At 69.4% G+C, this 115343-nt stretch carries 89 protein-coding genes and 9 pseudogenes (1 of these 98 running past the window's edge); 57 read left to right on the top strand and 41 right to left on the bottom strand.

All coding sequences use genetic code 11. The features are described from left to right. From TN53_RS22940 to TN53_RS22955, 4 genes are all read left to right on the top strand, one after another. The coding region (locus TN53_RS22940; RefSeq protein WP_046260489.1) for an RICIN domain-containing protein at positions 1–1421 on the top strand (1421 nt) is incomplete at its 5' end. 217 nt (positions 1422–1638) lie between these two features. Next, complete coding sequence (locus TN53_RS22945) at positions 1639–2994, top strand: jacalin-like lectin (RefSeq protein ID WP_046260490.1); 1356 nt, start codon at positions 1639–1641, stop codon at positions 2992–2994. A 216-nt stretch (positions 2995–3210) separates the two neighbouring features. Further along, entirely contained in the window at positions 3211–4545 is a 1335-nt protein-coding gene (locus TN53_RS22950) for a glycoside hydrolase family 43 protein (protein ID WP_046260564.1), read from the top strand. A 1-nt stretch (position 4546) separates the two neighbouring features. Next, complete coding sequence (locus tag TN53_RS22955; protein WP_046260491.1) at positions 4547–6562, top strand: RICIN domain-containing protein; 2016 nt, start codon at positions 4547–4549, stop codon at positions 6560–6562. 96 nt (positions 6563–6658) lie between these two features. Here TN53_RS22955 and TN53_RS22960 read toward each other — a convergent pair whose 3' ends face one another. Beyond that, positions 6659–8008 carry a hypothetical protein gene (locus TN53_RS22960; protein ID WP_046260492.1) on the bottom strand — a complete coding sequence of 450 codons (1350 nt, stop codon included), beginning with the start codon at positions 8006–8008 and terminating at the stop codon, positions 6659–6661. Between the two features lie 180 nt (positions 8009–8188). On the opposite strand from TN53_RS22960, the gene TN53_RS22965 reads away from it, so the two are divergent. The 8 genes from TN53_RS22965 (at position 8189) to TN53_RS23000 (ending at position 16977) form a co-directional block, all read left to right on the top strand. Continuing rightward, positions 8189–9208 (top strand): LacI family DNA-binding transcriptional regulator, encoded by a 1020-nt coding sequence (locus tag TN53_RS22965; RefSeq protein WP_046260493.1) that lies wholly within the window; start codon positions 8189–8191, stop codon positions 9206–9208. A 98-nt stretch (positions 9209–9306) separates the two neighbouring features. Further along, the gene (locus tag TN53_RS22970; protein WP_046260494.1) at positions 9307–10650 is read left to right on the top strand and encodes an ABC transporter substrate-binding protein; all 1344 of its coding nucleotides are present in this window, start codon (positions 9307–9309) and stop codon (positions 10648–10650) included. A gap of 28 nt (positions 10651–10678) precedes the next feature. Further along, positions 10679–11671 (top strand): carbohydrate ABC transporter permease, encoded by a 993-nt coding sequence (locus TN53_RS22975; protein WP_046260495.1) that lies wholly within the window; start codon positions 10679–10681, stop codon positions 11669–11671. Between the two features lie 5 nt (positions 11672–11676). Beyond that, complete coding sequence (locus TN53_RS22980) at positions 11677–12519, top strand: carbohydrate ABC transporter permease (RefSeq protein WP_046260496.1); 843 nt, start codon at positions 11677–11679, stop codon at positions 12517–12519. A gap of 174 nt (positions 12520–12693) precedes the next feature. Then, positions 12694–13449, top strand: a complete 756-nt coding sequence (locus TN53_RS44180; RefSeq protein ID WP_052745281.1) for a HupE/UreJ family protein — start codon at positions 12694–12696, stop codon at positions 13447–13449. Positions 13450–13663: 214 nt separating this feature from the next. Further along, the gene (locus tag TN53_RS22990) at positions 13664–14353 is read left to right on the top strand and encodes a hypothetical protein (protein WP_046260497.1); all 690 of its coding nucleotides are present in this window, start codon (positions 13664–13666) and stop codon (positions 14351–14353) included. 24 nt (positions 14354–14377) lie between these two features. Continuing rightward, positions 14378–16057, top strand: a complete 1680-nt coding sequence (locus tag TN53_RS44185) for a 5'-methylthioadenosine/S-adenosylhomocysteine nucleosidase (protein ID WP_095046665.1) — start codon at positions 14378–14380, stop codon at positions 16055–16057. Positions 16058–16161: 104 nt separating this feature from the next. After that, positions 16162–16977 (top strand): SAM-dependent methyltransferase, encoded by an 816-nt coding sequence (locus TN53_RS23000; protein ID WP_046260498.1) that lies wholly within the window; start codon positions 16162–16164, stop codon positions 16975–16977. A 172-nt stretch (positions 16978–17149) separates the two neighbouring features. Here TN53_RS23000 and TN53_RS23005 read toward each other — a convergent pair. After that, positions 17150–18250: pseudogene (locus TN53_RS23005) on the bottom strand (pectate lyase family protein); the annotation flags it as partial. Between the two features lie 495 nt (positions 18251–18745). Here TN53_RS23005 and TN53_RS23010 point away from each other — a divergent pair. Next, on the top strand, positions 18746–19828 hold the full coding sequence (locus TN53_RS23010; RefSeq protein WP_234441678.1) for a right-handed parallel beta-helix repeat-containing protein: 1083 nt from the start codon (positions 18746–18748) through the stop codon (positions 19826–19828). A 273-nt stretch (positions 19829–20101) separates the two neighbouring features. On the opposite strand, the gene TN53_RS23015 is transcribed toward TN53_RS23010, so the two are convergent. Both TN53_RS23015 and TN53_RS23020 read right to left on the bottom strand, forming a co-directional pair. After that, on the bottom strand, positions 20102–20461 hold the full coding sequence (locus TN53_RS23015) for a tetratricopeptide repeat protein (RefSeq protein ID WP_095046666.1): 360 nt from the start codon (positions 20459–20461) through the stop codon (positions 20102–20104). Between the two features lie 80 nt (positions 20462–20541). Beyond that, positions 20542–21650, bottom strand: a pseudogene (locus tag TN53_RS23020) (LLM class flavin-dependent oxidoreductase). Positions 21651–21891: 241 nt separating this feature from the next. Here TN53_RS23020 and TN53_RS23025 point away from each other — a divergent pair. Then, a complete protein-coding gene (locus tag TN53_RS23025) occupies positions 21892–22263 on the top strand; it encodes a DoxX family protein (RefSeq protein ID WP_046260501.1) in 372 nt (123 codons plus the stop codon). 261 nt (positions 22264–22524) lie between these two features. On the opposite strand, the gene TN53_RS45415 is transcribed toward TN53_RS23025, so the two are convergent. From TN53_RS45415 to TN53_RS23045, 4 genes are read right to left on the bottom strand one after another with little or no spacing between them, the layout of a single operon-like run. After that, on the bottom strand, positions 22525–23148 hold the full coding sequence (locus tag TN53_RS45415; RefSeq protein ID WP_199924636.1) for a hypothetical protein: 624 nt from the start codon (positions 23146–23148) through the stop codon (positions 22525–22527). Positions 23149–23196: 48 nt separating this feature from the next. Beyond that, on the bottom strand, positions 23197–24516 hold the full coding sequence (locus TN53_RS23035) for a replication-associated recombination protein A (protein ID WP_046260502.1): 1320 nt from the start codon (positions 24514–24516) through the stop codon (positions 23197–23199). Between the two features lie 56 nt (positions 24517–24572). Then, complete coding sequence (locus tag TN53_RS23040) at positions 24573–24989, bottom strand: PPOX class F420-dependent oxidoreductase (protein ID WP_199924637.1); 417 nt, start codon at positions 24987–24989, stop codon at positions 24573–24575. A gap of 13 nt (positions 24990–25002) precedes the next feature. After that, positions 25003–25212, bottom strand: a complete 210-nt coding sequence (locus TN53_RS23045; RefSeq protein WP_095046667.1) for a hypothetical protein — start codon at positions 25210–25212, stop codon at positions 25003–25005. Between the two features lie 366 nt (positions 25213–25578). On the opposite strand from TN53_RS23045, the gene TN53_RS49590 reads away from it, so the two are divergent. Next, positions 25579–26013, top strand: a complete 435-nt coding sequence (locus TN53_RS49590; RefSeq protein WP_420719118.1) for a helix-turn-helix domain-containing protein — start codon at positions 25579–25581, stop codon at positions 26011–26013. Here the strand turns inward: TN53_RS49590 and TN53_RS23050 are convergent. The 3 genes from TN53_RS23050 to TN53_RS23060 form a co-directional block, all read right to left on the bottom strand. Beyond that, positions 25991–28339 carry an alpha-L-fucosidase gene (locus TN53_RS23050; RefSeq protein ID WP_046260504.1) on the bottom strand — a complete coding sequence of 783 codons (2349 nt, stop codon included), beginning with the start codon at positions 28337–28339 and terminating at the stop codon, positions 25991–25993. The two genes, TN53_RS49590 and TN53_RS23050, sit on opposite strands and share 23 nt — an antisense overlap. A gap of 418 nt (positions 28340–28757) precedes the next feature. Then, positions 28758–29282, bottom strand: a complete 525-nt coding sequence (locus tag TN53_RS23055) for a hypothetical protein (protein ID WP_046260505.1) — start codon at positions 29280–29282, stop codon at positions 28758–28760. A 444-nt stretch (positions 29283–29726) separates the two neighbouring features. Next, on the bottom strand, positions 29727–30194 hold the full coding sequence (locus tag TN53_RS23060) for a MarR family winged helix-turn-helix transcriptional regulator (protein WP_046260506.1): 468 nt from the start codon (positions 30192–30194) through the stop codon (positions 29727–29729). Positions 30195–30479: 285 nt separating this feature from the next. On the opposite strand from TN53_RS23060, the gene TN53_RS23065 reads away from it, so the two are divergent. Together TN53_RS23065 and TN53_RS23070 are read left to right on the top strand one after the other, a co-directional pair. Continuing rightward, a complete protein-coding gene (locus tag TN53_RS23065; protein WP_046260507.1) occupies positions 30480–31511 on the top strand; it encodes an LLM class flavin-dependent oxidoreductase in 1032 nt (343 codons plus the stop codon). Positions 31512–31537: 26 nt separating this feature from the next. Next, a complete protein-coding gene (locus TN53_RS23070; RefSeq protein ID WP_046260508.1) occupies positions 31538–32254 on the top strand; it encodes an NADPH-dependent F420 reductase in 717 nt (238 codons plus the stop codon). 61 nt (positions 32255–32315) lie between these two features. On the opposite strand, the gene TN53_RS45425 is transcribed toward TN53_RS23070, so the two are convergent. The 3 genes from TN53_RS45425 to TN53_RS23080 are packed head-to-tail and all read right to left on the bottom strand — an operon-like array spanning position 32316 to position 34347. Beyond that, positions 32316–32933, bottom strand: a complete 618-nt coding sequence (locus TN53_RS45425; RefSeq protein ID WP_095046669.1) for an LLM class flavin-dependent oxidoreductase — start codon at positions 32931–32933, stop codon at positions 32316–32318. 54 nt (positions 32934–32987) lie between these two features. Beyond that, positions 32988–33335 (bottom strand): GNAT family N-acetyltransferase, encoded by a 348-nt coding sequence (locus TN53_RS23075; protein ID WP_046260509.1) that lies wholly within the window; start codon positions 33333–33335, stop codon positions 32988–32990. Between the two features lie 22 nt (positions 33336–33357). Beyond that, entirely contained in the window at positions 33358–34347 is a 990-nt protein-coding gene (locus TN53_RS23080) for a pirin family protein (protein ID WP_046260568.1), read from the bottom strand. 94 nt (positions 34348–34441) lie between these two features. Between TN53_RS23080 and TN53_RS23085 the strand changes: the two genes are divergently transcribed. Beyond that, positions 34442–34924 (top strand): carboxymuconolactone decarboxylase family protein, encoded by a 483-nt coding sequence (locus tag TN53_RS23085; RefSeq protein WP_046260510.1) that lies wholly within the window; start codon positions 34442–34444, stop codon positions 34922–34924. A 174-nt stretch (positions 34925–35098) separates the two neighbouring features. Here TN53_RS23085 and TN53_RS23090 read toward each other — a convergent pair whose 3' ends face one another. Together TN53_RS23090 and TN53_RS23095 are read right to left on the bottom strand one after the other, a co-directional pair. Next, positions 35099–36049 carry an NmrA/HSCARG family protein gene (locus TN53_RS23090; RefSeq protein ID WP_046260511.1) on the bottom strand — a complete coding sequence of 317 codons (951 nt, stop codon included), beginning with the start codon at positions 36047–36049 and terminating at the stop codon, positions 35099–35101. A gap of 320 nt (positions 36050–36369) precedes the next feature. After that, the gene (locus tag TN53_RS23095) at positions 36370–36837 is read right to left on the bottom strand and encodes a MarR family winged helix-turn-helix transcriptional regulator (protein ID WP_046260512.1); all 468 of its coding nucleotides are present in this window, start codon (positions 36835–36837) and stop codon (positions 36370–36372) included. Positions 36838–37040: 203 nt separating this feature from the next. Between TN53_RS23095 and TN53_RS47370 the strand changes: the two genes are divergently transcribed. The 3 genes from TN53_RS47370 to TN53_RS23105 all read left to right on the top strand — a co-directional run bounded on the left by TN53_RS47370 (position 37041) and on the right by TN53_RS23105 (position 38414). Next, positions 37041–37208, top strand: coding sequence for a hypothetical protein (locus TN53_RS47370; protein ID WP_159038175.1), 168 nt, complete (start codon positions 37041–37043; stop codon positions 37206–37208). A gap of 127 nt (positions 37209–37335) precedes the next feature. Beyond that, the gene (locus tag TN53_RS23100) at positions 37336–37992 is read left to right on the top strand and encodes an HAD family hydrolase (protein ID WP_052745284.1); all 657 of its coding nucleotides are present in this window, start codon (positions 37336–37338) and stop codon (positions 37990–37992) included. Positions 37993–38003: 11 nt separating this feature from the next. Then, positions 38004–38414, top strand: coding sequence for a (4Fe-4S)-binding protein (locus TN53_RS23105; protein ID WP_046260513.1), 411 nt, complete (start codon positions 38004–38006; stop codon positions 38412–38414). A gap of 101 nt (positions 38415–38515) precedes the next feature. On the opposite strand, the gene TN53_RS23110 is transcribed toward TN53_RS23105, so the two are convergent. Together TN53_RS23110 and TN53_RS44445 are read right to left on the bottom strand one after the other, a co-directional pair. Continuing rightward, positions 38516–38950 (bottom strand): hypothetical protein, encoded by a 435-nt coding sequence (locus TN53_RS23110; RefSeq protein ID WP_234441679.1) that lies wholly within the window; start codon positions 38948–38950, stop codon positions 38516–38518. A 149-nt stretch (positions 38951–39099) separates the two neighbouring features. Then, positions 39100–39552 (bottom strand): annotated as a pseudogene (locus TN53_RS44445) (dehydrogenase); the annotation flags it as partial. Positions 39553–39646: 94 nt separating this feature from the next. Here TN53_RS44445 and TN53_RS23120 point away from each other — a divergent pair. The 3 genes and pseudogenes from TN53_RS23120 (at position 39647) to TN53_RS23130 (ending at position 42595) form a co-directional block, all read left to right on the top strand. Then, positions 39647–40528: a helix-turn-helix domain-containing protein gene (locus TN53_RS23120; protein ID WP_095046670.1), complete on the top strand. Its 882-nt coding sequence runs from the start codon at positions 39647–39649 to the stop codon at positions 40526–40528. A 291-nt stretch (positions 40529–40819) separates the two neighbouring features. After that, positions 40820–41473, top strand: a pseudogene (locus TN53_RS23125) (XdhC family protein); the annotation flags it as partial. Positions 41474–41594: 121 nt separating this feature from the next. Then, positions 41595–42595 (top strand): annotated as a pseudogene (locus TN53_RS23130) (NAD-dependent epimerase/dehydratase family protein). A 35-nt stretch (positions 42596–42630) separates the two neighbouring features. Here TN53_RS23130 and TN53_RS23135 read toward each other — a convergent pair. Both TN53_RS23135 and TN53_RS23140 read right to left on the bottom strand, forming a co-directional pair. Continuing rightward, positions 42631–43743 carry a sensor histidine kinase gene (locus TN53_RS23135; RefSeq protein WP_046260515.1) on the bottom strand — a complete coding sequence of 371 codons (1113 nt, stop codon included), beginning with the start codon at positions 43741–43743 and terminating at the stop codon, positions 42631–42633. Beyond that, the gene (locus TN53_RS23140) at positions 43740–44480 is read right to left on the bottom strand and encodes a response regulator transcription factor (RefSeq protein ID WP_046260516.1); all 741 of its coding nucleotides are present in this window, start codon (positions 44478–44480) and stop codon (positions 43740–43742) included. Before TN53_RS23140 ends, TN53_RS23135 begins: the two co-directional genes overlap by 4 nt. A gap of 123 nt (positions 44481–44603) precedes the next feature. On the opposite strand from TN53_RS23140, the gene TN53_RS23145 reads away from it, so the two are divergent. The 3 genes from TN53_RS23145 to TN53_RS23155 are packed head-to-tail and all read left to right on the top strand — an operon-like array spanning position 44604 to position 46701. Continuing rightward, on the top strand, positions 44604–45284 hold the full coding sequence (locus tag TN53_RS23145) for a glycosyltransferase family 2 protein (protein WP_046260517.1): 681 nt from the start codon (positions 44604–44606) through the stop codon (positions 45282–45284). After that, complete coding sequence (locus TN53_RS23150) at positions 45281–45949, top strand: TIGR04282 family arsenosugar biosynthesis glycosyltransferase (RefSeq protein ID WP_046260518.1); 669 nt, start codon at positions 45281–45283, stop codon at positions 45947–45949. Before TN53_RS23145 ends, TN53_RS23150 begins: the two co-directional genes overlap by 4 nt. Beyond that, positions 45946–46701 carry a class I SAM-dependent methyltransferase gene (locus tag TN53_RS23155; protein ID WP_046260572.1) on the top strand — a complete coding sequence of 252 codons (756 nt, stop codon included), beginning with the start codon at positions 45946–45948 and terminating at the stop codon, positions 46699–46701. Before TN53_RS23150 ends, TN53_RS23155 begins: the two co-directional genes overlap by 4 nt. 316 nt (positions 46702–47017) lie before the next feature. Here the strand turns inward: TN53_RS23155 and TN53_RS23160 are convergent, their stop codons facing one another. Then, positions 47018–48229 carry a molybdopterin-dependent oxidoreductase gene (locus TN53_RS23160; RefSeq protein WP_046260519.1) on the bottom strand — a complete coding sequence of 404 codons (1212 nt, stop codon included), beginning with the start codon at positions 48227–48229 and terminating at the stop codon, positions 47018–47020. Positions 48230–48256: 27 nt separating this feature from the next. Here TN53_RS23160 and TN53_RS23165 point away from each other — a divergent pair, with 27 nt between their 5' ends. From TN53_RS23165 to TN53_RS48425, 9 genes and pseudogenes are all read left to right on the top strand, one after another. Beyond that, on the top strand, positions 48257–49675 hold the full coding sequence (locus tag TN53_RS23165) for a hypothetical protein (protein WP_420719119.1): 1419 nt from the start codon (positions 48257–48259) through the stop codon (positions 49673–49675). Between the two features lie 83 nt (positions 49676–49758). Beyond that, positions 49759–51660 (top strand): SMI1/KNR4 family protein, encoded by a 1902-nt coding sequence (locus tag TN53_RS23170; RefSeq protein WP_046260521.1) that lies wholly within the window; start codon positions 49759–49761, stop codon positions 51658–51660. A gap of 382 nt (positions 51661–52042) precedes the next feature. Further along, entirely contained in the window at positions 52043–53704 is a 1662-nt protein-coding gene (locus TN53_RS23175; RefSeq protein ID WP_046260522.1) for a TlrC/CarA/OleB/SrmB family ABC-F type ribosomal protection protein, read from the top strand. Between the two features lie 122 nt (positions 53705–53826). After that, the gene (dctA, locus tag TN53_RS23180; protein WP_046260523.1) at positions 53827–55239 is read left to right on the top strand and encodes a C4-dicarboxylate transporter DctA; all 1413 of its coding nucleotides are present in this window, start codon (positions 53827–53829) and stop codon (positions 55237–55239) included. Positions 55240–55308: 69 nt separating this feature from the next. Continuing rightward, positions 55309–56408, top strand: a pseudogene (locus TN53_RS23185) (glycerate kinase). A 24-nt stretch (positions 56409–56432) separates the two neighbouring features. After that, positions 56433–57332, top strand: coding sequence for a LysR family transcriptional regulator (locus TN53_RS23190; RefSeq protein ID WP_046260524.1), 900 nt, complete (start codon positions 56433–56435; stop codon positions 57330–57332). A gap of 146 nt (positions 57333–57478) precedes the next feature. After that, a complete protein-coding gene (locus TN53_RS23195; RefSeq protein WP_046260525.1) occupies positions 57479–58564 on the top strand; it encodes a tartrate dehydrogenase in 1086 nt (361 codons plus the stop codon). 911 nt (positions 58565–59475) lie between these two features. Then, on the top strand, positions 59476–59646 hold the full coding sequence (locus TN53_RS23200; protein ID WP_046260526.1) for a hypothetical protein: 171 nt from the start codon (positions 59476–59478) through the stop codon (positions 59644–59646). A gap of 57 nt (positions 59647–59703) precedes the next feature. Further along, positions 59704–59928 (top strand): annotated as a pseudogene (locus TN53_RS48425) (IS110 family transposase); the annotation flags it as partial. A 55-nt stretch (positions 59929–59983) separates the two neighbouring features. Here the strand turns inward: TN53_RS48425 and TN53_RS23205 are convergent. Then, on the bottom strand, positions 59984–60838 hold the full coding sequence (locus TN53_RS23205) for an alpha/beta hydrolase (RefSeq protein WP_046260527.1): 855 nt from the start codon (positions 60836–60838) through the stop codon (positions 59984–59986). Positions 60839–61267: 429 nt separating this feature from the next. Next, positions 61268–61816 carry a YciI family protein gene (locus tag TN53_RS23210; protein WP_046260573.1) on the bottom strand — a complete coding sequence of 183 codons (549 nt, stop codon included), beginning with the start codon at positions 61814–61816 and terminating at the stop codon, positions 61268–61270. Positions 61817–62059: 243 nt separating this feature from the next. On the opposite strand from TN53_RS23210, the gene TN53_RS23215 reads away from it, so the two are divergent. The 3 genes from TN53_RS23215 to TN53_RS44195 all read left to right on the top strand — a co-directional run bounded on the left by TN53_RS23215 (position 62060) and on the right by TN53_RS44195 (position 66283). Continuing rightward, positions 62060–62986 carry a DUF1353 domain-containing protein gene (locus TN53_RS23215; RefSeq protein WP_046260528.1) on the top strand — a complete coding sequence of 309 codons (927 nt, stop codon included), beginning with the start codon at positions 62060–62062 and terminating at the stop codon, positions 62984–62986. A 269-nt stretch (positions 62987–63255) separates the two neighbouring features. Beyond that, a complete protein-coding gene (locus TN53_RS23220) occupies positions 63256–63627 on the top strand; it encodes a hypothetical protein (RefSeq protein WP_234441680.1) in 372 nt (123 codons plus the stop codon). 10 nt (positions 63628–63637) lie between these two features. Then, positions 63638–66283 carry a tetratricopeptide repeat protein gene (locus TN53_RS44195; protein ID WP_159038176.1) on the top strand — a complete coding sequence of 882 codons (2646 nt, stop codon included), beginning with the start codon at positions 63638–63640 and terminating at the stop codon, positions 66281–66283. A gap of 88 nt (positions 66284–66371) precedes the next feature. On the opposite strand, the pseudogene TN53_RS45445 reads toward TN53_RS44195, so the two are convergent. Further along, positions 66372–66775 (bottom strand): annotated as a pseudogene (locus TN53_RS45445) (FAD-dependent oxidoreductase); the annotation flags it as partial. Further along, positions 66751–66996, bottom strand: a pseudogene (locus tag TN53_RS45450) (MFS transporter); the annotation flags it as partial. The pseudogenes TN53_RS45450 and TN53_RS45445, both read right to left, overlap by 25 nt. Positions 66997–67169: 173 nt before the next feature. On the opposite strand from TN53_RS45450, the gene TN53_RS23235 reads away from it, so the two are divergent. Next, positions 67170–67889 carry a hypothetical protein gene (locus tag TN53_RS23235; RefSeq protein ID WP_159038177.1) on the top strand — a complete coding sequence of 240 codons (720 nt, stop codon included), beginning with the start codon at positions 67170–67172 and terminating at the stop codon, positions 67887–67889. A 183-nt stretch (positions 67890–68072) separates the two neighbouring features. Here TN53_RS23235 and TN53_RS23240 read toward each other — a convergent pair whose 3' ends face one another. Continuing rightward, positions 68073–68993: a hypothetical protein gene (locus TN53_RS23240; RefSeq protein ID WP_159038178.1), complete on the bottom strand. Its 921-nt coding sequence runs from the start codon at positions 68991–68993 to the stop codon at positions 68073–68075. A gap of 244 nt (positions 68994–69237) precedes the next feature. Then, positions 69238–70569, bottom strand: coding sequence for a cytochrome P450 (locus tag TN53_RS23245; protein WP_046260533.1), 1332 nt, complete (start codon positions 70567–70569; stop codon positions 69238–69240). A gap of 216 nt (positions 70570–70785) precedes the next feature. Between TN53_RS23245 and TN53_RS23250 the strand changes: the two genes are divergently transcribed. The 3 genes from TN53_RS23250 to TN53_RS23260 all read left to right on the top strand — a co-directional run bounded on the left by TN53_RS23250 (position 70786) and on the right by TN53_RS23260 (position 73962). Beyond that, the gene (locus tag TN53_RS23250) at positions 70786–71481 is read left to right on the top strand and encodes a hypothetical protein (protein WP_159038179.1); all 696 of its coding nucleotides are present in this window, start codon (positions 70786–70788) and stop codon (positions 71479–71481) included. A 190-nt stretch (positions 71482–71671) separates the two neighbouring features. Next, positions 71672–72433 (top strand): hypothetical protein, encoded by a 762-nt coding sequence (locus TN53_RS44200; protein WP_159038180.1) that lies wholly within the window; start codon positions 71672–71674, stop codon positions 72431–72433. Between the two features lie 83 nt (positions 72434–72516). Continuing rightward, positions 72517–73962 carry an ankyrin repeat domain-containing protein gene (locus tag TN53_RS23260; RefSeq protein WP_095046673.1) on the top strand — a complete coding sequence of 482 codons (1446 nt, stop codon included), beginning with the start codon at positions 72517–72519 and terminating at the stop codon, positions 73960–73962. A gap of 28 nt (positions 73963–73990) precedes the next feature. Here TN53_RS23260 and TN53_RS23265 read toward each other — a convergent pair whose 3' ends face one another. The 6 genes from TN53_RS23265 to TN53_RS23290 all read right to left on the bottom strand — a co-directional run bounded on the left by TN53_RS23265 (position 73991) and on the right by TN53_RS23290 (position 83920). Continuing rightward, the gene (locus tag TN53_RS23265) at positions 73991–76840 is read right to left on the bottom strand and encodes an ATP-binding protein (RefSeq protein WP_234441681.1); all 2850 of its coding nucleotides are present in this window, start codon (positions 76838–76840) and stop codon (positions 73991–73993) included. A 146-nt stretch (positions 76841–76986) separates the two neighbouring features. Then, positions 76987–79596, bottom strand: coding sequence for an alpha-L-rhamnosidase (locus TN53_RS23270; protein WP_046260535.1), 2610 nt, complete (start codon positions 79594–79596; stop codon positions 76987–76989). Continuing rightward, positions 79593–80489, bottom strand: coding sequence for a carbohydrate ABC transporter permease (locus TN53_RS23275; RefSeq protein ID WP_046260536.1), 897 nt, complete (start codon positions 80487–80489; stop codon positions 79593–79595). Before TN53_RS23275 ends, TN53_RS23270 begins: the two co-directional genes overlap by 4 nt. A 6-nt stretch (positions 80490–80495) precedes the next feature. Continuing rightward, a complete protein-coding gene (locus tag TN53_RS23280; RefSeq protein ID WP_046260537.1) occupies positions 80496–81380 on the bottom strand; it encodes a carbohydrate ABC transporter permease in 885 nt (294 codons plus the stop codon). A gap of 54 nt (positions 81381–81434) precedes the next feature. Beyond that, positions 81435–82733 carry an ABC transporter substrate-binding protein gene (locus TN53_RS23285; RefSeq protein WP_046260538.1) on the bottom strand — a complete coding sequence of 433 codons (1299 nt, stop codon included), beginning with the start codon at positions 82731–82733 and terminating at the stop codon, positions 81435–81437. 188 nt (positions 82734–82921) lie between these two features. Further along, positions 82922–83920 carry a LacI family DNA-binding transcriptional regulator gene (locus TN53_RS23290; RefSeq protein ID WP_046260539.1) on the bottom strand — a complete coding sequence of 333 codons (999 nt, stop codon included), beginning with the start codon at positions 83918–83920 and terminating at the stop codon, positions 82922–82924. Positions 83921–84686: 766 nt separating this feature from the next. Between TN53_RS23290 and TN53_RS23295 the strand changes: the two genes are divergently transcribed. After that, positions 84687–86117 (top strand): family 43 glycosylhydrolase, encoded by a 1431-nt coding sequence (locus TN53_RS23295; protein ID WP_046260540.1) that lies wholly within the window; start codon positions 84687–84689, stop codon positions 86115–86117. A gap of 218 nt (positions 86118–86335) precedes the next feature. Here the strand turns inward: TN53_RS23295 and TN53_RS23300 are convergent, their stop codons facing one another. Together TN53_RS23300 and TN53_RS23305 are read right to left on the bottom strand one after the other, a co-directional pair. Then, a complete protein-coding gene (locus TN53_RS23300; RefSeq protein WP_046260541.1) occupies positions 86336–87778 on the bottom strand; it encodes a sensor histidine kinase in 1443 nt (480 codons plus the stop codon). Then, positions 87775–88443 (bottom strand): response regulator transcription factor, encoded by a 669-nt coding sequence (locus tag TN53_RS23305; RefSeq protein ID WP_046260542.1) that lies wholly within the window; start codon positions 88441–88443, stop codon positions 87775–87777. Before TN53_RS23305 ends, TN53_RS23300 begins: the two co-directional genes overlap by 4 nt. A gap of 117 nt (positions 88444–88560) precedes the next feature. Between TN53_RS23305 and TN53_RS23310 the strand changes: the two genes are divergently transcribed. After that, complete coding sequence (locus TN53_RS23310) at positions 88561–89235, top strand: PepSY domain-containing protein (RefSeq protein WP_046260543.1); 675 nt, start codon at positions 88561–88563, stop codon at positions 89233–89235. A 319-nt stretch (positions 89236–89554) separates the two neighbouring features. On the opposite strand, the gene TN53_RS23315 is transcribed toward TN53_RS23310, so the two are convergent. Beyond that, positions 89555–91645, bottom strand: a complete 2091-nt coding sequence (locus tag TN53_RS23315) for an alpha-galactosidase (protein ID WP_420719120.1) — start codon at positions 91643–91645, stop codon at positions 89555–89557. Between the two features lie 240 nt (positions 91646–91885). Here TN53_RS23315 and TN53_RS23320 point away from each other — a divergent pair, with 240 nt between their 5' ends. The 5 genes from TN53_RS23320 to TN53_RS23340 all read left to right on the top strand — a co-directional run bounded on the left by TN53_RS23320 (position 91886) and on the right by TN53_RS23340 (position 98943). Continuing rightward, positions 91886–92956: a LacI family DNA-binding transcriptional regulator gene (locus TN53_RS23320; RefSeq protein WP_046260545.1), complete on the top strand. Its 1071-nt coding sequence runs from the start codon at positions 91886–91888 to the stop codon at positions 92954–92956. A 111-nt stretch (positions 92957–93067) separates the two neighbouring features. After that, positions 93068–94378, top strand: coding sequence for an ABC transporter substrate-binding protein (locus TN53_RS23325; protein WP_046260546.1), 1311 nt, complete (start codon positions 93068–93070; stop codon positions 94376–94378). Positions 94379–94455: 77 nt separating this feature from the next. Continuing rightward, complete coding sequence (locus TN53_RS23330; protein WP_095046674.1) at positions 94456–95406, top strand: carbohydrate ABC transporter permease; 951 nt, start codon at positions 94456–94458, stop codon at positions 95404–95406. 5 nt (positions 95407–95411) lie between these two features. Further along, positions 95412–96257: a carbohydrate ABC transporter permease gene (locus tag TN53_RS23335; protein ID WP_095046684.1), complete on the top strand. Its 846-nt coding sequence runs from the start codon at positions 95412–95414 to the stop codon at positions 96255–96257. Between the two features lie 130 nt (positions 96258–96387). Next, positions 96388–98943 carry a CBM35 domain-containing protein gene (locus TN53_RS23340; RefSeq protein WP_095046675.1) on the top strand — a complete coding sequence of 852 codons (2556 nt, stop codon included), beginning with the start codon at positions 96388–96390 and terminating at the stop codon, positions 98941–98943. A 55-nt stretch (positions 98944–98998) separates the two neighbouring features. Here TN53_RS23340 and TN53_RS23345 read toward each other — a convergent pair whose 3' ends face one another. Continuing rightward, positions 98999–99310 carry an NIPSNAP family protein gene (locus tag TN53_RS23345; RefSeq protein WP_046260548.1) on the bottom strand — a complete coding sequence of 104 codons (312 nt, stop codon included), beginning with the start codon at positions 99308–99310 and terminating at the stop codon, positions 98999–99001. A gap of 151 nt (positions 99311–99461) precedes the next feature. Between TN53_RS23345 and TN53_RS23350 the strand changes: the two genes are divergently transcribed. Then, a complete protein-coding gene (locus TN53_RS23350; protein ID WP_046260549.1) occupies positions 99462–100679 on the top strand; it encodes a GNAT family N-acetyltransferase in 1218 nt (405 codons plus the stop codon). A 113-nt stretch (positions 100680–100792) separates the two neighbouring features. Here TN53_RS23350 and TN53_RS23355 read toward each other — a convergent pair whose 3' ends face one another. Continuing rightward, complete coding sequence (locus TN53_RS23355; RefSeq protein ID WP_095046676.1) at positions 100793–103144, bottom strand: ABC transporter permease; 2352 nt, start codon at positions 103142–103144, stop codon at positions 100793–100795. Then, positions 103141–103848, bottom strand: coding sequence for an ABC transporter ATP-binding protein (locus TN53_RS23360; protein WP_046260550.1), 708 nt, complete (start codon positions 103846–103848; stop codon positions 103141–103143). Before TN53_RS23360 ends, TN53_RS23355 begins: the two co-directional genes overlap by 4 nt. A 160-nt stretch (positions 103849–104008) precedes the next feature. Here TN53_RS23360 and TN53_RS23365 point away from each other — a divergent pair, with 160 nt between their 5' ends. The 6 genes from TN53_RS23365 to TN53_RS23390 all read left to right on the top strand — a co-directional run bounded on the left by TN53_RS23365 (position 104009) and on the right by TN53_RS23390 (position 109475). Further along, complete coding sequence (locus tag TN53_RS23365) at positions 104009–105367, top strand: sensor histidine kinase (RefSeq protein ID WP_095046677.1); 1359 nt, start codon at positions 104009–104011, stop codon at positions 105365–105367. Beyond that, positions 105364–106062: a response regulator gene (locus TN53_RS23370; protein WP_046260552.1), complete on the top strand. Its 699-nt coding sequence runs from the start codon at positions 105364–105366 to the stop codon at positions 106060–106062. Before TN53_RS23365 ends, TN53_RS23370 begins: the two co-directional genes overlap by 4 nt. A 161-nt stretch (positions 106063–106223) precedes the next feature. After that, entirely contained in the window at positions 106224–106751 is a 528-nt protein-coding gene (locus tag TN53_RS23375; protein WP_046260553.1) for a DinB family protein, read from the top strand. 96 nt (positions 106752–106847) lie between these two features. Continuing rightward, positions 106848–107648 (top strand): hypothetical protein, encoded by an 801-nt coding sequence (locus TN53_RS23380; RefSeq protein WP_159038181.1) that lies wholly within the window; start codon positions 106848–106850, stop codon positions 107646–107648. Continuing rightward, positions 107648–108598, top strand: coding sequence for a hypothetical protein (locus TN53_RS23385; protein ID WP_234441682.1), 951 nt, complete (start codon positions 107648–107650; stop codon positions 108596–108598). The genes TN53_RS23380 and TN53_RS23385 overlap by 1 nt, the downstream gene beginning before the upstream one ends. Before the next feature lie 124 nt (positions 108599–108722). Further along, positions 108723–109475, top strand: coding sequence for a hypothetical protein (locus TN53_RS23390; protein WP_046260555.1), 753 nt, complete (start codon positions 108723–108725; stop codon positions 109473–109475). 5 nt (positions 109476–109480) lie between these two features. Here TN53_RS23390 and TN53_RS23395 read toward each other — a convergent pair whose 3' ends face one another. Together TN53_RS23395 and TN53_RS23400 are read right to left on the bottom strand one after the other, a co-directional pair. Then, positions 109481–110971 (bottom strand): hypothetical protein, encoded by a 1491-nt coding sequence (locus TN53_RS23395; RefSeq protein ID WP_046260556.1) that lies wholly within the window; start codon positions 110969–110971, stop codon positions 109481–109483. A gap of 33 nt (positions 110972–111004) precedes the next feature. After that, a protein-coding gene (locus TN53_RS23400) for a hypothetical protein (protein WP_046260557.1) crosses the window boundary here: on the bottom strand, positions 111005–115343 show its 3' portion. The gene runs 1595 nt beyond the window's last position; the window shows 4339 of its 5934 coding nt (coding positions 1596–5934); its start codon lies beyond the right edge, outside the window; its stop codon occupies positions 111005–111007.

Genomic DNA, 115343 nt, shown 5'->3' on the forward strand with positions numbered 1-115343 from the left:
CCGTGCTGCTGGCCCGCCACTGGCTCGCCGCACGCGACTACGCACTCCTGTGCCTGGCCTCCGCCACCCCCACCGCCCAGTTCGTGGCCGCCAGCGCGTTTCAACGGCTGCTGGACCGTCTCGCGAGCGGCGCTCCCACCGCGGCTCTGCGTCCGCAGCTGCTGGTGACGGTCCGTGAGACCGTCCGTGCCTGGGCCGCGAACGACAAAACTTGCGCGGCCCTACCAGAACTGCGCAAACCCACCGGCGGCCGTGGTCTGCACACAGCCAAACCGGAACCTCCCACCAACCGAAAACTCGCCGAACGCGCCTTCGTGGCACTGTCGGATTTCTCCCAATGCCTTCTGTGGCACACAGAAGTCGAGTCGGAACCCATCGAGATACCCGCCTGCTTGCTGGGTATGGAAACCGTTGCCGCGAGAACTGCATTGAGTAAGGCCCGTGAGCAATTCCGGACCGGCCTGATGCGCGCTCACACGCAATTCGCCCCGTCCGAGGAGTGCCGGTTCTACAGCAGCCTTATCGACGTTCCCATTCGCCGGGGCGGCGCACTGCTCCCGGATGTCCAGCAACATCTGGCGCAGTGCCCCCATTGCCGGTCCACCGCCGACCAACTCGAATACTGCGAAGGCCGGTTGGGGCTTCTGCTGGCCGATGCCGTGCTCGGCTGGGGAGGCCGGCGTTACCTCGCCACGCGCCCCGGCCGCAGTACCCCCGAGGCGTGGCAGGCCGCACCGGAGCGCGAGCAGGCAGCCCCGGTCACAGACAGACGCCACCGCACCTCGGCCGCGAGAAGACATCGCGCGTTCGCCGCCGCGGCCCTGGCCTCTCTCGCTCTCCTGGCGGCCGTGCTGGCAGCCCGGAACTGGTCCGACGACAGCGACGTGCCCGCGCCGGACACACCGGCCTGGGGAGCTCCCGCCAACAGCTTCCCGAGCCCCGGCACCACCGGACGGACCGGCGCCGTTTCCTCCGCCTCACCGGGTATCTCCGGCACGCCCGTCCAGGGCAGGCTGCACAACCTGGCCACCGGAGAGTGCCTGGCCGTCGACAGCCGGGCCACACTCGGGGCGGCGATCCGGCTGGCAGCGTGTTCGTCGGCCGGATCCGAGCGGTGGTCCTACGAGTTCGACGGTCTGCTGCGCAGCGGCGCCGACCCCTCCCTCTGTCTGGCCGCCGACCCCCGGACCCGGAGCGTCCGACTCTCGCTGTGCGTCGCGCCCGCCGGCGAGGTGACCTACGTCCTCACGAGCCACGGGGAGCTCCTGCTGCGGCGACGTCAGGAGCTGGCCCTGGCGCCGGACTCGGACCCGGACGACAAACTCTCCGAGGTGGTCGTGGCCGAACGCGACGCATCCGGCGGCCAACGCTGGGCGCTCGAGACCGCTGAAACCGACACCACCGCGAAGTCCCATACGTAGAAGCACAGTTCGCCAGTGCGACGGGGGCAGGGGCAGGGGCGACAGTATCCAGTCGATCCGGTCAGCGACTTACCCCCGGCGAGGATCCGAACCGTCCACGTACGGCCGGCGACTCCTGTGAAAGAACGCCCGGAGTCTCGACAGACCCCGGGTAACCGGGGGTAACTTCAGCCCCGTCCCCACCGCAACCGCTTCCCTCCCCAGGAGCCACACCCCCATGCGCAGACTCCTCGCCTGCCTGACGACGGCCGCCGCCGTTCTCGGCGGGCTCACCACGGCCGCCCCCTCCGTGGCCGCCCCCTCCGCGGCGGCCACCGACTCGGGCACCTTCAGCGTCCTCAGCTACAACGTGGCCGGCCTGCCCGAGGCCATCTCCAGCGCCCCGACGCCCCGCGAGTCGGCCACCACGACGATCGGCGGGCGGATAGCGCCGTACGACATCGTCCACGCCCAGGAGGACTTCAACTATCACGCCCGCCTTTACGCGGCCGACACCGCCCACGCCTACCGCACCGCCACCAGCGGCGGCGCCGGTATCGGCAGCGGTCTCAACAGCCTGTCGAAGATCTCCTACGACGAGGACGACTTCGAGCGGGTGCGCTGGAACACCTGCACCTACGGTTCGGGCGACTGCCTGACCCCCAAGGGCTTCACCTTCATGCGCGAGCGGCTCGCCGAGGGGGTGTACGTCGACTTCTACAACCTGCACACCAACGCGGGCACCAACGCCGACGACCTCGCCGCCCGCGCCGACAACCTGAGCCAGCTCACCGACTTCATCGCCACCCACTCCGCCGGCAACGCGGTCGTGGTCATGGGCGACACCAACACCCGCTACACCCGCTCCGGTGACACCATCGCCGAGTTCGCCGCCGCCAACGGCCTCACCGACACCTGGGTCCAGCTGATCCGCGGCGGCAGCGCGCCCGCCAAGGGCAGCGACGCCCTGGTCTGCGATCAGACCGGGAGCACCGTCCCCAACACCTGCGAGGTCGTCGACAAGATCCTCTACCGGGGCAGCAAGCTGGTCTCGCTGAACGCCACGTCGTACAACAACGAGCACTCCGAGTTCCTCACCGACGACGGCCTGATGCTCTCCGACCACGACCCGATCACCGCCGGCTTCAGCTGGTCGCGCAACACCGCGTTCCGGCTCAGCGACCAGTTCGGCGGCCCGCACGGCGACTACTACAACGACATCGACAACGTGCCCGCCGGCGCCCGGGCCACCACCATCGCCCTGCGTGCCGGGTCCCGGGTCGACCAGGTGAGCCTCACCCTGGCGAACGGCACCACGCTCACCCACGGCGGGTCCGGCGGCACCGCGTCCTCCCTGACGCTCGGCAGCGGGGAGTACGTGACGACGGCGTACCTGTGCCAGGCTCAGAAGGACGATCACACGCGGATCTTCTACGCCAGGTTCACGACCAACCTCGGCAACACCCTGGCCGGCGGCACCACCACCTCCGACTGCGTGACCCGCACCGCGCCCTCCGGTTGGCAGATCGCCGGCTTCCACGGCAGGGCCGGCGACGAGGTCGACAAGGTCGGTTTCCTCTACACGCAGCGCTGATCCTCTTCCCGCCCCGGGGCGCGTCACTACCGTCCCGGGGCGCACAAGAATCACAAAGGCATGTCAGGACGATTGACGGGCGCATGCACAACCCCTACGTTCTGATCGATTTTCCGAACCGCGTTCGAAATCCCGGCCATTTCAGGTGCCCCCGTACGCCACCCTGGAGCCCAAGTGAGCAAGAACCCCCATCTGTCCCGTCGCGCTCTGCTCGGCATGACAGCCGCCGTCCCCGTCGCCCTGACCCTCGGCACGGGCACCGCCCACGCCGCCGACTCGGCATACGCGATGGTCTACTTCACCGAGTCGACGAACCTCGGCGACGGCACCGACTACGGCCTGCACCTGGCCGTCAGCCCCGACGGGCTGAACTGGACGCCGCTCAACCAGAACAACCCCCTGGTCACTCCCACCGCCGGCGCACTGGGCCTGCGCGACCCGTTCCTGATGCGCAAGCAGGACGGCACGTTCGTGGTGCTCGCCACCGACCTCAAGGGCACCGACTGGAACTACAACAGCCAGTACATCCACGTCTGGGACTCCGCCGACCTGCGCACCTTCACCGGCTACCGGCGCCTGAAGCTGCACGACATGACCACCCACAGCTGGGCGCCCGAGGCGTTCTGGGACGCCGGACGAGGCCAGTACGCGGTCATCTACTCCTCCGTGAACAGCAGCGGCCACAACGTCATCATGGTCAACTACACCAGCGACTTCGTCACGGCCTCGGCCCCGCAGGTGTTCTTCGACCCCGGCTACGACGTCATCGACGGCGACATGGCGGTCGGCGTGGACGGCTACAACTACCTCTACTTCAAGAAGAACCAGACGCTGGTGAGCGCCAGGTCCACCTCCCTCAACCCGGGCAGCTTCACCGAGTACAGCGCCGGTGTGGCACACGGCGGCACCGAGGCCCCCACGGTGGTCAAATCCCTCTCCTCCGGCAGCTGGTGGCTGTGGGGCGACACCTACACGCCCAACGGGGTCTTCTATGCCTGGCAGTCGAGCAGCCTCGCCTCCGGCACCTGGACGGCCCTGGACCAGAAGACCTACACCCAGCCGGTCAACTCCAAGCACTGCGGCATCGCGACGATCACCACGGCCGAGTACAACAACCTGCTCGCCAAGTGGGGCGCCCCGACCTGGAACCGGCTCAAGTCCTACAACTATCCGGCCCGTTACGTCCGCCACTCCAACTACGCGGGCCGGATCGACGAATACCCCGTCGAGCCGTACAAGGACTCCCTGTGGACCCTGGTCCCCGGGCTCGCCGACAGCTCCGGGGTCTCCTTCCAGTCGGTCAACTACCCCACCCGCTACCTGCGGCACTACAACTACGCGCTCCAGCTGGACACGAACGACGGCACCTCGACGTTCGCCGCGGACGCGACCTTCTACCGCACAGCGGGCCTCGCGGACGCGAGCTGGGCCTCCTTCCGGTCGTACAACAACCCGACGCGCTACATCCGCCACGCCAACTACGTCCTGCGCATCGACCCCGTCTCCACGACCACGGAGCGGCAGGACGCGACCTTCCGCGTCGGGTACTGACATGGAAGGCACCCGCGTGCCGAACACCTCCGCACCCGGCTGGGCCAGACGCGTCACCGTGCGCGTCCTGGCTCTCGCTCTCGCCGTGTCCGGTCTGACGGCCCTGGCCGACCACGATCCGTCGGCACCCCTGGCCGCCGAGCCGGCGGCGGTCAGCACCACGCAGGCCGCCGTCACCCCGCCGTCGATGGGCTGGGCGTCCTGGAACAGCTTCGCCAGCAGCATCGACTACAACGTGATCAAACAGCAGGCAGACGCCCTGGTCTCCTCCGGCATGGCGGCGGCCGGCTACAAGTACGTCAACCTCGACGACGGCTGGTGGCAGGGCGACCGGGACGCGAACGGCAACATCGCCGTCGACGAGGACCTGTTCCCCGGCGGCATGAAGGCCATGGCCGACTACATCCACAGCAAGGGGCTGAAGGCCGGCATCTACACGGACGCCGGCAAGCAGGGCTGCGGCTACTACTACCCCACCACCCGCCCCGCGGCCCCCAACACCGGCATGGAGGGCCACTACCAGCAGGACCTGGAGACCTTCCAGAGCTGGGGCTTCGACTACGTCAAGATCGACTGGTGCGGCGGCCGAGTGGAGGGCCTCGACCCGGAAACGACGTACAAGCAGATCACCGCCGCCAACGAGGCCGCGACCGCCGTCACCGGCCGCAAGCTCGTGCTGTCCTTCTGCGAGTGGGGCAGCGGACTGCCCTGGAACTGGGCCACCGGCTACGGCGACCTGTGGCGCACCAGCACCGACGTCATCTTCTGGGGCCAGACCCCGACCACCGCCATGATGCTCACCAATTTCGACCGGGGCCTGCACCCGGCCGCCCAGCACACCGGCTACTACAACGACCCCGACATGCTGATGACCGGGATGAGCGGCCTGAGCGCCGCCCAGAACCGGCTGCACATGGGCCTGTGGGCGATCTCGGGCGCCCCGCTGCTGGCCGGCAACAACCTGGCCACGATGAGCACCGCCACCCGCGACATCCTCACCAACCGCGAGATGATCGCCATCGACCAGGACCCGCGCGGGCTGCAGGGCGTCAAGGTCGCCGAGGACACCCGCAACCTGCAGGTGTACGGCAAGGTCCTCACCGGCACGGGCAAGCGCGCCGTGCTGCTGCTCAACCGCACGTCCTCGGCGGCATCCATGACCGTGCGCTGGGCCGACCTCGGCCTCACCTCGGCCACTGCGTCCGTGCGCAACGCCTGGACGGGCACCGACGCCGGGTCTTCCGCGACCAGTTACTCCACGACCGTCCCGGCGGGCGACGCCGTCCTGCTCACCGTCTCCGGCACGGAGGCCTCCGGGACGACATACGAGGACACCACCACGGCCACCACACCCGCCTTCAGCGCCGTCACGACCGGCGCCGCGGGCACCAAGCTGGTGGACATCACCTACGCCAACGGCGCCACCACGGCCCGTAAGGCGACCATCCAGGTCAACGGCCAGTACACGTCCGTGGTCGCCTTCCCGCCGACAGGCTCGGCCTCCACGTACCGGACCGTGTCCGTACTGGCGCACCTGGCCAAGGGCACCAACACCGTGCGCTTCGCGACGGTCTCCGGCGCCACCGCGCCCGACATCGACGCGATCCGTGTCCAGGGCATTCCCGGCACCAATGGCGTCGCCCTCGTCGGCGCCGCCTCCAACCGCTGCGCCGGACTGGAGAAGAACACCATCACCGACGGCTCCCAGGCCATCCTGTGGGACTGCTTCGGCGGCCGGAACGAGACCTTCACGCAGACCGCGCGCGGCGAGCTCGTCGTCTACGGCAACAAGTGCCTGGACGCCGACAACAACGGCACCGCCAACGGAACCAAGGTCATCATCTGGGACTGCACCGGCGGCACCAACCAGAAGTGGGCCGTCCACTCCGACGGCACGATCACCAACGACCTGTCGGGACTGTGCCTGGACGCCGCGGAAGCGGCGACCGCCAACGGCACCAAGCTGGTCCTGTGGACCTGCAACGGCCAGACCAACCAGCAGTGGGTCCTCAACTGACCTGAGGCGCACCGCCTGCACCGCCCGTCGCCGGGCCGGCCCTCGAGCCGGTCCCGGCGGCGGGCGGTGTCGTCCGCCGGGCGGGACCGCGGGCCGTCAGCGCGGGGGCGGGCCGGGCCAGATGGCCGAGGCGTCGTCGCGGTCCACGTCGGGCAGGCGGATCGGGCGGACGGGGACGGTGCGGGTGCGGCCCTCCGACACGACCGTCCAGGGGGCGGGATGGCCCGAGTAGCACAGGGTGGTGAGTACGAAGACGCCGTCGGCGTAGACCTCGACGTATTCGCCGATGGTGAGGATGCGCAGGGTGGTGGCGGGTTCGGTCAGTGTCGTCTCACCGAGCCGGTCCCCGTGGGGGCCGGTGACCCAGAGGTTCTTGCCGTCGCAGCCGACGAGCAGGGCCGGGCGGTCCCCGCCGGCGGTGTCGGTGCGCAGAGCGATCTCCACGCGGCCGGTGAGGGTGACGTCGCCGACCGCGTGCAGGGCGGGCTGTTCGGTCTCCTCGCCGAACCAGGCGTTCAGGCCGGGCCACCATTCCAGGCGAGGTGACTGGTCCGGGGCGGTCACCAGGAGTTTGGGCTGGGCGAGCATGCCGCGGCAGCGTTCGCCGGAGTCGGTGAGGTTCACGCGCCGGGGCGTGGTGTGCAGGACGACGCGGGAGCCGTCGGGAGCGGCGATGACGCGCGGGGCGTAGGAGCCGGTCGGGCCGAGCGGGCCGCGGCGGGTCCACGGCCCCCTCAACCGTGGCGCGGTCCACGCTTCGAAGCCGCGTGTGGCGCCGACGGATCCGATCAGCAGCCAGCTTCCGTCGTCGAGACGCTCCAGGACCGGGCACTCCAGCTCGTCGACGTCGCCGGGTGAGATGAGCGGCGGGTGGACGGTCCAGTGCTCCAGGTCGTCGGAGGTGGCCCAGGCGACGCAGCCGCCGACGTCGACGGGCAGGGTGGCGTCGGCGGCGCAGACCACCATGACCCAGCCGTCGGACTCGTCGTCGCGGACGACGAACGGGTCGCGCCAGCCCATGTGTTCGCCGGTACGGTACCAGTGCGCGTCCGCCTCGACGACGGGCCCGGTGCCGTGCCGGCGCCAGCCGGTGCCGTCGGTGCGGTCGGAGTAGGCGAGACCGACCGACTGCAGCGGCCAGCCACCCGGAGTGAGGCCGCAAACGCCGGTGTAGAACATGGCCATTCCGTCGCCGTCCCGGACGGGGTGCATGGTCCATACGGCCTGCTGGTCGAAGCGGCCGGGCAGGCCGTTGCCGAACGCGGTGCCCTGCGGCTTCCAGCGGACCAGGTCGGTGGAGGTGGCCCGGCCGTAGGACGTCTCCATTCTCAGGTGGTCGAACTCGGCCGTCCACGGGCCCTGCAGATGCAGCACGGCATAGGTGCCGTCATCGTCCCGCAGCAGGGCGAAGTCGTTCACACAGAGGCCGGGCGGGGCGTATCGCATGCGCAGTTCCTGTCGGCTCGGAGCGCCCAAACGCGTGCGCTGACCATTGACCTCGGAGGTATGGCTTAAGAATCGGCCCAAGTAAAACCCAACGCAAACGCTTGCGCAACAACGATGCCGGGTCTACGGTCACGTCACCCACAGATCACACCGACGTGAAACCAACGGGAGAAAAGCGCCGTGACCGTCAGCATCACCGATGTCGCCCGCGCCGCCGGCGTCTCGGCGTCCACCGTGTCCCGCGCACTGCGCGGTCAGCCGGGCGTCTCCGACGAGGTCCGCGCCCAGATCACGACCGTCGCCGCACAACTCGGCTATACGGCATCCCGTTCGGCCTCCAGCCTGGCCAGCGGACGCACCTACACCATCGGGGTCGTCGTCCCCTACATCGGCCGCTGGTTCTTCGGCACCGTCCTCGACGCCGCCGAGAAGGTGTTCAGCGCCGCCGGCTACGACGTGCTGCTCTACAACCTGAACTCACCGGAGGCACGCAAACGCTTCTTCACCAAGCTGCCAGTGCGCAAGCGGGTGGATGCCGTCCTCTCGCTGCTCATCCCCGACCTGGAGGAGGAGTCCGCACTGCGCTCCCTCGGAGTGCCGCTGGCCACCACCGTCGGCGGCCCCCGGGACGGCTTCACGGTGGTCGGCATCGACGACCACACCGGTGCCACCAGCGCCGTACGGCATCTGGTCAACCTCGGTCACCGGCGCATCGGCATGATCTCCGGAGCAAGCGAGCCGCTGCACTGGACCACTCCGATCGACCGCCGCCAGGCGTACCTGGACGTGCTGGCCGAGGCGGGTATCGCCCACGATCCGGCACTGGAGGCGGACGGCGGTTACACCGTCGACGGCGGCGAGCGGGCCATGACCGAGATCCTCGCCGTCTCCCGCCCCCCGACGGCGGTGTTCGCACAGTCCGACGAGATGGCGATGGGTGCGCTGCGCGCCCTGCGCCGACACCGCCTGAAAGTCCCGGACGACGTGTCCGTCGTCGGCTTCGACGACCACGAACTCGCCGAGGTCATCGGGCTGACCACCGTCGCTCAGCCGGTCCCCGAGCAGGGCGCGGAGGCCGCCCGCCTGCTGCTGCGCCGGCTCGACGAACCGGATGCCGAGCCCGTCGGCCAGGTACGGATGCCCATCCGCCTGATGCTGCGGGAGACCACGGCCCCGCCGAGCCCTCACAGACCCTCGTGACTCCCCGCTCCTCGTCGAGCCACCACCTTTCGAAGCCACCTCCCCACACCCCGAATCGTCGAGTACCAAAACCCTCACCCAGCACGGAGGCACCGTCCATGAACGCCGGAAGCAGAAGGTTCCGCCGCACGCTCTGCTCAAGTCTGACCCTCGCCCTGCCCCTGGTGGCGCTGGCCGCCTGCGGTGGAGGCGGCGGCAGCGACGCCTCCGCCGAGGCGGGCAGCGGCAAGGGCACGATCAGCGTCTGGGCCCACCAGGGTCAGGCGGGCGAGACCGCCGCGCTGCAGAACACGGTGAAGACCTTCAACTCCTCACAGAGCGACATCAAGGTCGAGCTGAAGCTCATCCCCGAGAACGACTACACCAAGACCATCACCGCCACCGGCGCCTCCGAGCTGCCGGACGTGATGGAGTTCGACGGTCCGACGATGGCGAACTTCGTCTACAACAAGAAGCTCGCGCAGATCGACTCGTACGTGTCCGCGAAGACGATGGTCAACGCCACCGACGCGATCAAGGCACAGGGCGAGATCGACGGCAAGCACTACGGCCTGGGCATGTTCGACTCCGGCCTCGGCGTGTGGGGCAACAGGAAGCTGCTGGACGCGGCGGGCGTGAAGTACCCGACGGGCGTGGACGACGCCTGGACGGCCGCGGAGTTCGACGCGGCACTCAAGGCGCTCAAGGCCAAGGACGCCGACGGCAAGGTCCTCGACGTCTCCGAGCAGTACGGCCTGGCCACCGAGTGGGGCACCTACGGCTTCTCCCCCGTCGTCTGGTCGGCCGGCGGTGCCCTGCTCAAGGACGGCAAGGCCGAGGGTGCCCTCGACAGCCCGAAAGTGGTCTCGGCGATGAAGACCTTCCAGTCCTGGAAGACATACGTCGACCCCAACACCGACGGCAACGCCTTCGCCAAGGGCAAGGTGGCACTGAGCTGGGTCGGCAACTGGACCTACCCCGGCTACGACAAGGCCCTCGGCGACGACCTTGTCGTCCTGCCGCTGCCCGACTTCGGCAACGGCTCCAAGACCGGCCAGGGATCGTGGGCCTGGGGCATCGGCGCGGACACCAAGAACGCCAAGGCCGCGGGCGCCTTCCTGGACCACCTCCTGAGCGACGACAGCGTCGGCGCGATGACGAAGGCCAACGGCTCGGTCCCGGGCACCGAGTCCGCGCTCGCCAAGAGCGAGCTGTACAGGCAGGGCGGCCCGCTCCAGCTCTTCGCCGACCAGCTCGCCAAGGCGTGCGGCGACAGCGACATCGACAAGTCCTGCGTCGCCGTCACCCGTCCCGTGACGGCCGGGTACCCCACGGTCACCGCCAAGTTCTCCCAGGCCCTCAACGCGATCTACGGGGGTGCGGACCCGAAGGAGACCCTGGAGAAGGCGGCCCGCTCCATCGACCAGGACTTCTCCGACAACGCCGGCTACGAGATCCCGTAGGCCCCCGCCGGGAAAAGGACCCACACCCGTGAAAACCGTGGAACCCGCGCACTCCGCGGCACCCGGCCGCTCCAAGCAGGCCTCCCCCGCCCCGTCCGTCAAACCCTCGAAAGCCGGGCGCAAGAACCAGGACCGGGTGCACGCCCTGCTCATGGTCGCCCCGGCCGTCGGCGGACTGATCGCCTTCGTCGGCATCCCCTTCGGCTACGCCGTCGTGCTCTCCTTCTACAACGTGCGGCTCGGCTCCCCGCTGGAACCGTCGTTCTTCGGCCTGGAGCACTACCGGCGCCTGTTCACCGACCCCGACCAGTCCGGCCCGTTCCTGCGGGCGCTGCTGAACAACTTCACCTTCGCCGCGGTCGTCGTACCGCTCCAGACAGGTCTCGCCCTCGGCCTGGCGATCCTCCTCAACCGCAAGCTCAAGGCCATCGGCCTGTTCCGGTCCCTGTTCTTCATGCCGGTGGTCTTCCCGATGGCCCTGGTCGCCGTGATCTGGCGGCTCATCCTGGCCCGCAGCGAGCAGGGCATGCTCAACTCCCTGCTGGACGCGGTGAGTCTCGGCAACTGGGGCGCCTTCGACTGGCTCGGCGACACGGCCACGGCGATGGGTTCGATCGTCGTGCTGTCGGTGTGGCAGGGCGTCGGCTTCCAGATGGTCATCCTGCTGGCCGGCCTGCAGCAGATTCCCGGTGAGCTGTACGAGGCCTCCGAGTTGGACCGCGCGAGCCGCTGGCAGCAGTTCCGCCATGTCACGCTGCCTGGCATCCGCGGCACGCTGGTCTTCGTCGCACTGCTGACCTCGGTGATGTCCTTCCGGATCTTCGACCAGGTGTACATCCTCATCCGCGGCGGAGGCCTGGACGAGGACGCCACCCGAACGGTCATGTACCAGGCCGTCACCACCGCCTTCGACCAGAACAACATCGGTCAGGCGTCCGCGATCACCGTCGTCTTCTTCCTGATCGTCCTCGTCCTGACGATCGTCCAGCGCCGCGTCGTCCGGCCCGACAACGAGGACTGACCTCCATGGCCATGACCCGCACCCCCGTCCGCCGCGTCCTCGACTACAGCGTCCTGAGCGTGCTGGCGTTCGTCTTCGTCCTGCCCGTCCTCTACCTCTTCCTGGGCAGCCTCAAGCCGTCCGACGAGGTCCTGAACGGACTGTCCGGCTTCCTGCCCACCCATCTGACCTTCGACAACTACTCCGCCGTCCTCGACAGCCTCAGTTCCGACAGCACCGGCTACTTCTGGCAGTTCATGGGCGTGTCGGTACTGGTGGCGTTCGTGGTGGTGACGGGCGGGCTGTTCGTCAACTCGATGGCGGCGTACGGCCTGTCCCGCCTGAAGTGGCGCGGCCGGCAAGCGGTCTTCACCCTCGTCCTGCTGCTGATGCTCATCCCGTTCGAGTCGGTGGCCGTCCCGCTCTTCTACATGTTCAACGGACAGCGCAACACGCTCTACATCCAGGCGGTGCCCTTCATCGCCAACGCCTTCGCCATCTACCAGTTCCACACGTTCTTCCGGAAGATCCCCACGAGCATCGAGGAAGCCGCCCGGCTGGACGGCGCGGGCCCCTGGCGCACCTTCTTCGCGATCATCATGCCGATGTCCAAGCCCGTGTTCGCCTCGGTCGCGATCCTGACCTTCCTCATCCAGTGGGGCTCCTTCCTGTGGCCGGTCCTGATGGTCTCCGACCCCTCGGTGCGCCCCCTCCCCCTGGAGATCAGCGTCTTCCAGGGCCAACAGCCCCCGGACTGGGGCCAGATCCTCGCCTTCGGCGTCCTCCTGGTCCTGCCTGTACTGGTGGTCTTCGCCTTCTTCCAGCGCTGGTTCGTCCAGGGCGTGGCCAGCTCCGCCGTCAAGGGCTGAGAGCTGGGGCGCCGGCCGTTTCGGCGGCTGAAGTCGCGACGAGAGCAACCTGTCAACGAGCACAGGATATTTCCCGCATACGGGCGCCCGCCGCCCAATTGAGACAGGCCTGAAGGCTCGCGCGTTGAGCTGTCAACAATATTGCTGATCACGTCGGGCCCGTAGCCGACGAACGTGGCGAGGCATAGCGGGCGTGGCCGCCGGTGTCGTCCTCGTCGGCGGCGGATTCGTGGCGGCCAACGCCGCGACGAGTTCCTCGCGGCCACCGGAGGACGGTGGGTCGGGCTGGCCGGCGCGCGCTTCGCGCTCGGCCGGATCGGCCGCATCACGCTCGCCTTCACCGCCGGGCACTCCGTCGCGCTGGCCGCGACCGCGCTCGGCCACCTGGACATCCCAGGTCGGCCCGTCGAGGCGTTCATCGCTTTGAGCATCCTCATCGGCGCCGTCCACGCGATCCACCCGCTGTTCCCAGGCCGTGAGGCGCTCGTGGCAGGGCTCTTCGGGCTCGGTCACGGCATGGCGTTCTCCTTCGTCCTGGCCGAGATGCACCTGTCCACCGGACAGCTCGTGACCAACCTCCTCGGCTTCAACCTCGGCATCGAGCTGGTCCAGCTCCTGCTGGTCTGCCTCGCCCTGCCCTCGCTGCTGGTCCTCGCACGCCTGCGCATCCAGCCCTTACTGCGGCTGGCCGGCGCCACGCTCACCGGCGCGGCGGCGCTCGGCTGGCTGGCCGACCGCCTACAGGCCTGGTTGGCGCACCCTGCGGACTGCGGCGCGGCTGCCAGGCCAGCGCCGATCAGTGAGCGTTCACCGAGGCCGGCGGACAGTCACGGCACCGGAGCCGGTGTTCCCCCTGACGGCCTTGGCGAACGTAGAAGGGCGTGCGCTGTGAGCGCGCGCCCCCTGAATGTCTCGAGCGCTCGCAGGTGAGTCGGCAACTCCGGTGTTGTCGCTGTGCCGGGTCCCTACTGTTGTGGCAACCGTGAGAGGGAAGGACACGCTCTCCTCCCTGACGACCTGACACGGCATCACTCATCAGTCAGCTCATCGCTCGAGTGCCGGGACGGTCTCCGGGCCGTACGACGGCGGTCGACGGTCCAAGACCGGTTCCCGGCCCGGAGCACGGACGTTCGGGGGGACAGAAATGGATCTCAACAAGAAGACGGACAGCGACAGGGAAGAGCGGCGGCGTCGACGTCGCTGGGGTGTCATCCCGCGCTGGCTGGAGGTCCTTGCCATCTGCATGGCGACCGTGGCGGCAGGCTTCTTCGGCGGCAGGGTCACGGTGGTTCAGGCCGACGCCCCCACGCCGACAGCCACCATCACAGCAACGGTCACGGCAACACCGGAACCCAAGGTGAGCGCCGGGGGCGAAGCGGATCCACCGGCCGACGATCCGACAACGCCCGAACCGAGCGCACCCGAGAACACCTCCAGCGTCTACCTCGCGGACCTCGACCCCGTAGAGGGGGACCGAAGCGTCCAGCCCATCACCGTCCACGGCCGGCACTACGCCAAGAGCATCACGCTCACCTGCAGCAGCAGTGGAACCAGCGTCGTCTACAGCACCAGCGGATACACACAACTCAAGGCAGAGGCCGCCATCGTGGCCGACTCGCCCAACGCGATCGGTTCCATGGGGACCATCAAGGTCACCAACGCGGCCGGAGACCCGATCGGCAAGGACGCCACCATCCAGTCCAGCAGGGCCACCGAACTCTCGGTCGACGTCACCGACCAGGACCAGATCCAGATCGCCTGCGTGATGACGAAATCCGGCGACGAGGAGGGCTGGTACTTCTACGGCGGCCTGGGCGATGCCACGCTGTCCTGAACAGCCCGGAACGATAGAGATTCCATGAGGCCACAGGCGCCCGGAGCGGACATCGTCGTCTTCAGCGCGCTCGGCAAGGAGTCGGCCGCGGTTATGGATCACCTCGAAGGACCGCTTGTCGAACACGAGGTCCGCGGAGCCCTGTTCGAACTCGGTGCATTCACCGGCGAGCACGCCACCTGGCGCGTGGCGTGCCATGAGACGGGAGAGGGAAACACCGCCGCCGCAGCCCTCGTCGAACGGGCGGTGACGGAGTTCGAGCCTCACCACATCTTCTTCGTGGGCATCGCGGGCGGTCTCAAGGACGTGCAGCTGTGCGATGTCGTCGCCGCCCGCCACATCTACGACTACGAGAGAGGCAAGGACGAGGAGGAGGGCTTCCAGGCCCGTATCACCACTCATCTGTCGACCTTCGCCCTCGTCCAGCGCGCCCAGTCGGTCGCCCGCTCGGACATCTGGCGGAACCGCATCAGGTCTCCGCTGCCCGACCGCACCCCGAAGGCCCACGTCAAACCCCTCGCCGCCGGCTCGAAGGTGGTGGCCAGTGAGCGCTCCGCCACGGCTCGGCTGCTCGCCCGGCACTGCGGTGACGCGCTCGCGGTGGAGATGGAGGGATACGGCTTCCTGCAGGCCGCGTACATCAACGCGGGCGTCGGCGCACTCGTCGTCCGGGGGATCTCCGACCTGCTGTCCGACAAGGGTGAGGACAACGACGACGTCTGGCAGCCCGCCGCCTCCAGGTGCGCCGCGGCCTTCACCTTCGAGGTGCTGTCCAAGCTGTCCGCTCCCCCGGGCCGCCGACGGGGACTGGGGAACTTCGTAGGCGAGTTACGCCGGACGCGGCTGCCCGGCGGTCAGGCCACGATCGGGTTCGGGCCGGATCACACGGCGGTCGTCATCGGTGGGGACGGATCGATCGAGCGGTGGGACCTGAAGTCGGGCGAGACTCTGGCCGGTGCCCCGGGCGAAGCCGAACTGCGCCTCGGCCACCAGGCCATCGCCTCCCCGTCCCGCCACAGTGTCGCCATCGCCCGCCGGACGCGCCTGGAACTCGTCCACTTCGTGGGCACGTCCGGCGAACACCGGCGGCGTACCGCGCCCCTGGCCCCGGACGAGTTCCTGGTCACCAGTGGCGGCACCGTTCTGGCGACCCATGACGGCCGCCGCCTGGCCGTGCGCGACTTCGACGACGGCCGGATTCTCCGCGAAGTGCCCTGCCCTCCGGGCCTCGCGGCATCCGCCATCAGCGCCGACGCCGCCGTTGCCGCCATGGCCACCTCGAACAAGGTCCACATCCACCAGCACCATCGTGGACCGGTCGAACTGGACATCCGCAACCGGCTGGAGATTCTCAAACCGGGCTGCTGGCTGAGCGTCTCCCCCTCCGGAAGGTACGTCGCGTGCGCCACCTTCCGCGAACTACGGGTCTGGCTGACGGCTGATCAAACCGTCGTCCTGCACCGGGAGTTCAGCAGGCATGAGAGCGTCGACAGCCTGGGAGCCCAGGGCATGCGTCTGCTCTGCACCGACGAGGGGAGGGTGCTGTGGCTTCGTCGGGGCCTGCTGTCCCAGGTGACCCGCCATCCCGAGATCCGCCATCTCGAACAGGCCGGCCGTTACGACGACTTCGCCGTTCACCCCGACGGAAACCTGCTGACGGCCGTCGGCATCAGCCTCGTACGGACCTGGGAATGGAACGGCTGAGGCCGACCAACCCGAACCCTTCAACGGGTGGGCGCGAAGCGGGTGTTCAGACGTAGGTTGTGCGATGAATGATCCATACCTCGGCTGAAGGACTGACGCGACTCATGACCGACCCTGTGACGACGCCCGATCCAGCGGAGCACCAGAAGATCGACACCTCTGTGCCGCACTCGGCCCGCATCTGGAACTACTGGCTGGGCGGCAAGGACAACTACCCCGTGGACGAGGCGGCCGGCGACGCCTACACCGCCGTCTTCCCCGGCATCGTCACCATCGCCCGCAGCAGCCGCGCCTTCCTGCGCCGCAACATCGCCCATCTGGTCTCCGAGGCGGGGATCCGGCAGTTCCTCGACGTCGGCACCGGCCTTCCGACCGCTCAGAACACCCACGAGGTCGCCCAGCAGCTCGCCCCCGAGGCACGGATCGTCTACGTCGACAACGACCCCATGGTCCTGGGCCACGCGCGTGCCCTGCTCTATTCCACCCGCGAGGGCGCGACCGCCTACATCGACTCCGACGTCACGGACCCGGACCGCATCCTCGCCGCGGCCGCGAAGACGCTGGACTTCGGTCGGCCCACCGCGCTCATCCTCAGCAACATCCTGGGACATGTCGCCGACCGCGATCAGGCCCACTCCATCGTCACGCGGCTCATGGACGCCCTGCCCTCGGGGAGTTACCTCTCCATCAACGACGGCTCACGCGGCATCGACCCGGTCTTCGAGCAGGCCCAGGACGCGTACAACGACAGCGGGGCGGTGCCGTACAACCTGCGCACTGTTGAGGAGATCACCGCGTTCTTCGACGGCTTGGAACTGGTCGAGCCGGGCGTCGTCTCGGTCACGCAGTGGCGTCCGGAGCCCGGTTCCACCAGTGCGGACGTCATCGCCGAGCACGGCGGTCTCGCCCGGAAGCCGTAAGCGGCAACCGGCTGTACAAACTCTGCTGTCGTCGCGGCACGACCCGGGTCCCGCGATCAAGCCGGTCGTGCGGGTCGGCAACCAGGAGGTATCCATGTCGCCGTCCCGCACGTTGCCACAACCCATCCGGCGACCTGGTCGGTCCGGCTGTGGGTGCGCGTGCCTACGGTCAGCAGCTGCCGTCCGACACCAGCAGACCCTTGCCGGCGCCTGCCGTCCGACTCACGATGCTCGGCACGCAGGCAGTCGCGTCGAGGCTGTGGGCGTAGGGGATGCTCACCGTGGTGTTGGACTTCGGGTCGGGGCCTGCGGGATGGTTCTCCGAACCGGGGCTGGACCAGGTCACGTTGTCGAAGATGTTGCCGCTGACCTGCCAGTATCCGGCCGCGTCCGTGTAGAAGGTGCCGAGGACGTCCTTGGAGTCCTCGAAGTAGTTGTTGTCCACCTTGGCCTTGGCGCCGGCTCGTGAGTTGATGCCGGACTCGTTCAGGCTCACGTAGTGGTTGTTGTACATGTGGGCCGTGCCGCCACGCAGCAGAGGTGCGCGGGAGTCGATGTTCTCGTACCGGTTGTGGTGGTAGGTGATGAAGCTGTTCGAGACGTCACTCTCACTCGACCCGACGAGGCCACCGCGGCCGGAGTTGCGCAGGATGCTGTAGGAGAGCGTCACGTACTGGGTGTTGTCCTTCATGTCGAAGAGACCGTCGAACCCCTGCGCCTCCCCACCCGACGCTTCCAGGGTGGTGTGATCGACCCAGATGTTGCGGACGTTGCGCTCCATGCCGATGGCGTCACCGCCGTTGGACGTGGGTGAGCCCGACTTCTTGACGTTCCGGACGGTCACGTTCTGAATGATGATGTTGCGGGCGTCGCGGATGTGGATGCCCAACTGGTCGAAGACAGCGCCGCTGCCGACCCCGATGATCGTGACGTTGCTGACCTCCTTGAGCTCGATCACGCCGGCGGCGGTGTTGCAACTGGCGCCCGACACCTTGGTGGTGTTGCCGTGGTTGATGGTCCCCTGAACCTCGATGGTGATCGGGGTGCTGCTACTGGCCCGGCCGCACAGGGCCGCATGGATCGCGGTTCCCGTGGTGGCCCGTACGGTCTGCCCGCCCGCGCCTCCAGTGGTCCCGCCGTTCTGGGTCGCGTAACCGCTGGCACTACCGGTCGCCGCCGACGCCTCGGGTATCGACAGAACCGCACCGGTCGCGGCCGTGAAAGCCATCGTGGCCAGGGCCGCATAGAGTCGCAGTGGGAGTGGTCGCTTCATCCTCGTCTCCTCGTCATTCTCGGCTCTTGGGCTGATAGGTCGACGCAGCTGCCTGGCAAGCGCTTTCTCGGACCGTAGGGACCTGTCACGACCACGTCAATAGTGTTGTACTGAATTTGTTCATGTAGGTGAACAGGCAGTGGCGCAGTACCTCACGCGATACGCCTCAAGTTTGCGAGCCACCGCCCTGGAGAGGCATGTCGGCCGTTACTGCCACGGCCCCAGTCCATCACGCCCCACGCTTGGGCGCGACAGAGACCATCGCACCTGTATTCACAGATACAGACAACGATCATGCACAGACACCTTGACGTGGCTATGACACGCTTCTTAACTTCTCCAGAAAGCGCTTTCCCGCCATCCGTGCAAGGCCTCGCTCTGGAGACGAATCATGCGCCTGAAGCACGTCGCCGCGTCCACCGCCCTCTCCGGACTGCTGGCCGGCTTCCTCACCTTGGGCTCCGCCGGAGGTGCGCATGCCGCGACCGACCGTACGTGGCGCCGAACGGCAGCGACAGCAACGCGGGGACGCTCGCCGCCCCGTTGAAGACCATCCAACGCGCCGTGGATCTGGCGCAGGCGGGGACCACCATCCAGGTCCGGGGCGGGACATACGCACCCAGCACGAACCTTCAGTTACTCAAGAGCGGCACGGCGAGCCAGCCCATCACCCTGCGCAACTACAACGGCGAACGCGTGGTCATCGACGGCGAGAACATGCCGTACACCCCCGGAGCGGTGGATTCGAGCATCCCCCGTCCCGAGCGCGGTGCCGTTCACATCGAGGGGGAGTACTGGCGGCTCGTCGGCCTGGAGATCATCCACGGCCCCTACGGCGTGTTCGGACTGGACACCAGCAGCAACGTCTTCGACCGCCTCGTCACCCGGGACAACTACGAGTCCGGGTTCCACCTCCAGGGCGCTTCCAGCAACAACCAGATCCTGAACCTGGACAGTTACGGAAACCGCGACCCCCGCAAAAACGGTGAGAGCGCCGACGGGATCGCCATCAAGGAAGGTGCCGGCAGCGGCAACGTGTTGCGCGGCGCCCGGCTGTGGAACAACGCCGACGACGGCCTGGACTTCTGGATGTTCGACAACTCGCCGATCCTCGTGGAGAACACGCTCGCGTGGGGCAACGGGTACAACCGGTGGAGCCTGCCTGACTACCAGGGCGACGGCAACGGCTTCAAGATGGGCGGCAACGGCGTGGCTGCCAACCACACCGTCCGCAACAGCATGGCGTGGGACAACTCCGCCGGCGGCTTCGTCGACAACAACAACCCGGGCCAGATGAAGATCGAACGCTGCACCGCGTGGGACAACGTGAAGACCGGCTTCAACTTCAACCGCTCCTCCAGCACGCTGACAAAGAACCTCGCGGTGGCCAACGGCACCGACGTATCGCTGGGATCGAACTCCACGGGCAGCGGCAACTCGTGGAACCTTGGCGGCAGTTGGTCACTCGCCAGCACCAATGCGAGCACCATCGCGGGGCCCCGGGCGGCAGACGGCTCCATCCCGTCCTCCACGTTCCTGCGCCCCAGCAACGGCGCGGATGTCGGGGCACGGTTCTAAGCGGGCGCGCCCGAAAAGCTCGTCAAGAACCTGACGGAGCGACGGCGCTCGCGTTGGCCGAGGCGACGACAGACATGACGCGCGCGTTCAACCGCGGCTCGGTCGTGGGCAGGGCGCCCCGTGCCGGATACTCGACCAGTGCTGCCGAACGGCACGACGGCCTTCGGCGACCAAGGCACAACCAGCGAAGCGAACCCGACCGGGAACCAGTCCGCGGGACAGCGAGGAGGGACACCGGATCGACCGGTGCCCCTCTTCGGCGCGCCCGCCGCTTCAGGTCTGGGAGGGCAGTTCGCCCGAGAAGGCGGCGGCCATCCGCAGCCAGGACGCCGCCTCGTCGCCACGCCCCTGGCGTTCCAGGGTGCGGCCCAGCATCAGGTGGGCGTAGTGCTCCACCGGATCGCGGTCGATTACCTGACGCAACTGCTCCTCGGCGCGCCCCAGTTGGGCCGAGTGGTAGTAAGCGCGGGCCAGCAGCAGCCGGGGACCGGTCTGCTCCGGAACCTCCTCGACGACGACGGCGAGGAGACGGGCAGCTCCGATGTAGTCCCGGGCCTCGAAGAGCAGTTGGGCCCTCTCCCAGCGTTCGAGGACGCTCTCTTCGTGCGGCACGCCGGCGCCGTTGTCGAACAGGTGGAGGGCGCTGGCCCAGCGGTCGGGCGCGACTCCGTCCTGCGCGGGTTAGTCGTTGAAGCTGTCGAAGTTGTCAGCCATCACTCTTCCCTTCCCGCCGACTCCCGGGCGTGGTCGGTGCCGCGGGCGGGGAGCAGCGAGGTGTGGGTGGGGGCGTCGGGCACGTCGGCCGGCCGGTCGACGGGAACTCCTTGCGCAAGACCGGGACCACCTCCGCACCGAGCATGTCGATCTGCTCCAGCGCCGTCTTGAGCGGGACTCCGCCGCCATCCACGACGAACAGCTGGCGCTGGTAGTCACCGGCGTAGTCGCGGAAGGACAGCGTCTTCTCGATGACCTGCTCCGGGGTGCCGACCGTCAGCGGAGTCTGCTCCATGTACTCCTCCATGGACATCCCGCCGCCCATCACCGGCGAGTGGTCGAAGACCGGGCGGAACTCGCGTATGGCGTCCTGGGAGTTGCGGCGCATGTAGACCTGGCCGCCGAGGCCGACGATCGCCTGCTCGGCACTGCCGTGGCCGTAGTGCGCGTACCGCTCCCGGTACAGGTCGATCATCTTCCTGGTGTGCTCCTTCGGCCAGAAGATGTTGTTGTGGAAGAACCCGTCGCCGTAGTACGCGGCCTGCTCGGCGATCTCCGGTGACCGAATGCTGCCGTGCCAGACGAACGGCGGTACGCCGTCCAGCGGCCGCGGCGTGGAGGTGAAGCCCTGGAGCGGCGTGCGGAACTTCCCTTCCCAGTCCACAACCTCCTCGCGCCACAGTCGCCGCAACAGTGCGTAGTTCTCGACGGCGAGGCTGATCCCGTCGCGGATGTCCTTGCCGAACCACGGATAGACGGGACCGGTGTTGCCGCGGCCCATCATCAGGTCGACCCGGCCGTCGGCGAGATGCTGGAGCATCGCGTAGTCCTCGGCGATCTTCACCGGGTCGTTCGTGGTGATCAGCGTGGTGGAGGTGGACAGGATGATGCGCTCGGTGCGGGCGGCGATCCAGCCCAGCATCGTGGTCGGGGACGACGGCACGAACGGCCGGTTGTGGTGCTCGCCGGTCGCGAAGACGTCCAGGCCCACTTCCTCGGCCTTCTGTGCGATGGCGACCATCGCCTTGATCCGCTCGTGCTCGGTCGGCGTACGGCCCGTGGCCGGGTCCGTGGCGACGTCACCAACGGTGAAGATGCCGAACTGCATCGTGATCAGCCTCTCATAATGTTGATACATCAACCACGGCATCGTAACGCGCCCAGGTGTATCCATATTCCAGCTGCACCCGCCAACCGCTCTCTGCTCTCACTGACACCCCACCTCCGTCACCCACCTAGTTGACACATCATCCGCGTTTCCCTATGTTCCTCATGCTGAACCCGTTGACGAAACAACCAAGAGGCCACGACCCCCGCCGGGACGGGCCACACCGGAGGGAATCCACCCCATGTACATCACCGCTGCGGTCCTCAGCGTGCTGCTCGCCCTTGTGTCGCTGGCCGCCGGCGTGCCGAAGGTGCTGCTGAAGGGAGACGTGCCCGCGGGGCTCCAGTCCCACATGGGTCTGAGCGCCGGGCTGGTCCGTTTCATAGGACTGGCCGAGGTCGCCACGTTCGTGGGCCTGGCCGTGGGGCTCTTCTGGCAGCCTCTGGGCATCGCCGCCGCCGTCGGCTTCGGGATCACGATGATCGGCGCGGTGGGCTTCCACGCCAAGACCGGCGACTACGCCGACCCCGCCACGCGCGGAAACGCCATGGCCCCCATCATCCTCGCGCTGGTCTCCGCGGCGACCGCCGTCACACTCGTCCTGGCTATGTGAGCCCGACCCTCGAGGCACCGGCCCGGCCGCCCCCGCAGCGGTCGGATACCGCGTCCCGGTCGACCGATCACCCAGGCAACGACCTACCACTGCGAGGAGCGGCTCCGGCCCCGGAAGCGCGGCGCGACCTGTCCTGCCCTGACTGTTCCGTGCCGCGCTTCCGGCCTTTCGGCAGATCCACGCTTGGGGATGTTCTCAGCCCGGCATCACCACGTACTTTCCCAGCGTCACACTGGCTTCCAGGTCGCGCACAACTGGTGGTCAAACACGTCGGCCGGCAAGCCGGAGGCGGCGCCGCCGTAGGCCGTCAGCCGCACCCCGTTCGGGATGTAGCCGAGGGGGCTGAAGTCCTGGATGGTCCACGTGTCCGACAGTGCGCCCGTGAAGCAGACGGTGCGCGGCGTCGACGCCTTCCGGGAAGATCTCCCGCACGGTCCGGGCGATCTCGCCGTCGTCGACGATCGGGTGGTCGACGCCGACGTCCCGCAGCGTCTCCTTGCGTTCGGCGCGGCGGGTCGTGGAGAGCACGGTGGCTCCCAGGTCCTTCGCCATGGCGGCAGCTGTCAGCCCGACCGCGCCGTGCCGCCGCGGATCAGCAGCGTCTGCCCAGAGCGCAGGTCGAATCCGGTGCCGAGGGAGCCGTTCCGCTGCCGGCTGGCGCTTCGTCGACGACGCCGACGCATTCGAGCCCGGCACGCATGGCAGCGTCACGTCGGGGCTGGACGGGCCTTTGCGTGTGGTGACTTCGGATTCGTTGACCCCGAAGGCCTTGACCCTGATTCGAACCCATCCGGGCCGGACCTTGGGCAAGGGCACGTCTTTGACGACGAGTTTCTCCACACCTCCGGGCTCGGCGACCACGACGGCCCGCATTGTTCCTGCCATGGCGACTCCTTGTTCGTACAGGTGTCTGTGCGCGCGGGTCGGCAATCATCAGTCGGCGGAGTCGGGGTGTTGCCCGCGCAGGACCGACCACCGGTCCAGTCGGCGGCGGATGTGCTCCTCGTAGCCGCTCCCGGTGGGGTGGTAGAAGGTCTCGCGGTCCATGCCCTCGGGGAAGTAGTCCGCGCCGGAAAACCCCTCCGGCGTGTCCGGGTCGTACTGGTAACCCTCGCCGTAACCGATGTTCTTCATGAGCCGGGTCGGCGCGTTCAGGATGTGCAGCGGAGGCATCAGGGAGCCGGTCCGGCGGGCGCGCTGCTGTGCGGCGCCGAACGCCCGGTAGACCGCGATGGACTTGGGGGCGGTCGCCAGATGGACCACGGCCTGTGCGATGGCCAACTCGCCTTCGGGTGAGCCAAGACGCTCGTACACGTCCCAGGCCGCCAGGGCCTGTTGCACCGCCTGCGGATCGGCCATTCCGATGTCCTCGTTGGCGAAGCGTACGAGCCGGCGGGCGATGTACAAGGGGTCCTCGCCGCCGTCGAGCATGCGGGCGAACCAGTACAGGGCCGCGTCGGGGTCGGAGCCGCGCATGGACTTGTGCAGCGCCGAAATCAGGTTGTAGTGGCCCTCCTGGGCCTTGTCGTACAGCGGAACCCGCCGCTGGATCTGCTGGGCGAGACCGGAGGTGTCCAGCGGCGGAGTGCCCTCGGGCAGCGCCTGGAGCTGCTCGGCCATGTTGAGCAGGAACCGGCCGTCGCCGTCCGCCATGGCCATCAGGGCCAGGCGGGCCTCGTCGTCCAACGGCAGTTCGCGCCCGGACAGCTCCTCGGCGCGTGCGATCAGGGTGCCCAGGGCCGTGTCGTCGAGGCGTTTGAGAACGAACACCCGGCAGCGGGAGAGCAGTGCCCCGTTCAGCTCGAAGCTGGGATTCTCGGTCGTGGCCCCGACGAGGGTGACCGTCCCGTCCTCCACGTAGGGCAGGAAGCTGTCCTGCTGGGCGCGGTTGAACCGGTGGACCTCGTCGACGAACAGCAGCGTTCCCTGACCGATCTCGCGCCTGCGCCGGGCCCCCTCGAAGACCTTCCTCAGGTCCGCGACACCGGAGAACGTGGCCGACAGCGGCTCGAAGGCCAGCTCGGTCCGCTGCGCCAGGAGCCGGGCGATGGTGGTCTTCCCGCATCCGGGCGGCCCCCACAGGATCGCCGACACCAGCCGCCCCTGCTCCACCATGCGCCCGAGCGGGGCGTCGGACGCGAGCAGGTGTTCCTGCCCGACGACGTCCTCCAGCGTGCGCGGCCGAAGCCGGTCGGCCAGCGGACGCTGCGTGACCTCGTCGAACAGCGGCAGCGCTTGTGCTTCGTGCTTCATGGGCAGGTCCTTGGCTCCTGGCCGCGCGGTGGATGTGGCGAGCGGCCGGGTGTTCGTCAGTCGGTGACGCCGCCGTGGGCGATGACCTTGGTGAGGTGCAGGCCGACGACGAGTTCACCGGGGACGGCGTTGCGCCTGCCGAACTCCTCGGCCTTGTCCGCACGCATGTACCGGGCACCGGCCCGGGTGGCGACGTCGAGGAGTTCGTCGAGGTCCTCGCTGAGCGTCACCTCGCCTCGCGCTTCGACGTAGGCGGACGGAGGCACGTCGTCGGCGACGCAGAGGGAGGCACGGGGGTCAGGCCGCAGGTTGCGGGCCTTGGCCGTCGCGCCACCCGTGGTGAACAGGAAGGCCTCGCCGTCGAGGACGTACCGGACGGGAGTGATGTTCAGGGTGCCGTCGGCCCCGAGGGTGCCGAACCGTCCGGTGGGCGCGCCGAGGGTGACGATGGCGTGCCATTCCTCGGTCGACATGCTGTGCATGGGATCAGACGAGGCGGCCGTAGGTGTGCGGATCAACAGGCTGCCGGGACTTCGGCAGCCGGCCGACGACCAGCCGGTAGGAGTCGGTCACCAGCTCCCTCACGACCTTCTCGTCGAGGGTGTTTCCGCCCTCCAGCGTGATCCACTCCAGGCCGGCCCCAGGCAGTCCTTCGGCGCAGTCGGCCGCGGCCTTCTGCAGTGCTTCTTCGTCCAAGGTCGTCCACTCCTCGATTCCTGTCCGTGCCCCGACCAGCGGGCCAGAGAACGAAGGGCCGTTCCCGCATGATCAGCGCGTGCGGCGGCACCGGCAACACGACGACGGCGAGCCCCGCGCTCACCATCCTTTCCTCGCGAACGACGATCCGCTCGGCAAATTGCGGACACATGATGGTCGACAGGCGACACGTGTCGGGAACGGAGCGGAGTTCCTCCGCCCTCTTCACCTCGCGGTCCGACTCCGCCGCACGCGCAGAGCCCGAGTCCGTCCCGCAAGTACGGCTCCCAGCCCCCGGTCGCACCCGTACGGACTGGAAGTGACCACCGCCGAGGACTTCCACGCCGACCACGACGACTGGCCGCCGTGGAACCCCGCCCCGCCAACGACGGCCGGCTGCTCGGCTGTTCCGTACGAACCCTCAGCCGAGCTTCCCAGGCCGTCACCGGCACCGGAGCACGGCAGGTCATCGACGAGCACCGCCTGTTCGAAGCACGCCGCCTCCTCGGTCACGCCCGGTGGACCGCCCGCGCGGTCGCCGACCCCCTCGGCTGCACCGACACGGCCGACTTCGGCCGCTTCTTCCGACACCACACCGGCCTCACACCAGCCGCCTACGCGGCTCGTCAGGCCACCCCGGCTCCCCGACACTCCCCCGCCGGTGGATATCCACCGTCACCCAGTCTCCTTCGCGAGGAGAGCCGTTGCCCCGAACCGGTGTCGCGAGCAGCGTTGTGCCGTCGCGACCACCGGTCGGGCTCAGGATGTCCCTCGGTCCTCACGCACGCCAGTGCGCTTTGAAGACCCACGCGTGCTGCCCCGCCCTGCGTGCGGCTTCGGGGACGTCGATGACCAGCGCCCCGTTGCTGACGGTCCACATCAGGGGTCGGCCGTGGCCGAGCATCGTCACCCTGTCGCCGGTGCGGATCGGGATCGGTGCTTCGACGGTGAGTTTGGTGCCCGGCCTCGCTAGGGAGTGGATGTAGAAGGCCTCGTCCGGGCGAACGGTGAACCGCAGGTCCTCGCCCAGTTGGGCCATCCGGGACCAGTACGTGGTGTCGTAGATCGCCTCTCCGTTGGTGCGGAGCCAGCGGCCTGTCTCACGCAGCCGGGTCTGCATGATCTCAGGGATGGTGCCGTCGGCACGCGGGCCGATGTCGAGCAGGAAGTTGCCGTTCTTGGAGACGATGTCGACGAGGCTGTGCACGACCTCCTCCGTCGTCATGTAGGCGCCGTCCGGGGTCGCCTGGTTGTATCCGTAGCTGAACGGGTCCAGGCCGCGGCTCGACTCCCACTTGGCGACGACCGTGTTGTCGTACGTCGTGTACTCGGGGGTCGTGAAGTCGTGGAAGCCGATGCCCGAACGGTCGTTGACGGTGACGTCGATGGGCCGGGCGCGGTTCTTCGCGTGGTTGAAGTACTCGGCCAGGACGTGGAGGCTGTCGTTGGCGCCGCCGATGTCGCACCAGATGAGCTCCGGGTCGTAGCCCTGGACCAACTCCAGCATCTGCGGAGCCTGGTAGTCCTTCACGAAGTCCTTGCCCCCGGTGTAACCCGTGTAGGGCACCGGCTCCAGGTTGTATGGATTGCGCGGGGCGTGACCCATCCAGGGGTTGTCCGGGTTGAACCACTCGGGCATGGAGAAGTAGAGCCCGCGGTGGAGTTCGGGGGCGTAGCGGCGGGACGCGTCGAAGAGTTCCTTGATGAGATCGCGCTTCGGGCCCATCTTCACGGAGTTGCGGTCGGAGACCTTCGTGTCCCACAGGGCGAAGCCTTCGTGGTGCTTCGAGGTCAGTACGTGGTATTCCGCGCCCGCGTCCCGGAACAGTTCGACCCAGGCGCGCGGGTCGAACTTCTCGGCCGTGAACATCGGGATGAAGTCGTCGTAGGCGAAGTTCTCGCCGTACGTCTCGCGGTGGTACCCGTAGACGGCGTTCGCCGGGTCCTGCATGTGGTTCCAGTACCACTCGGCGTACTGCTTTCCGACCGGCGACCAGGCCGGCACCGAGTAGATGCCCCAGTGGATGAAGATGCCGAACTTGGCTCCCTGGAACCAGTACGGCGCCTGGTGGCCGGAGAGAGAGGACGCGGTGGGCTGGTAGTCGGCCACTCCGAGGGTCAACCGGCTTTCCTGCGCGTCGACTTGGGTTCCGCGTCCGGTGACGGTCACCGAGCCGTCGCGGACCGTGCCGGGGGCGGTGCCCGCACGGTTGCGGATGCCCACGCGGATGCGGGCCTGCTCACCGGGGTCCAGGCGGCGGACACGGGCGGCCTCGACGGTCCGTGCTCCCGGAACCTCGACGCCCACCGACACGCCGTCCGCGGCCAGGACGGAGACCGTCCCCGCGTTGACGACGGTGGCTTCGATGCTCTGGGCGCCGGACGACTCCAGCAGCAAGTTCGTGGACCGGGCCCCGCGCAGGGCCAGCGCGCGTCCCTGTGCGGCAGGTTGCAGGGACAGTGCGAACACATGGAGCGACGCCTTGTTCGCCTGCGCCGGGTTCGTCACCGGGAGCGTGATCGCTACGGCGTCGCGCTGCGGGTCGAGCCACAACTCTGACGTGCCGATGCCCACACGGTGTTCGTCCTTGGTGCCGTCCGGTGTGTAGCGGTACGGCACCGACAGAGATCCACCCGTCGCGTACCAGTCGGATCCGCCGAGGGTGGCGGTCGTGGTCGAGCCGTCCGCGTAGTGGACCGTGGCCTTGCCGGAGGCGTTGCCGTAACTGCCCGCGGTGAGGAAGAGCGCCGAGAGGTAGCGGCCTTGGGGCAGTTCTACGCGCTGGCCGAGTGCAACGACATTGTTCTTCGCGCCCGTGTCCGAGGCCGGGAAGACAAAGGGCGTGCCGTCGACTTCGACACGGCCCGCTGGAAGATCCTCGCCCGGGAACGTGTAGCCCGAGCCGTCGAAGTCGCCGCCCCGTGCGGAGGCGGTGTCGATGCCGTCGTTGTCGTAGAGGGAGTCGAGTGGAACAGGCACTGGGTCGGGGACGGGGGCCCACGGCCCGGCGTACTCGGCGAGTGGTTCGACGGCGTGTGCGGCGGTGGGTGAGGCAAGGGGAAGGGCCGCAGCGGCGGCGACTCCGGCCGCGGTGCCCAGGACCTGACGTCTCGGATACGTACCCATGAGCGGCTCCAATTCATCGGATGTCTGATGATTGAATGGACTCATCACGCTGTCAACTGCCCTGACAGAGAGGAAGGTTGAGATATAGGTCGGATGAAAGGTGTTTGCTCGTCACCGCGCCCCTCCGGTGCGCGGCTCTCCGCAAGTCGATGCATGGGTCATTTGAGGCATGTGGGAAAATGGGCGGTCAGCCTCGTCCGGCCAGAGCGTCGAGCAGTTCGGCGGTCATGATGATCACCTGTGCGATCTACCCGCAGTCCGACGCAAGGGCCACGCCGACGTGTCGCAGACCCGGCACCGACGGCTCCGGCCACCCCACCCGAGTGACGGCGGCTCCTGAATAGGTTCGGGGGCGGAAGGCGGAGCGTCAGGACCGCACCCGCCCTGAGCTTCGCGGCTCGGCTGCCCGGCGCCACGGTCAGGCGGCGCGGAGAAGCATCGCAAGGGCGGCCGGGGCCGCGGCGCGAGCCGTGGTCGTGCGCACGGGACGGGCGGTGCGGACAGTGGTCGCGGTCTGCGAACGGTTCCGCGCGAAGACGACGAGGCGCAGCACCGCGAACCGCGCAACACCGGTGAGTGCGGAGGCCGACAGGTAGACGACCTGCTCCAGCACCGCACCGGGCGCCGCCACCAGCAGTTGCAGGACAAGCATCGCCACAGAGGTCGCCGCGTACGCGGCCGCCGCGGACCCGGCCGACTGCGCATGCTGGCTCCGGGTCGCGCGCCCGCCCGCGCCGAAGGTGAAGCGGGAGTGCAGCTCGGTGGCGAGGAGCGTGGAAGACACGGTAATCACGGCATTGGCCAGAGCCCAGGTAATCCAGGTGTCAAGGGCTGCCACGGCGAAACTGGAAGCGATCCCCACCCCACCACCGAAGAGCACGAAGCGGGCGAAGGCGGTGATGGCACCGGGTTCCGCCTGCTGGTGGCTCTGCACGATCTCCATGACCCAGGTCCCTTGATTGACGCATCATCTTTTATACGTGACACATCAACTAGCTGTCAACGGACGCCCGCCCTATGTCGATGACGTCCTCGGCAGCGGGCGGAAGGGACGGTCCGGCGCGAGCGAGGGCCGGTCGTCGACGGGCTGCCATATCCGCTCGGGAATGAGCCCGGCGCCGTAACCGGTCCGATCTGTGGTGCCGCTGCACGACGTCATCGCACTGCGCCCGACCCGACACTGTCGCGGCGGCAGCAGATACGGGCCTGATGGTCTACTTCTCGATGAAAAGTCCAGCCACCCTCCCGTGGCCGGATAACGGCACAACGGGGTCTGCGGCCGCCATGCGGATCAGAGCCCAGCCGTACGCCGCCCGGGTTTCGGGATGTCGGGCGCCCAGGAGGCTCTCAGGGAGCCTTTGCCGCCAGGTGGCGCTGCAATCGGTGATCAGGCGGGGTCCTCGTCCAGCTTCGCCACCACTCGTTCGGAGATGTCGGCCAGAGTCCGCAGCTCCGCCGGGGTGACATGGTCGAGGAACAGCTCTCGCACCGCCTCGACATGCAGCGGAGCCGCCGCCTCGATCGCCACCCGCCCGGCGTCCGTGATCACCACGAACGCTCCCCGCGCGTCCTCGGGGCACTCCTCGCGGATCACCAACCCCCGCCCGGCCATCCGAGCGATGTGGTGGGACATCCGGCTCTTCTCCCACTCGAGCGCCGCGGCCAGATCCTGGTAACGCTGCCGACCGTCCGGCACATCCGTCAGATTGACCAGCACGCCGAAATCCGCGGCCGAGAGCTTCGACTCACTCTGCAACATGCGCGACAGGCGCCCCCCCAGCCGCTCATGCAACCGGACAAAGCTCCGCCAGGCGCGCTGCTCCTCCGCCGTCAACCACCGCACGTCTTCATCCATACAAGCGAGTGTAGATGAGTTGATGGGTCACCCAGTTACCCGAAGGCCAATCCATCGGCCATGACATCTTCCGCGGTGGGTCGCACCTCGCCGTCCACTGCGTCGCCGAGATCGCAGCGCGCAGCTCAGCTTCCATGGCCTCGAACGCGACGCCGGCCTCGACCTCGGGCCATCGGCCAGCCTTTAGTTGACGCATCAATCAAAATAGCCCATTCTTGATACGTCAACCGTTGGTCCCATGGAGTCATCCCGCACGCGCAACCCTGCTCACGAAGGAACCCAGCCATGTCTGATCTCGTCTTCGGTCTGGACACGTTCGGCGATGTACCGGAGGACGACTCCGGCACCCCGGTGTCCGACGCACGGGCCATCCGGCAGGTCGTCGAGGAGGCCGTTCTCGCGGAGGAGACCGGCGTCGACGTCCTCGCCCTCGGCGAGCACCACCGCCCCGAGTTCGCGATCTCCAGCCCGGAGACCGTTCTCGCCGGCATCGCCACCCGCACCGAGCGGATCCGCCTCTCCTCCGGCGTGACGGTACTGAGCTCCGACGATCCGGTCCGGGTCTTCCAGCGCTTCTCGACCGTGGACGCGCTCTCGAACGGCCGGGCCGAAGTCATCCTCGGACGCGGCTCGTTCACCGAGTCGTTCCCCCTGTTCGGATACGACATGAGCGACTACGACGTGCTGTTCGAAGAGAAGATCGAGCTCTTCGCCAAGCTGCTGGAGGAGAAGCCGGTCACCTGGAGCGGCACCAAACGACCCGCGCTCGACAACGCCGACGTCTTCCCCAAGACCGAGTCCGGGCACCTGACCACCTGGGTCGGTGTCGGCGGCTCGCCGCAGTCGGTCATCCGCACCGCGCGCTACGGCTTCCCGCTCATGATCGCCATCATCGGCGGCAGCCCGGAGCGTTTCGCGCCCTACATCGACCTCTACCAGCGTGCCACCGATCAGTTCGGTACGACCGCCCACCCGGTCGGCATGCACTCGCCCGGCTTCATCGCCGACACGGACGAGGAGGCCCGGGAGCTGCACTGGCCGCACTACAAGGTCATCCGCGACCGCATCGGCGCGCTGCGCGGCTGGCCGCCGGTCCGCAAGGAGGAGTACGCGCACGAGATCGAGCACGGCTCCCTGTACATCGGCTCGCCCGAGACGGTGGCCCGCAAGATGGCCGCCGCCATCAAGGCCCTCGGTGTCGGCCGGTTCGACCTCATCTACACCACCGGCGCACAGCCGATCAGCGCCCGGCTGCGCGCCGTTGAGCTGTACGGCACGAAGGTCCTCCCGATGGTCCGCGACCTCCTCGCCGACTGACCCGACCGACACCGAACGGAGCGGAAATGGCCACCACCGACATGGCGACCATCGGCATCCTGGGCGCGGGAAAGGTCGGCACCGTGCTCGCGCGGCTGGCACGCGCGGCCGGCTACCGCGTGCTCATCGCCGGATCGGGCGACCCCGCCAAGATCGCCCTCACCGTCGAAGTCCTCACGCCCGGCGCGACCCCGGTCACGGCGGCTCAGGCGGCGGCGAAGGCGGACGTCGTCGTCCTGGCCCTCCCCCTGGGCAAGTACCGGAGCATTCCGGTGGAGGCACTGGAGGGCAAGCTCGTCATCGACGCGATGAACTACTGGTGGGAGGTCGACGGGGTCCGCGAGGACCTCACCGACCCGCACACTTCCTCCAGCGAGATCGTGCAGCGGTTCCTGTCCGGCGCGCGCGTGGTCAAGGCCTTCAACCACATGGGCTACCACGACCTCGAGGACGGGGCCCGGCCCGCCGGAACCCGTGGCCGCAAGGCCATCGCCATCGCCGGTGACGGGCCTGACGACCTGAGTCTCGTCGCGCGCCTCGTCGACGACTTCGGCTTCGATCCCCTCGTCGCGGGACCACTCGCCGCAGGAGTACGGCTCGAACCGGGCACGGAGCCGTTCGGCGCCAACGTCGACGCCGAGGAGCTGCGCGCGATGCTCAGCCGCTTCCCCGAGTCGGAGCGCGGACGGGCCGTCGCCGCCGCACGGGCCGCTCTTTCGGCACCGGCCCGCGAGCCGTCGTAGGCATCGGAACGCCACCGAATTCGGCGGCGGCCTGGACGGTCACGTCCCGTGGCCGGCTGGATCACTGACGCCGTTCTGGGGAGCCGTAGTGGACGTGTCCACCGTTGGGAGCAGCCGGTATCGGGACGGACCGGTCAGCTACGGGATGTCCTGACCAGCTCCCGTACGGCGGGCGCGACTTCCTCGCCGAACTGCTGGATCGCGGTGGGGTCGTCGCCGCCAAGGATGTAGCCGGAGATGCCGTGTTCGAGGGTGGCCTCGGCGAGTTGCTCGGCCCACCCGCGACGTGGTAGTGGGTGCCGTCCATGCGCACTCCGCCACGCCTTTCGGGGTGCCAGATCTCACGGATGATCGTGATGGCCTCTTCGAGGGCGTCGACGGACTCGCCGGGTGCCAGCCGCCGGCCGCCGATCGCTTCGATGGCGTCCCAGAATGCGCCCGTTCCCAGCGCCAGTTCGACGCGACCGCCACTGAGTAGATCCAGTGTCGCGGCGCTGCGGGCAATGACCACGGGCTGGCGCATCGGCAGGTTCATCACGTTGGGCGCCAGCTTGATACGGCTCGTCGCCGCCGCTAGGTACGAGATCAGCGTCCAGGAGTCCAGCAACCGTGGTTGGTAGGGGTGGTCCTGGAACGTGGCGAGGCCGAGCCCGGCCCACTCCGAGAGCCGGGCCTGGATAGCTGCTGCCCTTGCGGTTGGGGAGGCTCGGCCGCCACGTCCGGCGACGACAAGTCAGCCGAGGTGCGCCTCAAGCCACCGCAGGACCTCAGGGGTCACGGGGTCGGTGATGTCGGCGAACTCGTCATGCCGCTTCAGGAACTTGGCCACGTAGGGGCAGACAGGGACTATCCGCTTCTCGGAGGCGCGCGTGTCGGTGAGGGCCTGCCGCACCAGCTGTGCGGCCAGGCCCTGCCCGGCGTAGGCGTCGTCGACCTCCGTATGGAAGAACACGCGCTGCTCACCGCGGTCGCGGTACTCGGTCATGCCGGCGCGCTTGCCGTCGACCACGATCTCGTACCGATGGTGTGCGTCCACGCGCTCGACGACCGGGGCGGCATGGTCGGCAGAAGGCTGGCTCATGGGGGGGCCTTTCCGAGGGAGGTCAGCGACGCGGAGGGTTGCGGCGCGGCTTGATGGTGGCGTTGGGCAGGGCGGGTGCGGGGAGACGGCCGCCGGGAAAGCTCTCGATGGTGCCGAAGCGGTCGGAGGAGGTTTCCCAGTCCTCGCGGGCCTTGACGATGTCCTCGTGGGTGCGGCCGATGAAGTTCCACCACATGACGAGCTCCTCCTCGAACGGAGTGCCGCCGAGCAGAATCGTCCGCGCCGGACCGTCCGACTCGTTCGTGAGCGTCAAGGTGCCTGCACCCGGCGGGACATAGCCCAGTTCCGCCCTGTGCAGCAGGGTGTCGGCCACACGGACGTCCCCGCTGTCCACGAGAACGCCGTGCTCGAACCCGGCGTCCATGGGGAGGGTGACCGTCATGCGCGGTTCGAGGATGATCTCGGCTCCGAGCAGCGGCGTGAACGTCCGCACCGGGGAGACCTCACCGGCGAGCGAGCCGAGAAAGACCCTGATCTCGGCCCCCTCCATCCGCACCGGCTCGGGCGCGTAGTGCTGGAACTCCCGTTCGGCGTTGCGGTGCTCCTCCGGTAGCGCCACCCACAGCTGGACGCCGTGGACGACGGTCGTGCGCGGGGTGGAGACCTCCGAGTGGGCGATGCCGTACCCGCCCGTCATGAGGTTGATCTCCCCGGGGCGCACCAAGGCGTGGGTGCCGAGCGTGTCGCGGTGCTCCACCTCTCCGCTGAACAGCCAGGTCACCGTCTGCAGGCCGGTGTGCGGGTGCGGGGGGAGCGTCATGCCGCCCCTGTCGGTGACCGCGTCGGGACCGTAATGGTCGGCGAAGCACCAGGCGCCGATCAGTGGCCGGTCCCGCTGCGGCAGCGTCCGCCGCACCGTCATCGAGCGCGGTCCGCCCAGTGGCACCTCCCGCGCGGGGAGAACGTCGACCCGGGGCACCCCGGTCGGCCGTACGTCGTCGACCGGCGACCCGCATGCCATCACCGCCGGCTCGGCTTCTGCATTGCTCACCGAGACCACCTCTCCTGGAATCTAGTTGTTGCATCAACTATGATGTCATGATCATAGAGCGAAGGCCACAGCAAGCAGACAACGAGCGGGAGACATGCGGATCTTCATCGACAAACAGAGCCCCAAGGCCTTCCACGCCCTTCGGCAGACGGCAGAAGCGGTACGGACGGCGGCCGCCGAAGCGGGGCTCGACCGCACCGCTGTGGAACTGATCAATCTCCGCGTGTCGCAGATCAACGGCTGCGCCTACTGCCTCGACACCCACACCAGGGCAGCCCTGCGCGCGGGCGAGTCGACGCAGCGGCTGGGAGTGCTGGCCGCCTGGCGGGACACCGAGGTGTTCTCCCCCACGGAGCGTGCGGCCCTCGAACTGGCCGAGGCCACGACCGACCCCACCGATTACGTCGGACAGCAATCCGCCTACGAGACGGCTCGGCAGGTGCTCACCGACGACCAGATCTCCGCTGCGATCTGGGTGGCGGTCACCATCAACGCGTTCAACCGGGTCTCGATCATGAGCAAGCACCCGGTACGGGCGGATCGAGGGGAGAACGGTGCCACAGTGTCCGATGGGTGACGCGTCTCCCGCGCGGCGCGGGTGGGGTGAGCGTCATACAGCCGTACGTGCCTCGGGGCGCCGGCCCGCCACCTCCTTCCCGACGCGTACCGTCGGCCAAGGAGGCAGCGGTCGGTGCGTGCGCCTTCGTCTTGCGCGAGCCGCACCAATGCCGCGGCTCGCGCCGGGGCTCAGTCAGTTCGACTCGAACTTCGAGGCGTTCTCGGCCAGCCAGTCGTCGAAGCTCTTCAGCGCCGGGTTGATCTCCCGCACCCGGGTCAGATCACGGGCGCCGGTGAACTCGCGGTCGAAGTCGCCGTAGTACTGGAACATGTTGCCGAGCTCCTCGGCCAACGGAATCTCGAGGGTACGGAAGTAGTCGTAGGGCACGGACTGGAAGCGGACCGGCTCGCCCAGCGTCCCTGCCAGCTTCTCCGCGTACTGCGCACCGGTCAGATGGTCGCCGGCCAGGCCGACCGTCTGGCCGATGAAGCTCGCGCCGCCCTTGAGAATGGCGAAGGCCGTCCGGCCGATGTCCGCCACGTCCACCCCGGACAGGAGCTTGCCGTCCTCCAGGGGCAGGTTCAGCGCCAGTACGCCGTCCTCGCCGCGCTGGGGGCCGAGGCCCTGCAGGAAGCCCTGGAAGTAGAAGGTCGTATTGAGGAAGGTGGTCGGCACTCCGGCCTTCCTGAACAGCTCATTGCCCTCACCCTTGATATCGAAGTGCGGCACGTTGTACTGCTCCTGCAGCACCGGCATACGGCCGTCCTCCAGCGGCAGCAGCACGCGGGTGTCCTCCAGCGTCGACCAGACCACGTGCCGCAGTCCGGTGGCCGCAGCGGCCCGAGCCAGAACCTGGATCTCCGCCAACTCCTGCGCCGCCGAACCGTGCGCCCAGAAGTTGGTGACGAGGAAGGCACCGTAGGCACCCTCGAACGCCTTGTGCACCGTCGACTCGTCACCGAAGTCCGCCCGCACGACCTCGGCCCCGAGCGCCGCGAGTTCCCTGGCCGCGGGCGAGTCGGGATCCCGGGTGAGCGCGCGCACCGTGAAGCCCGACTCCGGATCGGCCAGGATCGCTCGAGCGGCCCCGCCACCCTGCGCACCCGTTGCTCCGGCGACTGCGATGACCTTCTTGTTGCTCATGAGGGGGTCCTTGTCAGAAGAGGCTGGTTGTTGATGCGTCAACAACGCTAGCGCACCTCTGTTGACACATCAACCCGAGGGTCAAAATCGAACCACGATCGTCTCGGCTGGCCGGCAAGGCCTTCACCCGCACGCCGAGGTTCGGCGGAAAAGAAGGACGGAGAGGCGGCTCCGGTCACCGCCGCCGTCCCGCTCGCTCGCTCGCACCAAGGCATTGGGCGACCCCCCATGAACGACAGCCCGCCGATGCCGCAACGACGAGAGTCAGGCTCTTCCTGAACAGTGGGCGCATGATCCATCGGCTATGGAAGGTCATGACATCAGGGCGGATCCATCTCCAGCCGACCGAGGATGCGTTCGCAGAGAACCGTGAGCGTGTCGAGCTCTTCGGGGCTGAGAGGGTCGATGACCAGCCTGCGCACGGTGGCGACGTGGTGAGGGGCGGCCGTCTCGATGACCGCGCGGCCGTCGGGGGTGACGACCACATGGACGCCGCGCCCGTCCTTGGGGCAGTACTCCTGGGTCACCAGGCCACGCTTGGCCATGCGGCGGAGGTGGTGGGACATGCGGCTCCGCTCCCACTCCACCGTGTTGGCCAGGTCCTGGAAGTGCCGCAGCCCGTCGGGCGCGTCGGTGAGGGCCACAAGAACGACGTAGTCCGCGACGGACAGATTGCCGCAGCCCTGCAGTGCGCGCGCCAGCCTGCCGGGGAGCTTCTGATGCACACCGATGAAGGCGCGCCAGGCACGCTGTTCGGGCGGGGTGAGCCAGCCTGATTTCTGCTTCATGCAAAGCCACTCTAGTCGATGGTTGACACGTCACCCTCGTAGCATAATAGTTGATGCATCACATACATGTGACCTGCGAAACGCCCTGCCACGTTTCCACGCACTGGAAGGAGATCCCGTGAGCGAGCCCCCCGAACACCGGCCTGGACACCCTGTTGCCCCGAGGAAAACGTCCAGCTACTGATCGACCACCAGCTGTTCCAATGGCCGTCCTCGCCGAGTTGCAGCACGACTGGGCCCGCACGGACCTCGTCGCACCCGAGGACCTGGCGGCGCTCATGGGGTACTCCGGCGGCTCCGGTGTGGCATTCGCCTGGGAGATGCAGCTCCTCGACACGCCCCTCCCCAACGAGACCGCCCCCGGGATGTAAGGGGCGGACCGACTCAACGGGGCGGCGCGAGTGCCGGTGCCGCGGCCGGGGATCGGAGTGAGGCACCCGTGTCCGCAGGGCGGCAAACCACACCTGTTCAGTCCGTCGATCCCGAAGGGTGCCCCCCATGGCAACCGCCCCTGCCGTGCCTCCCTTTGTCCCTCTCGTCCCTCCGAAACTGATCGCGACGGACCTTGACGGCACGCTGCTGCGCAGCGACGGAACGCTGTCGGACCGCACCCGGGCAGCCCTGACGACAGCCGAGCAGGCCGGGATCCGCGTGGCGCTGGTCACGGGCCGCCCGCCGCGCTCCGTACCGGAGTTGCTGGCCACCATCGGACCGCATTTCGTCATCGCCGCCAACGGCGCGGCCGTCTACGCCCCTGCCGGAACCCTGGCGCATGTGTCCCCGATCCGGCCCCTGGCGGCCACCCGGCTCATCTCGCGCGTGCGCTGGGCACTGCCCGGGACCACTTTCGCCGTCGAGTACGACGGGGGGTTCGGCCGCGAACCGGGCTATCCGTCCTGGTCGTTCGGTGACGAGGACGCCGATCCGGTCGGCACCGCCGGGGAACTCCTCACCCGTATCGCGGGCAGGCCGGTACTGAAGATCCTCGCCCATCATCCGACGCTGCCCCTCGACGACTTCTACGAGCAGGCTCGACGCACCGCTGGCAGCAACGCCGAGACCACCTACTCCACCGGCCTGTCTCTGGTGGAGTTCAGCGCAAGGCCCGGAGCAAGGTCAGCGACTGACCCGGCCGGCCGGGCGAAGACACCGTGAGGGAGACCGGCATGAGCGACACACCCCAGATGAAGGCGTACAAGGCGCCGGAGATCACCGTGACCTTCGAGTCGAGGCGCTGCCTGCACGCCGCCCGGTGCATCAACGGCCTGCCCGAGGTCTTCGACACGAGCGCCCGTCCGTGGATCCGGCCCGATCGCGCCCCGGCCGACCAACTGGCCGAGGTGGTGCGCCGCTGCCCCTCGGGTGCGCTGCGGTACGAACTGCCAGATGGCGGGAGAGAGACTCCGGACGGCCCCACCCGTATCACCCGGACCCCCGGCGGACAGCTGGTCGTGCGCGGCGACCTGTCGCTGGACACGCAGGAAGGGACGCACCACGAGACCAGGGCCGTGCTGTGCGGCTGCGCGAACAGCCAGATGCAGCCGTACTGCGACCACTCCGGCCGCTGCGGCCAGTAGTACCGGCGGTGACCACCCACCCCACCCGTCCCCGAACCGTCTTCGCGGCTGCGTCCAAGGCGGCCGCGATGGCGTCGGTGAGGGTTGGGTCCGGGCTGGCGTCAGCGCTGCGACGGTGCCCGTGCGGGTTCGGCGTCTCGCGTGTGGGGCGAGGCGGTGCGCTGGGCGAGGACCCGGGCTGTGCGGGGTGCGCGGCTGACGGCGAGGGCGACCAGCGGAACGAGTGTGAGGACCACGGAGACGGTGCCGACCAGGGGCGGTCCGGTCAGGCCGAGCGAGGAGTCCATGGCCCTGCCGGCGATGGCCGACCCGGCGGCGATGCCGGTGTTGTAGGCGGAAGTGGTCAGCGCTGAGGTGAGGGTGGGGGCGTCGCCGGCGTAGCGGACGGCGAGCGAAGTGACGACCGGGTTGACGGTGAACCCGGTCAGGGCCATGAGGAAGACCAGAAGCGTGGCCGTGACGGGGTTGGCCGACAGCGGGATCAGCAGAAACAGGCTCAGGGCGGTGGCCGAGGCGGCGGTGAGGGTGGTGGCCATCGGACGGTGGTCGCCCAGGCGACCACCGATGACGGGGCCGCCCACGGCACCGATACACGGCGCCTGCCGGGATGCCGGGTCGCGGCCAGCACCAGAGCGACGGCCGGGAGGGCGAGGGCGGTCGGGATCACGGCATCGTCCAGGGGATGTCAGTCGGGCAGGGGCTCGGCGTAGTGGCGGAAGCCGTCGCGCTCGCGGTGGATGGCGTACAGCCGCTGGGCCAGAGCGTCGGGGCTGCTGTGTTCGGCGTCGGGCCGGATGGCGCCGGGGATGATCAGCTGGGCGGCGTGGATGTTCTGCGGGGCGAGGGCGTCGTGGAGCATGCGCGCGTAGGCGCTCTCGGCGGCGAAGGCGATGGATGTGCCGGCCCGGTCGGGGTGGGGTCGCACGGCGCTGCCGCCGTTGACGAACAGCAGGGTGCCGCGGCCGAGTTCGCGCATACCGGGCAGGACGGCGTTCACCGCGGTGACGGGGCCCTTGACGGAGAAGGACAGGGGTGCGTCGAGGTCGTCGGCGCCGGTGTCGAGGACCGGCTTCATGAAGTCGGCGCGGGGCACGGGGCTGTACTGGAGGATCTCGATGGGCCCCCATGCCGCAGCGGCCGCGGTGGCATGCGCGAAAAGTGGAGAAACCCATCCAGGGAGGGATTCGTCCTGGGAGGAAAATCTCCCCGCTTTCCCCGGTGCCTTCGGTGTCATGCTGGGAAGCATGACCAGCAATATTCCCCTTAATGAGCTGGGAGAATTCCTCAAAAAGCGCCGCGCCGAGCTGAGCCCGCGCACGGTCGGACTGCCCGAGAGCGACAGGCCCCGCCGGGTCGCCGGGCTGCGCCGCGAGGAGGTCGCCCAGCTCGCCAGCATCAGCACCGACTACTACATGCGCCTCGAACAGGGTCGAATGCAGGCATCGGCCCCGGTCCTGGACACCCTGGCCCGGGTACTCCATCTGGACGACGACGAGCGAGGCTATCTCTTCCAACTCGCAGGCAAGACCACCACCCGCGCCCAGCGCCGCGGCCGCCAGAAGGTCCAGCCACAGCTCCAGCGGGTCCTGGACGACCTCACCGCCACACCGGCGATCGTGCAGGGCCGACGCGGGGACATTCTGGCCTGGAACCCGTTGGCCACCGCGCTGGTCATCGATTTCTCCCGCATCCCGGAAAAGCACCGCAACTATCCCCGGATCCAGTTCACCGAACCGGCCATGCGCACCCTGTACGCCGACTGGGAGACCTCGGCGCAGATCTCCGTGGCGCAGCTACGGATGGAGGCCGCGAAGTTTCCCGAGGACCCCCGGCTGATCGAGCTGGTCGGTGAACTGTCCACGCGGGACCAGCAGTTCGCCAAGTGGTGGGGCGACCACCGCGTCGCGGCCCGCACCGTGGGCACGAAGACCCTCAACCACCCGGTCGTCGGGGAACTCGTCCTGGACTGGGACACCCTCACCGCCAGCACCGACCCCGACCAGCACCTGACCGTCTGGACCGCCGCGCCCGGCTCGCCCACCCACGAACGGCTGAGCATCCTCGCCTCCTGGGCCGCCGACCAGGACCTGCCCGCGTCCCGGCCGCTCACCTGACGGTTCAACACGGCTGCTGACGACATGGACCGCGCCGGCCGCGGTCCATGTGGTCGAGAAAACCAAGGGGGGACAAAACTCTCCCAGTCACAGCCGCTACCCGTGATGCCAGACTTCCCGCATCGACAGCCGCACCAAGGCCTGCGGTCGCCAGGTCCGCGGCGACGACGATCCCCCACTCCTGCCGTGCTGCTCTGCATGGCCTATCCGTCCGTGATGCGAAGGCATGCCTATGTCTCTTGACCTCCCTGAATCCGCTGTTCCTCCCGTTCCGGCACACTGACCGGAGCAGTGCGACGGGAAGTCGGCGCACAGGCGTGGGCCCTGCTGCGAGCCGGAAGCACGGCCCGGGCGGAGGTCGGCGGGGACGGCGACACCTGCCCGGAACGACTGTCCGCGCTGGTCCACGTGCACGCGCCCCGTCCCCGCATGCTGATCTTCGGTGCGGTCGACTTCGCCGCCGCGCTCAGCCAAGCCGGCCGCTTCCTGGGCTACCGGGTCACCGTCTGCGACGCCCGACCCGTCTTCGCCACCACGGCACGCTTCCCGCACGCGGACGAGGTCGTGGCCGACTGGCCCCACCGCTACCTGGAACACACCGAGGTGGACGCCCGGACGGCCATCTGCGTCCTCATCCACGACGCCGAGTTCGACATCCCCCTCCTGCGCCTGGCCCTGGACCTCCCCGTCGGCTATGTCGGCGCGATGGGATCCCGCCGCACCCACGACGAACGCCTGCGCCTGCTGGGAGAAGCCGGCGTCCGGGACGAACAGCCGGCCCTGCTGCACTCGCCCATCGGGCTCGATCTCGGCGCCCGCACGGCACAGGAGACGGCGGTGTCCATCACCGCGGAGATCATCGCGCACACCCATCACGGCAGCGGACTGCCTCTGTCCGGGCGAACAGGGCCCATTCACCGGGAACCGGTCGTGCAGCTGTCATGAAGGCGGCGTCTCGCGCGCATCGTGGGTCGTCCCGGTCCGATGCGGCCTCTGCTTCTTACGGAGTCATGACGTGCGGGCGCGGCCCCGCTCTCCCGCGCGCCACCGGGCCTAGCGTGGCCGTATGCGTGTACTGGTCACCGGCGGTGCCGGGTTCATCGGGTCCCATGTCGTCGAGGCGCTGGCGGCGCACGGGCACGAGCCGATCGTGTACGACGTCCGGGCGGACCCCGGCGCCGACGTACGCGATCCGGCCGCGGTCGCCCGCGCGCTCGCCGGTGTGGACGCCGTCTGCCACCAGGCGGCCATGGTCGGACTCGGCAACGGGGTCGCCGACGCGGCACAGTACGTCGCGCACAACGACCTCGGTACCGCCGTGCTGCTCGCCGCCATGGCGGAGGCCGGCATCGGGCGCCTTGTGCTCGCCGGGTCGATGGTGGTCTACGGTGAGGGCGCTACGAGTGCCCGCGGCACGGTGTCGTACGGCCCGGGCCGCGTACCGTCGCCGACCTGGACGCCGGGCGGTTCGATCCGCCGTGTCCGGTGTGCGGGGCGGATCTCTCCCCCGGTCTGGTCGGCGAGGACACCGCGGCCGACCCACGGAACGTGTACGCGACGACCAAGCTGGCCCAGGAGCATCTGGCCGCCGCCTGGGCCCGCTGCACCGGCGGTTCGGCGGTGTCGTTGCGCTATCACAACGTGTACGGGCCGGGCATGCCGAGGGATACGCCGTACGCCGGGGTGGCCTCGTTCTTCCGGTCCGCGCTCGCCCGTGGTGAGGGGCCGCGGGTGTTCGAGGACGGGACGCAGCGCCGGGACTTCGTGCATGTGCGGGACGTGGCGGCGGCCAACGTGGCGGCGCTGGAGGCATCGTCGGCCGCGGGCGTGCTGACGGCGTACAACACGGGCAGCGGTGAACCGCACACCGTGGGCGAGATGGCGCGGGCCCTGGCCGCCGCGTACGGCGGGCCCGAGCCGGTCGTCACGGGCGAGTACCGGCTCGGGGACGTGCGGCACATCACCGCCGATTCCGCGCGGCTGCGGGACGGGTTGGGGTGGAAGCCGGGGGTCGGGTTCGCGGACGGTATGGCGGAGTTCGCGCGGGCCGGGATGCGCACCGTGTAGAACTGCGGTGCCACAGACCGGTGGTGCTGCCCGCATCAGGAAGCGGCGGCGGGCAGCACCACCTCGAAGCGGCAGCCGCCGGGGATGTTGCGTACGGTGGCCCGCCCCTGGTGCGCCTCGACGATCCCCCGGACGATGGCGAGCCCGAGGCCCGCTCCGGCCGGCGGTGTGCGGGCGTGTGTGCCACGCCAGCCGGTGTCGAAGACGCGGGAGAGGTCCTCGTCGGGGATGCCGCCGCAGCCGTCCGTCACCGACACCACCACTCCCTCGGGCGAGCGCTCGGCGGCGACGGCGACCGTGCCGTCGGCCGGGGTCCGGCGGATGGCGTTGACCAGCAGGTTGCCCAGGACCCGGCTCATCTCCTTGGCGTCCACCTCGACCGGCAGCATCTCGACATGGCCGCCCACCAGCCGCACTCCGTGTTCGCGGGCGAGCGGGTCGGCTCCCGCCAGCGCGTCGCCGATCAGGTCGTAGAGCGAGATCCGGGCGTACGACAGCGGCAGCGTGCCGGCGTGGATACGGGAGAGTTCGAAGAGGTCGCCGACCATGTCGTTGAGGCGTTCCACCTCGGTGCGCATCTGCCGGAGGTAGCGGGTGGGGTCGGCGGCGACGCCGTCCTCCAGCGCCTCCGACATGGCGCGAAGACCGGCCAGCGGGGTGCGCAGATCGTGCGAGATCCAGGCGACGAGTTCGCGCCGGGACGTCTCCAACGCCCTTTCCCGTTCCCGGGATTCGGCGAGTCTGGCGCTGGTGGCCGCCAACTCCCGGCTCAGCTGTTCCAGTTCGGCGGTCGCGGGGATGTCGGGGGCGGCGAAGTCCCCGCCGTCGCCGAAGGAGCGGGCCGCCACGGCGAGTTCACGGCTGCGCGCGACCACCCAGCGGCCCAGGAGAAGAGCGGTGGCCAGCGAGACCACGGCCGCCATCGCCACGACCGTCGTGACGACGGTCAGGTCGTGCGGGGACAGGAACATCGCCCAGGCCACGGCCAGCGTGCCCGCCAGCATGGCGACGACCCCGACGGCCGCCACCACCGCCAGGGACGCGGTCAGTGAGCGGCGCCGGACCACGCGCAGTACGGCCGCTCCGGCCAGCCCGGTGGCGGCGGCGCCGGCGAAGGCGTACAGGGCTATCAGCAGCGTGTCGTTCACGATCCGCTCTCCTCTCCCGTGGATCCCGTGGGATCGAAGCGGTAGCCCACGCCCCAGACCGTCTGGATCAGGCGGGGGCGGGCCGGGTCGTCCTCGACCTTGCCGCGCAGGCGGCGGACGTGGACGGTGACGGTCGACAGGTCGCCGAAGTCCCAGCCCCACACCTCGCGCATCAGGTCCTCGCGGCTGAACGCCCGTCCCGGATGCCGCAGGAAGTAGGAGAGCAGGTCGAACTCCCGGAGAGTGAGGGCGAGTTCGGTGTCGTTCTTGGCGGCCCGGCGGGCCGCGGGGTCGACGGTCAGGCCCGCCGCGCCCAGCCGTGCGCCGGTGGTGGCGGGCCTGCTGCGGCGCAGTACCGACTCCACGCGCAGCACCAGTTCGCGGGGGCTGAACGGCTTGGTGACGTAGTCGTCGGCGCCCACTTCCAGGCCCAGGATGCGGTCGTCCTCGTCGCCGCGGGCGGTGAGCATGATGACCGGGACCGGCCCGTGTCCGCGCATCCGGCGGCAGACCTCCAGGCCGTCCATGCCGGGCAGCATGAGGTCGAGCACGACCAGGTCGGGCCAGTGCGCGGCGGCACGGCCGAGGGCCGTCGGGCCGTCGTCGGCGCGGTCGACGACGTACCCGGCGCGGTCCAGGTACCCGGCGACGACCTCGGCGACGGTGGGGTCGTCGTCGACCACGAGGATCCGCGTGGGACCGCTCGCGCTCTCTTCGTGCTGGTAGGGCTGCTGCATGCCTCCAGCCTGGCACCACGCCGCCGCCGTCGGCGTGCCCGGGCGCCTCCCCGGGCTTCGATGTCCGCGTTTCGTAAGGAGCGGATGTCCGCTATGCCCGATTCTTGTTCGTAGGGTGAAACGGTGACAACGACACCTTCTGACGTCGACGTGGTGCTGCCCTGCCTGAACGAGGCCAAGGCCCTGCCCTGGGTGCTGGAACGGATCCCGCCGGGCTGGCGCGCCCTCGTCGTCGACAACGGTTCCACCGACGGCTCCGCCCACATCGCCGACGCGCTCGGCGCCACCGTCGTCCACGAGCCGCGCCGGGGCTTCGGTGCCGCCTGCCACGCCGGGCTGGTCGCCGCCACCGCCGACGTGGTGTGCTTCTGCGACTGCGACGCCTCCCTGGACCCCTCGCTCCTCGTGCCCTTCGTCGGCGAGATCCTCAGCGGCGACGCCGACCTGGTCCTCGGCCGGCGCCGTCCGCAGGGCCGGGGCGCATGGCCCACGCACGCCCGCGCCGGCAACCTCGCGCTCGCCCGCATGATGCGCCGCCGCACCGGGCTGCGCCTGCACGACCTCGGCCCGCTGCGTGCCGCCCGCCGGGAGCCGCTGCTCGCCCTCGACCTCACCGACCGGCGCAGCGGCTACCCCCTCCAGATGGTCGTCCGCGCCGCCGACGCCGGCTGGCGGATCACCGAACACGACGTGCCCTACCTGCCGCGCACCGGAGCCTCGAAGGTAACCGGCACCTGGCGCGGCACCTGGCAGGCCGTACGGGACATGAGCCGTGTGCTGGCCGACGGGAGGGCCGCACGGTGACCACACTCCTCGTCATCGCCAAGGAACCCCTGCCGGGGCGGGTGAAGACCCGGCTGACCCCGCCGTTCACGCCGCACCAGGCGGCGGCTCTGGCCGAGGCGTCTCTCACGGACACCCTGCACGCCGTGGCGGCCACACCCGCTTCCCGTCGCCTTCTCGTCCTCGACGGAAGGCCCGGCCCCTGGCTGCCGCCCGGCTTCGACGTCGTACGGCAGTGCGCGGGCCCTCTGGACGAGCGGCTGGCGGACGCCTTCGCGCACTGTGCGGGCCCGGCCCTGCTCATCGGCATGGACACGCCTCAGGTGACCCCCGCGCTGCTCGACGTGGACTTCGCCGACTGCGACGCCGTTTTCGGTCCGGCCGAGGACGGCGGCTTCTGGGCGCTGGGACTGGCCGAACCCGACCCCGACCTGCTGCGGGGCGTGCCCATGTCGACCCCGGTGACCGGGGCGGTGCAGCGCGAGCGGCTCATCGCGGCCGGACTGCGCGTGCGGGACCTGCCCCGGCTGCGGGACGTGGACATCGCAGCCGACGCCGAGGCGGTCGCCGCCCTCGCCCCGCACGGACGGTTCGCGGCTCGGCTGGCCCGGTGCGCGCCGGCCGCTGCGGGGCCCGGGTCACCGTCGGGCACCGGGTCCGCTGCGCGTTCGGGCCCCCGCCGATGAGCAGCCCGCCCGTCACGGCTCGCGCCTGGGCGAGTGCCGATCCCTACGCCGCGGCCCTGCGCACCGGACGCGGCCCGCTGTTCCTGCGCCGCGACGACGGCTGGCTGCTGCCGCTGGAGGTGGAACGCTGGTGCGCCCGCGCCGATGAGGTGGACCGGGACGTGCTCGACCGGTGCGAGGGCAACGTGCTGGACGTGGGCTGCGGCCCCGGACGGCTGGTGGCGGAACTCGCCGTCCGGGGCCGGGCCGTCCTCGGCATCGACGTCAGCCAGGCCGCTGTCGAGCACACCGTGCGCCTGGGCGGTCAGGCACTGCGGCGCTCGGTCTTCGAGCCGCTGCCCGGCGAGGGCCGTTGGGACACCGTCCTGCTCATGGACGGCAACGTCGGTATCGGCGGTGACCCGCGCGCCCTGCTGGACCGGGTGGCCGCCCTCCTCAGGCCCGGCGGCCTGCTGATCGCCGAGACCGCACCGGTGGAGGTCGACGAGCGCGTGCAGGTGGCGGTCGTCGGCCTCATCGACAGCGGTGCGGCCGACCTCCCCTTCCCCTGGGCCCGGCTCGGCACGCGGGCCCTGCTCGCGCACGCACAGGACTGGCGGCGGGCCGGTCAGTGGACCGCGGGCGGACGGTGCTTCGCCGCGCTGCGCAGCCGTAGCGCCAGCAACAGCGCCGACCCCGCGAACAGCACGGCGGTGATCAGCAGCCAACGCGCCGTGAAGCCGTCCGGCGACAGACCGGTGGCGGATCGGTAGCGCCGGTCCACCATCCCGCTGATCAGCGGGAACCACACCAGCAGAAGCAGCCCGGACAGCGCGGCCGGCACCCGCACGTACATCACCCACTCGCGGCGGCCGGCCGCGCCGAGCCCGCGGACCACGGCCCGGTCGAGCACCGCGTAGACCGGAAGCAGCACCAGGTCGTGCAGCAGGGCCGCCCCCACCAACCACAGCGTCACCCCGAACCAGTCGCCATCGAGGAGGCGCACGCCCGCATAAGCGGCGAGTGCGAACGAGCAAGCCAGCAGCAGGAGTTGAAAGGGACTTCCGACAGGAATCCGCGGTCGGCGCATCACAGGTCTCCGAACGTCAGCCGGGCCACCCACTTGGTGTTCAGGACACCGGGCGCGGCGGGCACGATGATCCGGGCCGGGTGGCCGTGGTCGGGGGACAGCTCCTCGCCGTTGACGTACAGGGCGAGCAGGGAGCGCGGATCGGCCACCTGGTTGGCGCGCAGGGCCGCCTTGCGGAACGATCCGCGCTGCTGGAGGGATTCGACGAAGACGTCCGGCGGGTCGTCCTCGTAACCGACGAGCGCCGCCAGGTCGCACAGCCGCACCCCGCGCCACCACTGGTCCGAGGTCGACCAGCCCTCCACGCAGGCGATGGGCAACGCGGCGCTGTGCAGGGGCAGTTCGGCGAGCTGTGCCCGGCTGAGACGGACGGTGCCCGTGCGCCCCGTGACGACGAGCCGCCACGCGTCCTCGCCCGTCTGTGCCGGGGTGATCCCGGCGTACGCGGCGGTCTTGTTGATCTGGAAGCCGTTCGGGCCGCTGCCGGGCTCGCCGGCGCCGTGCGGGGCGAGGAGGGCGGTGCGGCGCAGGACGTCGAAGTTCTGCCCCACCGTCGTGGCGAACAGCAGCAGCGAGCCGCCCCCGACGAACCACAGGTCGTTGCGCTCCTCCCGCAGCTGCCGCAGGTTCCGCAGCGCCATCGGCAGTTTCAGCACCGCGTGCGCGGCGAACGCGGCGAAGAACACCCAGGCGCCGTAGAAGTGCAGCCGGTAGAAGGAGCCCGGGAAGACGTAGTTCAGCTGGACGTTGAAAACACCGGTCACGAACTCGAACAGTCCTCCCCCGACCAGGAGCAGCAGGGAGATCCGCTCCAGGGCGCGGACGAGGGAGCGGGCCGGCGGCAGGGTGAACAGCCTGGGCACCACCGACCACAGCTTGGCCAGCAGTACGGGGATCAGGGTGACGCCGAGGGTGACATGGACGCCCTGGTTGAGCCGGTACAGCCAGTGCGGGTCGGTCGGCCAGGAGAAGAGGTAGAAGCCGAGGACCCCCTTGTCCGGGGTCTTGTCGTTCACAGGTGACAGGTCCGGGTTGTAGGCGGCGTAGGAGACCAGGCCCGTCACGAACAGCACCGTGATGCCGACGAGCAGGACCAGACCCAGCACCGAGGTGAACCAGGGACCGCGCAGCGCACTGCGCCAGAAACCGGGCGAGGACGGCAGCCGTGGGTCCGCTCGCAGGGAAAGGCGTGGGATGTCGGGGTCGCGCATGGCCCGACCGTAGGCCCGGACCACCCCATGAAAGGGTGCGCAACCCATGACGAAACGCTGACGTCCGGCCCGGGAGACGGCAAACGGCCGACCGGCCCGCCTAGCGTTCTCCGCGTGACCCGCTCCCTTCGCCGTGACCTGTACGCCGCCGCGGCCGCCGCAGCGCTGGTGACCGCCGCCGTGCTCATCGGCCGGCACATCCAGCACACGCGCCACACCCTGTTCGTCGACTGGCCCCCGCTCCTGGCGTTCTGGGACCCCCATCTGGGCCCCGGCACCCCGGCCGCCGTACTCGTGGCGACCGCCACCGTGGTGTACGGCCCCGCCCTCGCCGCCTGCCTCCCCTTCCGTGCCCTGCTCACGCTGGCCTGGGCCACGGCCATGGCGTGGATCTGGTCCCTCGCCCTGGTCGACGGCTGGCACCGGGGCATCGCGCGCAGGCTCACCACCCGCTACGAGTACCTCCAGGTCATCGACCGCTTCCACGACATCCCCGCCGCCCTGCGGGACTTCACCCACCACATCCTGCTCGGCTCCCCCGACCACTGGCCCGCCCACGTCGCCGGCCATCCGCCCGGCGCGACGCTCACCTTCGTCCTGCTGGACCGGATCGGGCTGCGGGGCGGGGGCTGGGCCGGGGCGTGGTGCATCACGGTCGGGGCGGCCGCCTGCGTGGCCGTACTGGTCACGATCCGTGCACTGGCCGACGAGCAACGGGCACGGCACGCCGCACCCTTCCTGGTCCTGGCGCCGGCCGCCGTGTGGATGGGCACCTCGGCCGACGCGTACTTCGCGGCGGTGGCCGCCTGGGCGGTGGCGCTGCTCGCCCTGGCGATCACCCGGCAGTCCCTGTGGTGGGCGGGAGGTTCGGGGCTGCTGTTCGGCCTGACCTGCTATCTGTCCTACGGCCTGACACTCGTCGCGCTGATCGGGGCCGCGGTACTGGTGCTCGGCAGGCGGGAACTGCGGGAGCGCCCGGCCGTGTTGGTGCCGCTGCTCGCCGGAGCGGCCGTGGTGCCGACGGCGTTCACTCTCGCCGGGTTCGACTGGTGGGAGGCGTACCACCTGCTGGTCACGCGCTACTACCAGGGTGCGGGCGGCATCCGCCCCTACGGCTACTGGGTGTGGGCCAACCTGGCGTGCGTGGTGCTGGTCACCGGCCTGGCGACGGCGGCGGGGCTGCGGCGGACGGGCGCGCTCCTGCTGCGGCATCGCACCGGCAGCCGAGCCGACGTCCGCCTCGGCGTTCTCGTGGCCGCCGCCCTTCTCGCCCTGCTGGTCGCCGACCTGTCCGGCATGAGCAAGGCGGAGACGGAACGCATCTGGCTGCCCTTCGCACTGTGGCTGTACCCGGCGTGCGCGCTCCTCCCCCGGCCCCGTGCCTGGCTCGCCGCCCAGGCGCTGCTCGCCCTGCTCCTCAACCATCTGCTGCGCACCGGGTGGTGACCACTGCCCAGGACGCGGAACTCCCGGCGAGGCGCCCGGAGGTGGCACCGGACGTTGTCAGTGCCGGATGACACCATCCGGACATGAGTGGTGAGGCTTTCGACTGGCACGAGTTCCTGGGGCGTTGGCAGAAGGAGTGGGTTCCGCGCGACGACGTGGACGAAGAAGAGGACGAGGACGGCGGACAGACCGCGGGCCCGAGCCGGCCCGGGGCGGACGAGGCGGTGATCGGCGCGGCCGAGGAGCGGCTGGGGCGGCGACTGCCCGCCTCGTACCGGGAGTTCCTTGCCGTGAGCGACGGGTGGCACGTGGACCAGACGGCCGGGGTCTATCAGCTCGGCGGCGCCGCGGACATCGACTGGTTCCGCGACCCGTACGACATGACCCCGCTGTACGAGGAGAACCTGGGCGACAACCCACGCAAGGAGGATGTCCTGCTGGCCGGGATGTGGCGACGGGCGCTCCGCCTGGAGACGGACTCCGACATGTCGAACGCGCTGCTCGACCCGGGCGACACCGACGAGGACGGCGAGTGGGCGCTCTATGTCTACCAGGGCTGGGGCGGTGAACTGCCGGTCCGTTACCCGTCGTTCCGCGCGTACATGGAGGCCATGTACCGCGGCTTCCACTCCGACCGGGCGCAGAGATCCGACTTCGTGAACGCGACCACGCGCGTCCAGGACGCCCACGTGGCAGACGCCTACCTGCTGGCCCTGCGGGGACGGTACGAGGTGGCACTGTCCCTGCTCGAGGAGGCGCGGTCCTTCGGACGGCCACGCAGCGCCGTCCTGCTGAACCAGCTCCGGCACCTGCTGGCTCCGCGCAGCCCCCGGGATTACGGCCGCCTGGTCGACGACCCGCGCTACCTGGCCGAGATTCTGCCCGTGGAGGCCATGACGCCGGCACGCGGCGAATGGCGGTTGGGTGGGGACGACCACTGGCTCGGGATGATGGCCGCGCGCGGGGCAGCCCGGCAGACCGCCGCGACCGTACTGGGCGCGCTGCGGGACGGCACCCATCACTACGCGCCTCCCGGTCCCTGGGGGCGGGCCGTCGCCGAGGCCCGGGAGACGGCCCGTTGGGGGGCGACCGACGCCGCGTGGCGGGCGCTGCGGGAGGCGCTTCCCCAGTGGGAGACGCCCGGGCCCTCACTGCTCGCCCCGATCGGCCTGCTCGCCGATCCGGTCCTGGGTCCGCTGGTCACACCGGAGCGTGGGCGGGAAATCCTCGCGACACCGCGGGCCGGGCAGACGGGACCCGTTCCGGAGCCGGTGCCCGATCTCGACCCGCCGGGCCTCGCGTGGCTGACTGAGACCACGGCGAACCGGCAGCCGCTGGACGGATACCGCTGTGTCTGGGTCGAGGGGATCGACCCCGCCGACCTGCCCGCCCTGATCGGTGAGGAAGGCGCCGCACTGAGCGGGCCCACGGATCCGCGCAGGGCATCATGGCAGGCGCCCAAGCCGCATGAGCGGGAAGGCGTGGAACTCTGGGAGGACCGGCCCGTGGTCGCCGTCGGCCGCACCGCCGAAGGGTGGGCCTTCGCCTTCGACGGCCACTCCCACCACCATCTGCACAAGCTGTTCCTGTCCCCCGCTCAGGCCGCCTCCTCGGCCGGCCGCGCGGTCGTGGTGTGGCGCGACCCGAGGCACTCGTCCCCGGGTGAGCGCTCGGCCGCGTTTCATCTGTCGGTGGCCGAACAGGGCGAGGAGCTCTACGCGTTCACCGTGCGGGGCACCGAGATCCGCTGCTCCGGCGCGATACCCGACGCGCTGGATCCCGCGCGGCTGTTCCGCCCGGACGACACCGAGCTGGACTGCGAACTGCGTGCGCTGGAAGCCCTGCACACCGAACTCGGGCTCTCACTCCCTCGATTCGCGCTGACCCACGGCAGCCTTCACACCTTCACCACCCGCTCCTGGACCCGGGCGCCACGCGAGGGCGAGGGGTTCGCGTACGTCACCCTCGGACGGCCCCGGCACTGACCGCGGGCGGGGCCCGCCCCCGTGGAAGGGCCGTTCGGCCCTGCTTCCCGCCCGCACGGCCCGTAGGACCCTCCGGCTGGCCCGGAAGATCATGCCGAAGATGAGGTGGGCCGGCCACCGCACGCCCCTGCGGGGCCGGCCACGTCAGCACAACTGCCCCGCCCGGGCCAGAGCCGCCCAGCCGCCCAGGCACCCGACTAGGCGAGACGTATCGTCTTGTTATTCTCTTCGTCGTGCCGTACCGTCCTCCACATGGGTTCCCTGTGAGACAGCCCGGCGCCACCCGCGTAGAGCACCGCTCCGCGGTCGCGCGCCTCGCGTGCAGTCATCCACCCCGATCCCGCCCCGGGTTGAATCCCGCGCGGCCAGGAGGGACCCGATCGTGCACACCTCACAACTCACCCTTGACCACGTCACCAAGCGCTACCCCGGCCGCACCGTCCTCGACCAGGTCTCCTTCACGCTGAAGCCGGGCGAGAAGGCCGGGCTCATCGGGGACAACGGCGCCGGCAAGTCCACCCTCCTCCGGCTCATCGCAGGTCAGGAGAGTCCGGACAGTGGCGAGTTGACCGTGATCGCCGCCGACGGCATCGGCTATCTGCCACAGAGCCTCCCCCTGCCCCCGACCGCCACCGTCCAGGACGCCGTCGACCTGGCCCTTGCCGACCTGCGTGCCCTGGAGGCGGAACTGCGCCGGGCCGAACAGGCCCTGGGCGACGGCGCGGGCCCGGCGGACCTCGCCACGTACGCCGTACTCCTCGGACGCTACGAGACCCGGGGCGGCTACGACGCGGACCACCGCGTGGACATCGCCCTGCACCACCTCGGCCTGCCCGCCCTCCGCCGTGAGCGCCCACTCGGCACCCTGTCCGGCGGCGAACGCTCCCGCCTTGCCCTGGCCGGCGTCCTCGCCGGCCGCCCGGAACTGCTGCTCCTGGACGAGCCGACGAACGACCTGGACGATCAGGCCGTCGAGTGGCTGGAGGCACAACTGCGGGCGCACCACGGCACAGTGCTCGCGGTCACCCACGACCGTGTCTTCCTGGAACGCCTGACGACCACGGTCCTGGAGGCCGAGGCGGGGAAGGTCACCCGTTACGGCGACGGCTACGCCGGCTACCGCACGGCGAAAGCGGCGGAGCGCCACCGCCGGCTCCAGGAGTACGGGCGATGGCGGGACGAGCTGGCCCGCAACGAGCGGCGGGCCGCCGGTCACGCCATCGGCCTCGACGCCATTCCGCGCAAGGCACCGCTGGCCAACTTCGGCCACGGCGGCTTCCGCGCCCGCGGCCGGGCCCACGGCGCGATGGCCCGTATCCGCAACGCCCGCGAGCGGGTCGAGAGGCTGACCGCGAACCCAGTGGCGCCGCCGCCGGACCCGCTGGTCTTCCGAGCGCAGATGGGAACGACAGAGCATGCCACGGAGCTCCCCGCCGTCGAGCTGTCGGACGTACGCGTCAGAGACCGCCTCCACCTGGATTCCCTCACCCTCGGCCGCAGCGGCCGGCTTCTGGTCACGGGCCCCAACGCCGCCGGCAAGACCACACTGCTGCGGCTCCTCGCCGGTGAGCTGCGAGCGGACGAGGGCTCGGTGCGGGTGCCGGGCCGGGTGGGTCATCTGCGTCAGGACGAGACACCGTGGCCCCCGGGCCTGACGGTGACCGAGGCATTCGCGCTGGGGCGCGCAGGCTCCGCCGACGAGCACGCGGACGCCCTGCTGGCCCTCGGCCTCTTCGACCCGGCCCAACTGAGCTTGCGCATGGGCGAGTTGTCGTACGGCCAGCGCCGCCGCGTGGATCTGGCGCGGCTGGTCTCGCAGCCCGCCGAGCTCCTGATGCTCGACGAGCCGACGAACCACCTCTCCCCGGCGCTGGTCGAGGAACTTCAGGAGGCACTCACCGGCTATCCGGGGGCGATCGTGCTGGTCACCCACGACCGCGCACTACGGACGCGGTTCCAGGGCGAGCATCTGCACCTGTCCGGCTCTTGTCCCCCATCGGCTGAGGGCTCTCCCGCGTCCTCGACCAAGCACAGGGATCGATAGGCCACACCTATACGGGGCATCGATTTTTGGTCGTGGACCCCCCGCGCCGGACCCGGGTTCACTGTGGCCCAAAGCTGGCGCGGACCGATGGGGCTCGGTGTCGCGCGATCAGGGAGGTTGCAATGACGCATACCCCGGGCAACGGACGAGCCGAGCAGGCCGCGCGTATCGCGGCGAAGCCGTGGTATCGCCAGTTGTACGTCCAGGTGCTGGTGGCGATTGTGATCGGTGTCGTGCTGGGCTGGAAGTGGCCTGATCTGGCCACCGACATGGAGCCGATCGGCACGACGTTCATCACCGCGATGAAGATGCTGATCGGACCGATCGTCTTCCTGACGATCATCGGCGGCATCGCCGGCGTCGCGGACCTGAAGAAGGTCGGCCGCACCGGGATCAAGGCGCTGACCTACTTCCAGGTGGGCACGATCGTGGCCCTGCTGACGGGTCTGGTGGCGATCAACATCTTCCGGCTCGGAGACGGTGTGCACGCCGACCCCTCGACGCTCCAGACCTCGGGCGACGCGAGCCAGTACGTTGAGCAGGGCGAGCACCAGCACTGGTGGGAGTTCCTCACCAACATCGTGCCGGACAGTGTCTTCGGCCCGTTCGTCGAAGGGAAGATCCTCCAGGTGATCTTCCTGGCCGTGGTCTTCGGCATCGCGATCAAGCTGGTGGGCAAGACCGGCGAGCCGATCATCGCGGCCGTGGGACGCCTGACCGAGGTCGTCTTCAAGGTCCTGTCCTTCGTGATGAAGGCCGCGCCGCTGGGCGCCTTCGGCGCGATGTCGTACGCCATCGGGAAGTTCGGCCTGTCCACGCTCACCAGCCTCGGCTCGCTGATCCTCCTCTTCTACGTCACCTCGGCCCTGTTCGTCGTGGTCGTGCTCGGCGGAGTGCTCGCCCTGTACGTGCGGCTGAACATCTTCCAGCTCTTCCGCTACTTCAAGGAGGAGTTCTGGCTGATCCTCGGCACCTCCACCGCCGAGCCCGCGCTGCCCGGACTGATGCGCAAGCTCCACTTCATGGGCGCCGAGCGGTCCACGGTCGGCCTCGTCGTGCCGACCGGCTACAGCTTCAACCTCGACGGCGCGGCGATCTACCTCTCCCTGGCCACGCTGTACATCGCCCAGGCCACCGACACCTCCCTCTCCCTGGGGCAGCAACTCGGTCTGCTGGCCGTCATGTTGCTGACCTCCAAGGGCGCGGCGGGTGTGGCCGGCGGCGGATTCATCGCGCTCACCGCCACGCTGTCGACGGTCGGATCCGTCCCGGCCGCGGGCATCATGCTCATCTTCGGCATCGACAAGTTCATGTCGGAGTGCCGGGCCCTGGTGAACTTCTTCGGCAACGCCGTAGCCACCTTGTTCGTCGCCAAGTGGGAGAACGGCCTGGATCTGGAACGGGCCCGGGCGGTGCTGGCCGGCAAGGCGGGAGAGCCCTCGCTCGCCGCAGAGCCCGAGGCGGAAGCCGAGCCGCGCGTCATGCTCGACAAACAGCGCCCAGCCGCCGTACACCCCGCCGAGGTGGCCCCCTGATGGCGTCCGTCCTGATCGGCCCCGGACAAGTTCAAGGGCTCCCTCACCGCCGACGCCGTGGCCCGTGCCGTGGCCGACGGGATCCTGGCGGCCTCCCCGCACACCCGCGTCACCCGGCTCGCCCTGGCCGACGGGGGTGAGGGCAGCGTCGCTGCCGCCTGCACGGCCGCTTCCGTGCCGAGACGGTCATCGTGGCGGGGCCCACCGGGCGGCCCGTCACGGCCTCCGTCGCGGTCGAAGGCCGTACCGTCCTCGTCGAGGCCTCCGCGATCTGCGGCCTCGGCGTGCTGCCGGACGGACGCACGGCACCGCTGACTGCCACCAGCCGCGGCATCGGCCAGGCAATCCGGTACGCGCTGGCGGGCGAGGCCGACACCATCGTCCTCGCCCTCGGCCGGGTCGCCACCACCGACGGCGGCGCGGGCCTGCTCCAGTCCCTCGGCGCCGTACTCGCCCGCGCGGACGGCACCCCCATCGGCCCCGGCGGCCGCGGGCTCGCCGCCCTCCACACCGTCGACCCCGGCGAGGCCCGCGCCGCGCTCGCGGGAGTCGACCTGGTCCTCGCCACCAACGTGGACAACCCTCTGCTCGAAGCACGGGGTACCGCCGCCGTCTACGGCCCCCAGAAGGGGGCGACCGACAACGACGTCCGCGAGTTGGACGCGGCGCTGACGGGGTTCGTACGACGACTGGAGGCGGCCGGCGTCCCGGACGCGGCCGGCCTCGCCCGTACCGCCGGAGCCGGAGCGGCCGGCGGGCTCGGATACGCCGGGATGCTGCTGGGCGGCCGGGGGTGCTCGGGGGCCGACTGCTTCCTGACCCTGCTCGGTGCCGACGAACTGCTCGCGGACGCCGACTTCGTGGTCACCGGGGAGGGCAGCCTCGACGAGCAGTCACTGTCGGGCAAGCTGCCGGTCGCCCTGGCGAGGCGTGCCCAGCAGGGCGTTCCCGAGCACGCCGTGGCGGGCCGCCGCACCCTGCCTCCGGAACGGACCGCCGCCCACTTCCGCTCCGTGCAGGCCTTGACGGACCTCACCGACCAGGACTGCGCCACCGACAGCGCACTGTCCGCGCAGCTGCTCACGCGGTACGGCCGTGCTCTCGCCGACCGCTGGATCGGCGGCTCCGGGGAGGAGGCGGTGTCGGCGGCTAGGTTGACCCTGACCTAGGACGAATCGATCGGCGGAGGCACCGTGGACGCGCGCCAGCTGGAGTACTTCCTGGCCATCGTGGAACACGGCGGCTTCAGCAGGGCCGCCGCCGCGCTCCACGTGGCCCAGCCGTCGCTGTCGCAGGCCATGGCGAACCTCGAGGCCGACCTCGGAGTCGCCCTCTTCCACCGCGTGGGCCGAGGTGTCGTCCTCAGCGAAGCCGGCACGGAACTGCTGGAACCCAGCCGCCGCGTCCTGCGCGACCTGGCCGCCGTCCGCGACACCGCCGCCGCACTCGCCGGGCTGCACGGCGGCACGGTCGAGCTGGCCACCATGCCCTCGCCCGGCATCGAGCCACTGACCACCCTCGTCCACCGCTTCGCCGAGCTGCACCCATCCGTGACGGTCAGCACCCAGGCCGCGTTCACCCCCGACGAGGTCGTCTCCCTGGTCCGCAGCGGGGCCTGCGAGCTGGGTCTGCTGGGTTCCTCGAGCCCCGTCAACCCCTCGGGGCTCGACGTCCTGCACGTCGAGGACCAGCCCTTCGTGGTCGTCGCCGCGCCCGGCGGGGCGATCGAGGACGACGTCACCATCCGGCCCGAGGAACTGGCCGGACAGAAACTCATCGCCTCGCGCACGGGCAGCCTGATGCGCACCATCGTCGACGACATCACGGCGGGCGGCACCGGCACGGAGATCGTGACCATCGTCGACCACCGCACCTCGATCCTGCCGCTCGTCCTGACGGGCGTGGGCGTCGCCGTGCTGCCCTCGTCGTGGACCCGCCTGGCCCGCCGGTGCGGAGCCGTGGTGGCGCCCATCGAGCCGACCGCCCACCTCCATGTGGCGATGGTCAGTCTGCCCGCGCACCTCACCCCGGCCGCGCGCGCTTTCCTGGCCCTCACCAAGTCGCTCGCTCAGCGACGGGTTCGCGGCACCTGACGCACAACCGGTCGGACGCACAACCGATCGGACGCACAACCGATCGGCCGCGCCTATACGTCGTATCGAATCCACGTCTTGGACGTGTCGCGTGGGCGCTGTGTTGACTCGGAGCAACCGCAAAGACAGCCAGCCGGAGGCACCTCATGACCACCGCACCCCGCACGTTCCGCATCGCCGCCATCCCCGCCGACGGCGTGGGCAAGGAGGTCGTCGCCGCAGGACGCGCCGTCCTCGACGCCCTGGCCGAGGACTCCGGCGGTGCCTTCGCCTTCGACTGGCAGGAGTTCCCCTGGGGCTGCGAGTACTACGAGCGCACCGGCACGATGATGGACGAGGACGGGCTCGACCAGCTCAAGGACTTCGATGCGATCTACTTCGGCGCCGTCGGCTGGCCGAACGTCCCCGACCACATCAGCCTGTGGGGCCTGCGCCTGAAGATCTGCCAGAACTTCGACCAGTGGGCCAACGTCCGCCCCGTACACTTCCTGCCCGGCGTGCAGAGCCCGCTGCGCAAGGCCGACGACACCGAGCTGGACTGGGTCGTCGTCCGCGAGAACAGCGAGGGCGAGTACGCCGGGCTGGGCGGCCGCAACCTCGGCGGCCGCGGCCCCGGCGGTGAAGTCGCCGTCCAGTCCGCCCTGTTCACCGAGGTGGGCTGCGAGCGGATCATGCGGTTCGCCTTCGACCTCGCCCGTACCCGCAGCCGCCGCAAGGTCTCGTCGGTGACGAAGAGCAACGCGCAGCAGTACGGCATGGTCCTGTGGGACGACGTGTTCAAGCGCGTCGCTCTCGACTACCCGGACGTGGAGACGGAGAGCGTCCTGGTCGACGCGATGTCCGCGAAGTTCGTGCTGAAGCCGGAGGACCTCTCGGTCGTCGTCGCCTCCAACCTCAACGCCGACATCCTCTCCGATCTCGGCAGCGCGCTGGCCGGCAGCCTGGGCCTCGCCGCCAGCGCCAACCTCAACCCCGAACGCCGCTTCCCCAGCATGTTCGAGCCGGTCCACGGCTCCGCGCCGGACATCGCCGGGCAGGGCCTGGCCAACCCGATCGGTGCGGTCGGCAGCGCCGCCCTGATGCTGGAGCACTTCGGCCTGCCCGACCAGGCGGCCCGACTGCAGAAGGCGATCGAGACGACGACGGGCGCGGGCATCCTCACCCGCGACGTCGGCGGCACCGCCTCCACGGAGGACGTCATCAAGGCGCTCATCGACGCACTCAACGCCTGACCCCGCTCCCGTCGGACACGGGGCCGGATCCCACCGGACGGGCTCGTCGCGGTCTAAAGCGCAACGCGCCGTCGACGACGCGTGCGGCGACCTGTCCGGCACCGCCGGATGCCGACTTGGAGCACACACACCCTTCAGGCTCGAGACCATGGTCGTACGCATGACGCGCAAGCAAAGGCACGAGGATGGGGCGTGGATTCCGTCCCATGCCCGCGTCGGTGCTCTCAGCTCGGGAGGAAACCATGCTCCGAGCCGCTGCTCTGACTGCTTCCGGTCGCATCGGGAGGCCTCGCCCCGGACGCTGAGATTCTCCGCCGTTCCCCGGCGGGTCGGGAGCCAGTACAGCTCCCGGAGCCGCAGGCGGCGCCGATGCGGACGGCAGGCGCGGGGAGCTGTTCCGTCAGGAACGAGTCTTCCGATGGCCCAGGAAGGCGAAGACCGCCAGAACCACTCCGCTGACTGCAGCGATCGCTCCGAGCAGGGTCGGCACAGCATCGCCCGTAAGAATTCCTGCGACGCACGCACACATCCCTCCCGCGATCAAGACCGCGGAGAACGCTCGCACTCCTCTTAACGCGTCATCCATCGCTCCACCCCTGCGCCGCATTGCACCACCGCTCTCTACGCACTCGGAGAAAAGCCGTTGGACAGGGAAAGAATTGCCGACCTACAGCGATCCACACGGCCGTACTACCCTGTTCCAGCCATTCCTCACGCGTCCTCGACATACAGGCCAGGGAATCCATGGAGGAATCCCGATGAGCAACCAACAGCCGCTCACCGGACCGACGGTGAGGTGAACGCCGTGGAGAAACCGGTTTGAGTGCCCGCATAGACATTGGATAAACCAAGTAAATCGACCGTGTGTTCCTGAATTCGCCGGGCACTAGCAGCTACGGAGGTTGATAACTATGGTTCCCCTGCTTCTCGTTCTTCTGCTGGCTCTGATCCTCTTCGGTGCGGGTTTCGCACTGAAGGCACTGTGGTGGATCGCCGTCATCGTGCTGGCCGTCTGGCTGCTGGGCTTCGTCATGCGCTCCGCGGACACAGGCGGCCGCAAGGGCCGCTGGTATCGCTGGTAACCCCCCACTCAGTAGCGTGCCGGTGGGCTCCGGATACATCCGGAGCCCACCGGCACGCCTGCACCGCACGATTCCGGGAAGCGGAACGGCAACCTGCACCGGCCGCGCCACTCCCACCGGGGTCTCCAGCGTGTCTTTTACATGTCCACACTGATGAGCGTGCGCAACGCCCCCAACTCCCGGACGTATGACGACCGCAAGCGCGCCGAGGGCAAACGCCACTCCCAGGCCGTAATCGCCCTCGCCCGGCGCAGAGTCAACGTCTTGTGGGCCCTGATCCGGGGCGGCGATCCGGGGACGGCCGCCTCTACGAAGTCCCCGCGCCTCAGCCCACCGGTCAGTCCGGGTGATCGCCCGACCGCCACAACCAGCGCAGGGCATCGGGAAGCAGGACGCCGCCGTGGTTGGGGCTGTGGCCGCCATCGCCCAGGACAAGACGGAAGTCATAGCCGGCCTCTGCGAGCGCGGCCGCGACCCGCAGATTACTGGCGAGCCAGTTCGCCTCGGGCTCGTTCCAGTGCAGGTCACGATGGCCCGCTTGCATGAAGATGCGCAGCGGCTTGCGAGGGACGCGGGGGATGAGTTCCGGGTATGGGTTGCCGCCTGGCATCTGCGTGAAGCTGGACAAGTACCCGATCACCCGGCGGAATTTGTCCGGGCGCAGCCACGCCGCGGTAAAGGCGCAGTTGCCGCCGCTACTGCCACCACAGATGCCCCACCGATCGGGGTCCTCGGCAATCGAGCAGTGCTTCGTGACCTCAGGGATGATCTCTGTCAGGAGAAGGCTGACGTAGCGATCGTCGTAGGCGTCGTACTCGGTGTTGCGGTTCTTCGGATCCTCAGCGTCCGGGAAGACACCCGGGTCGACGAACACGCCGACGGTGACCGGGATGTCACCGCGGTGGACGAGATTGTCCAGCACGATCGCGCCCCGGACCTCCCCTTCAGGGTCCAGGTACCACCATCCGTCCTGGAACACCATCAGCGACGCCGGCTCCGACGGGTCGTACCGCGCGGGCACATGCACCCAGAACTTCCGTGACGTTCCCGGGTAGATCGCGCTGTCGCTCCAGTCGAACTCGATCGTCTCGCCGGCCGGCACGCCGGGCTGCACGGCGGAGTCGGGGCCATGGGCGTAGCGCACATCCGACTGATGAATCGGAAGCGGCTGGTAAGGCACCTCGATCGTCACGCGGGCCAACCTAGGAGAGATCACGAACGGTCTCAACGGGGTTTATCCGTCGGTCGCGAAGGCGTGAGCCGCGAAGCGCTTGCCCATGGCGACGATATGCGGCGGCGGTGGGGTGAAGGCCGTCGGCCAGGTCATCTGTCTCGTCCGGGCCGAGCAGCTCGCGTCCGTCGAGATAGTGGAGATGAGGATCGGACGCCTGTCGTGCCGCGGCTGTCCGGGCCGGCTCGGCACGGACGACCGCCAGCGACAATGCCCCGCCTGCCACATCGGCCGGGTCACCCAGGGCAGCGAGTCTCCCCTCCCCAGGTCCAGCACCACCGTGACCCCACCGGCCCGCCCACCAGTGGAACCGCCCGCAGCGCCGCCGTCACCGCTCCTGTCCCCGGTCGATACGTTCCGGAGACGACATCGACCCGGTGCCTCCGCGGCTCATCGGCGCCCGCCGAACTCCCAGTCGTGGACCTCGACGGCCGCGTACCGCCCCGGAGTCAGGACGGCGCGTGCCGTGTCCGGGCCCGGTGCCCTGAGCAGCACCGCCGTACCCAGCCAGGTGTCGCCGTCGTCGGACAGCAGCGGCCCGTACGCGACCAGCTCGTCGCGGTCCGGCTGCGGGTCGAGGTCGGCGGCCGGGCCCTCGCCGAGACCGAGCACCAGGTACCGGTTGCCATCGGTCCGGCCACCGGGGAAATCCCACATGGTGCGCCCCAGCACGTTGTGCCACCGGCGCACCAGCACGTCCCGGTACGCACCGGCCTGGTAGTTGGGCTCTTCGAAGGCGAACGCCCGGGCGGCGGCAGGATCGGGCAGGTCGACGATGTGCACGCTGCCGGTGGGCGTTTCACCGTCATCGGCGAAGGTCGGGCCGCGAGCGATCAGTTCCTTCGCGTACCGGTCCATGTAGGACCAGTGCTCCTCCAGCAACTCCTCGCGCAACGCGAGGGAGCCCGGCCGATCACGGTGATAGCAGAAGAACTCCATGACCACAGACCCTTCCCCATCAAGGGAGCCGGCTCAACCGGCTTTTGGCGACCATGACTTCGCGCTCCACAGAGACAGCATTCCATCGGACGGAATGGCTGCCTCGGCCGTGCGGTCTGTCGGCAGCCGGCGCAGGGGTGCCGATGGACACTTCTGGGTGACTGACCACGGGGAAGATGAGTAATGGCAGTCACCCGTCGGAAGAAATGGGACAGCAACCGGTCTGGCACGAGGGAGGCGCTCATGGCTGTATCTGGCGGAGGTGGCCCGATCGCCCAGGAGCCGCGCCGGTTCTACGACGGTGGCATCGACGCTTCAGCGGGACAACCGGAAGTCCTGCCCGACCCCGGCTCCGATGCCCGAATCGAGCTCAAGCGGGTCATCGTGGGCCGCCACGAGTACTTCATGATGCAGCGCCGCATCGCGTACCGCGACCGGCACCTGGGTGAGCTCCTGGTGCCGCGGGAGACCGGCACTTTCTGCACCGACCTGACCTCGGTTCCCGCGTTTCTCACCTGGCTCGTGCCGAAGACCGGCGAGCATCTCCCGGCCACGTTGCTGCACGACGGACTGAGCCACCCGGAGGGTGTCCCGGAGTACACCTCGACCGAGGGCAAGGTCGTGCGGCGTGCGGAAGCCGACCGCGTACTGCGCGATGCGCTGGCGGACGCCGGCACTGCGCTGATCAGGCGCTGGCTGATCTGGTCGGCGGTGGCGATGGCGACCATGTGGCGCGGCGAGGGAACGGACTGGCCGACGTGGCTCCAGTGGCGCTACCGCCTGATCGTGGGCCTGACGGGCTTGGGAATCCTGGTGCTCGGCACCTGGGCGACCATCGACCTTTTCGACGTCGAGATCTCCTGGCTCGGCAATCTGTGGTGGATGGGGAAGCGGCCGTGGTGGGAGGAACTCCTCGGCGGGCTGACGGCGGCGATCGTGTTGTCGGTGGGCTGGGCGGTGACCTGGGGGCGCTTCTGGAGGGCCGGCGCGGTCGTCGGGGTAAGCCTTGCGGTGCTGTTGCACGTCACGGCGGCGCTACTCCTCATCTCCGCGACGTACCAGGTGGCGGAGCGCTTCACGAAGAAGGCTCCGAAGGCGGCATGCGTGCTGGCATGGCTCGGGCTGCTGGCGGCACTGGCCGGATTCATCGCAGTGCTGGCGACTCCATGAGGCGGGACCACTGAGTCTCTCGATGGCGCCATCCACCGCCCGCACTCTCTCCTGGCGCGGTCACACCCCGATCGTTCAACTCCGTGGGCACATTGGAAAGTTCACTGTCGACAGGCAATGCGGGTAGCCTGCCGACAGTGGGCACGGAGTCGATCTGAGCAACGACGTTGGGCACCAGGGAGCGGCTCTGCCGAGTAGGACCGACATGGGGATGAAGCGTGGATCCAAGTACTGTCGCGAGCCTGGCAGGATCGGCGTTGGTGGCGGCTATGGCCACAGATGCCTGGCAGCAGGCCCGTGATGCAGTTACAGCGTTGTGGCGCCGTGACCACCCCGATCGGGCGGAGGCCATGGAAGGCGAACTGACCGCTGCCCGTACTCTCCTCTTGAGGGACGACAGTGCAGCCGCAGCTGCCACCCTGACGCAGCTTTGGCAGTTTCGGCTGCAAGAGTTGCTGCTCTCCGACGAGCGCCGTACCGAGGCCCTGACCCGCGAACTGCATCGCGTGGCACAGGAGCTGGCCCGTGACATCGCGCAGACCGCACAACCGGGCATCGGCTCGGTGAGCATGAACGCCCGTGCGACTGATGGCGGTCGGGTCTACCAGTCGGCCGGTGATATGCGCATCACCGAACGTTGACGCGCCGTCAGTGACCGTGGAAGAAGGGCAGGCACTCCTTGCCGCCCGCCAGTCCGCTTCGGCCGCCTCGGGCGGCAAGGTTCTCCAGGCTGGTCGCGACCTGGTAGTGAATGACGTGCATCACCACATGGGATCCGCAGACAAAGTCGTCCTGGTGGAGCGCGTCCTTCCGGCTGAAGAGACAGTCACGGAGGTATTCGTCGGCCGCGACACCGAGGTGGATGCGGTGCTCGCGATCCTGGATCCGGAGAAGGATGCGTCCGGGTTGGTGGTGGTCTCGGCCGTGGCCGGGCTGGCCGGTATCGGCAAGACGGCGCTTGCCCGAGTGGCCGCCGCGGAGGCGGTCTCACGTGGCTGGTTTCCGGGTGGCGCCGTTTTCGTGGATCTCGACGGGTACGCTCCGAACCCGGACGATCGGATCCGCCCGCAGCTCGTGTATACGCCCATGCTTCATGCTCTGGACAGGGAACAATCCGTCCAGGCGGGACCCGAGGCACAGGCAACGCAATATCATCGGCTTCTGGCGGATCGAGCCATGGAGGACCGCGCTGTTCTCCTCGTGCTGGACAACGCGTCCACAACGGACCAGATAGCCGATCTGTTACCGCGCTCCCGCAAGCACCGCGTGCTGGTCACCTCACGCCACACCCTGACGGTGCGGGGTTCACATGCGCTGGATCTCGGAATCCTCGCGCAGGACGATGCGATGGCCCTGATCGATCGTCAACTGAATTTGGTGTCCGCGCGGGACACGCGCATCAGCGATGCTCCGGAAGCCACCCGGCGACTGTGCCAACTCTGCGGACGTCTTCCGTTGGCTCTGCACATTGTCGCCGCCCTCCTGGCGGGCGACCTCTTCCTGTCGCCCGCCCAACTCGCCGACGATCTGGCAAAGGCATACAGCAGACTCGACTTGCTGGACGACGGGGAGCGCGCTGTACGCGCCGCATTCGACCTGTCGTACCTCCGTCTGACCGAGGATCAGGCCCGGCTCTTCCGGCTTCTGCCAGTCAATCCCGGTCCGCACTTCAGCGTCGAAACTGCCGCACAGCTTCTGGGCGTTGCCACACATCAGGCCAGGCCATTGATCTACGAGTTGGCGCGCGCACATGTGATCGAGCACGCAGGCGGGAGTAAGTGGCGGCAGCACGACTTGATCCGCGCCTACGCGCTTGACCTCTTGGTGAAATGGGCTGACGATCAGGCCGCGCCAGCCAATCGGATTGTGGCTCACTACACGTTCAAAGGGGCGGACGCCGGCGAGGCCCTGCGCGTCCCATCCGCGAGCCGCGACGCTGTGCAGCGCGCCCTGGAGTGGTTCGACCAGGAGCAACCCAACCTGCAGGCGGCAATCGCGATGGCGCTCACCTTCGATGACAGCAAGAGCGCTCTGCGGATGCTGGAAGCGCTTATGAGGCTGCAGCGCTACCGCAACCAGACCGCGGAACTGTTGGAAACATCCACCAGGGTTGTGGCTGCCTCCGGAAGCCTTTACGGCACCGACAGAAATCCGTGGGCGCTGGCGGGCCTGGCCTGGTCCCTGGGAGCAACGGGCCGCCAACAGGCAGGGCGCGAGACCACAGAGTTCGAACGCCTCTTGGACTTCGGCGTAGAACCGTTCAGAAGATATCCGCCGCCCAGCCCGGCTTGGGAATGCGCAACGCTGAGAGAGCTACTCAAAGTCACCCAGGGTGCCGTCGAGTTGTTGAGTCCCGCATCTCGGATCACCGCAATTCCATTGCTCCATGAAATATACCGAGTGTTCTCAGGAACGAACTCGCACGAACTGACAGGTTCAGAAGCTCTCCGAGAAGCCGCCATAATCTGCAGTCACGGCGGCGACGCTCGGTTACAAGCGCTTTCCTGGGCCCTACGGGGAAGAGAAATGATCCGGCTGGGCCGGCCTGGCTCCTCCGTCAGATCACTTGAGGCCGCGCTGAACGCCTTCCCGCAGCAGAACGCGCCGCATTCTCCTGACTGGAATAATGTGTGTGCGATGCTGCTTTCGGTGGCTGAGGAGATCCCCGTAGCAGCACCCGGACTCAAAACTCCTGAGCACTATGACATGGAACGCGCCTATCTATTTGCCATGGAAGCCGCCGCACGCATCGGAGACCGCCTGACCGAGGCAAAGAGCGCGAGTGGTATCGGCACGAAATATCACGACATGGGCAATTATCCGTCAGCCGTTGCCAACTACCAAAAGGCAGTGGCCATCCTCACCGAACTCAACAGACCACATGAACTGGGCCTAGCACTCACTAACCTTGCCTGGTCGCACACCGCCATAGGAGATCACGAGGATGCAGTAAGCGCGGCGCAGCAGGCCTATTTCCTTCTCGCAGAAGAGGGAGAACCACACACTTTGATCCGAGCGTTGGAAATGTTGATGCACATTTTCATCCGCCTGCAGCAAACAGACAACGTAATCGCCGTATCCAGAAGAGCCGAGCGGGTGATAACTTCCACGAATCGCCCGAACGATCACATTTCATCGATTCTCTCACTGGCTCAGGCTCTCCTCAATGCGGGATTGCTCACGGATTCGGCACGCACTGTCCAACGTGCAATGAAATCGGCCAAAGAGACAGATGATCCAACCCTGTACTTCATCGCTCGCACCTGGCTTGAAAACAGAGGGCTGCCGATTGGCTGACCGACGGCCACCGGACCGGACACGCGGATCACGCAACGCCCTTCCCATGAAGCACTTCGCGTAGGCACTCGGCCAGACGTCAGCCCGCTCACGTCACGGGCATGAACTCGGGCAGGGTGAGGGCGGAATGGGCCGGTCGGCCCCTGACCGGACGGCATGACGCTGAGGCTGCGCAGCATGTCGTTGCGCTGTGCCAGGGCCCCGAGCGGTGGAGGGGACGAGCGTGGCATCGCCCTCGCCCACCTGATCCTGGTTCATCGGCACGAACTCACGGATGGTGTACTCGTAGGCGGCAAGGCCTGCGGTGTGGTTCCGGTCGACCAGGGAGTCGGCGAAAATGTAGGCGCCGACGAGCGCGGCGAAGACCGCGGCGACCAGGTCCCGTTGGGCTTGCGGGTTGCGGAACGCGTCGTACGGCGGTTGTGGATGGGCGAAGTTCAGGAAGGCGTGCACGTCGTCGTTGTCCCTCACCGCGTAGAGTGCCGCGGCCCTGCGCCGGCGATGGCGAAGCCGGGCACGAAGGCCGATTCGGCCGGACATCCGACCCGGGGGGTGGCGGCGGTGAGGATCGCGCCGCCGGCCTGGACACCCACGGCGAAGCCGAGCACGCGAGTCACCAGGACCAGGCTGGTGACGATGGCGGTGTCACCTCGGTCGACGGACGTGGCGATGCTGGCGTTGGCCAGTGCGATCAGGCCGGCAGCCTTCAGTAGAACTACGCAATCCTCTACGGGCTTTCACCGCAAGAGGCACGCGGTGCGTGCGAGGGGCGGCGGCGCGTGTGACGCTGTGGCAGGCAGCATGGTCGATTGCTTGTGAGCACACGGCTCCGTTCCCGAACCGACTCGCTGGTGGACCTCCTCATCCGGCTCCGCAGGTCCGCCCGGTGAGGGAAGCAGTCTCGAAGCAGGCGGGGGAACCCATGAGAAGCGCACGCACGTTCTTCATACCGGCCGCTGGCGTGGCAGCGCTGCTCGCAGTCTCGGGGTGTTCGGAGGACAAGCCGACCGCCCAGGCAACTCGAAGCGCTTCCCCGTCCGAGCTCGCTCACTACACGGCCGCTCCCGACCCGACCACTCCGATGCCGAGCCCGACGACGGACGCGCCCGCGAAGTGCGTGAAGACCACCGGCATGAGCGTCGAAAAGCTGACCGCGTATCTCAAGGAACTGCCCAGCAGCAGCGGCGCATACCAGTCCAAGGGTTTGACCCTGGACTCCTCCGGCCTGAACTTCACCCCGGAGGCGATCCAGAGGCCTTGCAGGGCGGTCACGGTAAAGCTCGCCCGCTACTGGGTCGAGTTCGAGAGGACGAGGGAGGCGACTGTCGTCAGCCCGGCCTTCTACGAGTACGACTACACGCCGATCGGCGTGACCTCCCTCAAGGCCGGCCTGCAGGACGGCCGAGTCCCCGACACCGCGCCGCCGGGGGGCTCCGACTGCCAGGGCTCACTTTCGGTCCTCTACCTCGGCGAAGATATTCCTCCGCGACTCCTGCCGAGCGACTTGGAGCTCACGGATACGACAACCCCCGTCCCGACCGAGGTGGCCGGAGACGGAGTGCTGTCCGCGCTCTACGTCCCGCCCATCAGCGTGGTGTCCTGCTGACCGCCGATGTGAGCGGCGGTACCACGGGGAGTACACCTGTCGGCTGATCCCGCTGTACCAGCATCATGGTGTGGCTGCTGTGCTCACGGTGTCGGCGCTGTCCTGGACAGGCCCCCGGCAGCGGATGGTGCAGTCCCCTGGCGGGGCGGCCGCCCTGCCTGGGGCCAGGGCATGCTCGCCACGTCAGTCGCCGCCCCCGAAGTCACCGCCCCCGAAGTCGCCTCCGTCACCGCCGCTGTGCGTGTCCACGTCCGCCAGATCGCCGAGGTCGTCGTCGACGTCTGCCGGTCCCTTGCGGGAGCGGGGTGACTGCGAGGGCCTGCGGCGGCCCGCACCGGACTTCCCCTTGCGCCGACCGGGCGCAGAGAACACGGCCCGCGAGACCCTGAAACTGGTCTCCCAGCTCTCGTGCGCCAGCGCCTGCGAGACGGCGGCGCGACAGCGGCGGGTGAAGCGGGGCCAGGGTCGGGACATCTCCGGCGGCCACAGCCCCGCGAGAGACGCCAGGACGGCCCACACCGCCATCCACACGGTCGTCCACCACCCCGGGTCCTGGTCGGGCAGCCCCGGCACCCCGTGGCGCGCGATCATCGCGTGCATGGACATGCCGAACGCCACCGTGAAGGCAGCGGTCACAGCAGGCACGCGGTATCTGCCGAACCGTTCCCGCAGGGGCGCGCGACGCGTCTCCAGGACCGTCCGGAACCTCTTGAAGCGCGGATCGGTGCGGAGCTGCAGGACCGTGGCGCTCCCGTGCCGGCGCAGGCCGGCCACGAGTGCCGCGAGAACCGGGTCCGCGAGTGTTCGGGACCGCCCGGGTGTCGGGGTGACCCGACCCTCTTTGTCGACCTCGGCGTCTCCGGCCGCGATCAGCAGGCGTACGGCCACCGCGGCGGCGTACGGCTCCTGCTGTGCCGGCGCGTTCTCCCAGGAGGCGCCGAGCCACCAGGCCGCCTGGATCGGGTCCACCTCCGCGCCCTCGCCCTCCTTGAGGAACAGCCGCTCGGACCGCGTGCGCTTCCGGAGGGACACGAACAGCGCCGCGTTGAACCCGGCGAACGCGAGCAGCCAGCCGCCGGCGATCCACGCCATCCCCTCGCTCATATCAGCCGCCCCGTTCCCCGCCCAGCAACCCCCGACGGCTCGGCTCGACTCGTGAGACAGCCTCCGCGGAGGGCGTCCAACCGGTCGTTGGGCTGGTGTACTTGCCGGTCATTCCCCGCTTGGAACACGGCCAACTCCTCTACGACGGGGCGTCCGCCGCGCTGCGACTGGGTGTCCGCGGCCGGTTCGGGTTCGGGGGCGTCTTCCCAGGTCAAGCGGGCGCTCAACGATCGCCGGGCCGCGGTCAGGTGCCCGCGACGCGACCGGGCCCCGAGCTGACGGGGCAGACGCCGGCATGCGTCACGGAGGCGACGCCGTACGGGGAACTGGTGGCCGGGACGGCCTGGGTGCCGCTGTCGTGGTCGGCCGACGGCGGTGTGAAGGCGACGTCGAGGCGGGTGAGTCCGCGGAAGTTGAGGCTGCGTTGCCACTGTGGGGCGGCGCCGTCGAGCCGCAGGTCGGGGAGCCGGGTCAGGAGTGCTTCCAGGACGATCGCGCCTTCCAGCCGGGCCAGGGCCGCGCCGAGGCAGAAGTGCGGACCGTGTCCGAACGCCATGTGCCGTCCGCCGGGCCGTTCGAAGTCCAGCAGATGGGGATCGGGAAACACCGCCGGATCCCGGTTCGCGGCGCCGCCCACCAGGAGCACCGTCTGTCCTTCGGCGATGGTGCGGCCGGCCAACTCCAGGTCGCGGCGCGCCCGGCGCAGCATCAGCTGTACCGGGGCGTCGTAGCGCAGGAGTTCCTCGACCGCGGCGGGCATCAGATCGGGCCGGCCGCGCAGTTGGTCGGCCGCGTGCGGGTGGCGGAGCAGGGCGAGGGTGGCGTTGCCGATGAAGTGGGTGGTGGTCTCGTGGCCGGCGATCAGGAGCAGGGCGCAGTTGGCGAGGAGTTCGTCGAGGTCCTGGTCGGTGGTCTCGGCCTGTGCGCCCACCAGGGCGCGCAGGGTGTGGGGGGCCGGCGGGGCGTCGTGGCGGATGAGGAGTTCGCGGAAGTAGGCGAGCATGTCCGTCATGCTCTGCGAGGCCTCGCGGTTGCGGTCGGCATCCAGCCGGGAGTTGCCTATGGCCTCGGCGATCGGCTCGGACCAGGAGGCGAGGGCCGCGCGATCCTGCTGCGGTACGTCGAGGAGGTCGCAGATGATGGTGAGAGGCAGAGGGCGGGCGAGGTCCGCGACGATGTCCATCCGCCCGGTAGGCGCCGCATGGGTGATGATCCGGTCGACGGCTTCGACGATCCGGCCGCGCAGTGTCTGCACTGCCCGAGGAGAGAAGGCCTTGCTGATCAGTGCCCGTAGCCGGGGGTGGTCGGGAGCGTCGTTGTAGAGCATCTGCCGGCTCAGAACCCTGGCCAGAGGCCGCAGTTCCTCCGGGACGGCCTCGATGTCGGGATAGCGCACCGAGGAGAGCCCCGGGTCACCGGCCGCCTTACTGACCACGGCGTGCCCGGTCGCCACCCACGCACGCAGGGTGCGGTCCCAGTACAGGTCGTCGGCGTTCCGCAGCTCTTCGTAGAAGTCGTAGAGGCGCTCTTGGACTTGAGGCCGAAAGGCCCGCAACAGCGAGGTGGGAGTGCTCACCGGCCCAGGCTAGACGGTCTGCGGATCCGGGCCGGGTGCAAGGAGTCCCCAGCTCACGAGTTAGGTAGGCGATTGCGTACTTTCACCGAAGTCCTCGGACCGAGCGTGCGGAAGCGTTGCCACCGGGCCCCGGACGCCTCCGGGGTGACCGAGTGGAGAGAACGCGGGTGAACGGTGCGGGTACGGTGCGCTGCGGCGGCTGTGTGGGGGCTTTCGTTGACGGTGCTGAGCGCGTGTGGCGGTGGGAGCGAGGCCTCCGGCGTCACGACGGAGGAAACGGGCTCCCAGGCTGCCGTGTCGACTTCCGCAGCTGCGGAGGGTGAGAAGCCCCGGGCGTCGGCTGAGCCCCAGGCGTCGGCCAAGGCGCTGAGCGACGCTCAGTTGCAGTCCGCTGTCCTGGTCGATGCGGATCTGAGCGAGTTTCAGATGTCTGAGGAGATGGCGGGTATGCCCGCTCCCGAGGGCGCTGCGAAGAGGATTTCCCCGGCCAAGTGCCAGCCGCTGTTGAACATCGCCGTGGGCAAGCTCGCACCGCGGGCGAAGGCGTTCCGGTACAGCGTTGCCGTGGGGTCTTCGCCAGCGGGACAGTCCGGCGACCAGATCGGCGTGGAGATCAAACTCTTCGCCCTTGAGCAGGCCGGTGCCGAGCGCGTCCTCGCGCAGCTGAGAACAGCGGCGAAGGATTGCGCGGGGTATGAGAACGGCGGGTACCACGCCGTCGCGGCGGCCGACGCACCGGACGCGGGCGACGAGGCGGTGGCGTACAAGACGTCCGCGGCGGGCTCGATCCCGATCTGGACCACGGTGGTAAGCAGCGGAGCCACCGTGGTGGCCTTCGGCCACTACACGGCCGAGCTGCCTGATGAAGTGCTGTCCGCTCAGATCTCCAAGGTCGAGGCGGCCGCAGGCTGAGTGTCCGGCGTTCACTTTCTTTGATCATGTGCGGTTTGGGGGGTCTGTGCGCCGTCGTCGTGAGCAGTCATGTCTTCTGACAGTTGCGCTCCTGTTCAAGTGGTACCTGGTCGGATACCTCCTCCTGGTTCCGGTCGTCGTTCCCGGGCTCATGGCCGCGCAGTCGCCTCCGCAGCACGTCGAGGGAGCTGTGCTACCGATCCTGGCGGGGATATCCCTGCTGACCGCGGTCGTTGTGGCCTGGGTGGCCGGCCGCGGCCAGTCCTTCCGGTGGTGGCTGCTTCTTGCCCGTACCGCCGTGCTGCTCGGTCTCTGCGCGGCAGCGGTGGCTCTGATCCGGTCCCAGGTGGAGCCCGGGGCGTTGCGCGCCACGATGGAGGAGCCGGCGGATCCCTACGCGAAGTGGATGGTCACCTCGATGCTGGAGGTCCCGGCGGCGGGGCTCACGGCCATGGTGTTCTTCCTCGTCGTGCGGTGGTGGGGCCGCAGGCGTCCGGCCCTGCCACCCCGGGGCCGGCAGTCCGCGGACAGGCCCGGCAGTGCGGGCCGGCCGACCATGCCGGAGCCGGGCGAGATATGGCTGGCCATGGTCCCGTACCGCGAAGGAACCGGGGAGGAATCCCAGCACTACTGCATCGTGGTGACCTGCCACGAGCACCATGCCGGCGTCCTGCAGATCACCAGCCAGAACAAGGACGCGCGACGCGACCACATCCGGATGCCCAACGTCGGATGGGACGAAGTCTCCGGCAAGGACCACTGGACGGAGATCGGCGTCCCTCTGCGCGAGGTGCCGTACGAAAAGTTCCTGACAGTCAGTCCCCAGGGTCAGTGCCCCGCGACGACATGGGACCAAATCCGGGCAGCGCACCCGACGGAGTTCGCAGACCAGCCTTCAAGCGGGGACGCGGACGCCGGGGCTTCCCGGGGCGAGTCGAGGGTTGATCAGTGAAACCACGCAACCGGATACCTAACCTTCGCCGCCGGCGTCATCACCGGCCCGGATCGTCGTAGTCCTCGGCTACGGTCCTGGCCATGACGGGAACGGACGACGACCTCTTTCGCGCGGTCAGGCCTGCGCACGGCGCTCGGCCTCTGGAGCAGGTTGCGAGGATCCGCGCCCTGCTGGCCGAGGGCGCCGAGGTGTCAGCGCCTGATGAGCAGGGGGCCACCCCCTTGCACCGGGCGGTCCAAGCCCCTTACCAGGACAGGGACCCGCTGCCGTCGCTGGAAGTGGTGCGTGCTCTGCTGGAGTCGGGTGCGGATGTGCACGCCCGCGACCGGATCGGGGTCACGCCCGCCGCCCGGGCCGTGCTGCTCAACAGCACCGCGCCGCAAGCCGCCGTCGACCGGTCGGTGGCGGTACTGGATCTCCTGGTCGAGCACGGCGCCCTTCTCGACGGACCCTGCGGGGACGTCATGGGCGGTTCGTTCGCGCACCACAGCACCACCGCCACCCCGGTCTACGCCTTCCTCCTCGATCACGGCGCACCGACGGCGGACACCGACAGGCTCGGCAACACCCCCCTGCACGCCACCGTGAGCTCGGCCCAGCCTCAACTGGTGGAACTCCTGCTCCAGCGCGGCGCCGACACCGCTGCCGTCAACCAACTCGGACAGACCCCGCTGGGTATCGCACTGCGCCTGGACCATCACAACGACCATCAACGACGTGCCCGGTCGCAGATCGTGCCCATGCTGGAAGCGGCAGGGGCACCCGCGCACGTCCGCTACCCCCGCACCGAGGGCGGACCACTGCCCATCGACATGCACGCGGTACGCCGGGCCGCAGCGGAACTGCGCGCCGAAGGCGAGGACAACCCCGGGCTGCAACGGCACGTGGACGAGACATACGACAGCTACCAGCACTTCGTCGACGTGCTGAAACGCAACTGCGGCCCCGACGGTTTCGTGTGGGTACTGGAGCTCTGCCGCAGAGTCCTCGGCGCCACGGGCACAGCCCGGACCCTGGTGGGCGAGCAGGAAGTGCGTACTCCCTTCTTCCACCACGGCGACCTCGTCGTCGAGGGAAACCTTCAGGTGATGCGCTCCTTCGTGGTCACCGGCTCCCTGACGGTCGAGGGCTGTCTGGCGGACTCGCGCCCGGCCTCGGGCATCGTCGTCGGCGGAGACGTGACGGCCCAGGCGGTGTACACCGATGGCGACATGCATGTCAGCGGCGACATCGAGGCGGACATCGTCTACGGCTGCTACAACGACCACACCCTGGAGGCACGCACCATCCGGGGACGCCTGGTCATCTCGGACGACCACGATGTACAGGCCCATGTGGAAGCGGAGCATCACTTCGACAACGACGACTACCAGCAGGGGTACGGCGAGGGCGTGCAGGAGTACCTGCGCACCCTCCTGGTGGACGAGGTGTTCACCAAGGACGACGATGACGAAGCATCGCTGAACCCGGGCGAACTCTTCTCTCGCCTGTGGGAAGGAGAAGCCGTCTTCCGTACCTCTGACTGACCGGCCATCAAGACGTTGACGGAGAAGATCAGGTGGGCCCGGTGGTTCCGGTCGTCGTGTCGCGCAGCTCGAGCCTGGTCTGGAGGACGGCGAGGGCGGCTCGTGAAGTGACGCCGGTCTTGCGGTAGATGCGGCTGAGGTGAGACTCGACTGTGCGGGGGCTGAGGAAGAGTCGGGCGGCGATGGCTGGGGTGGTCAGACCGTCGGCGACCAGCGCGGCGATCTCGCGTTCGCGGGCGGACAGGCCCGGGTCCGGGGCCGGAGGCCGGGCCGGGGGCACGTCGTGCACGAGGGGGTGGAACGCGTCGGCCAGGCCGGTCAGTTGACGTGCACCACCGGTCTCGGCGAGCTGTCGGGCGCGTGTCCACATGGCGCGGGCGCGGTCCGGATTGCCGGCGGCGATCAGGGGTGCGCCGAACAGCAGGCTGAACGCTTCCCACAGCACCGCTCCCCCGCGGGCCGCCTTGTCCACGGCCTCCTCGAACAGTTCGGCGGCCGCTGCCGTGTCGCCGCCGGCAGCCAGACAGTGGGCGGTGCTGCGCAGCGCCGAGGCCTGCTGCGACGGCAGGTTGAGCTGCTCCGCCTCCTTGCGGGCCCGCTCCGCCCAGGTCGCGGCGGCTGCCGTGTCGCCGGTCATGATGGCCGAGTTGACGAGGATCTCCAGGATGAGCGGGCGCATGGACGGGTGGAGCGCGTTCAGGTCGTCGCCTCCGCCACGCAGGACCGCGGCCCGGGCGCGCTGCGGATCACCCGCGTGCATCGCCGCCTGGGCGAGCACGCACCAGGCGATGGACGCCCACCAGTTGGTACGCGTACCTGAAGCGGCGACGGCTTCCTCGGCCACCGCCAGTGCGGCCTGGTCGCCGGGCACGAGGGCGAACATCTGGGTATAGGCCTTGTTGGTGAGGACGAAGGCCAGCAGTTCGTCGCTGCCGATGCCACGGGCGATCGTCTCGGCCTCGTCCGCGAGTTCCCTGGCCGAGTCCAGGCGCAGGGTCTGGAGTTGAACATATGCCTTGCACAGCAGCAGGTGCGGCAGGACGTAGAGCCGGCCGCCGCGCCGGGCGATGGCCAGGCCGCGATCGGCGTGCCGTTCGGCATCGGCGTACCGCTCCAGGAACGCCTCGGCCCAGCCGAGCCGGGCCAGCGGCTCGCACAGTCCCGCGAGGTCGTGATCGGTAAGGGCGTCGACCAGGGCGGCGGCCCGATCGCTTGTCTCCCGCGCGGCACCCATGTTGCCTTCGTACGTCTCCCCGAGAGCCGCAACCCCGAGGGCGCCCGCCTGGGCGACCTCATCGCCCAGCGCCCGAGCCAGGTCGAGGGTGCCGGCCAGGTCGGCACGCACCTGGGGGTAGGCGGTGGCATGCGGCGCGGACGATCCGAGTTCCAGGCCGAGTTCTACCGTGTCGGCGTCGGACGGGCCCGGTGTCCGGGCGAGCTCGCGGCGCAGCAGGGCAACCGCCTCGGCGTACCGCCCCAGGTAACGCTCCATCACCGCGCACAGTGCCACGGCAGAGGCCCGCACGCTTCGTGGTGCCCCCGCCTCGTCGGGCGGTGACATGGCGATCACCTCATGCAGCAGGTCCCGGCTCTCCCGCAGTCCTCCGCATACTCCGAGGGCACGGGCCCGTCGCAGCATCAGATCGCGGCGCAGCGTGGCGTGTTGGGGCTGGTCGGGCAGGTGGGTGAGGGCGACGCCGAGCCAGTGGGCGCTGCTCGCGGGTGCGGTGGCGGCGGAGCGCTCGGCCGCTTCGGACAGTACGGCGACGGCCTGCGGGTCCCAGCCGGTCAGTGACTGCTCGACGTGGTGGGCGCGTTCGCTTGCGGGAGCTCCCGCGGCGGCCAGCGCGTCCGCGGCGAGGCGGTGCATGCGCACACGTTCCAGGGGGTGGGTGCTCTCGTGCACGACAGCTCGTAGCACGGGGTGGCGCAGTGCCCACCGCCCGCCCGGCCCGGGGCGCAGGAGGTCACGGTCGGTCAGTGCTCCCAGGTCCGCGGTGACTTCGGCCTCGTCCCGGCCGGTCACCATGGTGAGCAGGGCGGTGCTGCCACGGTCGCCGAGGACGGCCACCGCCTCGGCGGTACGGCGCTCTGACGCGGTCAGCGGGGTCAGTTCGTCCAGCAGGACGGAGCCGAGTCCGGCTGAGTGCGGTGGTGTGTCCTGCCCCGCGTCGCGTCCTGCTTGTCCGGCCTGGAGGAGGGCGAGGAAGTACAGCGGATTGCCGTCGCTGGCGGCGTACAGCTCGGCGGCCCGGCCAGGCTGCATGCCGGGTGCCAGTCCGGGGGCCAGGACCTCGACGCACGCCCGCTCGGCGAGGGGGCCGAGGTTCAGCCGCAGCACCGTACCCATGTCGATGCCCCGGGTGAGCGCGGCGTCCAGGGAGGCCGTGGTCTGGCGGTCGCGACGGGCCACGACGATCACGACGGGGGCGTTCGGGGGGTGGCGGACGACGTGGTCGAGGAGCTCCAGGGATGCCGGGTCCGCCCAGTGCAGATCGTCCAACGCCACGACGAGACCGGGGCCGGGGCCGGACCGGGCGATCCGTACGAGCAGCTTCGCGATGGAGCGCTGCAGACCGAACCGGTCGCCGCGCGCGTCCTTGGCACCCGGATCCGTCAGCTCCATGTCGTGGTCGGCGAGTGCGTCGCTGAACGGCTGGTAAGGGATGTGCTGTTCGTACTCGGTGGCCCGGCCGCGCAGTACCGTCATCCCCCGGGCCTGCGCCCGCCGGCAGAACTCGGCCATCAACCGGCTCTTGCCGATGCCTGCGGTCCCGGCGAGGTCCACGACGGAGCAACCGCCGTCCTCGCCGAGTGTCCGGTCGAGCACCGAGTCCAGAAGTTCCAGTTCTGTCGCCCGGCTCACCAGCGGAGTCACATCGCCACCTAACTCCCCATGACCACGCGGCCGTCGGGGACATTTCCGTGACGATCTTACGTAATCCGTGCCCGGCCCGGCCCGGCCGAACCGGCCGGACCCCTCGACGCAAGGGTGTTGAGGGGCGCTCTGCGTGGGCGTGGCCATCACGCCCGTTCGGTGTGGTGCTGCGGTCGCCATGTCGTGGTGGTGCCGGCCGTCAAGGTGGTCAGGTCCCCGTCCGGCCACTCGATCCGTGCTGTGGTGCCGGTGGGCACCGTGGTGTGCACCTCCATGCCCGAGGCGTGCAGCTCCCAGCGGATGGCCACGCGTCCGTACGGGGACTCGTGGGCGGCGTCGGCCCAGGTGATGCCGCCGCCCGGTCGTGGACGGAAGACGATGTCGCGGTAGCCGGGTGCGGCGGCGGTCAGGCCGGCGACCGTGGTGTGCAGCCACTGGGCGACCGCGCCGAGGGCGTAGTGGTTGAAGGAGGTCATCTCGCCCGGGTTGACGGTGCCGTCGGGGAGCATGCTGTCCCAGCGTTCCCAGATGGTCGTGGCGTCGTGCTTCAGCGCGTACAGCCAGGAGGGGCAGTCCTGTTGGAGGAGCAGGGTGTAGGCGGTGTCGGTGTGGTGGGTGGCGCTGAGTGCGGGTGTGACGAGGGGGGTGCCGATGAAGCCGGTCTGGATGGTGTGTCCTCCTGCGGCGACCAGTTCGGCCAGGCGGTCTCCTGCCGTGGTGCGGGCTGCCGGGTCGGGAAGCAGGTCGAACTGGAGGGCGATGGCGTAGGCGGTCTGGGTGTCGCTGGTCATCAGGCCGGAGGGCAGTACGTAGGCGTCGATGAAGGCCCGGCGCACCCGGTGAGCGAGCTCCTCGTAGCGTTGACGGTCCTCGTCGAGGCCGAGGACGCCGGCGGTCCACGCCGTGTGCCGCGCGGACCAGGCGTAGTAGGCGGTGGCGATGAGGTGGCGGTCGGTGCGGCCGGCGCCGGGGTCCTCCGGGGGTGCGGACGGGTCGAGCCAGTCGCCGAGCTGGTAGCTGTCGTTCCACAGGTCCGAGGGGCCCGCGAGCTCGGAGAGGAGGTCGACCCAGCGGCGTGCGCTGTCGTACTGGGCGGCCAGCAGCCCGGTGTCGCCGGAGTCCTGGTAGAGCGCCCACGGGGTCAGTGTCACCACGTCGCCCCAGCCCGCACCGGGTCGGGCGGGTGTCCACTGCGGGCCGCCGGGGATGGCCGGTACGTACCAGGGCACGGTGCCGTCTTCGTGTTGCTCCACGGCGACGTCGCGCAGCCAGGAAGCGAGCATCCCGTGGCAGTCGTACAGGAAGGCGGCGGTGGGCGCGAAGACCTGGATGTCGCCGGTCCAGCCGAGCCGTTCGTCACGTTGCGGGCAGTCGGTGGGCAGGTCGACGAAGTTGCCGCGCAGACTCCACACGATGTTCTCGTGGAGCCGGTTCACCTGGTCGTTGGAGCAGGCGAACCAGCCGGTCCTGGCCATGTCGGTGTGGTGGACGCGGGCCACGATGTCACGGCGGGGGTCGCCGCCGCGCCAGCCGGTGATCTCGGCGTAGCGGAATCCGTGGATGGTGAAGCGCGGCTCCCACGTCTCCCGGTCCCCGCCCCGCAGGACGTAGCGGTCGGTGGAGAGGGCGTCGCGCAGGGGGCGGACGCACAGCTCTCCGTTCTGGAGCACCTCGGCATGACGGATGACGACCGTGTGTCCGGCCGGGCCGGTCACGCTGATACGGATCCTGCCGACGAGGTTCTGTCCGAAGTCCACCAGGAGACGGTCGGCGTCCAGGACGGTCACCTGGGCCGGTGCGATCTCCTCGGTGCAGCGCACCGGCGGTCCGGTGGGGGCGACCAGCGTGCGTGGATCGCGGGGGACGATGTCGACCGGTGCCCAGTCGCCGGCGCCGAATCCGGGACTGGACCAGCCCGGCTGTTCGTCCCGGGCGTCGTACGTCTCGCCATCGAGCAGGCCGGAGGACACGATCGGGCCGTGGGCCGCTCGCCACGAGCTGTCGGTGTTGATGGTGGTGCGGGTTCCGTCGCGGTGGACGATCTCGAGTTGGGCGATGAGGGCGAGTCGGTCGCCGTAGAGATCGCGATGGCCGCCGCCGAAGCCCAGCCGTCCGCGGTACCAGCCGTCGGCCAGCCATGCGCCGATGGTGTTGTCGCCGGCGCGCAGGTGTTCCGTGACGTCGTGGGTCTGGTAGCGCAGCCGGTGGTCGTAGCTGGTCCAGCCGGGGGCGAGCGTGTGGTCGCCGACCCGGCGGCCGTTGATCTCGATCTCGTACAGGCCGTGGGCGGTGACGTACAGCCGCGCGCGCTCCACCTCCGCGCCGGTCTGGAAGTCCTTGCGCAGCAGCGGTGGGCGCCGCTCGCCGTCGAGCCGCTCCAGTGGCCGGCGTTGCGGGGAGACGGCGTGCGCGCTCCAGTCCGCCGGCTCCAGCAGTCCCGTCTCCAGACGCAGGGCCGGGCTCCAGTCGCCGGCGGTGGCGTCGTCTCCTCGGACCCGGACGCGTATCTCGGCGGGCTCGCGCGACGTCAGTGGCCGGTCCGGCCAGTCGACGAGGACGGAGTCTGCGGAGACGATCCAGTCGGTGAGGTGCGTGCCGTCGGCGCGCGCGATCTCGATCTGATACGCCTGCTGGCTCCAGCCGGCCGGCGCGATGGTCTTCCACGAGATCCGCGGTTGTGACTCACCGATGCCGAACGGCTCCCGGTGATGTTCCGCGGTCGGTGTCGCGACCACTGGACTCGACGCGTGGTTCATCCCTTCACCGCCCCGGCGGTCAGGCCCTTGATGATGCGCTGGTTGATGAGGAGGTACAGGAACAGGGCGCCGACCACGTTGATGCTGATCGCGGCGAACAGCGGTCCGTAGGCCGTCTCGCCGTACTGCCCGGTGAAGTTGAGCAGGCCGACCTGGATGGTGCGCAGGTCGTCGTCGGTGGTGAAGGTGAGTGAGATGAGCAGGTCGTTCCAGATGAAGAAGAACTGCACGAGCCCCACGGTGAAGACGGCGTTGCGGACCATCGGGAAGGCGATCCGCCAGAAGGCTCCAAGGATGCTCGCCCCGTCCAGGGTGGCGGCTTCGAACACCTCGCGCGGGATCGAGCGGAAGTAGGTGGCCATCATGAAGACGGTCAGCGGAAGACCGGCCGCGGTGTAGGTGAGGATGAGCGGCCACAGTGTCCCGGACAGTCCCGCCTGGAAGTAGATCCGGAACAGCGGCAGCAGGATCATCTGGCTCGGCACCATGATGCCGAGGAGGAAGGCCAGCAGGACCTTTTGGCGTCCGCGCCAGACCATCACCTCCAGGGCGAAGCCGGCGGCGACGCCGAGCAGGATGATGAGCGCGAGGGAGGGCACAGTGGCCAGGAGGCTGTTGCGGATGTACAGGGCGACGTGTCCGGTCGACCACGCCTCGGTGTAGTTGTGCAGGCCCCAGCTCTCGGGGAGCGACCAGGCGGGGTCGTTGACGAACTCGGACTGGGTCTTGAAGGAGCTCAGCAGCAGCCACAGCAGCGGTGCCACCTCGATCACCAGCAGCAGGGCCACGAGTGCGTTGCGCACCAGACGCCGGGCGTGGCGGCGTCTGGGGAGGGAGGTCTTCGGCGGGCGGGTCAGGCGTCCCCGCGGCGGCGCTGTCAGGGTGTCGGTCATGGGGGTTCAGCCCTTGGTCAGGTCGCGTCGCGAGAAGCGGAAGATGATGAGGGACACGCCCAGGCAGACGACGGTGAGCAGCGAGGCGATGGTGCTGCCGTAGCCGTAGTCGCCGTAGGAGAACGCGGTGCGGAACATGTACAGCGTCAGGGGTGTCGTGTCGCTGCCCGGCCCGCCGTTGGTCAGGGCCAGGACCGAGTCGAACACCTTGAGCGTGCCGTTGATGCTGAACACGGCTGACGCCAGCACCACCGGCCAGGACAGCGGCAGGACGATGTGCCGGATCAGCCGCCATCCCGTGGCGCCGTCCAGCCGCGCCGACTCGAGGGTCTCCTCGGGGATGTCGAGCAGTCCCGCGTAGATCAGCACGCCGTAGAAGCCCATGGAGCGCCACACATCCATGACCACCAGGACGAGGAAGGCCCCGCCGCCGCCGGCGAACCAGTCCCCGTGGTGGATGCCCAGCGCTTCGATGGCGGTGTTGGCCAGGCCGTTCTGCGGCGCGACGGCGAAGAGTTTCTGGAACATCAGGGCCACGGCGACCGTGGGAAGGATGACCGGGAAGAACACCAGGGTGCGGATGAGCGCGGACGACTTGCGCAGGACGAACACGTAGAGCAGGGCGAGCAGGTAGCCGCAGAGCACCTGCCCGACGCTGACGACGACCCCGTACTTGAAGGTGAACCACAGCGCCGAGTGCGCCTGCGGATCGTGCCACAGCTTCTCGAAGTTGCCGAAGCCGTCGAAGGTGAACCCCTCGATGACGTTCCCTTTGAAGAAGGTGTATCCCAGGGACCAGCCCATCGGCACCAGCATCACCAGTGTGTAGACGAGCAAGGCCGGTCCCAGCAGGATGGCGAGGGCGCGGCGATCTCCCAGAACTGAACGCATGACGGCTCTTTCGAAGGGGTCGGTACGGCTGATGGCGGCGGTGGTTCGGACGGGTCAGCCGTTGTCGAGGTCCGCCTGGACCTTGGCCATGAAGTCCTTCGCGGAGAGGGATCCGGTGACCAGTGGCGCGGCGTTGGTCTGGCTGGTCGCGGTCGCCTTGGTGTTGAACAGTGCCTCGAACCACAGGGTGCTGGTCGTGGTCTTCGTGATGGTGTCCTGGACCGTCTGTGTGAGCGCCGGCAGTGTGCCGGTGTCGCCGTTGGGCTTGAACCCGGAGACCGTGCCCTGCTCCTTGAGCGAGGCGGCGCCGTAGTTCTTGGCGGTGCAGGCGAGCCAGTCGCCGACCTCGGAGTTGTACGCCTTGGCCGAGACGGCGACCGGGAGGCCGACGTTGGCCGGGATCTGGTCCGCGGACCCCTTGCCGCCGGACACGGTCGGGAACGGCATGAAGCCGACGTTGGCGGCTCCGACCTTGTTCTTGGTCTTGTCGTTGAGGTCGCCCAGCGCCCAGCTGCCCATGTAGAACATGGCGGCCTTGCCGGTCAGGAACTGCTGCGCCGCGGTGTCGTAGTCGATCGATCCGACGCCCTTGCCGAAGTAGCCCGCCTTGCCGAGGTCGGCGATGGCCTGGGCGGCCTTGACGTACGCGGGATCGGTCAGCTTGGCCTTGCCGTCCGCGACCGCCTGCAGGGCGTCGGGGCCCAGTTCACGGTAGAGGTAGCTGCTGACGAGACGAGTGAGGGGCCAGCCCTCCTTGCCGGCGGCGGAGAAGGGGATGACGTCTGCCTTCTTCAGCTTCGCCGCCGCCGCGACCAGTTCGTCGTACGTGGTCGGGACAGCGATGTCGTGGGCGGCGAGGAGCTTCTTGTTGAACCAGATGCCCTCGATGTTGAACTGGTACGGCATCACGTTGAACTTGCCGTACAGGTTCTCCACCGTCTTGACGGCGGCCGGCTGGATGTCGTCCCACACCCCGAGATCCTTGAGCGTCTTCTCCAGGTCGAGGACCTGCCCTGCCTTGTCCAGGGTCTTGGTCAGCGCCGGAGTGCCGCCGGCCGCGAACTGCACCGGCAGCGCGTTCTGGCCGGCGAGAAGCTGCACCTTCTGGTCGACGTTGCTGATCGGCAGCGTCTGGATCTTCAGCGGCAGAGCCGTGTTCTGCGTCTTGCAGGCGCCGGTGCTCAGGGACTTGAGCTCCTGCTGCACGATGTGGTTGTCGTCGTTGATGGTGAGCGAGTATTCCGTGGCGCCGCTGCTCGACGAGTTCGTGCCACCGCAGGCGCTCAGCAGAAGACCGGCGGAGGTGGTGGTTGCCAGGACGGCAAGGGTGCGGGGCTTGAGGGTGTGGTGCACGGGGTTGCTCCTCGCGGTGCACAGCGCATTGAAGCGCTTCAATGTTGCCCCGGAACCTACGGCCCACTACGCGGCCATGTCAAGGATGATTCGCCGGTATTTCCGAATCGCGATGTGTGCACAACGCCGGGAATCGGGCACGCCGGAGGCGAGCCCGTCAGAGGCGGTGACGGCTGCGGACTACGGACTCAGCGCGGCGTGCTGGCGCGGACGACCAACTCGGGTTCGAGTACGACGGTGGCATGCCGGTGCTGCGCGCCCGAGGCCACCTCGTCCATCAGCAACCGCATCGCTTCCCGGCCCATCGCCCGCCCCGGCAGGTCCACCGCGGTCAGGGGCACGGCCGCGGAACCGGCCGTCCGGTTGTTCTCGCACCCGACGACAGCCACCTGGTCGGGTACGCCGATCCCCGCCACCGTGTGCAGTTCGTGGATGATGCCGTTGGCCAGTTCGTCGGCGACGACGACGAGGCCGTCGGGCAGGTCGCCGGGCTCCCGCCCGGCGAGCGCCTTGCCGACCAGGTGCCCGTGCGCCGTGGTCAGGCCGACGCTGTCGATCTCCTCCAGCGTCACGCGGGCACCGGCCTCCTCGACCGCCGCGTGCACCCCTCTGCGCCGGTCACGCACGGGCTGGTAGTCGTCGTGCGCGACCACGTACGCCAGCCTGGTGCGTCCGGTGTCGATGAGGTGGCGCGCCGCGAGATATCCCACGTGCTCGTTGTTGACCAGCACCGAGCAGCAAGTGCCCGGTTTCGGAGAGAAGTTGAGGAGCACGATCTGGCGTCCGTGCGAGCGCATCCGGGCGATGCCGTCGGTGGAGTCCTCCATGGGGGCCAGCAGCACGCCGGTCACCCGGGCCTCGTCGAAAACGTCCAGGTACTCGTCCTGGAGCCCCATGTCGCATGTCGTGTTCGCGAGCAACAGGTTGAGGCCGGCCCTGCGGGCGGCCTCCTGCGCTCCGTGTGCCATGTCGATGAACAGGGAGTTCTCGATGTCCGCGAGCACCATGCCGACGCTGTCGTTCGACCCCGAGGCCAGCGACCGGGCCGCATCGTTGCGCACGAATCCCAGCCGGCTGATGGCGTCGCGCACTCGCTGCGCCGTCACGGGGCTGACCTTGGCCGGATGGTTCAGGACGTTGGAAACCGTGCCGAGGGAGACGCCCGCCGCCTTCGCGACGTCCTGCATGCTCGGACCGGCGTGTCCATTTGCTCGCGGACCTGCGGCTGCCACGACGCTCCTCGGCCTTTGGGTCTCGTTCGGCCCGGCCGGGGGCCGGGCCGGTTTGAACAGACGCAGGATACACGTTTGCGTTAAAGCGCTCCAACGCCGCTGTCCGACGCGCCCTCAAACCCGCTGGACACCCATACGTATATGCAGGTCACGGCAGTTCGCCGCTGCCCTCCACGCACTGCCGCGCTCCTCGGGCAGGCCCGCTCGCCGGGCCTCCCTCCAGAAGCGACGCCCGGCACGGGACCCGCTGCCGCCTGCGGGATAAGCGTGCGAGCCCTTGACGTTCCGCCCGGAGAATGCCAGCCTCTCACCGCTGAAGTGATTGAAGCGTATCAATCTGCCTTCCAGCTCTTGCATGCCGACCCACGCGGCGACCTCCCCACAGCCGCACCCGGCCATGCAGAGGCCTGACCATGTGCTCCGGTTCTGCGCCGGAACACACGGTCGGCTCCCGCGCCGCAGACCCCGCCCGCCGTCCTTCTCTCACCGTCGAGGGAGTCGCGAAGTCATGACAGCCGGCCCCGGCGCCCCACGCCGGGACCGTTTACCGACGCCACAGCCGCTCCTCCGGACAACTGTCGTCCGGGCACCCCCAAGCCCGGGCGGCGGTGCAGGGACGGGTACGCACCGGGCCGCACAGGGCGGCGGGCCTCCGCGGGCCGACGGCCGAACACCGGCCGGCCGCTCGCACCCACGCATCAGCGAAACAAAGGAGTCTCGTATGGTCAGCCACCACATCGGAGGCGCATACCCCGGAATCCGCAGACGGCGTATCTCTCCCACGCTTGCCGCGATCCTGGCCGCCCTCGTGACCGTCATCGCCCTGGTCACCGCCGGCCAGGCGAAGGCACTCAGCGGAGACGTCCGGATGCACGACCCGAGCCTCATCAAGGTCGGCAGCTGCTACTACGGCTTCTCCACCGGGTTCGAGAACGACTCGCTCAATCCCAGCGGATCCATCACCATCCGCAAGACGTGCGCCGGCACCGCGGCGACCGGCTGGACAAAGGTGGGCAACGTCTGGGGGACGACCCCGTCCTGGATCACCAGCAAGCTCGGCTCGACCCCGCCGAACATCTGGGCCCCCGACATCAAGTACTTCAACGGCAAGTACCACCTGTACTACGCCGGCTCGCTCTGGGGCACGAACTACGCGGTGATGGGCCTGGCCACGGCCACGAACATCGAGGGCCCGTGGACGGACCAGGGCATGGTCACGGACGTCAACTACCCGATAGACCCCAACGTCGACTGGGGCCCCGACGGCCGGCTGTACATCTCCTGGGGTTCCTGGACCGGCAGTGGCACCTATATGCACGTCCTGGACACCGCCACCGGCAAACTGTCCACCAGCGACAACAACCTCTGGCACATCGCCATCGACATCGAGAACCCGACGATCATCCTCAACGGTGGCTACTACTACCTCTTCGGCTCCAAGGGCCTGTGCTGCAGCGGGACCAGCAGCACCTACTACACCGTGGTCGGACGGTCCACCAGCATCACCGGCCCCTACCTCGACCAGAGCGGCACGAACATGGCCTCCGGCGGCGGAACCACCATCCTCACCGGCGCCTACCCCAGGGTGGCCGCGGGCGGCGCCGACGCCTACGACGACGGCACGTCCAAGTTCCTCGCCTACCACTACTACAACGGCGACAACTCCGGGCAGGAGACCCTCGACATCCGTCAGGTGACCTTCGCGGGCGGCTGGCCCGTCCTCGCGAGTCCCCTCGGAGCCGCCAACAATCACCTGCTCAACCGCAACAGCGGCAAGTGCGCGGACGTCTGGTCCCTGAGCACGGCGGACGGCGCGGCGGTCAACTCCGGCAACTGCAATTCCGGCGCCAACCAGCAGTGGGTACCCACCGCCGTGGGCTCCAACTACGAGCTGGTCAACGTCAACAGCGGCAAGTGCCTGCAGATCGCCGGCGCCTCCACCGCCAACGGCGCGGTGGCCGTCCAGTCGACGTGCACCGGTGCCTCGCACCAGCTGTGGACGAAGACACCGGTGATCGGCGGCTATGTCACCTTCACCAACGTCAACAGCGGTAAGTGCCTGGAGGTCGCCGGGGCGTCCACCGCCAACGGCGCGGCCCTGGACCAGTCGACCTGCGCCACCGGCGCGAACCACCAGTGGATGGTCGTCTGACGGCTCGGCTCCGGCAAACAGCGTCCCGCCGACGGCACGACACCGTTCGAGGAGATGCGCACCCGGGCGGCGCGGACAAGGTTCCGCCCGCCCGGGTTGCTGCCCAGCAGGTCGACGAAGCAGGCCCGATCGCTGTCGGGTTCGCCTGACCGCGAGACGGCTCTGGAACAGCCGCCACAGCAGGGGATCGTCGTCCGGCACCAGCGGCGATCCCCTGTTCAGCGAGATCGCCCACGCCCCGACCGACTCAGCCTCAGTTCGAACAAGGCACCTCCACCGGGAGCGTCACTGACTGTCAATGTGCCTCCGTGGCGTACGGCGATGTCCTTCGCGATGGCGAGGCCCAGGCCGGCGCCGCCGTCGTCCCGGGCTCGGGACTCGTCGAGACGGACGAACCGCTCAAAGATGCGGTCGCGGTCGGCGAGGGGGACGCCCGAGCCGTCGTCGGCGACCTGGAGGACCACCTGGTCGGCGGCCGTGCGCAGGGTGACGGCGACGCGATCGCGGGCGTGCCGACGGGCGTTGTCCAGGAGATTGCCGAGGACACGGCAGATCTGGCTGCGGGAGCCGTGCACCTCCACGGACGCGACGCTGTCGAGGGTCACCCCGTCCCGGGAGGACACTTCCTGCGCCACCACCGCCGCCAGGTCGAAGCGAGCGTCCGGTGGGGGCCGCTCCCCCGCGTCCAGGCGGGCGAGCAGCAACAGGTCGGCAGCGAGGCTCTGCAGTCGTACGGTGTCCTCGACAGCCCCGTCCAGGTCCAGCAACTCCCGGTGCGCGGCGCCCACTTCGAGCTGGGTGCGCAAGGACGCGATGGGGCTCCGCAACTCGTGCGAGGCGTCGGCGACGAACGCGCGCTGTCGCGCGACCGAGGTCTCCAGGGCGGCAAGGGTCTCGTTCGTCGTGCGGGCCAGACGGGCGATCTCGTCGTGGGTGCGCGGCTCGGGGACCCGCCGTGACAGGTCCTCGGAGGCCATGATGGCGGCCATCTCGGCACGGATGCCCTCGACCGGGCGCAGCGCCCGTCTCGTGACGACGTACGTCATCCCGCTGACCGTCAGCAGCAGCAGCGGCAGCCCGATGAGCATCGTCGTCAACGCGACGTCGACGGCCTCCTCCTGGATGGACAGCGGGGCGCCCGCGTAGACGGTGAGCAGGACACCTCCCGACGTGATCACGTCGACCGCGGCGAACCGGTACTTCGCCGTCATCCCCTCGACGGTCGCGGTGCCCTCGCCGTACCAGGTCTCGTCGGTGACCTCCCCGGTGGCGAGCGCGTCGTTGTCCTCCGTGTCCCGATCACCCTCCGCCTTGTCGTCGGCGTCGTCATTGGTCTCGGAGTTCAGCCGGTCCGAGGCGGCGGCGGTCACGTTCATGCCCTCGACGTCCTCGCCGACCGCGACGGGCTTCTCGTCCCGGTCCAGGACCTCGACGGGGTTCTCGTCGCCGTCCGGCAGGTTCAGCTGGTCGTACGCGAACCCGTTCGCCAGCGCCGAGGCGGCGTTACGAGCGACGGAGTCGGCCTCGGCATCCGCCTTGTCGGTGAGGGTGAACCGCAGCGAGAGCACTACGGCGGTGCCCGCCGCGACCAGGGCGATGGCGACGACGACCGTCGCGGCGAGGGTGGCGCGCGCCCTGACCGAGCGGAGCCGGCGCTTCACGGCCGGACCTCCAGCCTGTATCCGGCCCCACGTACCGTCTTGATGAGCGCTGGACCGAGCTTGCGGCGCAGCGTGCTGATGTAGACCTCGACGATGTTCGGGTCGCCCTCGTACGCGAAATCCCAGACGTGCTCCAGGATGTCGGGCTTCGAGACGACCTCACCGGCTCTCATCACGAGCTGCTCGAGGACGGAGAACTCCTTTGTGGTCAGGGTGATCTCGTCCTCGGCGAGGAAGACCCGTCGGGCCGCGGTGTCGACCTTCAGGTCGCCGACCGTGTGCACGGGTGAGGCTCCGCCCGTCGGCCCGCGCCGCCTGAGCAGCGCCTTCACCCGGGCGACGAGGACGACGTAGGAGAACGGCTTGGTGAGGTAGTCGTCGGCACCCGTGTCCAGGCCCTCCGCCTCGTCGTACTCGCCGTCCTTGGCGGTGAGCATCAGGATCGGCACGTCGTGGCCGCCGGCCCGCAGGGCGGCGCAGACACGGTAGCCGTTCATGCCCGGCAGCATGATGTCGAGGATCACCAGGTCGTAGGCCCCCTCGCTCGCCCGGTGCAGGCCCTCGATCCCGTCGTGGACGACGTCCACGGCATACCCCTCGGCCGTCAGACCCTTGGCCAGCGACAGCGCGAGCCGCTTCTCATCTTCCACGATCAACAGACGCATGCGCTCAGCTTGGCAAACCGAACCTGAAGCGGCCTTCAAGGGGCTTCAGCTCCGCTTCAGAGTCGGTCGGCCAGATTGAGTCCCGTCGAAGCAGTCGTTCGCAGTCTGGAGGAAGCCATGAAGCGCAAGACCGTCATCGCCACCGTCGCGGCCGTCGCCCTGATCGGCGGCGGCACCGCGGCCGCCCTCGTGGGCTCGGGTGACGACGAAGGGCCGGCGAAGAAGACCGTGGCGGTGACGAACGACGTCAACGACACCGATGGCACCGCCCAGGACGGGGCAGGGGACCGGTCCGCCCGCCCCACGGACGAGGCCTCCGAGGACAAGGCCGAGAACACCGCCGCGGCGAAGGCCGGACAGATCACGGCCGCGGACGCGATCAGGGCGGCGCTGCGGCACACGACCGGTACGGCGGTCTCGGCCGACCTGGACGACGAGGGCACGGCCCACGTGTGGGAGGTCGATGTGCTGGCCAACGGGTCTACCTGGCACAGCATTCAGGTGGACCCCGCCGACGGCAAGGTCCTCGGCTCGCACACGGAGAAGAACGACGACGGTGACGACGCCGCCGAGACCGCGCAGATCCGTGCCGCCCTGAACGACACCTCCGTGAGCGCCGCGGAGGCCGCCGAGGCCGCCGCCGCCAAGGGCACGGTGACCTCCGTCGACCTCGATGAGGAGAGCAGGGACGATGCCTGGGACGTCGACACCACCGCCGCCGACGGCACCGGCAGCGAATGGCATGTGAACCCCGACTCCGGCAAGGTCACCGCCGACCGCTCGAACGACTGACCAAGGCGCACGCAGTCAGGCTCGTAGTCGCCGCGGTTCTCGTCGACTCCGTGGATCGTCCCCCGCTCGGCGGCGATCTCCTCGTCCAACAGGTCGAGGGCCTCTTGGACCTGGCCGTCCAACTCCAGTGCCGTCACCAAGGCGTTGCGGATGGAACGGGTTACAGGGCGCGCAGCAGGCGTACCGCTTCGGCCGGTTCGCCACTCTCGGCGAGGAACTGGGCAAGGATCGACCGGCAGCGATGGGGTCGGCGGCGCAGGCAGGCGGCAATCACGCCAGGAGCGAGGCCTTCCCGAGTGGAGCGGTCGCCCTGGGGGCGTCATCGCGCCGAGTCCACCGCGTCCGAGCCCAACCGGAGGAGAACGGCGGTGTTCTCACGCGGCAGTGAGACGGTGAGCAGCCCCGCGTCCGCGTCCCACTTCACGGCGGCGTCGGCTGTCGTGGGATGCAGCACCGTGGGCTGCACGTGAGCGCCTCGCAGATGGGGGATGGTGAGGGTGCGGTCGGTGTCGGCGGATCCGTTCCGGTCGGGGCCGTTGGAGTCGGGCGTTCCGGCGTTGCCCGGTTCCCTCCTCCAGACAGTGAGGAACGTGGCGCCTTGACCTCGTAGTCCATGGGCGATCCAGGCGTCCTCCCAGGCGGGAAGCCCCAGAGGCCAGAACGGGTGCGCGCCGCCGAGCTCCGGCCGGAGCTCTTTGTAGACGGAGATGGCCGAGCGGACGAGGCCGGCCTGCTCTTCGCTCATCAGATTGATGAAGCCGGAGAGGTGGACGCGGCCGAGCAGCGCCCCGGTGAGGGTGAAGGCGATCTCGTCGAGGGTGTGGTCCGGCTGGGGGTAGGCCCAGACCGCGGCCTGCTCCGGCGTCACGGCGGTGGCGGCCGCGGCGGCGATGGGCGGGTAGCGCAGGAGGTCCTGCTGGTCGCTGGTGGACTGCAGCTGAGCCACGGCCAACTGCGCGTAATCCATGCGCAGACCGCCCGACCCGCAGTTCTCCAGGACGAGATCGGGATGGCGGTCGAGGAGCGAGGCCATCCAGTCGAGGTGGGCGCGGTGGTGCCCGAGCAGACCGGCACCCGGGCTCTCGGAGCCGTTCTCCGTGCCGGGGCCGATGTTGATGTTGTAGTCGAGCTTCAGGTAGCCGACGCCCCACTCACCGACCAGCCGGTCCACGACCTCGTCGAGATGAGCGCGGGCGGCCGGGTGACGCAGGTCCAGGTGGTGCCGCCCGTGTTCGGTGACGCGCAGACCGCCGCGCCGGAAGAACGCCTCGGGCGGCAGCGTGCCGGCCAGGGGGCTGCGGACGCCGACGACCTCGGGTTCGAGCCAGAGCCCCGGGGTCATCCCGTGCGCTCTGATGGCGTCCAGGACCTCCTGCAGACCGCCCGGGAAACGGCGGGCGGCGGGTTCCCACGCGCCGACGGCGTCCCACCAGCCCTGGGCGTCGTCGTCGTACCAGCCCGCGTCGATCACGAACACCTCGGCACCGGCCGCACCCGCCGCCTCGATCAGCGGCAGGAGGCGTTCCGTGGTGGGGTCGCCCATCAGGGTGTTCATGTAGTCGTTGTAGATCACCGGCAGCGCGCGGTGGTCGGGGTGAGCGCGGCGGATGCTGCGGCGGTAGTCGGTCAGTTCACCGAACGCCGCGTCCAGTCCGCCGGTCTCCGTGTGGACGAGGACGGCCGGGACGGTGTGGAACTCCTCGCCGGGGGCCAGGGTGTGGTGCCACTGGTGGTGGGCGTCGTCGGGGCCGAACAGTGCCACGTAGGCGGCGCCCTCGCGCTCACCGGTCTCGAAGCGCCAGCCTGCGCTGGACTCGATCTGCCACAGCCAGGCGCGGCCCTCGCTGTCGGTGAGGCCGGCCACGGGGAGGTGGCGGCCGGTGGACCAGCTTCCCTGCGAGTACCGCTCGAAGCAGCCCCGGCCTTCGTGGCCGTGGGCGGACCGGCTCAGCGGGACCACTCGCTTGCGGAAGGCGTCCTGGCGCCACCGGCATTCGGCGAGCCAGTCGTTGTCCGCCCAGTGCAGAGTCAGGTCGTCGAGACCGCCGCCCGCGTCGACGATGCCGCCGAGGGTCAGCGTGGAGACGCTCTCCAGCCGGAGCGCCGAGCCGCCCTCGTTGGCCAGGCGCACCCGGGCCCGTAGGAAACGGCTGCCCGGACGTGCTTCCAGGGTGACGTCGGCGGCCAGACCGGTCGCGGAGTCCGCCAGCCGGATCGTCGTACGCTCCCGGCCGCGGTCCTGGACCGTCTCATGGCTCAGATAGGTCAGGCGGTCACCGATGGCCGTCTCGATGAAGCGTTCTCCCGACCACATGCGTCCGTGGCCGGTGGCGGTGACCTCGACCAGGGGGACCAGGCCGGCCCAGTCCTGGCCGGGTCTGCCCAGTCTCACCGCTCCGTTGGCATCCATGACGGCGTGCAGGCCGAGTTCCGGATGCGACCAGACCCGGGACACCTCGGCAGCTTCGACGGCAGCGGTCAACGCGATTCCCCTTCCGGGATGTTCGGTCCTGCGGTTGGTTGTCGTGGAGCTGATCTGCGGATTCACCCTCGGGGCGGTGAGGATGTGCCGCGCCGCGAATGTACCGGGGCGATAACCCCCCGGTTACGGTCTCTTGACGCCCACGTTGTGACCGCTCACAATCCTCGCATGTCTGTGACCGGTCACACAAGGTCGGGCGGCCGCGCCGACCCCCCACAGGGGCAGCAGAAAGCTGCCAGCATTCGCGATGTCGCCCAGGCGGCGGGCGTCTCCTACCAGACCGTTTCGAGGGTCATCAACGGCCACCCGAACGTCCGGGAGGAGACGCGCCGGCGGGTGCAGGAAGCCATCGCCACCCTGGGCTTCAGGCGCAACGCCACCGCGTTCGCGCTGGCCAGTGGCGTGACCCGGTCGGTCACCGTCCTCACGTCGAACACGCTTCTCTACGGTTACGCAGCCACCCTGCAGGGCCTGGAGGAGGCGTCCCGTGCCGCGGGCTACACCCTTGGCGTGCGCGTCCTGACCCCCGAGGACGACCTGGACCGCACGATCGCCTCGGCCGCCGACGCCGGTGGCGGGCTGGTGGTCATCGGCTTCGACCGGCTCGGCGCAGCGGCCCTGGAGCGCGTACCGGCCCACATGCCGTGCGCGGCGGTGGTGGAAGCGCCACCCCAGGGACAGTCACCCGGACTTCCCGCCGTGTGGGCCGACGACCGTGAGGCGGCCCGTGCCGCCACCGAGCACCTCCTCTCACTCGGGCACGACACCGTCCACTATGTGGCGATTCCCACCTCGACCGGGACCCCGGGCTCGGTGGGACCGCGCGCGGAAGGCTGGCGCCAGGCCCTGGAAGCGGCCGGCGTCACGGCCCCCGAGCCGTCCGGCAAGGGGTGGGACGCCCAGGCCGGATACGAGGCCGGGAAGAAGCTCGCCGGGAACCGGGACGTCACCGCGATTCTCTGCGGCAACGACGACCTGGCGCTGGGTGTCCTGCGAGCCCTGCACCACGCGGGCCGGCGGGTTCCCGAGGACGTCAGCGTCATCGGATTCGACGACGCTCCGCACTCCGCATTCGTCACACCGTCCCTCACCACGGTCCGCATGGACTTCCAGGGGCTGGGCCGCACCGCGTTCGGGCTGCTGCGCACCCAGCTCGACACCGAACAGCAGGCACCCGCGCCGGTGCCGGCCGAACCCACCCTCGTCCTCCGGGAGAGTTCGGGTTCCCGAGAGACATAAGCCGCACCGGAAGCTCTCGTTCGCCCTCTCCCCAGGTCACCGTCCCGCAGCCGGCCCCCGCCTGGGCAGCACCGCTCCGCCTCCTTCCCCCTGAAGACCAAGGATCCCGCCATGAGAAGAGCCGTCTCCGTCCTTGTCACCGCCTGTCTGCTCGGGCTGACCGCCACCGCCTGCAGCGACAGCACCGCCGGCGGCACCGGCGCCGCACCCGAGGGAACGGTCGACCCCACCGCGAACCTCAAGGGCGTCGAGCTCACCATGTGGACGGCCCAGAACAGCGTCGGACAGCCCAAGCAGGCCATCGAGGCGTTCGAGAAGGCCACCGGCGCCAAGATCAACACCGAGGTGATCCCCGACCCCTACGAGTCGAACGTCCCGACCAAGCTCGCCTCGGGCGTCAAGCCGGACCTGATGTTCTGGCAGCCCACGGGCAGCACACTGCCGTTCATCCAGCCGCAGCAGAACCTGCTCCAGCTCGACAACGAGGACTGGGTCCCCAAGCTCGGCAAGACGGAGAAGGGACTCGGCCAGGTCGACGGCCACCGCTACGCGGCCATCGTGACCAGCCCCGCGGTCCTCGGCATCTACTACAACAAGGACGTCTTCAAGGAGGCCGGCATCACCTCGATGCCCAAGAGCTACGACGACCTCCTCGCCACCGCCCAGAAGATCAAGTCCAAGACGGGCACCGCCCCGTTCTTCGAGGTCGGCGGCGACAAGTGGCCCCTGCAGTGGCAGGTCCAGGTGCAGATGACCGACCTGCCGCAGACGTTCTGGGACAACCTGAACAAGAACAAGGACAGCTGGACCAACAAGGCCATCGTCGAGGCCATCACCAAGTACAAGACGAAGGTCCTCGACGGCGGCCTGGCGCAGAAGAACTACAAGACCGCCACGTTCGTCGACCAGGGCAAGGCGATCATGGACGGCAGCGCCGCGATGGCCCTCAACGTCACCTCGCTCCAGTCCCAGATACAGGCCACCTCCAGCACGGAGGAGATGGACAAGAAGCTGGGCTGGTTCCCCATCGCCAACAGCGCCGCCGGCGCCGAGTACTCGCCCGACCAGACCAACGGCGTCGTCGCCTTCAAGACCGGCGACACCAAGCGTCAGAACGCCGCCCGGCAGTTCCTGTCCTACTGGCTCGGCCAGGACTACCCGGACTACATCAAGGCGAACAAGCTCGTGTCGGTGCAGCCGTCGGTGCCCAACCCCGACGGGCTGCCGCAGACCGCGATCGCCCAGGCCGAGGCGCTGTCCACCGCCACCGGCGTCTTCCAGGTCAAGGCACTCACCGCGCCCGACATGCATCTCGCCCTCGCCGACATGATCTACGGCAAGAAGACCCCCCAGCAGGTCGCCCAGGCCGCCCAGGACCAGTTCCAGCAGGTCCTCAAGGCGCGTGGTGTCTCCGGCTTCTGACCGGCGTCCCTTCGCCAGCCCGTTCCCCGGGCCGCCCGTCGGCGGCGCGCCCGGGGCCCGTAACCGGAGGTAGGAAAGTGGTGGACACCGCCGCCAGGGGCGTCATAGAGCCCACGCGCGTGAAGGACCGGAGCGGCCCGCCCCGTCGCGGCCGGCGCACCCGGAAGAAGGCCAACCAGCCGTGGTGGTTCGCGCTTCCCGCGCTCGCCGTGTTCGGCGTGTTCTTCCTGCTGCCGAACCTGCTCAACTTCGTCTACCCGTTCACCGACTGGTCGGCGTTCCACCCGCAGATCAGTTTCGTGGGCCTGGACAACCTCAAGACCATCCTCGACGACGGATCGATGCTGCGGGACATCCGCATCACCCTGGTGTACGCGGTCCTCGTGGCCCTCTTCCAGAACGGCTTCGGTCTCGGCCTCGCCCTGCTGCTGGAGCGGGACACCCGTTTCAACCGCTTCTTCCGCGCGGTCTTCTTCCTGCCCGTGCTGATCTCCGCCCTGGCCGTCGGCTACATCTTCAAGGCCCTGCTGGAGCAGGACGGGGCGCTCAACGGCGTGCTGTCCTCCCTCGCGGGACACCAGGTCGACACCCCCTGGCTGGGATCGACCACCTGGACCCTGGTCGTGGTGACCCTCATCCACGGCTGGAAATGGATGGGCCTGGCCATGCTCATCTACCTGGCGGGACTCAAGAGCATGCCCGACGACGTGCTGGAGGCCGCCCGCATCGACGGGGCCGGCGCCTGGCGCACCTTCTGGTCGATCCGGTTCCCGCTGCTGGCGCCCGCGGTGACGTTCAACGTGACCACCGCGCTGATCGGCTCCATGAACACCTTCGACATCGTCCAGGCCACCACCGCGGGCGGTCCCGGCAGCGAGACCGAAGTGTTCAACATCTACATGTTCCGCATCTTCGGCCAGGGTCTGTACGCCCAGGCGTCCGCGATGAGCCTGGTCCTCTTCCTCATCGTCGTCGTCCTCGCCGTACCCGTCATCGTCGGCCTGCGGCGGAGGGAGAACAACCAGTGACCGCCATGCCCGCGCTCGCCCCCGTACGCCGACGCCCCGTGCGATGGATCCAGCCCTTCGTCACCCTGGTCGTCGCGGCCGTCACCATCGGCATCCCGCTCTGGCTCGTCGCGGTGACCTCCGTGAAGCCGCAGGCCGAGGCGATCAAACCCAACCTCTCGCTGCCGCACCACATGCAGGCCGCCGAGAACTACCAGCAGACCTTCGACGAGGGCAAGATCGTCCAGGGGTTCGTCAACAGCGTGCTGGTCGTCGTCCCCTCCGTCGTGCTCGTCCTGCTGCTGGGCGCCGGCGCCGCATGGGTCTTCGCCCGCCGCAAGGGGCGCCTGGTCGGCACGCTGTACGCGCTGAGCATCAGCGGCCTGCTGCTCCCGCCCGCCGTCATCACCATCGTCATGGAGCTGCGCCAACTCGGCCTGGCGGGCACCCAGCTCGGCATGATCGCCGTCTACACCGGGATGTACCTCTCCACGTCGATCTTCTTCATGACCGGCTTCATCCGAAACCTCCCGGAGGAACTGGAGGAAGCCGCGCGCATGGACGGCGCGAGCCCGGCCCGGGTCTTCTTCCAGGTGATCCTGCCACTGCTGCGCCCGGTCATCGCCACCGCGACGATCATGGTGATGCTCTTCGCCTGGAGCGACATCTTCTACGCCTTCTTCGTGCTCGGCGGCGGGGAGAAGGCCACGCTCCCGCTCAACCTCTACCAGGTCGCCAACGCCCAGCTGTACCTGAACAACTGGCACCTCGTCTTCGCCTACGTCGTGATGATGAGCCTGCCGATGGTGGCGGTCTTCGTCATCGCGCAGCGCCGGATCGTCGCCGGCATCACCAGCGGCGCCGTCAAGTAGCCCACTCCCCTGATCTCCGGGGCGTGACTCCCCGCGCGCCCCGGCCCCCACATCCGGGCCACCCGGTCCACCCGGGTCCCCGGGCCCACTCACGATCCTCCCGCAACGACGCGGGAGGCGGAGGACACACATGCCGCGAACCGAGCACGGATCACGCCACACCGCGCGTCTCATGGGGGCGATCGCCTTCACCGCCGCGCTGATCGGCACAGCCGTGACCGTTCCGTCCGCCCAGGCGGCCACCACGCAGGTCACCGTCGACCTGGGCAGAACCACCGGCGACGTGATGCACGGAGCCAACGGAACGCTGTACGGGCTCAGTGACGACGGCGTCCCCGGTGACGAGCTGGTCGCACCGCTGCACATGACCACCGTCATACAGAAGGCTCCCGACGGCGCTCAGCACCCCAACGGCGACGCTCTCGCGATCAAGAAGGGCTACGACCGCAACGGCGGCGGCGAGGTCCACATCTACATGCAGGACGTCTACGCACAGTGGCCGTACGAGAACCTCGGTCTGAGCGACTACCTGGCCAAGGTCGACACCATGGTCCGCAAGGTCGCGGCACGCCCCGACGCGGACGATTTCGTGTGGGTGCCGTTCAACGAACCCAACGGCAACTGGTACCCGGATCTGGGCAGTTCCGACACCACCAAGTACGCGAGCGCCCTGAGCAGGTTCCAGAGCGACTGGACCACCGTCTACCGGAAGATCCGCTCGATCATCCCCGACGCCCGGATAGCCGGCCCCAACGAGACCCACTACGACGCCAAGCTCATGGGCGACTTCTACCCATGGGCCAAGGCCAACGGCGTACTCCCGGACATCACGACCTGGCACGAACTGGGCCCGGACTCCCTCAAGGACTTCGAGTCCCACCTCGCCGACTACCGGGCCATCGAGAAGAAGGCCCAGATCACCGAGCGGCCGGTCAGCATCAACGAGTACGGCAACCGGCGTGACCAGTCCGTGCCCGGACAAATGGTCCAGTGGATGTCGATGTTCGAGCGCAACAAGGTCTACGCCGACCAGGCGTACTGGAACATCGCCGGAAACCTCAACGACAACGCCGCCCAGACCAACATCCCCAACGGCACCTGGTGGCTGCTGCGCTGGTACGCGGGCCTGACCGGCAAGACCGTCGAGCTGGACCCACCGCAGCCCAACACGATCGACACCGTCCAGGGCATCGCCTCACTGGACACCTCTCGCAAGCAGGCCCAGGTACTGCTCGGCGGCACCTCCGGCGACGTGAACACCGTGATCCGCAACGTCCCCGAGCGCTTCGGCAAGAAAGTCAACGTCACCGTCGAGCGCATCGGCTGGAGCGGCTACGAGGGCGCCGCCGCGCCCAGCGTGGTGTCCCGCACCACCACCAAGGTCGCCCAGGACGGCAGCATCAACGTCCCGCTGACCGACCTGGACGCCATGTCGGCCTACCGCGTCACCGTCAACCCGGCCGGCAGCGGCTCGCCCACCGCGGCGAGCCTGCCCTGGTCCACGTCGTACGAGGCGGAGAACGCCACGATCACCAGCGGCAGGGTCTACTCCCAGGGCTCGCTGACCAACCCCTACGGCTTCGCCACCTCGGGCACCAAGGACGTCGGCAGCCTGAACCAGTCCGACAGCAGGGTCGCCTTCACCGTCGACGTCCCGAAGACCGGCACGTACGACCTGGACGTCTTCTACGGCAACCAGTCCGGCGGGCCCGCCACCCAGACCCTCACAGTGGACGGCGGCTCACCCCGGACCCTCACCTACGGGTCCACCCTGAACTGGACCTACCGCGCCACGGCGAGCACGCCCGTGTCCCTGACGGCCGGCACGCACACCCTGACCCTGTCCAAGGGCACGAACGAGGTCACCCTCGACAAGATCGACCTCACCGCGTCCAGGACCCCGGAATCCGTCTACCCCGCGGCCTACGCCGACATCAGCGGCTCCCCGACGTACGACTACAGCGCCTCCGGCATCAGCGGCGCCGGCGCCCTGGTGCTGGACCGCCGCGACAAGGCCGCCTTCGACGTCTACGCCCCGGCCGACGGCTACTACACCGTGCACGCCCACTACGCCGCCACCGGCGACGCCACCCTGAGCATGGACGGCGCCGACGCCGTCGTCCTGTCCTCCACCCGGGGGCGCGTGAAGGACAAGGCCCTGCGGCTGTACCTGTCGGCGGGCAACAACCGCATCACCGCCGCCGTCCCGGGCAAGGGCAGTCTCACCCTGCGCGACCTGCGCGTCACCGGCGTGGTCAGCACCTCGGGGACCGAGGTCTACGAGGCCGAGGACGCCACCCCCGCCGGCACCGCGTCCGTCTCCGGCAACTCCTGGGCCTCCGGCGACAAATACGTCGGCCACATCGGCCTGGGTGCCGGCAACACCCTCACCTTCAAGGTGAACGCCCCCTCGGCCGGGCGCTACGTGATGAACGTGCGCTACGCCAACAACGAGACCGCCGGGTCCGGGAACTACAACACCAACGTCGTCTCCCGGGCCGCGGGCATCACCGTCAACGACACCTCCCAGACGGTCGTGTTCCGCAACTCCTACAGCTGGTCCAACTTCTGGGACCTGCCGGTCCCGGTGACCCTCAAGGCCGGCGTCAACACCATCACCTTCGCCAACTCCGCGGCATACGCACCGGACATCGACAAGGTGACCGTCGCACCGCTGAACGGCTGACGGCACCGCCGGTTGTCGTCGGGGAGGGGCGGTCATGCCACGCCCCTCCCCCGGCCTAGGACACGCCGTCGAGCGGCCGGAGGAAACGGCGTTCGTACCGCTTGATGCAACGCGTGCGACGAGCCAGTTCGAACGCCTCCTGGCACTCGGGATCGGACACGCTGTCCGTGCGGTACTGCTCGTAGGCGGCGAGGCTGGGAAACGAGAAGAGGGCGTAGGCGATGTCACTGTCGCCCTCGCTCGGCAGGAAGTAGCCGTGGTGTGTCCCGCCGAAACGGTCGACGAGCCGGACCCAGCGACGGCCGTATTCCTCGAAGTCCGCCAACTTGTCCGCGTCGATCTCGTACTTCAGGTGAATGGTGATCATCCGTACATGATGCAGCGAGCCGATGCGGGCTCGAAGGGCGGCTGCCGCGGACCCGGTTCGTAATTCACTTGCTCTGGACACAGGTCAACGCTGCACTGATCCCGGGCACCACGACTCGTGGTGCCGGTATTGCGAGGAGGCAGCGGCGCCGATGGAGATTCGTTCCACGACCGATGAGGACTTCGACGTCTTCGTCGACACCCTCTATGCCGCGTTCGGGAGCTTCCCGGAAACCCCCGTCGAGGGCGGCGGCCTCTGGTGGTCGGCGCTCGAAAAAAACCGCTGCCTGCTCGCCCTGACGGCGGACGGACGGCCTGTCGGCACCGCCGCCACGCACTCCTTCGAGCTCACCCTGCCCGGTGAGACCCTCGTCCCGGCCCCCGGGGTGACCGCCGTCGGCGTCCTGCCCTCGCACCGGCGCCAGGGCGTGCTCAACGCGATGATGCGGCATCAGCTCGCCGAACTGCGGGCCGGCGGGGAGTTCCTCTCCGTGCTGCTGTCCTCCGAGGCCACCATCTACGGCAGATTCGGCTACGGACCGGCGACCCACACCGCGCAGCTGACGGTGGAGCGCCACCGGTCCGCCCTCGCCCTCCCCCGGGCGCATGGAGCGGCCGAGGCCCGCGCGGCCGGCTCGGTCGAGGTGCTGCGGCGTGCCGAATGCGGCGAGATCCTGGAAGAGGTCTACGACCGGTACCGCCGCGCCCAGCCCGGCGCGCTGTCCCGGCCGCACCGCTGGTGGGCCTTGCGCGCGGGGCAGCCCCCGATCTCGCCGGCGCCACGCTACGTCGCCGTTCACCGGGACGCCGACGGTGTCCCGGACGGGTACGCCAGCTACTCGACCGAGTCCGGCACCCTCACGGTCGACGAGACCATCACCACCGACGACGCCGTCTTCACGGCCCTGGCCCGGTTCGTTCTCGAACACGACCTCGTCTCTCAGGTCGTGTTCAAGCACGTCCCGCCCGAGCACCCGCTGCGCCGGCAGCTCGCGGACCTCCGCGCCGGCCAGGTGAGCGGCCAGATGGACTGGCTCTGGGTACGGATCCTGGACGTCCCGGCCGCTCTGACCGCGCGCGGCTGGTTCATGGACGGCGAACTCGTCCTCGACGTCGCCGACCCGTTCCTCGGCGAGCACGACCGCTGTCTGCTGACCGTCCGGGACGGCAAGGCCGACTGCGTCCCCACGGACCGGAAGCCCGACCTGTCCCTGGACATCAGGGACCTGGGCTCGATCTACCTCGGCGGCACCGCCCCGAGCACGCTCGTGCGTGCCGGACACATCCAAGCCCACCACCCGGGCGCAGCCACCCTCGCCGACGCCCTCTTCCGCACCGACCGCTCCCCGCACTGCCTGCACTGGTTCTGACCGCACTCGCAGACCCTGCACAGGTCTCGTTCGTCCGCGCAGGGAACCAGCCCTCCGAGCCCCACGGCAATGTGCTGTGGGGCCCGGAGTCACAACCCCCGCGCCACAGCGTCCTATTCGGTGCGCAGCGCCGTGGCGGTTCGGGCTCGGGCGGCCCAGCCGGCGGGCAGGAGGGCGCCCAGAGTGGCGATGAGCAGGCCACCGAGGGTGAGCGGGAACAGTTCGGCCGCGTGGTAGACGGCGGTGACGGATCCGGGGAGGCGAAGCCCCACGCTGTCGCCCATCGCGGGGATGACCCAGCCGTGCAGGGCCACACCGAGGGGTACGCCCAGCGCGCCCGCGACCAGTCCCATCACGACGACAGAGGTGAGGACCATCGCGACGGTCTGTCGGGGGGTCATGCCGAGCGCCTTGTGGACGCCGATCTCCCGGACGCGTTCACGGGTGTCGAGGAGCACGCCGTTCAGTACGCCGAGCGCGGCGACGGCGACGAGCATCAGGGTGAGGATCGCGGACAGTGCGTTGAGTGTGACAACCATGTCGCTGCCTGAGTTGCGCCCGCCGGCCCGGGCGCCGGCACCGAGTGGTGTCAGGTCCTTGTTCAGCGCGTCGGTGTAGGCGGTGGCGTCGGTGCCTGGGGTGACCGCGATGTGATGGCTCGTCTCCGTCAGGTCGGGATGCGCGTCCTTGAGCGTTGCGGCGTCGGTGAAGACCTGCATGCCGTCGTTGCGGGTGTCGAAGACCTCGCCGACGATCCGGACGGTGACCGGCTGGGCCAAACCGTTGAGGGTGACGGTGTCGCCGACGCGGGTGCTGGTGGCGGTCAGGAAGGGGGTGGGGACCACGGCCTCGCCGGTGCGCTCGATCCAGCGGCCCGAGACCATCGTGTAGCCGCCCCAGGAGGCGTCGCCGGTGAAGGAGTTCACCTCGATGGTCCCGGTCAGAGCGGACACGGTCGCCCGTACCCTCGTGGCCCTGTAGTACCTCCCGGTCCCGGGTGCGGCCTCGATGGCCGCGGCGACCGCGGAGGGATCGACGTCGGGCTTCTTCTCCGAGCCGGGGCTCCGGGGTCCGAAGTCCGGCACGGGCGCGGGGACGACGACATCGGCCGCGTTGTGGGCCCTTGCTGTCATCACCTGGCCGAGCGAGGCGCCCATCCCCACGGTGAACGTGACGGCGATGGTGCCGAACAGGATGGCGGTGCCCATGGCCAGCGCACGGGCGGGCCGTGCGAAGGGCCGGGCCAGGCCCAGAGCGACGGGTCGCGGCAGCGGCAGCCGTCCGGCGAGGCGGGCCGCCCACCGGCCGCGCCCCTCCGAATCGGAACGCCCGACGGCGAGCGCGTCGACGGTACGCAGACGGCCGGCCCGCAAGGCACTCGCCCAGGCGGTCGCCACCACCAGGCCGAGCACCCCTGCGAGCACCGTCAGGTCGACCCAGGGGGCGACGGTCAGCGACGAGGTGCCGTAGACGTCCTGGGCCTCGGCCAGTACGGGGACGGCGAGCAGGTGCCCGGCGAGGACTCCGAGGGTCGCGCCGACGGCGGCCGGGATCAACGCCTGGCCCACGTAGGCCCGGACGACCTGGGCCGGGGTGAAGCCGACGGCTTTGAGGACCCCGATCCGGCGCGTTCCCGTGCCGACGGCCGACGCGACGACGTTGCCGACGATGAGCACCGACATGACCAGACCCAGGGCGCCGAAGGCCATGAGGAAGGGAACGTAGAGGGCGGTGTCACGCTCGACGGTCTTCTTGACGGTGAGCCAGGACTGTTCGCCGACGGCGGCTCCCTGCGGCAGGGATTTCGTCACGACCTTGCCGCCCGCGGTGATCTGCGCGGCGGTGCCCGCGTCGGTGAAGCGGTAGAGCATCTGGTAGCCGCCGCTACCGGGCACGGTGAGCGCCGCCATCTGGGACGGAACCACCCAGGCGTCAGCGGTCTGCGTGACCGAGCGGGCCACACCGACCACCGTCAGTGTCGGATCGCCGGACAGATCAGGGAAGGTGATCTTCATGCCCATGGTCGGGATGAGCGCGGAGTTGGCGGACAGCACGATCTCGCCGGAGCGCGTGGGCCACCGTCCATCGAGCAGCGCCGCCTCGTCCACGTCCCGGCCGGGACCACCCCGGCCGACCACAGTCATCGGCCACCCGGGGTTGTCCCGGCCGTCCGACCGCGGGGTGACCGTCGCCGTACGGAACGGCCCAGCCGCACTGCTCACCCCGTCGGCGTCCTTGGACTTCGACAGCTGCCCGGCACTCACCTTGCCCGCGTCGAACTGCACGGACAGATGCGCGCCGTGCTGCCTGGCGAAGGCGTCGTCGAAGGGCCCGCCGGAAACCACGAGCAGCGTTCCGCCGAGGACGGAGGCGGCCACCGCCATCATCGTGGCGAGCCCGACCACCAGCGTCTGCACCCGGCGTCGTCCCACCCCCGAGCGCACCACCGTGCCGAGAGCGCTCATCGGACGGCCTCCGGGGCGACGGCCTGCGACCGGACGTCTTCGGTGATCCGGCCGTCGGCGATGCGGACCGTACGGTTCGTGCAGGACCGGGCCAGAGCCAGGTCGTGGGTGACCACCACGATGGTCTGGCCCTCGGCGTTGAGGCCGGTGAGCAGCTCGCTGACGTCCTGTCCGGCGGCCGTGTCCAGAGCCCCGGTCGGCTCGTCGGCCAGTAGCAGCGCGGGCCGGTTCATCAACGCCCGGGCGACCGCGACGCGTTGCCGTTCGCCACCGGACAGCCGTCCCGGGTAGGCGCGGGCGTGCCGGTCGATGCCCAGCACTTCCAGAAGTTCTGCCGCCCGGCGGCCCGCCTCGCCCCGTGCCACGCCGGTGAGGCGCGCGGGCAGCTCGACATTGTCGGTGACGGTCAGATCGTCGAGCAGGTTGAAGAACTGGAAGACCATGCCGATCCTCGAGCGCCGGTAGAGCGCCGCACCCGCCTCACCGAGCCGGTCCACCCGCACCCCGTCCACGGTGACGGTCCCCGCATCGGGCCGGTCCAGGCCCGCGATCAGATTGAGCAGCGTGGACTTGCCGCTGCCGGAAGGGCCCAGGATCGCGACGGCCTCGCCGGGTTGCACGGTCAGCGACGCCTCGTGCAGAGCGGGCGGGCCGTCGTCGTATCGGCGGCTCACCTCGCGCAGTTCGATCACCGGCATGGTCATGAAAGGCTCCTCGGGTAAGGGCAGTTGGCTGCGTGAACGCTAGGAGCGGGCCCGGCCGGCACGCGTCGCCCGCTCGAACCCCTTGCGGTACCGAGCTGGGATGAGCCCCGCAGACGTCATCCCTGCGATGTAGGCGGGTGATGTATCCGGTACGGCGGAAATGACCACGGGGGCGGACTCCGCGGGTCCGTGCGGCGGCGAGAATGATCCGGTGACGGATGTACGTACGACTCTGGAGCGGGTCCGGGGAGCCGCCCGTAGGGTGGTCCGCGACGCCAGGGTTCCGAGCGGTCCGCCGCTGCGGCCCACCCTGCGCGCCTGGCAGTTCGACGCACTGGTCGCGCTGGTGATCGGCATCTCCACCGTCTACTACGGCATCGACAACGTCGACGTCGTCGTGGTGCGGGAGATCGCACCCGGCGTGGCGTACACCGTGGCGCGCCCGTCCGGCCCCGGTGGGCTGGCCTTCATGGTGAGCCTCGCGGTCGTCGCCTCGGGCGCCCTGGCGCTGCGCCGCCGCTATCCGCTCGCCGTGCTGTGCGTCGTGACGGCGGCGACACTGGCGACACCACAGAGCGTGCTGCGGCTGACCTTCTACGCGTTCATCATCGCCGTCTACAGCGCCGCCGTGTACAGCCCGTACCGGGTGGCGGCCCTGGCGGCGCTGCCGGTGTCGGTCGTCCTGGTCGGCACCTCGGGGGACTCGGTGACACCGATCGTCCCCAACGACTACATCGCCCTGCTGATCCTGGCCCCGATGGCCGTGGCCGCCATCGGCCTGCGCACCTGGAAGCTCCGGACCGACGAGGGCCGTACCCGGATCTCCACCCTGGAAAGGGAACGGACCGAGGAGCTGCGCCGGGCCGTCGAGCACGAGCGGGCCAGGATCGCCCGCGAACTGCACGACGTCGTCACGCACAACGTCAGCGTGATGATCATCCAGGCGGGTGCCGCCCGCAAGATCATGGAAACCTCCCCCGAGGAGGCCGGCGAGGCACTGCTCGCCGTTGAGGCGGGTGGGCGGGCGGCCATGACCGAACTGCGCCACGTCATGGGACTGCTCACCATGGCCGACGAGGACGAGGGGACGTCCAGCGATGCGGACCTGACCCGCACGGCGGAGGAGCTGACCCCGCAACCCGGCCTGGACCAGCTGGAATCGCTGGTGGGGCGGGTGCGGGACACCGGACTGCCCGTCGACCTCACCGTGACCGGGCCGCCCCGGCCCCTCCCGCCCGGCCTCGAACTCGCCGCCTACCGCGTGGTCCAGGAAGCCCTCACCAACACCGTGAAGCACGCGTCCGGCGCCAGGGCCGCCGTGACCGTCGACTACGGCCCGGACCGGCTCCGGGTGGAAGTCACCGACACCGGTGGGCACTCGGGCGGGGCCGTCGGAAGCGGCCGGGGACTGATCGGACTGCGCGAGCGCCTCGCCGTCCACGACGGAACCCTCAACACCGGCCGGCGCCTGACCGGCGGCTACCGTGTGGAAGCCCTGATCCCCCTGGAGGGACCGTGACCGAGCCGCTGCGTGTGCTCCTCGCCGACGATCAGACCCTGGTCCGCACCGGATTCCGGTTGATCCTCCGCGCCGACGGCATCGATGTCGTCGCCGAGGCGACCAACGGGAGCGAAGCCGTCGCGGCGGTCCGCCGTACCCGGCCCGACGTGGTCCTGATGGACATCCGGATGCCCGAGATGGACGGCCTGGAGGCCACCCGCCGCATCCTCACCGGGGCCGCCGACGCGCCCCGCGTCATCATCCTCACCACGTTCGACCTCGACCGGTATGTGTACGCCGCCCTGTCCGCCGGGGCCAGCGGCTTCCTCCTCAAGGACGTCACCCCCGAGCAGCTGACCGCGGCCGTCCGCACGGCCCGTAGCGGCGACGCGCTCCTCGCGCCCACCATCACCCGCCGTCTCGTGCAGCGGTTCGCGCACCAGGGCAGCGACTCCGCCGCCCTCCACCGCGACCTCGCCTCGCTCACGCCCCGCGAACTGGAAGTCCTCGGCCTGCTGGCCCGGGGACTGAGCAACGCCGAACTCGCCACTCGTCTCCACCTGGCCGAGGCGACCGTCAAGACACATGTCGCCCGCATCCTCGCCAAACTCGGACTCCGCGACCGTGTCCAGGCCGTCATCGTCGCCTACGAGACAGGGCTGGTCAGCGTCGGCGCGGGCGGGGCAGCTCAGCAGCCGACCGAGCAGACGTAGAGCGGAGCCGAGACCTGGCACCGGCAGGCGGAACCTGCGTCTGTCAGTCTCGTCGCGTCCGCGAGGAGCGCCAACCGCCCGGTCGGCACACCGAGTTGGTCGAGTCCCGCCCCGGATGTCGGGTAATTCCCTGCCCGGCCGCGGAGATTCGGGGATCCTGGGTGGCCGTGACCGAGAAACTGAGCGACATCACTCCGAGCCATGAGGTCAAGGCGCTTCTTGGAGTCCTGCATGGGCAACGGCGCCACGTGGTGGACATCCTCGACGGGCTCGATGCGCAGGATCTACGACGGCCCGTGCTGCCGTCCGGATGGCACTGCCTGGGGCTGGTCCAGCACCTCACGCTGGACGTCGAGCGGTTCTGGTTCCGCGCGGTCGTCGCCGGGGACCAGCAGGTCATCCGCGGCCTGACGAGCGACGACGAAGCCTGGAAGGTGTCCCCGGAAGTGGCGGCCGTCGACGTGCTCGACCGATACCGGCAGGAGGCGGCGTTCGCCGACGACGTCATCACCGCCACTCCTGCCGACGCCGCGTTGGCCTGGTGGCCCCACGACGTGTTCGGCGAACCACATCTGCACACCCTGCGCGACGTGCTGCTGCACGTCATCACCGAGACCGCGTGCCACGCCGGGCACCTCGACGCGGCCCGGGAGCTGATCGACGGCCGCCGCTGGCTGGTCCTGACCTGACTGCCCCAGGAGGAAGAGTGCCAGAAATGAGAATATTCTCCGTATATGCCACCTACGCGTGCGCGACCCATCGCCTTGGCGGTCATCCTCGGTCTCGTGGCAGTGCTCGGGATCGTCTGGCTGGTCAGATCCGCCACCATTGATGGGCAGAATGCCGCTGATGAAGGCCCGGTCAGCTCCGTGACCGGCTCAAACGGCACCGATCCCAACGCCGGCACCGACCCCGACGCCGACCCTGGCACCGGCACCGGTCGCTCGGATGACGGAGACTCCAACTCCCCGTCCACCTCGCAGGGCTCATCGACCGCAGGGAACAGCACGCCGGGCGGCGAGACACGCAAGAGCGATCGACGATCCATTCATGTCAACGGCGTGCGCCTCGACGGCAACCGCAACGGTCCCGGCTGTCTGACCATCATCAACAAGACCGCCACTGCCGGCACCATCGACAGTGTCTCCTTCACTGCCACCGGCCCGGCTACTCCGGCGATCCGCTCCGACGACGCCGCGCACTGCTCGCCCACCGGTGACCCTGCGTGTCGCGGAATCAACCTGACCGAGGGAGACCAGTGCGTGGCGGGCGCTGTCCTTCCGTCGGACGCCCCAGCAGGTGTGTACACGGTCACCGCAGTAGTCCACTTCACGTACCTGTGCGACAACGCCGAGAACTCCCCGTGCAACGAAGTGCCGCACTGGGGCGGTTCGCCACCGACGTCGCAGAATCCGGTGCAGATAAGTGGTTCAAGTTCCAACCACGTTCCCACACTGACGATGACTGTCGGAGGGGCGGCGGAAGACACCCCGCCGGAGGAGTTCTCCCCGCCGTCGCCCGACACCGACTCCCCCGAGGAGTTCCAGCCCCCGCCCGACGAGCCGCTGACCGGGGAGCAAGGCTGATGGCCACGGTTCCCCCACCCGAACCGCCATCCACGCCCCCAGTCTCGGAACCAGCCCGAGAACCCGAACCCTCCACCGACCAGCAGCCCGTCTCGGCCCGCATCCGCCAACTGGCCGAGGCCATCGGCCCGACAACGCTGGCCACCGCGCTGCTTGTCTACTTCGGCTACGTCGCCACCCGCGCCCGCTATCAGTACTTCGGCGTTCCCCTGGACATGACGGGCCTGTCCAATCAGGACTTGATGCTGCAGGGCCTCGAAGTGGTGTACGTCCCGGCGGCCTTGATGTTCCTCGGCGTTCTGACGTGCGTCGCAATCCATGCCTTCGTCAAGTGGCTGCTCGCTCGCGACACGGGCGACGACACCGCCACCACCCATGCCCTACTGGCGTACCTCATCATGCTCGTCGGGGTCCTTCTCATTGCCAGAGCGATCATCGGCATGTTCGTCCAGGACTCCGACACCAGCGTCATCATCGGTGCCACACCGCTGTCGCTGGCGATCGGACCGGCGGCGGTGGCATACGGCATCTGGGTCTACACGCAGCAGCGCGGGCGGACCCCGCTGTCGCGGCGCCTGGCACGCAATGGCGCGCTGTGCGCCGTGGGGCTGTTCATCGCCGGGCTGTTCTGGGCCTCGACCCAGCTGGCCTGGGCGTACGGCACAGGGCGAGGCGAGGAGGACGCATCCAGGCTGGACCTCCGACCGGAAGTCGTCATCGACACCAAGGAACCACTCGACGGCTTGCCCACCGGGGTCACGGCAACCCGGCTCGACGGTTTTGAAAAGGAGGCAACGGCGTACCGCCACCGTTACGCGGGCTTCCGACTGTTGCTGTCATCCGGCGGGCGACTGTTCCTGGTCACCCCGGACTGGGAGCTCGGTCGGGACCGGACGATCGTTCTCCCCTATGGAGATGACATCCGGGTACAGCTCATGCCCCAACCCTGAGCTCCCCTCCCGGTCGACTCCGAGCCGGAGGAGGAGGACGCTGAGCAAACAGCCTTCGACACCTTCGCCCAGCAATGCGGCAAGGTGTCGGGCCCACGTACACAAGACGTGAGGGAGCGGGGCGATGGACCTGTTGCCGGTCGAGATCAAGGTCAATATCGAGAGCGATGTGGCGGCGGCGCTGTCGCTCCTCGGCGCGGCGCACGGCGAGATGACCACGCGACAGATCTGGTTCGCCGAGGACCGGGACGGCGCCGCCGCGGGCCGGGTACCACTGCTGGACGCCGGCCTGATCGTGCGGTTCCGGATCGGTGGCGGTGCGGACGACCTGACCGTCAAGTTGCGTCCGTGCGACCTGAAGCAGTTGGTCGGCCGGTTCTCCGCCCCGTTCGACGCGGAGCCGTTCACCTACAGGATCGAGGAGGACTGGTCGGTGAACGGCCAGGTGCCGGCCGCCTCCCTGGTGCACAGTCACCCACCGGAGGCGCTGTTGGGCACGGTGGCCCCCGGAGCCGATCCCGCCGCACCGATCGATGCGCTGCAGGACCAGTTCCTGCACGCCTGCGCTCCCGCCGTCCAGCTCAATGGGCTGGTCGCGCTGGGGCCGATCCTCGCGACCAAGGTCGACGACGTTGCGCTGGACGACCTGAAGGTGAACCTGGAGGCATGGTCGGTCGCCGGTATGGAGTTCCTGGAGGCCTCGATCCGGGTGAAGCCCAAGGACGAGGACGACGCCAAGGAGTTCACCAAGCGGGCCGAGCGCAAGCAGCGAAAACTCCAGGAGACGGTGCGGGAGCGCGGGGTGGCGCTCTCCGAGCACCCGGAGAACAAGACCCGACGCGTCCTCACCGCCCTGGTGGCGGCCGGGCGGCGCTGAGGCGGTCAGAAGCCGCTGCGCCGCAGTGCGTCAGCGACCATCAACGCCGGGATCACCTGATGGACCTGGCCACTGTTGGCGTACGGCACGCTGCCGTGCAGCCGCTGGGCCACGCTCTGCCAGGCGGCCGCCGGCAGGGACGTGACCGACTTGCGGCCGTCCGCCGTCTCGGCGTGGAACGGGGCGACGCCGGCCGTCACTCCCAGTCCGGCGAGCAACGGCCCCAGCTGGCCGAGATCGTGCTGCGTGTACAGGCGGGCGATTTTCGTCCCGGCCGAGTCACGTGCGGCCCATGCGGCCACGTGGGTCAACGCATCAGCCGTCACTCCTGCCTGGTCTCCATGCGGGTCGAAGAGGTAGACCTCCTGGAGCGTGTCCAGGAACAGCGGGTGCGTCTGGTTTGCAGCCCTTGTCAGGAAACAGCTCATCAGCGCGTGGCCACTGCTGAACGATCCCATCCCGAGTCGGCCGATGGGACCGAAGGAGAAGTTCCCGGCTCGCCGGAACATGAAGGCCTGGATCTCCTCCAGATACTCCTGGAGGAAGACGGCGTCGGCGAACGACGTGATCTCGTCACACGGTTGGCCTGCGACCCGCGGGAGCGGCAGCACCAGGACCACGTTCCGACCGGAGGCCTGGACCTGATACGGCAGACCTTTGCCGAAGGGGTCGGCCAGGAGCGGATCCTCCATGTATCGCAAGGGCCGGAGCAGGCCGAAGAACTGGTAGTCCCAGCCCCACGGATAGGTGTCGCCGGTCATGGGGTCGTGGCGGTCCAGGGCATTCGTGAAGAAGCCGTCCGCCACGTTCTGAGCCATGGTCGGGCGGAAGAACACGAGGAACGGCGCAGGTGGGGCGCCGGGCCCGCGTGGCACGGCGCCGGGCCAGTAGACGGCCACGAGTTGGGGTGCTCCCACGCCGGGGAGACGTAGCACGAGCAGGTCACCGAAGGGTGTCACGGTGCGACTCTCCACCTGGATCGCGTGGTCGCTGATGGGTGGTGAGGCGACGAAACTGGTGTCGGTGGCTTGCGGCAACGGGGAGTACAGCGTGGGCGGCAGCGGCACCGGGGAGGAACGGAAACTCATGTTGCCCGGCGGCGGGGCGCCCGGATAGTCGGTGCCCGTCCGCTCCAGGCTCACGCGCGCCTGCTCGGTGGCGTCACGCAGGGGCGAGAAGTGGACGACCATGACGGCAGTCGGGCCGAGGACCGACGGCAGGACGGTCAGTGGCTCCCAGTTGGCCGACAGAAAGGCGGCCTGGATGCTGCCGAACGCGTCGATCTCCAGCCGGGCGACGACGGTCCCGTACTTGATCGGTTCGAAGGAGTTGGCCTGGATCTCGATCTGCGCCGAGGCATCGGGAATGGTGAAGATCGACTGATCCAGCACAACGGCCGTGGGTGTGGCGGGACTGCCGCCGTTCACCGTCATCGTGAACTCGCACTGGGTCGTGGCTTCACCGCGGATGCGAGCGCTGAGGACCAGCTGGCCCATGGTGTGCCTCCCGCCTCGGTTGACGGACTGTCATCACGGCCACGGCTCCGTGGGCCGCACGGTGTCGAAGGCCAGCCCGCTGGAGCTCTCCCCGGTACCGGGCGCCTTCTCCCGGCGTACCCAGCTGTGCCAGGAGCCGTCGAACCAGCGGGCCAGCACCGGGCGCCGGGTGACGAACACGCCGTCGCGCGGCACCTCTTCCTCGTGCATCCACAGTCCGGGGGTGATCAGCCGGCCCTCCGGGTGTGAGTCAAGGCCGGGGCCGGTGAGCCTGGCCAGCCGGAAACGGATCTGCTCGGTGCCGACCGCTTCCGGGACGAGGGGGAACCAGTAGTCCGGCACGATGCTCTGCACAGCGTACGCGGGCAGTTCGCCGGCCATTGCGGGCTCGGGGGGTGTGGTGCGGGCCCAGCGGTCCCGGCGGTCGACCTGCTCGCCCCGGCCGTCGGTGTAGTGGTGCTGGACTGCCCACGCCAGGTTCGCCAGTTCGTCACGGGCCAGCACCACGCGCTCCAGCGGCTGCCCCGTCTGACCGCGTTCGGTGGGCAGGACCAGCAGTCCGGAGGCCGCCGGGTGGTCCGGCTCCGGGCTGCTCAGGGTGAACATCGACCAGGCCGGATCATCCTGGCCCGCGCGCCGGACCAGATGGTGGCGGCCGAAGACGTCACGCACGAGGAGTTGGTCCAGGACGGTCAGGGAAGCCGTCGGCACCTCCAGCGGCACCAGGAACCAGTCGTTTCCGAAGACCGTGGCGAAGGAGATCAGCAGCAGCCGGCCCGTGTCCAGCGTGGACACGTCCGCCGCCCCGAGGTCGACGCGCGCGTCCTCCATCTCCCAGAACCGGTCGGCCGGCAGTCCGCCGTAGCGGATCGTCGAGGGCAGGCCCTCCTCGGTGAAGGTGCTGCGTTCGCCCTGCGGTGCCGCCTCGGCGTCGGGGTCGGGGTGCACATCCAGGCTGTACCAGTCGAGGCCGTCGCCCTGGTACTCCTCGGCGCGCAGCACGGTTCCGGCGGTGGACAGTTCGGCGCCGTACTCGAAGCGGTGCGGGTCGAAGCAGTCGGGGCCGCGCTCGGCGAGCTGTCCTGCCCACCAGGTCCGCCACCGGGCAACGACCTCGCCGAGTCGCGCGTCGGGTCCGCTGTCGAAGGTGCCTGCGTCCAGTGCTGCCGCCACCGACTGGGCGTCGGGCAGCCGGCCGCCGAGCAAGCCGATCAGGCTCGTGTCCGCCTGGCCGGACTGCAGCCGGTGCGGTGCCAGTGCCGCGAGGGCGGCGGCGAGCAGCCCGGCGTCGTCGGTCATCCGCAGCAGGGCGGCACCGCCTTCGGCGCGCAGCCGTTCGTCGGCCTGTACGGGCTCGTCCTCGACGTGGCTGTCCAAGGGCCCCAGGCGCGGATCGTAGGGCACCCAGTCCGTGCTCCCGCCCGGCCGCCAGGCGTCGATGGGCGAGCTGCCGCCGGCCATGCGGACCACCGCGGGGGAACCGGCGTCCTGGGCGGCGAACTCCCCGAACTGCCACTGCCGGGTGAGCAGCCACAGCGGGTCGTGCACACGGGCTGCCAGTCCCGTTTCGACGTCGGAGGTGCGATGGCGGGGCTCCAGCATGAAGGGGCCCTCCGGGTCGGTGCCCGGCCGGGGGGTCTCGATCCTGGACAGGGCCTGGCCGGTCGCGCCGTGGGGGGAGATGCGGATGCCGGGGATCAGATCGTCCAGTTCCGGCAGGTCGTCGAGGTCGACGGCGCGCAGCTTGGCCAGTTCGAGGGTCTCGCGCACCACCTGCGCCAGGCCGTCGGAGGTCCAGCCGCGCTCCAGGTTCGGGGGCACCGCGATGAGCACGCTGTGCGGGGCCTTGGCGTCCGGGCGGTCGTAGTGGAAGGCGACTCCGGTCAGTTCGGTCTGCGGCGCGGCCGCGTCCGACGGGGGCAGCTGATCGGAGCCAGGGAGCAGTTCGATCCATTCGTCCAGTACGAGGCCGGTGATGCCCGCGCCGGGGACGGTGTCGGCCGGTGCGTGCCAGACCAGGTGGGTGGTGGCGGTCGGCCGCTGCCCGGCGGGGAAGGTGCCGCCGATCCAGGCGTCGGCCGCGCTCGTCGGGTGCTGTGCCGCACGCAACCGCTCGACCCGGTCGGCGCCCGCCGCGGCCAGCAGCAGTGTCTCGTGCAGGGTGCGCACCATCGGCCGTACGGCCGCGTTGCGCCGTAGCCAGTCCTCCAGGTCGGCGCCGGGCAGGTCGGTGCGGCCGGCCGGGGGCGGGGTCGCAGAGGTGAGGTCGGGCAGGAGCGGGATGTCCGCGCCGAGCACCTCGGCCAGTGCCGTCCGGGCCCGGGAGAGCCAGGCCTCGGCGGCTTCCGGTGTGACCTGTTCCGCCGCCAGGGCACGCAGCGGGTCCCCGGCCGGGCCGCTCTCGGCGAAGGCGGCGAGGCGCGTTCGCAGCTTGGTCGTGTCGACGGTTCGGGCAGCCGGGTCCTCGGGGAGGTGGGTGGGCAGCAGTGGCTGGGCGGTGGACAGCAGCGAACGGATCCGGACCGCGCGGCCCCGCAGTCCGCTCCAGCCGGGCCCGGTGAAGGTGATGGGGGTGTCCGGCGTGACGCCCTTGGCGTTCTGTACCGCGCGGCGCAGCCCGGCCGGTTCGACGGAGGCGGTGTCCAGTACGGTGCGCAGCGCGCCCAACTGCAAGCTGTCGACGGTGAGTTCGAACGGCTCCTGGCCCACTGTCCCGATCAGCGTCCAGCCTGCCGCCGGGCCCAGCAGATGCGCGACCCAGGCCTCCAGGGCGGGTTGCAGCGTGGCGAGCCGATCGGCGGGCCAGCCGGCCGGGGTGGCGGCGGCGGGCAGCAGCGTGGCGACCCGGTGGGTCAGTGCGCGGGCCCGGTGTGGGGTGCGCAGGACGCGGAAGGTGTCCGGTACGTCCTCGCCACGTCCCAGGATGTCGGCGGTCAGGCCCGCGCGGATGGGATTGCCGCCCACCAGCTGGTGCACGCTCTCGGCCAGTACCAGATCACCCACCGCGTCCAGGGCGTCGGCGAGGTCCTCCAACAGCGGTGTCACCGCCGCGAGGTCGTCGTCCGGGACACCGGCCAGAGCGGGAGCACCGGCTCCGGCCCGCACGAGGGCCATGCCGTCGACGACATTGCGTGCCGAGATCGCCTCCGCGCTGCGCGCCCACAGGTCCGCCTCGGGCTGCTCGACCTGCGGTTCGGGTACGACCGGCAGGGGGAAGCGGCGGCGGAAGCGTTCTACGAGGTGGTCCAGCTGGGCGTCGTGCAGGGCCCGTTCGAACCGGTAGCCCAGCAGGGAGCCCAGGTTCTGGCCCTGGCGTACGCCGCCGAGCAGCCAGCGGGCGATGCGGGCACGGCGGGAGGTGAGGTTGACGGCGTAGGTCTGCTCGTCGGGGTCGCTGAGGAAGCCGGAGCGCAGTACGGCCGCCGTCGCCGCGTGCTGGAGCGAGGGCGCGTGGATGTAGCCGTCCTTGTCGGAGACCTCGACGGTGGTGTCCATGTCGTCCAGCACGATGTCGATCTGTTCCCGCTGCACCGGCGGACGCAGATCCTCCACCCAGCCGTAGCAGCCGAACCGTACGCCTTCCACGCCGGACTTGCGCAGCGTGGCCAGGCGTCGCGACGCGAGCGAGGTGATCCAGGCGTCCAGCCGGTGCGAGTGGACGTCGATGACCTCCAGCAGGAGTTCGGGCAGCCGGGTCACCGGGACGCCGGCCAGGGTCCGCAGGGCTTGTTCCAGGCGGGGCAGCTCGGCGGCGGCCCGGGTGGCGGTGGCGACCCGTTCGGCGCGCTCCTGCTCGCTCAGTCCTTCCAGTACGTCGGCCACCAGTTGGTCCACGTCGCCGGTGACGGCCAGTGCCTGGCGCAGGGGGTCGTCCGTGCCCTCGTCGTCGCCTTGGAAGAAGGCCCAGTTGGGGAGGAACAGCAGGGCGTCGAGCAGCCCGCGGGCGTCCGGTTCGGGTTCCGGCTCCCCGTCGTCCGGTGGCGGTACCTCGCCGTCCTCGGGCGGCTCCTCGCCTTCGCCGCCAGGCTCCTCGCCTCCGTCGGCAGGCGCAGGCTCCTCCTGGCCGCCGGGCAGGTCGAAGAACGTGCCCCGCCGCGGCGGGGTCTCCCGCCCGGTCGACAACTCCACCGGCCACGCCGCGTCGTAGCCCTCGGCGTTCAGCTCGCCCGCCAGGAAGGCGCGCACCGCGCCCAGGTAGTCCGCGGTGGCCGCCGCCCGGGCCGGGAAGGCGTCCGGGTCAGGGGCGAGCCGGGCGACGAACTCGGGGACGCCGGACTTCTCGTCCAGGCTCCCGCCGAAGGAGGTGAAGCCGTCGCCTCGTGTGGTCCAGCGCAGCATCGCATGGGGTGGCAGACCGGGCAGGCCCAGCCGT

Source organism: Streptomyces sp. WM6386 (assembly GCF_000972385.1).
Classification (GTDB): Bacteria; Actinomycetota; Actinomycetes; order Streptomycetales; family Streptomycetaceae; genus Streptomyces.

Bases quoted from the DNA above. Each gene is read 5' to 3' on its own strand.
- TN53_RS22945 (WP_046260490.1), top strand. From the start codon at position 1,639: ATGCGCAGACTCCTCGCCTGCCTGACGACGGCCGCCGCCGTTCTCGGC.
- TN53_RS22950 (WP_046260564.1), top strand. From the start codon at position 3,211: ATGACAGCCGCCGTCCCCGTCGCCCTGACCCTCGGCACGGGCACCGCC.
- TN53_RS22955 (WP_046260491.1), top strand. From the start codon at position 4,547: ATGGAAGGCACCCGCGTGCCGAACACCTCCGCACCCGGCTGGGCCAGA.
- TN53_RS22960 (WP_046260492.1), bottom strand. From the start codon at position 8,008: ATGCGATACGCCCCGCCCGGCCTCTGTGTGAACGACTTCGCCCTGCTG.
- TN53_RS22970 (WP_046260494.1), top strand. From the start codon at position 9,307: ATGAACGCCGGAAGCAGAAGGTTCCGCCGCACGCTCTGCTCAAGTCTG.
- TN53_RS22980 (WP_046260496.1), top strand. From the start codon at position 11,677: ATGGCCATGACCCGCACCCCCGTCCGCCGCGTCCTCGACTACAGCGTC.
- TN53_RS22990 (WP_046260497.1), top strand. From the start codon at position 13,664: ATGGATCTCAACAAGAAGACGGACAGCGACAGGGAAGAGCGGCGGCGT.
- TN53_RS44185 (WP_095046665.1), top strand. From the start codon at position 14,378: ATGAGGCCACAGGCGCCCGGAGCGGACATCGTCGTCTTCAGCGCGCTC.
- TN53_RS23000 (WP_046260498.1), top strand. From the start codon at position 16,162: ATGACCGACCCTGTGACGACGCCCGATCCAGCGGAGCACCAGAAGATC.
- TN53_RS23025 (WP_046260501.1), top strand. From the start codon at position 21,892: ATGTACATCACCGCTGCGGTCCTCAGCGTGCTGCTCGCCCTTGTGTCG.
- TN53_RS45415 (WP_199924636.1), bottom strand. From the start codon at position 23,148: ATGGCAGGAACAATGCGGGCCGTCGTGGTCGCCGAGCCCGGAGGTGTG.
- TN53_RS23035 (WP_046260502.1), bottom strand. From the start codon at position 24,516: ATGAAGCACGAAGCACAAGCGCTGCCGCTGTTCGACGAGGTCACGCAG.
- TN53_RS23040 (WP_199924637.1), bottom strand. From the start codon at position 24,989: ATGTCGACCGAGGAATGGCACGCCATCGTCACCCTCGGCGCGCCCACC.
- TN53_RS23050 (WP_046260504.1), bottom strand. From the start codon at position 28,339: ATGGGTACGTATCCGAGACGTCAGGTCCTGGGCACCGCGGCCGGAGTC.
- TN53_RS23055 (WP_046260505.1), bottom strand. From the start codon at position 29,282: ATGGAGATCGTGCAGAGCCACCAGCAGGCGGAACCCGGTGCCATCACC.
- TN53_RS23060 (WP_046260506.1), bottom strand. From the start codon at position 30,194: ATGGATGAAGACGTGCGGTGGTTGACGGCGGAGGAGCAGCGCGCCTGG.
- TN53_RS23065 (WP_046260507.1), top strand. From the start codon at position 30,480: ATGTCTGATCTCGTCTTCGGTCTGGACACGTTCGGCGATGTACCGGAG.
- TN53_RS23070 (WP_046260508.1), top strand. From the start codon at position 31,538: ATGGCCACCACCGACATGGCGACCATCGGCATCCTGGGCGCGGGAAAG.
- TN53_RS23075 (WP_046260509.1), bottom strand. From the start codon at position 33,335: ATGAGCCAGCCTTCTGCCGACCATGCCGCCCCGGTCGTCGAGCGCGTG.
- TN53_RS23085 (WP_046260510.1), top strand. From the start codon at position 34,442: ATGCGGATCTTCATCGACAAACAGAGCCCCAAGGCCTTCCACGCCCTT.
- TN53_RS23090 (WP_046260511.1), bottom strand. From the start codon at position 36,049: ATGAGCAACAAGAAGGTCATCGCAGTCGCCGGAGCAACGGGTGCGCAG.
- TN53_RS23095 (WP_046260512.1), bottom strand. From the start codon at position 36,837: ATGAAGCAGAAATCAGGCTGGCTCACCCCGCCCGAACAGCGTGCCTGG.
- TN53_RS47370 (WP_159038175.1), top strand. From the start codon at position 37,041: ATGGCCGTCCTCGCCGAGTTGCAGCACGACTGGGCCCGCACGGACCTC.
- TN53_RS23100 (WP_052745284.1), top strand. From the start codon at position 37,336: ATGGCAACCGCCCCTGCCGTGCCTCCCTTTGTCCCTCTCGTCCCTCCG.
- TN53_RS23105 (WP_046260513.1), top strand. From the start codon at position 38,004: ATGAGCGACACACCCCAGATGAAGGCGTACAAGGCGCCGGAGATCACC.
- TN53_RS23110 (WP_234441679.1), bottom strand. From the start codon at position 38,950: ATGGCCACCACCCTCACCGCCGCCTCGGCCACCGCCCTGAGCCTGTTT.
- TN53_RS23120 (WP_095046670.1), top strand. From the start codon at position 39,647: ATGCTGGGAAGCATGACCAGCAATATTCCCCTTAATGAGCTGGGAGAA.
- TN53_RS23140 (WP_046260516.1), bottom strand. From the start codon at position 44,480: ATGCAGCAGCCCTACCAGCACGAAGAGAGCGCGAGCGGTCCCACGCGG.
- TN53_RS23155 (WP_046260572.1), top strand. From the start codon at position 45,946: ATGAGCAGCCCGCCCGTCACGGCTCGCGCCTGGGCGAGTGCCGATCCC.
- TN53_RS23160 (WP_046260519.1), bottom strand. From the start codon at position 48,229: ATGCGCGACCCCGACATCCCACGCCTTTCCCTGCGAGCGGACCCACGG.
- TN53_RS23165 (WP_420719119.1), top strand. From the start codon at position 48,257: ATGAAAGGGTGCGCAACCCATGACGAAACGCTGACGTCCGGCCCGGGA.
- TN53_RS23170 (WP_046260521.1), top strand. From the start codon at position 49,759: ATGAGTGGTGAGGCTTTCGACTGGCACGAGTTCCTGGGGCGTTGGCAG.
- dctA (WP_046260523.1), top strand. From the start codon at position 53,827: ATGACGCATACCCCGGGCAACGGACGAGCCGAGCAGGCCGCGCGTATC.
- TN53_RS23195 (WP_046260525.1), top strand. From the start codon at position 57,479: ATGACCACCGCACCCCGCACGTTCCGCATCGCCGCCATCCCCGCCGAC.
- TN53_RS23200 (WP_046260526.1), top strand. From the start codon at position 59,476: ATGGTTCCCCTGCTTCTCGTTCTTCTGCTGGCTCTGATCCTCTTCGGT.
- TN53_RS23210 (WP_046260573.1), bottom strand. From the start codon at position 61,816: ATGGAGTTCTTCTGCTATCACCGTGATCGGCCGGGCTCCCTCGCGTTG.
- TN53_RS23215 (WP_046260528.1), top strand. From the start codon at position 62,060: ATGGCTGTATCTGGCGGAGGTGGCCCGATCGCCCAGGAGCCGCGCCGG.
- TN53_RS23220 (WP_234441680.1), top strand. From the start codon at position 63,256: ATGGCCACAGATGCCTGGCAGCAGGCCCGTGATGCAGTTACAGCGTTG.
- TN53_RS23240 (WP_159038178.1), bottom strand. From the start codon at position 68,993: ATGAGCGAGGGGATGGCGTGGATCGCCGGCGGCTGGCTGCTCGCGTTC.
- TN53_RS23260 (WP_095046673.1), top strand. From the start codon at position 72,517: ATGACGGGAACGGACGACGACCTCTTTCGCGCGGTCAGGCCTGCGCAC.
- TN53_RS23270 (WP_046260535.1), bottom strand. From the start codon at position 79,596: ATGAACCACGCGTCGAGTCCAGTGGTCGCGACACCGACCGCGGAACAT.
- TN53_RS23275 (WP_046260536.1), bottom strand. From the start codon at position 80,489: ATGACCGACACCCTGACAGCGCCGCCGCGGGGACGCCTGACCCGCCCG.
- TN53_RS23280 (WP_046260537.1), bottom strand. From the start codon at position 81,380: ATGCGTTCAGTTCTGGGAGATCGCCGCGCCCTCGCCATCCTGCTGGGA.
- TN53_RS23290 (WP_046260539.1), bottom strand. From the start codon at position 83,920: ATGCAGGACGTCGCGAAGGCGGCGGGCGTCTCCCTCGGCACGGTTTCC.
- TN53_RS23295 (WP_046260540.1), top strand. From the start codon at position 84,687: ATGGTCAGCCACCACATCGGAGGCGCATACCCCGGAATCCGCAGACGG.
- TN53_RS23305 (WP_046260542.1), bottom strand. From the start codon at position 88,443: ATGCGTCTGTTGATCGTGGAAGATGAGAAGCGGCTCGCGCTGTCGCTG.
- TN53_RS23310 (WP_046260543.1), top strand. From the start codon at position 88,561: ATGAAGCGCAAGACCGTCATCGCCACCGTCGCGGCCGTCGCCCTGATC.
- TN53_RS23315 (WP_420719120.1), bottom strand. From the start codon at position 91,645: ATGGATGCCAACGGAGCGGTGAGACTGGGCAGACCCGGCCAGGACTGG.
- TN53_RS23320 (WP_046260545.1), top strand. From the start codon at position 91,886: ATGTCTGTGACCGGTCACACAAGGTCGGGCGGCCGCGCCGACCCCCCA.
- TN53_RS23325 (WP_046260546.1), top strand. From the start codon at position 93,068: ATGAGAAGAGCCGTCTCCGTCCTTGTCACCGCCTGTCTGCTCGGGCTG.
- TN53_RS23335 (WP_095046684.1), top strand. From the start codon at position 95,412: ATGCCCGCGCTCGCCCCCGTACGCCGACGCCCCGTGCGATGGATCCAG.
- TN53_RS23340 (WP_095046675.1), top strand. From the start codon at position 96,388: ATGCCGCGAACCGAGCACGGATCACGCCACACCGCGCGTCTCATGGGG.
- TN53_RS23345 (WP_046260548.1), bottom strand. From the start codon at position 99,310: ATGATCACCATTCACCTGAAGTACGAGATCGACGCGGACAAGTTGGCG.
- TN53_RS23350 (WP_046260549.1), top strand. From the start codon at position 99,462: ATGGAGATTCGTTCCACGACCGATGAGGACTTCGACGTCTTCGTCGAC.
- TN53_RS23355 (WP_095046676.1), bottom strand. From the start codon at position 103,144: ATGAGCGCTCTCGGCACGGTGGTGCGCTCGGGGGTGGGACGACGCCGG.
- TN53_RS23360 (WP_046260550.1), bottom strand. From the start codon at position 103,848: ATGACCATGCCGGTGATCGAACTGCGCGAGGTGAGCCGCCGATACGAC.
- TN53_RS23365 (WP_095046677.1), top strand. From the start codon at position 104,009: ATGACCACGGGGGCGGACTCCGCGGGTCCGTGCGGCGGCGAGAATGAT.
- TN53_RS23385 (WP_234441682.1), top strand. From the start codon at position 107,648: ATGGCCACGGTTCCCCCACCCGAACCGCCATCCACGCCCCCAGTCTCG.
- TN53_RS23390 (WP_046260555.1), top strand. From the start codon at position 108,723: ATGGACCTGTTGCCGGTCGAGATCAAGGTCAATATCGAGAGCGATGTG.
- TN53_RS23395 (WP_046260556.1), bottom strand. From the start codon at position 110,971: ATGGGCCAGCTGGTCCTCAGCGCTCGCATCCGCGGTGAAGCCACGACC.